This is a genomic window from Nocardioides oceani, from assembly GCF_030412965.1.
In the GTDB taxonomy this organism is placed as follows: Bacteria; Actinomycetota; Actinomycetes; order Propionibacteriales; family Nocardioidaceae; genus Nocardioides; species Nocardioides oceani.
The window spans coordinates 717,741-831,759 of sequence record NZ_JAUHJQ010000002.1 but is presented as its reverse complement, the minus strand read 5'-3'; the positions used below and the strand labels follow the sequence as shown (position 1 = coordinate 831,759).

Below are 114,019 nucleotides of genomic sequence, written 5' to 3'. Positions count from 1 at the left end.
CTTGAAGTCGTCGAAGGCGCCCTGGCCCCAGCGCAGGAACTGGTAGCGCTCGCGGTTGCGCTCGTACTCGATCTCCACGTTGCGCTCGAACGCCTCGGGCGAGCCGAAGACGTCGGCGATCACGGAGTGGTCGATGACCATCTCGGCCGGGGCGAGCGGGTTGATCCGCGACGGGTCGCCGCCGAGCTCGGCCATCGCCTCGCGCATGGTGGCGAGGTCGACGACGCAGGGCACGCCGGTGAAGTCCTGCATGATCACGCGCGCCGGCGTGAACTGGATCTCCTTGTCCGGGTGCGCGTCGGCGTCCCAGCCCGCGAGGGCCTTGATGTCGTCGGCGGTGATGTCCGCGCCGTCCTCGGTGCGCAGGAGGTTCTCGAGCAGGACCTTGAGGCTGAAGGGCAGCGTCTCGACGTCCAGGCCCTCCCCCGTCACCGCGTCGAGGCGGTAGATCTCGTAGGACTGTCCGTCCACGTCCAGGGTGCTCTTGGCACCGAAGCTGTCCTGACTGGCCACTGCTGGTTCTCCTCGTGACGTCTGGTGGGGCTCTGTCCATCTTGCCGCTGCGCGTCGCGCCGGCGGTAGGAAGGTTCCCCTAACCGCCCGATGCGTTCCGTGCCGCGATATGTCTTGATGTCAAGATACACGATGTCGAGTGAGTGTGGCTCTCTCGGTCGCGATCCGGTGCCACGGGTCGGCACCGGATCACGACCTCCGACCGGCGCACCGTGGGCACGCCACCGGTACCCCGCGCCAGCCGCGCCGCTGCAGCAGGAGGGCCACGGCGTCGGCCGTCCCGCACGCGTCACCCAGGACCTGGCGGTACCCCAGACGGACGGTCGTGCGCTGGTCGGCGACCGCCGCGGCCAGGTCCCGGGCCAGGTCGCGGTCGCGAGCGGCCGGGGTGTCGTGGAACGCCCGGCCGTCGAGCTCCACGAAGGTGCCGAAGCCGTCGTAGGCGACGTCCCGCAGCACGGTCCGACCGTCCACGCTCCCCCGTGCCTGCCGGCGGCCCACCGGCAGGCCGTGGGCGCGCTCGACGTCGCGCAGGTAGGCGCGCTCGAGCACGGAGGCAGCGCCGGCCGCCAGGTCCGCGACCAGCTCGACCAGCAGCCCCCTGCGGCGCAGCCGGCTCCGCGCCGCCAGGGCACTCGACAGGTCCGCGACGGTCACCACGCGGGTGTGCAGCACGTCGGCGAGCACCCGGTACGCCGCGTGGTCGTCGGCGGCGGAGTCGGCCAGGTCCAGGGCGGCGTGCGCGGGCACGACCCGCGGGGGCGACGAGCCCGCAGCGACGCGGTCGGCCAGGTGGGCGGTGCGGTGCACGGTGACGCCGTCGAGCCGGGCCACCGTGCGGCGTACGTCGATCGCGACCTGGACCGGAGCCCCCTCGGGCGGCCTCGGCAGCGCGGACTCGCGGGTGAGCACGCCACCGGTGGCGAGGACCGCGGCCCAGGCGCGTTGCGGCGAGGTCGGTGGCCCGGTGTGCTGCACGTACACGCCGGGGTGGACCACGCCGAGGTCGCGCCGGCGCAGCATCCGGCGCACGTCGTGGGGACGGAAGCCGAGCGCGCGGAGCTGCGCTCGGGACACCACCCCGTCCTGGACGTAGGTCGTCAGGTGGCGCAGGCCCTCGGTGTCCGGGGGCGGCGGGTCGGCGTCGGGCACGGCCGGAGCCTGCCCGCCGCCGCTGCTGGCCCACCGCGCCCGTCGCGGCCTGTGGAGAGCCGGCACGGTCGTGGATCGGTGCCACGTGATGGCACCGATCCGCGCGCGTCAGCTGCTCGGGACCCGCTCCAGCAGCGCGACGCACTCCACGTGGTGGGTCATCGGGAACAGGTCGAAGGCCCGCAGCGTGGTGAGCCGGTAGCCGTGCTCGGCGAAGACCGCCACGTCGCGGGCCAGCGCCGCCGGGTCGCACGCGACGTACGCCACCGCGCGCGGCGTGCGGGCGACGACCTGCTCGACCACCGGGCGGCGCGCGCCCTCCCGCGGCGGGTCGAGGACGACGAGGTCCCAGTGCCCGTCGTACGCCGCCGCGAGCACCTCGTCGACGCCTCCGGCGGTGACCTCGGCCCCGGGGCAGTTGGTCGCGGCGTGCCCGGCCGCGGTCGGGTCGCCCTCGACGGCGGCCACCCGGCCGGTCTCCCCCACGGCCTCGCCGAGGAACCGCGCGAACAGCCCCACGCCGGCGTACAGGTCGAGCACGGACTCCCCCGCCCGCGGCTCGAGGAGCCCGAGCACGGTCTCGACGAGGACCCTCGGCGCACCGGGGTGGACCTGCCAGAACCCGTCGGCGGCGACCTCGAACGCCTGCGTGGAGGTCGGGCCGGCGACCTGCTCGGTCGCCGTCCCCGGCCGCGGCTCGCGGGCCTCGGGGTGGGCGATGCGGCAGTCGTCGATCACGACGACCTCGCGGGAGCGGTGCTTGCGCAGGCCGCGGCTGCCGTCGGGCAGGCGGACGTACTGCTGCCGCGTGCGCCAGCGCAGGCCGGCCAGCTGCTCGGGCAGGTCGCCCTCGACCGCCTCGACCGTGACCGGGACGTCGAGGCCGGCGAGGCGGCGCAGCTGCTCGGCGACCACCTCGGCCTTGAGCGCGCGCTGGCGGCCGAGGTCGACGTGCTGGAAGTCGCAGCCGCCGCAGCGGCCGGGCCGGGCGTAGGGGCAGGGCGGCTCGACGCGGTCCGGGGAGGCCTCGAGGACCTCGACGACGTCCCCACGCCAGAACCGGTCGCCCTCGGTGCCCTCGGTCAGCTCCAGGACGACCCGCTCGCCGGGGATGGCGTGCCGGGTGAACACCACGCGGGTCTCGACGGGCTCGGCCGACGGGTCCACCGTCACCCGGACGATGCAGTGGCCGCCGTGCGCGACCGGGCCGACGACGGCCTCGAAGCGACGGCCGACGACCGAGGCGCCGCGCGCCTGGCGCTGGCGCGGCGCCGGGCGGCCCCGCCGCTGGGGCGGGCGCGGGCTCATCGCTGGACCTGCCGGTCGTCGGAGCGGCGCTCGACCCGGCCGCGCCGGAGGTCGCCGGGCCGGACCCGGGTGGCCTCGCGGCGGACCCGCTCGCGGGCGATCTCGGAGGAGCGCAGCTGGAAGGGCACGGAGATGACCATGACACCCGGGCTGAACAGCAGCCGCCCCTTGAGCCGCAGCGCGGTCTGGTTGTGGAGCAGCTGCTCCCACCAGCGCCCGACGACGTACTCCGGGATGTAGACAGCGACGACGCCGCGCGGGTTGGCCTTGCGGATCTCGCCGGCGTACTCCACGACCGGCCGGACCAGCTCGCGGTACGGCGAGTGGAGCACCTTGAGCGGCACGTCGATCCGGCGCTCGTCCCAGTCCGCGAGCAGGCGGGCGGTCGCCTCGGTGCCGTCGTCGACATACACGCCCTCGAGCACGTTCGGCCGGGTCGCCTTGGCGAAGGCCAGCGCTCGCAGCGTCGGCTTGTGCAGCTTGGAGACCAGCACGATCGCGTGCACGCGGGTCGGCAGCGCCTTGTCACCCTCGTCGGCGGCGAGCTCCTCGGCCACCTGGTCGTAGTGGCTGCGGATCCCCTTCATGAGCAGGAAGAAGCCGCCCATGGCGAGGATCGTGATCCAGGCGCCGGCGAGGAACTTGGTGAACAGGATGATCACCAGCACCACCGCGGTGAAGGACAGCCCGACGGTGTTGATCGCGCGCGAGCGCACCATCCGCCGGCGGGCCGCGGGGTCGCGCTCGGTCTGCAGCGCCCGCGTCCAGTGCCGGATCATGCCGAGCTGGCTGAGGTTGAAGGAGACGAAGACGCCGACGATGTAGAGCTGGATGAGCCGGGTGGTCTCGGCGTCGAAGAGGTAGATGAGCGCGATGGCCATGACGGCGAGGAAGACGATGCCGTTGCTGTAGGCCAGCCGGTCGCCCCGGGAGCCGAACGCGCGGGGCGCGAAGCCGTCCTTGGCGAGGATCGACCCGAGCACCGGGAAGCCGTTGAACGCGGTGTTCGCGGCAAGCACCAGGATGATGCCGGTGACGGTGACGACGACGTAGAACGCCGGCGAGAACTCCTGGAAGACCGCGCGGGCGATCTGCGCGATCACCGCGTGCTGCTCGTAGTCGGCCCCGACGGGCTGGCCGTCCTGCACCAGCCGGTCCAGGTCGTGCGGGTCGACGTAGCGGATGCCCATCTGCCGGGCCAGCACGATGACGCTGACCATCATCGAGATCGCGATCAGGCCGAGCAGCAGCAGCGTCGTCGCCGCGTTCTGGCTCTTGGGGCGGCGGAACGCGGGCACGCCGTTGGAGATCGCCTCGACGCCGGTCAGCGCCGCGCAGCCGGAGGAGAAGGCGCGGGCGAGCAGGATCAGCAGGCCGATCGTGGTGAGCGGCTCCTCCAGGCCGGGCTCGGGCTCGATCGTCAGGCCGGCGGACTCCACGTCGGGCAGGTCGCCCATCGCCAGGCGGAACAGCCCGAAGGCGCACATGCCCAGGATGGCCACCATGAAGAGGTAGGTCGGGACCGCGAAGAACGTCCCGGACTCGCGGATGCCGCGGAGGTTCATCGCCATCAGCGCCAGCACCGCGACGGCGGCCACCGTCGGCTCGTGGCCGATGAGCGAGGGGATCGCCGCGGCGGCGTACTGCGCACCGGAGGAGATCGACACCGCCACCGTCAGCACGTAGTCGACCAGGAGCGCGCTGCCGACGGTCATGCCGGCGGTGCGGCCGAGGTTGACGGTGGCGACCTCGTAGTCGCCGCCGCCCGACGGGTAGGCGTGCACGGTCTGGCGGTACGACGCCACGACGACCGCCATGACCAGCGCGACCGCGAGCGCGATCTTCCACGACCACACGTAGGCGGACGCCCCCGCGAGGGAGAGCATGATGAAGACCTCGTCCGGGGCGTAGGCCACCGACGACAGCGCGTCGCTGGCGAAGACCGGCAGCGCGATCCGCTTGGGGAGCAGCGTCTCGCCGAGCTGCGAGCTCCTCAGCTTGCGGCCCAGCAGGATCCGCTTGGAGACGTCCCCGACACTCACGGGCGGCAACGGTACCTCTCCGCGGGCCCACCGGACGCTTCGCGGAACTTTCCCGGCGAACCGCGGGTACGGTTCCCCCGTGCACGTCGTGATCATGGGCTGCGGCCGAGTCGGCTCCACCCTCGCCCGCAGCCTCGAGGACCGGAACCACACGGTCTCCATCATCGACAGCGAGCCCGACGCGTTCCGCCGTCTCGGACCCGGTTTCAACGGCGACAAGATCGCCGGCGTGGGCTTCGACCAGGAGGTCCTCGAGAAGGCCGGCATCCGTCGCGCCGACGCCTTCGCCGCGGTCTCCTCCGGCGACAACTCCAACATCATCGCCGCGCGTGTCGCGCGGGAGACCTTCGGCATCCAGCAGGTCGTGGCCCGCATCTACGACCCCGGCCGCGCCGAGGTCTACCAGCGGCTCGGCATCACCACGGTCGCGACCGTGAAGTGGACCGCCGACCAGGTGCTGCGCCGGCTGCTGCCGGCCGGCGCCGAGCCGGACTTCCGCGACCCGTCCGGGACGATCCGCGTCGACCACGTGCCGGTGCCGCAGGTCTGGGTCGGCCACCGGACCATCCACTTCCAGGAGCAGACCGGCAGCCGGATCGCCTGGATCGACCGGCTCGGCGAGGGGATGCTCCCCAAGCGGGAGACCGTCATCCAGGAGGGCGACCTGATCCACCTGGTCGTCCGCGAGGAGAACGCCGAGCACGCCATGAAGGTCATCAAGCGCGGACCGCAGGAGGACTGAACGGCATGCGCGTCGCCATCGCCGGAGCCGGAGCCGTCGGCCGCTCCATCGCCCGAGAGCTCATCCAGAACGGCCACGAGGTCCTGCTGATCGACAAGAACCCCGACTCCATTCGGCCCGAGCGCGTCCCCGACGCCGAGTGGCTGCTCGCCGACTCCTGCGAGCTCTCCTCGCTGGAGGAGGCGCGGATGGACCGCTGCGACGTCGTCATCGCCGCCACCGGCGACGACAAGGTCAACCTCGTGACCTCGCTGCTCGCCAAGACCGAGTTCGGCGTGCCGCGCACGGTCGGCCGGGTCAACCACCCCAACAACGAGTGGCTGTTCACCGAGGCCTGGGGCGTCGACGTCAACGTCTCGACCCCGCGGATCATGTCCGCCCTCGTCGAGGAGGCGGTCACGGTCGGCGACCTGGTCCGACTGTTCACCTTCCGCCAGGGCAACGCCAACCTCGTCGAGATGACGCTGCCGTCGGACTCGCCGTACGTCGGCAAGCCGAGCGGCCTCATCCCGCTGCCCGACAACTGCGCGCTCGTGACGATCCTGCGCGACGGCCAGGTCTACGTGCCCGACGCCGAGCAGCCCGTGGAGTCCGGCGACGAGCTGCTCTTCGTGGTCCCCGCCGAGGGCGAGGACGCCCTCGAGCGGCTGCTCGCCCCCTCCACCCACGGCGGCTGAGCCGCGGCTGTTCCTCCCCGGGGTTCGCGGCGCTGGTGCCGGCGCCGGGAGCGGCTGCGGGGGCGGCCGCCGGGAGCCGGACGGGATCAGGCCGGCGTGGCGCGCCGGGTCGGTCGGGCGTGCAGCTCGCCGACCACGGCCACCACGGCGATGAGCACGCCGGCGAGCGCGAGGCCGGCGCCGAGGTGGAGCTGCAGGGCCGCGGCGCCCGCGGTCGCGCCGAGCAGGATCAGGACGACCGCGAGGACCCGGCGAGCGGTGCTCCCCGGGCGGCCGGCACCGAACCAGGAGTCCGCGGCCAGGCCGGTGATCGTGCTGGTCACGACCACGGTGGTGACGTCCTTGACCGCGATGTGGCGGGCCACGGCGGCCTGCATGCCCATCGCGGCGGCCGCGAGGGTCGTCGTGGTCACCATGACCGACTGCTCGGGGTGGTTCCCCGCCACGGCGAGCAGGCCAGCGAGGCCGAACATCACGAGCGCCACGACGGCGAGCAGCCACGTCGTGCGGGCTCCCCACGGGTCGATCGTGGTCCGCAGCACCCGCCCGGAGCCCGCGGCGCCGACCATGAACCCGACGAGCGCAAGCGCGGGCCCGAGGACCGGCAGGCCGGTGTCGCCGACGAGCGCCATGCCGAGGATGACCACGTTGCCGGTCATGTTGCCGGTGAAGACCCGGTCCAGGCCGAGGTAGCCCACCGCGTCGTTGATCCCGGTGGTGAACGTCAGCACCAGCATCAGCCACAGGTGCATGCGCGCGGCGGGCACGGCCCGCCACCGGGACCGGCGTACGTCGGTCGTCATCTCGGGGAGCCTCCTGCGGCGGGTCTGCGGGCGCGCGGCCGCCCCGTCGGCGGCCGCGCCGGGAGCATCGTCCCGGAACTACAGCGTTGTAGTTGCGCCGGACCGCTTGTGTGTGACTGATGTGACTGGTGTGATCAGTGCGCTCGGTGCGACCCGACCGCCCGAGGGACGGGCACGGGTGCCCGGCAGGAGGCGAAGTCATGGGTGTTCCGGTCACGGTGCGACGCGGTCGACGGCGACCCGCACGACGCGTCGGTCTCGCGCGCGCGCTGGCGGCAGGCACCGCCGCCACGCTGCTGGGCGCCGTCCTGGCCGTGCCCGCGGGCGCGGCGACGGGCGGCGCGGCGCGGCCCTCCCCGACGGCCGGCGTCTCGGTGACCGACGACGTGACCGACGAGGTGACCGCCGAGCCGGCCGCGCCGTTCCGGGCGTTCACGCTCAACGTCTGCTACTGCCTCTCCCCCGCCAAGGCGATGGCCGACGTGCGCCGGGTGCTGCCGCTGGCCGACGCCGGCGGCCTGCAGGAGTTCTCCGACGCGGTCGACCGCGCCAACCTGATCACGCTGCTGACCGCCGAGGACTGGGGCTGGTACATGCCCACCACCGGCGGCGCCACCATCCCGATCATCTGGGACCGCTCGCGCTTCCGGCTGCTCGAGGGCAACACCATCAAGGTGCACCCCTCGGAGAAGGGCGTGACGCCGGCCCGGTACATCAACTCGGTGCGGCTGCGCGAGATCGCGACCGGCGAGGTGTACGCACTGGTCAACGCCCACACGATCGCGCGGGCCTCCCACGACGCCCGGCTCACCGACATGCGCCGCATCCCCCGCCTGCGCAAGCACCTCCAGCTGCTGCGCGGGGAGATCGAGCGGCTCTTCGGCACCACCGAGCACGTCTTCGCCGGCGGTGACCTCAACGTCAACTACCTCGCCGACCGCAACCGCCGCCTCGCCGGCCTGCCCACCAACGCCCTGGGCGACCTGGTGCGCTTCGACATGCCGCTGGTCGGCTCGCGCGGGACGCGCTCGCTGCTCGACTACACGATGACCGTCCGCTCCGCCGGCGGCCTGGTCCCGACCGACCAGCGCGTCGTCCGCGGCTTCGCCTCCGACCACGACGCGGTCGTCGTGACCTACCAACCGCAGCAGCTCCTCGCCGACGGGCCGGTCTTCAACGACCCGACCGCCGACCCGGCCGCCCCCGCCGCCGGGACCGCCGTCCGCGACCGGCAGGTCCGCGCGGTCCGCAACGCCGAGCCCGGCGACACGGTCCGGCTCGCGACCGCACGCCTCGACGACCCCGTCCTCGAGGAGGCGCTGCTCGCCGCGGCGCTCGAGGGCGTGCAGGTGCGCGTCGTCACCGGTGCGGTCACCCCCGCGCTCACCCGCATCCAGGCCGCGCTCGGCACCGACACCGCCGCGGCGTCGTACGCCCTCGCCTGCCCGGCCGCCTGCCTCGACGGCGGCCGCCACGAGGTCGAGGCGCTGCTCGTCGACCGGCTCGCGCGCACCACCGACCTCACGGTCGTCGCCAGCGCCGCGGCCGTCCCCGCCAGCACCACCGCGTGGACGACCGGCTTCGTCTCGACCGACCCGGCGACGTACGAGACGTACGGCGCCGTCCTCGACCGCCTCGTCGCCGCGGCCGGCGGCGCCCCCGAGCCGCTGCCCGCCGCCGACGTCCCCGCGACCGAGGAGCCCGCCCCGAGCGGCGCCGTGCCGGCGCTGACCTACCCCGTGACGGCCGGCGCGACCGACCCCGTGCTCGACGCGCTCGCCCCCGTCGGCTGCGCCGGCACCACGGTGCGCGCCGTCGTCCGGTCGTGGGCCGGCGCCCGCGGCCGTGCCGTGGCCGACCGGCTCGCCGCGCTCCGCACCGCCGGCTGCGACGTGGCCGTCGTGGTCGGCTCCGGCGTGCTGAGCGGGGTCACGTCCCGGCTCACCGCCGCCGGCGTCGCCGTCACGGTCGCCAAGGTCGCCCAGACCACCCTCGTCGTCTCCGGCGGCGACGTCACCCGAGCCTGGGTCGGCGGCCCGCCGTGGACCGACCGCGGCCTCACCAGCACCGGCCTGGCCCTCGAGGTGTCCGACCCCGCCGTCGTCGACGCCTACGTCGACGCGTTCGACCGGATCGCCCCGCCCGCCTGACCGGGCCGCGGGCCGGGCACGCCGCTCGGGGCGTCTGCAGGCGAGGCTCAGGCGGTGACGGGCGTGCGGTCGCGGCCGAGCACCCAGGCCATGCCGGCGAGGGCGGCCAGCTGGAGCGGCCAGCCGAGCGCGATCTTGAGCACGCCGAGCGCGGCGACGACGGTGTCGACGTCCATCGTCCCGCTGTTGCCGGCCAGCCAGAGGGGCGCCTGGACGAGCACCCGCAGGAAGCACGGCAGCACCAGCAGCCAGGTCAGCGTGGTGCACAGGCGCACGACCTGCCGGTCCTCGTGCCACGCGGTGGCGTCGCCGGTGACGCTGCCGACCATGAACCCGACGAGCGGCCAGCCGACCAGGCAGGTGAGCGCGAGGACGACGGTGTAGCCGCCGTTGTAGAGGATGCCGGGCAGGAAGTACGCCAGCGCCTGGTCGTCCTCGCTGCCGCCGCGGCTGGCGGCGATGCGGACGAAGAGCCAGCCGATGCCGATGCCGAAGAGGGCGTTCAGCGCGAACTGCACGGTCGAGCGCTGCACCAGCCGGACGACCAGCGCGAGCACGGCCGCCGCCACGCTGACCACGAGGGCCACGACGAGCTCGCGGGTGGTCAGCCACAGCGCGGTGAACAGGATCGTCGGCACGGCCGCCTCGACCATGCCGCGCCGGCCGCCCAGCGCCTTGGCCAGCTGGGCCCGGACGACCGACTCGACGGTCTCGACGGTCGCGGGGCGCTCCTGCTCGGTCGTCACGGGAGCAGCTCGTAGCGGGGGTTGTAGATGGTGCGGACGCCGTCGTGGGTGCCGATCCGGCCCTGCACGTCGACCGAGCGGCCCGGGACGATCCCGGCGATCTGGCGCCGACCGAGCCAGACGACGGTCAGCACGCCGGAGCCGTCGAACAGCTCGGCCTCGAGGGCGGGCACGCCGCCGCGGGGCCGGAGCGTCACGGTGCGCAGCGTGCCGCGCAGGTGCACCCGCTCGCGGTCCGGGGCGGCGGCGATGGTGGCGCAGTCGGGGGCGGCGTACGTCTTGCGGAGGTCCCGCGCGTGCTGGTCGTTGGTGTCGGCCCAGCGATTCAGGGTGCGGCGGAGCCGGCTCATCCCAGCCGCCTCGCGCCCTCGGGCATGGTCACCGGCAGCGGCTCGCCGGGCGGGACGGCGCCGGCGCCGCGGCGTACGGCGACGTTGGTGACGACGTCCTCCCACTCCCGGCCGGCCTCGGGGTCCACGGCGGGCCGGCCGAGCAGGGTGGCGCGCAGCAGCCAGCGGGGGCCGTTGATGCCGATGATCCGCGACGGCTGGGTCGCGGACTGGCCGTCGGCGCGGGTGACCGGCAGGTCGCAGAGGAGCTCGGTGCCGAAGCGGCCCTCGCGCTCGGTGGCCGTGCCGCCGCGCTGGGCCATCTCGGCCACGATCCGCGGGCGCAGCTCGCTCCACAGGTCGCCGTTGCGGGGGGCGGCGAAGGCCCGCAGCTCGAGGGCGCCGTCGGTGCCGGTGAGCAGGACCGCCTGGACCTCGCCGGTGCGCTCGTCGACCTGCAGGCGCAGCTCGCGGTCGGGCGCGGCGGCGATGAGCAGGGACCCGAGGTCGACCCGCTCGCCGTCACCCGGCGGCAGCTCCGCGGAGTCGTAGGGCCCGACCGGAGCGGTCGCGCCCGCGGCGTCGTCGGCGTGCGCGCCATCGCCGGTCGATCCGCCCGCGGGCGTGGGGTCGACGGACTTGCGGCGGAACTTCACGGACATCTCCCTCGACTGGCTGGTCGGGGACGGTCAGGGACGACCGAACCCCCCGGTAGAACCGTAACCTCCGGTGCCGCGCGCGGAGGAAGGCAGGACGTCGACCTCGACGAACCGCGCGGTCTCGACGCGCTGGACGACCAGCTGCGCGATCCGGTCGCCCCGCCGCAGCTCGACCGGCTCGGCCGGGTCGAGGTTGACGAGCAGCACCTTGACCTCGCCGCGGTAGCCGGCGTCGACGGTGCCGGGTGCGTTGACGATGGACACGCCGTGCTTGGCGGCCAGCCCGGAGCGGGGGTGGACGAGCGCGACGTACCCCTCGGGCAGGGCGATGGCGATGCCGGTCGGCACGAGCGCCCGCTCCCCCGGCGCCAGCACGACGTCGACGGTGGTGACCAGGTCGGCGCCGGCGTCACCGGGGTGGGCGTAGGCGGGCAGCGGGAGGTCCGGGTCGAGCCGGACCACGTGGATGTCGAGGTCGGTTCGGGAGTCGGGCACATCGGGACCCTAGAGCAGCCGCGGGACGAGCGGGATGGGAGGCTGTGACGCGTGTCAGCGCCCGTCCCGACCCAGCCCGCCGACCACCGCGAGCGCCTCGGCGTGCCGCTGCGGTGGTGGGTGCAGGCCACGATGTTCGTGGCGTCGCTCTGGCTGGCGCTGGTCGTCGCGGTCCCCGGCGTCCTGGCGTGGAGCGCCTCCGCGGTGCTGCTGCTGATCGCCGTCGCGCTCCTGGTGGGGTACGGCGCCGCGCCGGTGGTCGTGGCCGACGGGGAGCTGCGCGCGGGCCGCGCCCGGATCGGCGTCGAGCACCTCGGCGAAGCGCGTGCCCTCGACGCCGAGGAGACCAAGCGGGTCGCCGGCCCCGAGGCGGACGCGCGGGCCTACCTGCTGCTGCGGCCATACCTGAAGCGGGCCGTGCGGGTGACGGTCACCGACCCGGCCGACCCGGCGCCGTACTGGCTGGTCAGCACCCGCCACCCCGACCGGCTCGCCGCCGCGGTCACCGCCGCCCGCGCCGGTGCCGGCGACATGCCGGCCTGAGCGCTGGGTACTGTCCCGCCATGGCATCTGACTCCTCCAAGGTGTGGTCCGTCTTCTCCCTCGCCTCCGCCCTCGGCGCCGCGGCGCTCGCCAAGAAGGGACTGGACAAGACCTGGCAGGTCGCGACCGGCCGGAAGCCCCCCGAGAACCCGGCCGACCCGGACGTCGAGCTGCGCGAGGCGGTCGCGTGGGCCGTGGCCAGCGGTGTCGCCGTCGGGCTCGCCCGCATGCTGGCCCAGCGCCGGGCTGCGTCGTACTACACGCGCTCGACCGGCCACCTGCCGCCGGACCTGCGCAAGGACAACCAGAAGGCCTGACCAGAAGGCCTGACCGGGACGGCTCCCGGGGCCGGACAGGCGAAAGGCCCGCGACCAGGTGGTCGCGGGCCTCTTGCGTTCAGTCAGTCGTCACACGCAGTCGCGGCAGATCATCTTCTTCTCGTCGGCCAGCTGGCTGCGGTGGTGGACCAGGAAGCAGCTCATGCAGGTGAACTCGTCGTCCTGCTTGGGCTTCACCTCGACGGCGAGCTCCTCGTGCGAGAGGTCCGCGCCGGGCAGCTCGAAGGACTCGGCCGCCTCCGCCTCGTCCTCGTCGACCTTCCCGGAGTTCTTGTCGTGGCGACGCGCCTTGAGCTCCTCGATGGACTCCTCGGACTGCTCTTCCTCGTTCTTGCGCGGTGCGTCGTAGTCCGTCGCCATGCGTCGCTCACTCCCCTCGGGCTCGATGTGCCACCAACGGCGCGCCAGATTGTGCACCATCGGTCGGCGGTTGCCCACACCGGGCGGCGGGGCAGGTCGGGAACGTCTGGGGCAAGTGCCCTATTCCCCGGCCGCGTAACCGGAGTCGACGACGGCGGCGAGCAGCTCGTCGAACCCGTGGGCGGGCGCCGCGACCAGCAGGTCCCGGCCGCCGACGCCCGGCAGCAGCGCGGTCCGCGCGCCCGCGGCGCGGGCCACCAGTGCCCCGGCGGCGTGGTCCCACAGGTGCACGCCCTCCTCGACGTAGCCGTCGACGAGGCCCTCCGCGACGTGGCACAGGTCCAGCGCACAGGCGCCCAGGCGGCGTACGTCGCGGACGCGCGGCAGCAGCCGCACCAGCGCGCGGGCCTGGAGCTCGCGCAGGTCGCTGTCGTAGGAGAAGCCGGTCGCCACCAGCCTGCGACCCAGCGGGGTCGGCGGCGCCACCCGGATCCGCTCGCCGTCGCGGGTCGCCACGCCCGTGCCGCCGGCGGCGAGGTGCGCGACGTACTCGGTGCCGGTCGCGGCGTTGACGACGACGCCCGCCACGACCTCGGCGGTGCCGTCGGGACCGGTGGCCTCGGCGGCCACGGAGACGGCGTACTGCGGGATTCCGTAGAGGAAGTTGACGGTGCCGTCGATGGGGTCGACGACCCACCGCACGCCGCTGGTGCCGGCGACGTCGTCGCCCTCCTCCCCCAGGACGGCGTCGTCGGGGCGCCGCTCGCGCAGCATCGACCGGATGAGCGCCTCGCTCGCCCGGTCGGCCTCGGTGACGACGTCGACCTCGCTGGTCTTCGTCGCCGCCACGCCGACCCCGCGGGCGGCGTGCTCGCGCACGACCCCCACGGCCGCGCGGGCGACCTCGAGCGCGACGTCGCGGAGGGCCTCGGGCGACGCCGGTCGGTCGGTCACTGGTCGATCGGCTCGCGCTCGCCGGTCAGGGTGGGCACGGCGCCGCGCGGGTTGGCGCAGCAGCCGACCGGGCAGCGGTCCCACATCGGGCCGGTGGCGCCGACCGCGGCACGGGCCACCTCCTCGCCGCGCTCGACCGCGGCCCGCTCGAGCAGCAGGTCGCGGACCGCGCGGACGAACCGCGGGTCGGTGCCGGCGGTCGCGGCACGGCGAGCGGGGAGCCCGAGCTCCTCGGCGGTCGCCATCGCCTCGGTGTCGAGGTCGTAGATGACCTCCATGTGGTCGGAGACGAAGCCGACGGGCACCATGACCACCGCCGGCACGCCCTGCTCCTTGAGCGCCGCGAGGTGGTCGTTGACGTCGGGCTCGAGCCACGGGACGTGCGGGGCACCGGAGCGGGAGCAGTAGACGAGCTCGTGCGCGTGCTCCCGGCCGGTCTCCTCGCGGACCCGGTCGGCGACGACGCCGGCGACGTCGAGGTGCTGGCGGACGTAGGCGCCGCCGCCCTGCTCGGGCGGGCCGCTCGCGTCGTTCATCTGGGTGGGGATCGAGTGGGTCACGAACGCCAGGTGCGCGCCGTCGCGCACGTCGTCGGGCAGGTCGGCCAGCGCGGCGAGGGTCGCGTCGACGACGGGCTCCACGAAGCCGGGGTGGTTGAAGTAGTGACGCAGCTTGTCCAGCTTCGGGGCCGGCGCACCCTCGGGGAGGCCGTCGACGGCGGCGTGGAGGTTCTCGCGGTACTGCCGGCAGCTCGACCAGGAGGAGTAGGCGCTCGTCATGAAGCACGCCGCCCGCTGCACCCCGTCGGCGGCCATCTGGGCGAGCGTGTCGGTGAGGTAGGGGTCCCAGTTGCGGTTGCCCCAGTAGACGGGGAGGTCGACGCCCGCGTCGGCCAGGTCGGCCCGCAGCTCCCCGAGGAACGCGCGGTTCTGGTCGTTGATCGGCGACCTGCCGCCGAAGAGGTGGTAGTGCTCGCCGACCTGCTCCAGGCGCTCGCGCGGGATGCCCCGGCCGCGGGTGACGTTCTCGAGGAACGGGACGACGTCGTCGGGCCCCTCCGGCCCACCGAAGGACACGAGCAGGAGGGCGTCGTACGGCGCCGGGTCGGGCGCGGCGGCGGGGCTGGACATGGCCTCATCGTAGGGAGCGCGGACAACGCTCCGACGATTGGTGGGGGCCTCCGGGCCGGCCTTAGGTTGACCTCCGCCATGACCGCCCTCGCCACCTACCGCCGGATCCTGGCCCACCCCGGCGCCGCCCTCTTCAGCGCCACCGGACTGGTCGCCAGGTTGCCGATCTCGATGGTCGGGCTCGGCATCGTGCTGCTCGTCGAGTCCTCCACCGGGTCCTACGGCGTCGCCGGCGCCGTGTCGGCGGCGTACATGGTCGCCAACGCCGTCCTCGCGATCGTCCAGGGCCGACTGCTGGACGCGCTGGGCCAGGGCCGCGTGCTGGCGACGGCGAGCGTCGTCTTCGGCGTCGCGATGGTCGCGCTGGTGACCTCGGTGGAGGCCGGCTGGTCGCTCGGCGCGACGTACGCCGCGGCGGCGTTCGCGGGCGGCTCGCTCCCCCAGATCGGCTCGTGCGTGCGGACCCGCTGGTCACACGTCCTGCAGGCGCCGGAGGACAAGCAGACGGCGTACGCGCTCGAGGCGGTCGCCGACGAGGCGGTCTTCATCCTGGGCCCGATCCTCGTGACGCTCCTGGCCACGACGGTGGACCCCGTCGCCGGGCTCGCGGTCGCCATCGTCGCCGGGGTCGGCGGCAGCCTCGCCTTCGCCGCGCAGCGCTCGACCGAGCCGCCGCCGCACCGCCACGACCGGACCGCGGGCGCGCGGCCGCCGCTGCCCTGGCGCACCGTGACGCCGCTGGCCATCGGCAGCGCCGCCCTCGGTGTGCTGTTCGGCGCGGCCGAGGTCACGACCGTCGCCTTCGCCGAGGAGCAGGGCAACGAGGCGTACGCCGGCGGGCTGCTCGCCCTGTGGGCGCTCGGCAGCCTGGTCGCCGGCTTCGCGACCGGCGCCGTCTCGTGGCGCCGCGGGCCCGCGGTGCGGGTGCGCTGGGGCGCCTTCGCGATGGCCTGCGCGATGGCGCCGCTGTTCTTCATCGACCAGGTGTGGCTGATGGGCCTGGTGCTCCTGGCCGGCGGCCTGGCGATCGCGCCGACCCTCGTGGCCACCATGTCGCTGACCGAGCAGGTCGTGCCCGCGAGCCGGCTCACCGAGGGGATGGCGATCATGCAGACCGGCCTGGTCGCCGGCGTCGCCCCCGGCGCCACGATCAGCGGCTTCGTCGTCGACCACTCCGGCGCGTCGGCCGCCTACCTGGTCAGCCTCACCGCCGGCGTGGTCGCCGCGCTCGCCGCCCAGCTGCTGCCCCGGGGCGACTGACCCGTTTCCGGGCCCCTGGCCGATAGGTTGCGCCTCGTGGAGTGGAGCAACTGGTCGGGGCTGGAGCACGCACGTCCGAGCCGGGTGGTGCGGCCCGCCGACGCGGCGGGGATCGCGGCCGAGGTCATCCGGGCCCGCGAGCGCCGCAGCACGGTGAAGATGGTCGGCACCGGCCACTCGTTCACCGCGATCGCGGCCCCCGAGGAGACCATGCTGCTCCCGACCGCGATGGCCGGGATCGTCGCGGTCGACCGCGAGGCGATGACCGTCACCGCGCTGGCCGGCACCAAGCTGCAGGACCTCAACGAGGGGCTCGAGCGGCTGGGGCTGAGCCTGCACAACATGGGCGACATCGCCGAGCAGACGCTCGCCGGCGCGGTCTCGACCGGCACCCACGGCACCGGCGGGCTCGCGGGCGGGCTGGCCGCCCAGCTGGCCGGCCTGGAGCTGGTCACCGGCACCGGCGAGGTGGTCCGGGCGACGTCCGAGGAGCACCCGGAGGTGCTCGAGCACGCGCGGGTCGGGCTCGGCGCGCTCGGGGTGCTGACCACGCTGACCTTCCGGGTCGAGCCGCTGTTCCTGCTGGAGGCCCGCGAGGAGCCGATGGCGTGGGACGCCGCGCTGGCGACGTACGACGAGATGACGGCGGGCAGCCACCACGTCGACCTCTACTGGTTCCCCCACACCGACCGCACCCTGGTCAAGCGCAACGACCGCCTCGCCGCCGACGTCTCCGAGGCCGAGCCGCTGGCGCGGTGGCGCTCGTGGCTCGACGACGACTTCCTGTCCAACACGGTCTTCGGCGCGCTCAACGCGGCGGCCAACCGCGTCCCCCGGGTGATCCCGCGGATGAACCAGGTCAGCGCGCGCGTGCTGGGCGCCCGGACCTACAGCGACGTCGCGCACCGGGTCTTCACCTCGCCGCGGCACGTCGTCTTCCGGGAGATGGAGTACGCCGTGCCGCGCGAGGTCGGCCTCGAGGTGCTGCGCGAGTGCCGACGCGTCATCGACGCCTCCGACGTCACGGTCGCCTTCCCCGTCGAGGTGCGCTCGACCCCGGCCGACGACGTGCCGCTGTCGACCGCGTCGGGGCGGGACTCGTTCTACCTGGCCTTCCACACCCACCGCGACGCCGACCACCGGCGCTACTTCGGCCTGGTCGAGCCGGTGCTCCGCGCCGCCGGTGGCCGCCCGCACTGGGGCAAGGTGCACACGATGTCGGCGGCGGACCTCGCTCCGGTCTACCCGCGGTTCGCCGACTTCCTCGCCGTGCGCGACCGGCTGGACCCCGACCGGGTCCTCGCCAACGCCTACCTGCGGCGCGTGCTCGGCGACTGACGGGACCCGGACCTGGGCGGCCGTGCGGCAGGATCCCCCCATGCCCCGCCGCGCGCTCGTCCGCCGCCCCAGCCCCCGCCTGGCCGAGGGGCTGCTCACCCACGTCGAGCGGGTCCCGGTCGACGTCGACCTCGCACTGCAGCAGTGGGACGGTTACGTGGCGGCCCTCCAGGCGGAGGGCTGGGAGACCGTCGAGGTGCCGCCGGCCCCCGAGTGCCCGGACTCGGTCTTCGTCGAGGACACCGTCGTCGTCCTCGCCGACCTCGCCGTGGTCACCCGGCCCGGTGCCGACGAGCGGAAGCCCGAGACCGCCGGCACCGAGCAGGTGCTGCGAGAGCTCGGCTACCGGATGGAGCGGATCGAGGCGCCCGGGACGCTCGACGGCGGGGACGTGCTCAAGCACGACGGCACCGTGTGGGTGGGCCTGGGTGGGCGGACCGACCGGTCCGGCGCCGAGCAGCTCGCCCGGCACCTCGAGCCGCTCGGCGCCCGCGTGGTCGGCGTACCCCTGACGAAGGTGCTCCACCTCAAGTCCGCGGTGACCGCCCTCCCGGACGGGACCGTCGTCGGCTTCGAGGAGCTGGTCGACGACCCCTCGGTGTGGACCTCGTTCCTCCCCGTCCCGGAGGAGCCCGGCGCGCACGTCGTCCTCCTCGACGAGGAGACCGTGCTGATGTCGGCCGCCGCGCCCGCGACCCGGCGGTTGTACGAGGACCGGGGCCTGCGCGTCGTCGCCGTGGACATCACCGAGTTCGAGAAGCTCGAGGGCTGCGTCACCTGCCTGTCGGTGCGGCTGCGTGGCTGACCTCGGCCCCGGCCGCCGGGCCGTCGCGCGGTGGGGAGCGCTCGCACTGCTCGTGCGGCCCGCGTACGTCGCGGCGGAGCTGTTCGTGGCGGCCGGCACCACGGGCGACTACAGCCTCCTCGGCGACTCGATCAGCCGGCTGGGCGAGTCGGGCTGCTCGGCGGCGTACTGCTCGCCGCGGCACGACCTCATGAACGGTGCGTTCGTGGTGTCCGGTGCCCTGCTGGCCGGTGGCGCGGCGCTGCTCGGCCGGGCTCTCGGGCCATGGGTCAGCGGGCTGCTCGTCGTCTCCGGGCTGAGCTCGGTCGCGACGGGCCTCGCGCCACTCGACGAGGACGTCACGCTGCACGTCGTCGCCGCGGCGCCGCTGTTCGTCGCGCAGCCGGTCGCGCTGGTCGCCCTCGGCGTCCGCCTGCACGCCGACTCGCCGCGGCTCGCTCGTGCCCTGGTGGCCACCGGCGTCGTCACCGGAGCGGCGGGCGCGGCGTTCGTGCTCGTCGGCGAGGGCCCCGCGTCGGGCGCCCTCGAGCGGCTCGCGCTCTGGCCCGTGCTGGTCGCGGTGGCGGCCGCCGCGGGGACCGTGGTCCGCCCCGGGCGACCGCTCAGGCGAGCCGGAACCGCAGGCAGACGACGCTCGTCTCGTCGGTGACCGGAGTGCCCAGGCGCGCCCAGTAGCGACGGTGACCCTCGCGCCAGTCCGCGAGGTCCGCGTCGCCCTCGCCCTCAGCCTGCGCGAAGGACCACGGCACGTCACCGAACGCGACCACGTCCACCGCGGTCACCTCCACCGTCGCGACGTGCCGGCCGTCGTCGTCGACCAGCGCCAGCCGCTCGCCGACGTGCTCCAGCTCCTCGTCCTCGTCGTCGTACTCCGCCAGCAGGCCGGCCGTCGCCTGCTTCTCCCCTGCCAGGACGAGCCCGTTGAGCTCCTCGCGCAGCCCGCCGGGCGTGCCGAGCTCGAGGGCGCGGAGCCGGCCCACGCGCGGCCACGTCACGAGCCGCTCGCCGGCGGGAGCGAGGTGCACACGCACGCCTTGTTGCCGTCCGCGTCCGCGAGCACGGTGTACGACGGGGCCTGGCTGTCGTCCACGACGATCCCGCCGGCGGCGACCGCCGCGGCGATCCGCTGCTCGGCGACCTCCGGCGCGACCCACACGTCGAGGTGGAACCGCTGCCGCGGCTCGTCGTGCGGGTCGGTCCGCTGGAACCACAGCCCCGGCACCTGGCCGGTGGCGTCGCGGACGTCGTCGGAGGTCGAGCCGAGCCCGACGGCGTCGGTGGAGCCGGTCAGCAGGGCGGCCCACACCGGTGCGAGCAGCCCGGAGCGGGCCGTGTCGAGCGCCAGCTCGATCGCGGTGATCCCGGCCGGCTCGGCGACCGCGCCCTGCTCCTCGGCGAGCCCGGTGATCCGGCGGGCGAGGTCGACGTCGCGCCGGGTCACCCACTCGACGACGTGCTCGACGCCCTCCTCGTCGCGGTAGGTCGCGTCGTGGCTGACCAGCCGCAGGTCGACGTGCCCACGGGTCACCGACACGCGGGGCTCGGCGCCGGCCGCGGCCGCCGCGTCGGCCACCGCGGCGACCAGCCGGGCGCCGGCCGCGAGGTCCGCGACGGCGTACCGCGCGTGCAGCGCCTGGCCGAGCTTGCGCCAGTCGGCCAGCCCGGCCGCGGCGATCTCCGCGTTCGACAGCATGTCCACCGTGGGCCCCTCAGGTCTTGCGGTTGTAGAGCCGCAGGGCGATCGGCGCGAACACGGCGGTGATGACGACCGAGAGGAGCACGACCAGCGAGATGTCGCCGCCGTCCGCGGCGTCGTCCATCAGGCCGCGGGCGGCCTCGACGAGCAGGGTGACCGGGTTGACGTCGACGAAGGCCTGGAGCCAGCCCGGCATCGTCTCCGGCGGTGCGAAGACCGAGGAGACGAAGGTCAGCGGGAAGAGCACCATCATCGAGATGCCCATGACCGCGTTCGGGGTGCGGACCTTGAGTCCGACGATCAGCCACAGCCAGGTGAGCGAGACGCAGAACAGCACCAGCAGCGCGACGGCCGCGACCACCCCGAGGAGCCCGCCCGGCGCGCGGTAGCCGATCGCGACGCCGACGGTCAGCACGACCGTCGAGGCGATCACGTAGCGCAGCGCGTCGCCGAGCAGGGCGCCGACCAGCAGCGCCGGCCGCCACACCGGGAGCGACCGGAAGCGGTCGAAGACGCCCTTCTCGATGTCGGTGTTGATGGTCATGGCGGTGTACATCGTGATGAAGACGACCGTCTGGGTGAGGATGCCGGGCAGGGCGTACTGGAGGTACTCCCCCGGCGAGCCGGCCATCGCGCCGCCGAAGACGTAGGTGAACATCAGCGTGAACATGATCGGGAACATCGTCACGTCGAAGAGCTGCTCGGGGACGTGCTTGATCTTCAGCAGCGCCCGCCAGCCGTAGGTGAGCGAGGCCGAGACCGGCCCCGCGTGCCGGGGCCGGCCCGCACCGCCGACGGCGGCGATGACCGACGCGTCGAGGGCGGGGTCGTCCTGGTGGGCGCTCTCGGCCCGGGTCGTGGTCGTCATGCCGGGACCTCCTCTGCGGTGGGCTCACGGGTGGTGCCGTCGTCGGCGGGACGGCCGGTCAGGGCGAGGAAGACCTCGTCGAGGCTGGGCTGGCCCAGGGAGTACTCACTGACCCGCAGGCCGTGCTCGCCGGCGCGGTGGAGCGCGCCGGCCACGCGGGTCGCGTCGGCGACCCGGAAGGACAGCGAGGCCGGGTCGGAGTCGAGCACCGCCTCGGCGTCGAGCGCCTCGGCGAGCATGGCGGCCAGGGCCGGCCGGTCGGCCGGGTCGGCGACGCGGACCTTGACCGCGCCGGATCCGACCGAGGCCTTGAGCTCCCCGCTCGTGCCCTCCGCGATCACCCGGCCGTGGTCGATGACCGCGATCCGGTCGGCGAGCTGGTCGGCCTCCTCGAGGTACTGCGTGGTCAGCAGCACCGTCGTCCCCGCGCGCACCAGCGCGCGGACGATCTCCCACACCTGGTTGCGGCTGCGCGGGTCCAGGCCGGTGGTCGGCTCGTCGAGGAACATCAGGTCGGGGCGGACCACGATCGACCCGGCGATGTCGAGCCGGCGCCGCATGCCGCCGGAGTACGCCTTGACCTGCTTGCGAGCCGCCGCGGTCAGGCCGAACGCCTCCAGCAGCTCCGCCGCGCGCTCCTTGGCCGCCGCGCGGGAGTAGCCCTGGAGGCGGGCGATGAGCACGAGGTTCTCGCTGCCGGAGAGGTCCTCGTCGAGCGAGGCGAACTGCCCGGTCAGCGCCACCCGTGACCGCACCTCCGCGGCCTCGTGGGCCACGTCGTGGCCCAGGACGTACGCCGTGCCGCCGTCGGGCGGGAGCAGGGTCGCGAGCATCCGGATGGTCGTGGTCTTGCCGGCGCCGTTGGGCCCGAGCACGCCGTACACGCCGCCGGCCGGGACGGCCAGGTCGACGCCGTCGACGGCACGCGTCTCGCCGAAGGTCTTGACGAGACCGTGGGTCTCGATGGCCAGGTCGGGTGTCATGCGCGTCACGCTGCCACCTCGCACCGACAGTGGCCATCCGGGTTTCGTCTGGGTCGCATGGATCCTCCGACCGGGGCCGAGCGCCGGACTCATCGGCGCGGGCCGCCCGAACGGGCGAGGACCGCGGTTCAGACGCTGGCAGCCCCCGAGGGCCGCGGCGCCTGCCAGCCGCGCCAGAGCGCCAGCAACCGCCACACCAGGCACACGAGCGCGCCGAGGACGGTGACCACGGTCCGCGGGGCGTCCAGCTCGGTGCCGGCCACCGCGACGAACGCGCCCGCCAGCGCCGGCGTGGCGTACAGCTCGCCCCGGAAGACCACCGGGACCCGCCCGGCGAGCAGGTCGCGCAGGATGCCGCCGCCGATGCCGGTCGTCATCCCCAGCAGCGCGGCCGGGACCGGGCCGAGCCCGTGGTCGAGCGCCTTGAGCGCGCCGGCGACGCAGAACAGCGCCAGGCCGAAGGCGTCGAAGACGTTGACGGTCCGCTCCATCCGGCCCAGCGTCGGGTGGTAGCCGAAGGTCAGCAGCCCGGCCACCACGGGCACCGCCAGGTAGCGCCAGTCGGTCAGCGCGGCCGGCGGGGCGGCGTCGATGAGCAGGTCGCGGAGGAACCCGCCGCCCAGGCCGGTCGTGCCCGCGAGGAGCAGCACGCCGAAGACGTCGAGGTCCTTGCGGACCGCGACCAGCCCACCGGAGATCGCGAAGACGAAGATCCCGACCAGGTCGAGGACGACGAGCGTCGGCACGCTCGGAGGTTACCCGTCCCGGGCGTCGCCCTGGCGTAGGCTCTGGGCCCACGACCAGCAGGAACGACCGGGCAAGGACCAGACACCCATGGCGCACCTCGAGCTCACCGGAGTGAGCGAGGACGGGAAGCGCCTGCTGCTGACCGACGACAGCGGTGCCGAGCACGAGCTCGACATCGACCAGCGCCTCCGGAGCGCCCTGCGCGAGCACCAGCCGAGACGTCAGGAGAAGCAGATGGAGAGCACCCTCCGGCCCCGCGACATCCAGGCCCGGATCCGCTCCGGGGAGTCTGCCGAGGACGTCGCCGCCGCCGCGGGCACCACGGTGGACCGGATCATGGCCTTCGCGGGCCCCGTGCTCGCCGAGCGCCAGCACGTCGCCGATCGCGCCCAGCGTTCCTCGGTACGTCGCCGGGCCGGCGAGGCCGCGGGGACGGCGCGCACCCTCGGCGAGGCCGTCGAGGCGCACCTGCGCTCGCTGCACGTCGACCCCGAGCGGGTCGAGTGGGACTCCTGGCGGCGCGACGACGGCCGCTGGAACCTCGTCGCGGCGTACGAGACCTCGAAGCGGAGCGGCATCGCCGAGCTGACCTTCGACCTGCCGGGGAACTTCGTGCTCCTCGACAACGACGACGCCCGCTGGCTGGTCGGCGAGGCGCTGCCCGAGCCCGCCCCGACCCGCGACGACCTGCAGCACGCCCGGCAGCGCCGGCTCACGACCGTCGACCCCGTCGACCAGGAGCTGCCGCTCGGCGACGACGCGATCCAGCTCGTCCACGACGAGCCGGTCGACGCCTTCCTCGACACCGAGCCCCCGGCCGAGCCGACCGTCGCCGCCCGCGAGCACGAGCTGGTCGAGCAGGCCGCCGACGCCGCCGCACTCGACGACGCCCCCACCACCGAGCAGCCGGCCGTCCGCGACGAGCCCCCGGCCGCGGCCGCGGCCGCGGAGCCCGCCGAGCCCGCCGCCGACGAGCCCGCGTCGCAGGAGCAGCCGCCCCCGCGCCGCCCCGTCCGCAAGAGCCGCGGCCGCGCCTCGGTCCCCAGCTGGGACGAGATCATGTTCGGCGGCGGCAAGCAGGACTGAGCCGCCGGCGGGGGTGCGGGTTTCCCCTGAGTAGTCCGGCCGGCCCGCCGGTCGCCCGACGTACGCCGCGGGCGGGCGCAGCGCGGGCGGCGGGATGTCGGGGTCCCCGGTTGACCGGGGACCCCTGCACATACCACGGGAGATCTGCCCCGATATGTGCAGGACTCCCGTGGTATGTCGGCTCACAGGCCCCGCCCATGGCAGGGCAGGACCTCCGAGCGACACGGGAGCCGACGCCCCGGCCCGCCCGCACGCGGGAACGGCGTCCCCGAGGCCGCAGCTCGGCTCACCGGGCTTCGACACGCTCAGGCCTGGCGGCCTTCGCTGCTCGACCAGCGGGGCGGCCTTCGCTGCTCGACCGGCGGGGCGGCCTTCGCTGCTCGACCAGCGCGGCGGCCTTCGCTGCTCGACCAGCAACGACCGACCAACGACCAGCGACCGCAGGGCCGCCGCGGGAGTAGGGTCCGCGCATGTCGTACTTCGTGACCGGCGCCACAGGGTTCATCGGCCGCCACCTGGTCCGGGAGCTGCTGGACCACCGCGAGGGTGAGGTGTTCGTGCTGTGCCGGGCGTCCTCGCTGCCGCGGCTGGAGGCGCTGAGGCGCAGGTGGCGAACCGACCGCGTGGTGCCGGTGGTCGGCGACCTGACCGAGCCGACGCTCGGGGTCGACGAGGCGTGGGTCGCCGAGCACGCGGGCGAGGTGGAGCACCTGTTCCACCTGGCCGCGATCTACGACATGACCGCCGACGACGCCGCGAACGAGGCGATGAACGTCGACGGCACCCGCCACACCCTCGAGCTGGCCCACGCGCTGGGGGTGCGACACCTGCACCACGTGAGCTCGGTGGCCGTCGCGGGCGACTTCCGCGGCCGGTTCGACGAGACGATGTTCGACGAGGGCCAGCACCTCCCGTCGCCGTACCACCGCACCAAGCACGAGGCGGAGCGGATCGTCCGCGAGGAGGCGGAGGTCCCGTGGCGGGTCTACCGCCCGGCGATCGTCGTCGGCCACTCCGAGACCGGCGAGATGGACAAGGTCGACGGGCCCTACTACTTCTTCCCGCTGCTCAAGACGCTGCGCGACACCCTGCCCGGCTGGCTGCCGATGGTCGGCGTGGACATCGGCGACACCAACCTCGTGCCGGTCGACTACGTCGCCTCCGCGATCGACCACCTGGCGCACCTGCCGGGCCACGACGGCGAGGCGTTCCACCTCGTCGACCCGCAGCCGACGCCGGTGATCGAGGCGGTCGACGCGTTCTGCGCCGCGGCCGGCGCGCCCCGGTTCGTGACCTCCCTCGACGGGCCGGGCCTGCTCCCCCGGGTGCTGCGGCCGGCCTCGCTGCTCGCGGGCGTCGTGGGCAACCCGGTCGTGCAGAAGGCGCTCGACCCGCTGACCAGCCGCATCGGGATCCCGGCCGAGGTGCTCGCGCACACGTCGTTTCCGACGGTCTTCGCCTCCCGCCGCACCGAGCGCGCGCTGGCGGGGTCCGGCATCGGCGTGCCCGACCTGGAGGGCTACGCGCGGACGCTGTGGTCGTGGTGGGAGGAGCACCTGGACACCTCCACCGGCGACGACCCGCGGATCCGGTCGGCGCTGCGCGGCAAGCACGTGGTGATCACCGGCGCCTCGTCCGGAATCGGCGAGGTCACCGCGCTGAAGGTCGCCCAGGCCGGCGGCGTACCCGTCCTGGTCGCGCGCGGCAAGGACAAGCTCGAGGACCTCCAGGCGCTGATCGAGCTGCGCGGCGGGACCGCCCACGTGCACCCCTGCGACCTCTCCGACCTCGAGGCGATCGACGAGCTCTGCGCGACGCTGGTGACCGAGCTGCCGTCGGTCGACGTCGTGGTCAACAACGCCGGCCGCTCGATCCGCCGGTCGCTGAAGCTGTCCGAGGACCGCTTCCACGACTTCGAGCGCACGATGCAGCTCAACTACTTCGGCGCCGTGCGGCTGGTGATGGGCCTGCTGCCGGCGATGCGCCGGCAGAAGCGCGGCCACGTGGTCAACGTCAGCTCGATCGGCGTGCAGACCAACCCGCCGCGCTTCTCGGCGTACGTCGCCTCCAAGTCGGCCCTGGACTCCTGGAGCAACGTCGTCTCCAGCGAGCTGGTCGGCGACGGCGTCACGTTCACCAACATCCACATGCCGCTGGTGCGGACGCCGATGATCGCGCCGACCAAGCTCTACGACAAGTTCCCCACCATCTCACCGGCGCAGGCCGCCGACCTCGTCGTCGAGGCGATCGTCGAGCGCCCGCACGAGATCAACACCCTCCTCGGCAACGCCGGCGCGGTGGCGCACACGCTGGCGCCGCGGACGACGTTCCGGGTGCTCAACCTGGCCTACCAGGTCTTCCCGGACTCCACGGCCGCCAAGGGCCGCGACCGCTCGGAGGGCCAGGCGGCGTCGCGGGAGTCCGAGCAGCTGATGCTGGCGCGGGTCTTCAAGGGCGTCCACTGGTAGGTCCGGTCGCGACCGGCCGCGCCGGGTCGGCCACCCACTCGCTCCAGCTGCCCGGCCACAGCGCCGCCGGCACGCCCGCGACCTCCATCGCGAGCACGTCGTGCGCGGCGGTCACCCCCGACCCGCAGTACGCGGCCACGTCGGCGTCCGGCGTGGCCCCGACGGCCGCGTAGAGCTCGCGCAGCTCGGCCGGCCCGCGGAACCGCCCGTCGGCCCCCAGGTTGGCGCTCGTCGGCACGTTCACCGCGCCGGGGACGTGCCCGGCCACGGGGTCGACCGGCTCCACCTCCCCGCGGTACCGCTCGGCCGCCCGCGCGTCGACGAGCACCCCCACGTCCAGCGCCCCGTCCACGTCCACCACCGGCATGCCGCCGGGCCGCGCGACGAAGTCCCCCGGCTCCAGCGTCGTCGGCCCGGTCTCCACCGGCCCGCCCGCCTCGAGCCAGGCCGGCCAAGCCCCGTCGAGCACCCGCACGTCGGGGTGCCCGTGGAAGCGCAGCAGCCACCACGCCCGTGCCGCGGCGTGCCCGGCCCAGTCGTCGAGGACCACCACGGCGCGGTCGCCGCGGACCCCGGCGCGACGCATCGCGGCCTGGAGCACCTCGACCCCCGGCAGCGGGTGGCGCCCCCGCGGACCGGCCGGCGCCGCGAGGTCGGCGTCGAGGTCGACGTACGCCGCCCCGGGCACGTGGCCGCGCTCGAACTCCTCGCGGCCCGGCGGGCCACCGAGCCGGTAGCGCACATCGAGCACCGTGACGGCGGAGGCGTCGCGGGCGAGCAGGGCGACCAGCTCGGGGGCCGGGATCAACGGTGTGGTCACGACCACCATCCTGCCGCGTGCGCGGGACGCGTCCGTGACAGGATTCCCCGGTGGCGGAACTGCACTTCTTCACCGGGACGATGGACTCCGGCAAGTCGACCCTCGCGCTCCAGACCAACCACAACCACGCCGCCCGCGGCCGGTCGGGCCGGATCTTCACCGCGCACGACCGGGCCGGCGAGGCGCTCATCTCCAGCCGGCTCGGGCTGACCCACGAGGCGCTCGAGGTCGGGCCGGACTTCGACTTCTGGCGCTACGTCGTCGACTCCCTGACCCACGGCGGGCGGATCGACTACCTCATCTGCGACGAGGCGCAGTTCTACACCCGCGACCAGGTCGACCAGCTCGCGAAGGTCGTCGACGAGCTGCAGATCGACGTCTTCGCCTTCGGCATCCTCACCGACTTCCGCACCGCGCTCTTCGAGGGCTCCCAGCGCCTGGTCGAGCTCGCCGACCGGATGAACGTCCTCCAGGTCGAGGCGCTGTGCTGGTGCGGCAAGCGGGCGACCCACAACGCGCGCACCGAGAACGGCGCGATGGTCGTCGAGGGCGAGGTGATCGTCGTCGGCGACGTCGACGAGGCCGGCACCGCGCCCGCGGACGTCGCCTACGAGGTGCTCTGCCGACAGCACCACCGGCGCCGGCTCACCGCCGCCCGCGCCCAGGCCGTCTCGCTCGCGCCCGAGCCACTTCCCTTCGGCTGAGCCGACCGCTGCCCCACCCGCGTCGCTCGAGCCGTCCGCCGCCCCTACGGCTACTTACCACGGGAGTCCTGCACATACCGGGGCAGATCTTCCGTGGTACGTGCAGGGGTCCCCGGTCAACCGGGGACCCCGACACCCCGGCAGCCCCACGAAACACCGCCCCGACATCCGTAACACCAAGTTAATTCCACTTGGTAGCAATCAGAAACGACGCGTTCCTAGCGTCCTCGGCAAGTGAGCACACCGGAGTGCTCGTCGTGCGGTCCTTCCCGAGGAGCTTCCACCTGTGTCCACTTCACGCACTCGCCTGGCGGCGAGCACCGCGGCGGCGCTCGCCGCCGCCCTGGTCCTGAGCAGCTGCGGCGGCAGCAAGTCCGACGACGGCAGCGCAGCGGCAGCCGACAGCTGTGTCGACACCTCGGGCGACACGATCAAGCTCGGCTTCCTCAACTCCACCTCCGGCGCGATGGCGATCAGCGAGCAGACGGTCCGGGACTCCCTGCTGCTCGCCGCCAAGGAGATCAACGCCGACGGCGGCATCCTCGGCAAGCAGATCGAGCCGGTCGAGGAGGACGGCGCGAGCGACCCGGCGGTCTTCGCCGAGAAGATCGGGAAGCTGCTCACCAGCGACTGCGTCGCGGCGGTCTTCGGCGGCTGGACCTCCGCGTCGCGCAAGGCGATGCTCCCGGTGGTCGAGGGCTCCAACGGCCTGCTGTTCTACCCCGTGCAGTACGAGGGCCTCGAGGCCTCGGAGAACATCTACTACACCGGCGCGACGACCAACCAGCAAATCATCCCCGCGATGGACTTCCTGGCCAGCAAGGGCGTCAAGACGCTGTTCCTCGCCGGGTCGGACTACGTCTTCCCGCGCACGGCCAACAAGATCATCAAGCAGTACGCCGCGGAGCTCGGCATCGAGATCGTCGGCGAGGAGTACGTCCCGCTCGACAGCGACGACTGGTCGACCCAGGTCGCGAAGATCGTCAAGGCCAAGCCGGACTTCGTCTTCAACACCATCAACGGCTCGTCCAACGTCGGCTTCATCAAGGCCTACTACGAGCAGGGTCTGGGCCCGGACACCTCGCCGATCATCTCGGTCTCCATCGCCGAGGAGGAGGCGCCGGCCATGGGCAAGGACGTCACCGGCCAGTTCGCCGCGTGGAACTACTTCCAGTCCGTCGAGACCCCGGCCAACGAGGCGTTCATCGAGGCCTTCCAGGCCGAGTACGGCGCGGATCGGCCGACCTCGGACCCGATGGAGGCGGCGTACACCTCGCTGTACCTGTACAAGAACATCGTCGAGAAGGCCGAGTCCTTCGACGTCGACGACGTCAACGCCGCCTCCGACGGCGTCTCCTTCGACGCCCCCGAGGGCACGGTCACCATCGACGGCGAGAACCACCACATCGCCAAGACCGGCCTGATCGGGCGGATCAACGCCGAGAACCAGTTCGACGTGGTGTGGAGCTCGGAGGGCCCGATCGAGCCCGACCCGTTCCTCGAGGGCTACGACTGGTGGGACCCCAGCGCCGAGTGACCGGCCGCTGACCCGCAGTCCCGTCGTACGCCGGGTGGTGGCCGCAGCCGCGGCCACCACCCGGCATCCCCCGCGCTCGGAAAGGTCGGCATGGAGTCCTTCACCACGCCCCTGCTCACCGGCACCTCGACCGGAGCCATCCTCCTCATCGCCGCCCTCGGGCTCGCCCTGACGTTCGGCCAGATGGGCGTCATCAACATGGCCCACGGCGAGTTCCTCATGGCCGGCGCCTACACGACGTACCTCACCCAGCAGGTCGTCAGCAGCGCCGACGTCTCGGTGCTGCTCGCGATCCCGGTCGCCTTCCTCGTCGCCGGCCTGCTCGGCCTGGCGCTGGAGGCCGGGATCATCCGCTGGATGTACCACCGCCCGCTCGACACGCTGCTCGTCACGGTCGGCGTCGGGATGGTCCTGCAGCAGCTGGCCAAGGACCTCTTCGGGGCGCAGGGCGACCCGGTCCGAGAACCCGGCTGGCTCCAGGGCAACCTGACCGTCCTGGGCTACCACTGGCCCTACACCCGCATGTTCACCATCGTGCTGGCCGTCGTGGCGCTCGGTGGCCTGGCGGCGCTGCTCAAGCGCACCCGCTTCGGCCGGCAGATCCGGGCGACGGTGCAGAACCGGGACCTCGCCGAGACCATGGGCATCTCGACGCGCCGGGTCGACCGGATCACCTTCTTCGTCGGCTCCGGCCTCGCGGGCGTCGGCGGCGTCGCGGTGGCGCTCGCCTCCGGCACCAACCCGACGCTCGGCACCAGCTACATCATCCCCGCGTTCCTCGTCGTGGTCGCCGGCGGCCTCGGCCAGCTCCGCGGCACCGTGCTCGCGGCCTGGCTGGTGGGCGTGGTGACGGCGTTCCTCACCGACTGGTTCAGCGGCAGCACCGCCCAGGTGATCACCTTCGCGCTGGTCGTGGTCTTCCTCCAGGTCCGCCCGCAGGGCCTGTTCACCGTGCGCACGCGGGGCCTGGCATGAGCGCGGCGCGGCGTACGCCGCTCGCGACCGCCCTGCGCGGCTGGGGCGGGCTGCTGGGCATCGCCCTCCTCGCCCTGGCGCTGCTCGTCGTGGCGCCCGCGGTGCTCAGCGACTTCCGCCTGGGCAACCTCGGCAAGTACTGCTGCTGGGCGATCGCCGCCGTCGGCATCGGCCTGGCCTGGGGCCGCGGCGGCATGCTCGTCATGGGCCAGGGCGTCTTCTTCGGCATCGGCGGCTACGCGATGGCGATGCACCTCAAGCTCGAGGCCGCCGGGCCCGGCAACGTGCCGGACTTCATGCAGCTCTACGGCGACGGCACGATGCCGGGCTGGTGGGAGCCGTTCCGCAGCGGGGCGTTCACCCTCGTGGCGATCGTGGTGCTGCCCGCGCTGGTGGCTCTGGTCCTGGGCTACGCGATCCTCAAGCGGCGGGTGCGCGGCGCGTACTTCGCGATCCTCAACCAGGCCCTGGCCGTCACGTTCGCGACGCTCCTCGTCGCCACGATCAAGCAGACCGGCGGGTTCAACGGGCTCAACAGCTTCCCGACGTTCTTCGGCTACAACCTCTACGACCCGGTCAACAAGCAGATGATCTACAGCATCGCCGCGGGCCTGCTGATCGCGTGCCTGCTGGTCGTGTGGCACCTGGGCCGCAGCCGCTTCGGCGAGCTGCTGGTCGCCACCCGCGACGCCGAGGAACGGGTGCGCTTCCTCGGACACGACCCGGCGAACATCAAGCTGGTCGCCTTCGTGGCGGCCGCGGTGATGGCCAGCATCGGCGGGGCCATGTTCGCGCCGATCGCCGGGATCATCTCGCCCTCCGACGTCAACGCCGCCGCCTCGATCCTGCTCATCGCCGGCGTGGCGCTCGGCGGCCGCGCCTCGCTGCTCGGGCCGGCGCTCGGGGCGATCGCGGTCGGCTACGGCCAGTCGGCGCTCTCGGAGTCCTTCCCCAACCACTGGAGCTACTTCCAAGGAGCCCTCTTCATCGTGGTCATCCTCCTCATCCCCGCGGGCCTCGCCTCGCTGCCGCCGCGGCTGTGGGCCGCGCTGCCCCGGCGCGGCCGGACGCGGAAGGCGGCGACCGCATGAGCCGCGGGAGGGACTACCTCGAGGTCCGCGGCCTGACGGTGGACTTCGACGGGTTCAAGGCCGTCGACGGGGTCGACCTGACCCTGCTCCAGGGCCGGCTGCACTTCCTCATCGGCCCCAACGGCGCCGGCAAGACCACGCTGGTCGACGCCCTCACCGGCCTGGTGCCCGGCACCGGCCTGGCGCGGTACGGCGCGCACGACCTGCTCGGCCTCAAGCCGCACCGGATCGTCCGCGCCGGCGTCGGCCGCACCTTCCAGACCGCGACGGTCTTCGAGGAGCTCAGCGTCCTGCAGAACCTCGACATCGCGGGCGGCGTCCACCGCCGCGCCTGGCAGCTGGCCCTGCCGCGCCGCGGCGTGCCGGCGTACGTCGACGACGCGCTCGACGCGATCGGGCTCGGCGACCTGCGGGACCGGCCGGCGGGGGTGCTCGCCCACGGCCAGAAGCAGTGGCTGGAGATCGGGATGCTGCTGGTCCAGGACGCGCGGGTCATGCTGCTCGACGAGCCGGTCGCCGGCATGAGCGCCGAGGAGCGCGAGGCCACCGGAGAGCTGCTCCAGCGGATCGGCCGCGAGCGGACCATCGTCGTCATCGAGCACGACATGGAGTTCGTGCGCCGCTTCGCCGACACCGTGACCGTCATGCACGCCGGACGGGTGCTGACCGAGGGCACGGTTGCCGAGGTGCAGGCCGACGAGCGGGTGCAGGAGGTCTACCTCGGGCGCACCACCGACGCCGTCGGCGTCGACCCCGAGGCCGTGGCGGCCGAGGCCGCCGGAGAGGGGGCGTGATGCTCGAGCTGCGAGGTGTCAGCGTCGGGTACGGCCGCACGGCCGTCGTCCACGACGTCGACCTGGAGGTCCCCACCGGCGGCGCCGTGGCGGTCATGGGCCACAACGGCGCGGGCAAGACGACGCTGCTGCGGGCCGCGGTCGGGCTGCTGCCGGTGCGGAGCGGCACGATCCTGCTCGACGGCGTCGACGTGACGCGGATGCGCCCGCACCAGCGGGTGCGGCGCGGGCTCGGGTACGTCCCGCAGGGCCAGCTGTGCTTCCCGCAGCTGACCACCCTGGAGAACCTCCGGCTCGTGGCCGACGGCCGCCCCGACGGCGCCCGTCTCGTCGACGAGGTGCTCGACACCTTCCCGGCGCTGCGCGGCCTGCTCCCTCGCAAGGCCGGGCTGCTCTCGGGCGGCCAGCGCCAGCAGCTGGCGATCGCCCGGACGCTGCTGACCCAGCCCCGGCTGCTCGTGCTCGACGAGCCGACGGAGGGGATCCAGCCGAACGTCGTGGCCGAGATCGAGGAGGTGATCGCGGCGCTCACCGCCCGCGACGACCTCTCGGTGCTGCTGGTCGAGCAGCACGTCGGCTTCGCGCTGCGGGCCACGGGGCGCTACTACGTCCTGGAGTCCGGTCGGGTCACCTCCAGCGGCAGCGGCGGGCCCGGCGCGGTCGCCGACGTCCGCGCGGCGATGGCCGTCTGAGGCGCCGGCGATGCACCTGACTCCCAGCGACACCGAGAAGCTGCTGCTCGCCGTGGCCGGCATGGTCGCCCGCGACCGGCTCGCCCGCGGCGTACGCCTGAACCACCCCGAGGCCGTCGCCCTGCTCTGCACCTGGGTCATCGAGCGGGCCCGCGACGGCGTCGGTGTGGCCGAGCTGATGACCACCGGGCGCGAGGTCCTCACCCGCGACCAGGTGATGCCCGACGTCGCCGAGATGCTCGTCGACGTCCAGGTCGAGGCGACCTTCCCCGACGGCCGCAAGCTCGTCACCCTCCACCGTCCCATCGCCTGACCCCACGTCCGCGATCCCAGGAGAACCATGGCCATCCAGAGCTCGGGCCCCGGCGCGGTGCGCGTCGCCGACGGCACCGTCGAGATCAACGCCGACCGCGGGCCCGACGAGCGGCGCACGCTGGTCGTCGTCAACACCGGCGACCGGCCGGTGCAGGTCGGCTCCCACCTGCACCTCGCCGACGTCAACGCCGCGCTCTCCTTCGACCGGGCGCTGGCCGAGGGCTTCCGGCTCGACATCCCGTCGGGGACGTCGCGGCGCTTCGAGCCCGGCGCGTCCCGCGAGGTCCACCTGGTCGCCCTGCGCGGCCGCCGGGTCGTGCCGGGGATCCAGGTGCGCGACGGGGACCGCGCCGATGGCTGAGCTGACCCGGGCGGAGTACGCCGCGCTGTACGGGCCGACGGTCGGCGACCAGGTCCGCCTCGGCGACACCGACCTGTGGATCGAGGTCGAGCAGGACCTCACCTTCGGCGGCGAGGAGGCGGTCTTCGGCGGCGGGAAGTCGATCCGCGAGTCGATGGCGCAGGGCACCGCGACCCGGGCGGAGGGCGCCCTCGACACCGTCATCACCAACGCGGTCGTGCTCGACCACTGGGGCGTCGTGCGCGCCGACGTCGGCATCCGCGACGGCCGGATCGTCGCGCTCGGCCGGGCCGGCAACCCCGACGTCGCCGACGGCGTCCACCCGGCGCTGCTCATCGGCCCGTCGACCGACGTGATTTCCGGCGAGGGCCGGATCCTGACCGCCGGCGGGATCGACGTGCACGTGCACTTCCTGTCCCGCTCCCAGCTGCTCGAGGCGCTCGCCACCGGCATCACCACCGTCGGCGGCGGCGGGACCGGTCCCTCGGAGGGGTCGAAGGCCACGACGGTCACCCCCGGGGCGTGGCACCTGCAGACGGTCCACCGGGCCCTCGACACGCTGCCGCTCAACGTGCTGCTGCTCGGCAAGGGCAACACCGTCAGCGCCGCGGCGCTCGCCGAGCAGGCGCTCGCGGGGGCGGCCGGCTACAAGGTCCACGAGGACTGGGGGTCGACGCCCGCAGCCATCGACGCCGCGCTCCGGGCCGCCGACGAGCACGGCCTCCAGGTCGCGCTGCACTCCGACAGCCTCAACGAGGCCGGCTACCTCGAGTCGACGGTCGCCGCGATCGCCGGCCGCTCGATCCACGCCTTCCACGCCGAGGGCGCGGGCGGCGGGCACGCGCCCGACATCCTCGAGGTCGCCGCGCTCCCCCACGTCATCCCCGGCTCGACCAACCCGACACTGCCGCACACGGTCAACACCGTCGCCGAGCACCTCGACATGCTCATGGTCTGCCACCACCTCAACCCGCAGGTCCCCGAGGACCTCGCCTTCGCCGAGTCCCGCATCCGGGCGACCACGATCGCCGCGGAGGACCTGCTCCACGACCTCGGCGCCCTGTCGATCACGTCCTCCGACGCGCAGGCCATGGGCCGGATCGGGGAGGTCGTGTGCCGGACCTGGCAGGTCGCCCACGTGATGAAGCACCGCCTCGGCGAGCACAGCAACCTGCCGGCCGGCCCCGCGGACAACGGGCGCGCCCGGCGGTACGTCGCGAAGTACACGATCAACCCCGCGGTCGCCCACGGCATCGCCCACGAGGTGGGGTCGGTCGAGCCCGGCAAGCTCGCCGACCTCGTGCTGTGGGACCCGCGCTTCTTCGGCATCCGCCCCCAGGTCGTCCTCAAGGCCGGCGCCCTGGTCTGGGGCGCACTCGGGGACCCGAACGCGTCGATCCCGACGCCGCAGCCGGTGCTCATGCGCCCGACGCTCATCGACCCGGCCGAGGGCAGCGGCGCCGACCACGCGGTCACCTTCGTCGCCCCCGCCGCGCTCGAGGACGGCCTCGCCGACCGGCTCGGCCTGCGCCGCCGGCTCGCCGCGGTCACCCCGACCCGCGACGTCGGCAAGGCGGACATGGTCAACAACGACGCGACGCCACGCATCGACGTCGACCCCGAGACCTTCGCGATCGCCATCGACGGCGAGGTCGTCGAGCCCGCCCCGGCCACCACGCTGCCGCTCGCGCAGCTCTACTCGCTGTTCTGAGCACGGACGAGATGACTCCCTCCCCCGACCTGCTGCTCATGCTGCTGGCCGACGCGCGCCTGCCGGTGGCCGGCCACACGCAGTCGGCCGGGCTGGAGCCGGCCGTCCGCGACGGGCTCGCCGCGGCCCACGTGCCGGCGTACCTCCGCGCCCGCCTGCGGACCGTCACCGCCGTCGAGGCCGGGGTCGCCGTCGTCGCACGCGCCCACCTGCTGGACGGCCGCCCGCTGGCGCCGGTCGAGGCGGCGTGGGCGGCGCGCACGCCGAGCGCTGCGATGCGGCGTACGTCGCGGGGCCAGGCCAAGGCGCTGCTGCGGCTCGCCGGACGGCTCTGGCCGGACGCGCCCGCGGTGCGGGCGGTGCTCGACACGGACGCCCCCTCCCGGCCGGTGGCGCTCGGCGCCGTCGCCGCCGCGTGCGGCCTGGGGGCGGCCGAGCTCGCGCGGCTCGTGGGGTACGACGACGTGCAGACCGTGGCCGCCGCCGCGCTCAAGCTGCTGCCGCTCGACCCCGCGACCTCGACCGGCTGGGTCCACGACGTCCTGCCCGACGTCGAGGCGCTCGCCCGGACCGTTCGCGACCTCGACTCACCGGCCGCCGTCCCGGCGTCCGGCCTGCCCCAGATCGAGGCGTGGGCCGAGACCCACGCCGTCAGCGCCCGGAGGTTGTTCAGTGCCTGACCACACCACCCCCACCCCCCGCGCCCTGCGGCTGGGCGTCTGCGGACCCGTCGGGACCGGCAAGAGCTCCCTCATCGCGCTGCTGTGCCGCGAGCTGGCCGCGACCCTCGAGCTCGGGGTCGTCACCAACGACATCTACACCGACGAGGACGCCCGGTTCCTCCGCTCGGCCGGCGTGCTCGACGCCGACCGGATCCGGGCCGTCGAGACCGGCGCCTGCCCGCACACCGCGATCCGCGACGACATCACCGCCAACCTGATGGCGGTCGAGGAGCTCGAGGCGGACTACGCGCCGCTCGACGTGGTGCTGATCGAGTCCGGCGGGGACAACCTCACCGCGACGTTCTCCCCGGCGCTGGTCGACGTGCAGGTCTTCGTCCTCGACATCGCCGGCGGCGGCGACGTCGCACGCAAGGGCGGGCCGGGCATCGAGCGCGCGGACCTGCTGGTGGTCAACAAGACCGACCTGGCGCCGTACGTCGGGGTCGACCGCGACCGGATGGTCGCCGACGCGAGCGCCGCCCGCTCCGGGCGACCCGTCGTCGCGCTGTCCCGCACCGACCGCGGCTCCGTCGTCGAGCTGACCACCTGGATGCTGGCCCAGCTCGAGCGGCACCGCGCCGGGGCGCTGGTGCCGGCCGACCCGGGCCCGATGGCGCCCCACGCCCACGCTCACCCCCATGACCACCTGCATGACCACGTCCACGCCTGACCGGGCCGCCGCCTCCCGCGACGGCGCCAGCCGCACGCGGGTCCTGGTCGAGCGCCCCCCGGGCGGGGGCCGGCTGCGGGTACGGACGGCCGCGACGGGCGGGACCTCCCGGCCCCTGCTGCGGGCCGTGCTGCTCTCGGCGGACGAGCGGACCGCGCGGGTGGCGCTGGTGCCCGAGGGCGCGCTGCTCCTCGCCGGCGACGAGGTCGCGGTCGAGGTGGAGGTCGGGGCCGGCGCGACGCTCGAGCTGCTCGAGCCGGCCGGGACGGTGGCCTACGACATGCGGGGCGCCTCGGCGCGCTGGGACGTCGACCTCCGCATCGGGGCCGGGGGCAGCGTCGTCTGGCACGGCGAGCCGTTCGTGGCCGCGGCCGGCTCGCGGGTGCACCGCGCCACCCGGGTCGTCCTCGGCGACGGCGCCCGCCTCGCGCTGCGCGAGCAGCTGGTGCTGGGGAGGTACGCCGAGTGGCCCGGCACCATCGAGCAGGAGCTGGTCGCGACGACCGCGGCGGGCGACCCGCTCCTGGTGGAGCACCTGGCGCTCGGGCCCGACACCGTCGGCATGGCCCTGGGCGGTCGGCGGGTGCTGGCCTCGGTGCTCTGCCTCGGCGCCGACGACGGCGGACCGGCCGCGCCGGAGCGGCTCGAGCTCGAGGGCGGCGGCACGCTCGTGCGGGCGACCGCCGACGAGGCCCACCTCGCGACGACCGCGGACGCCTGGGCGCGGGCGGCCCGGGCGGTCCGGGCGGTCCGGACGTGACCGTCGCCGCGGCCTCAGGTGGTGCGGGCGATCTGCTCCTGCACCTCGAACTCGAGCCCGTTGGCTGCGGCGACGTACACGTCCTGGTCGAGCAGGTTGCCGTCGAGCCGCATCAGCCCGCGGGGGCTGTCGTAGAAGTGGCCGGTGCTCATCGTCGCCGCGGCGGCCAGGTCGACCCGGCCGCTCACCTGGCCCATCCGGGCGAGGAACCGGATCGCCTCGTAGCAGGACTCCCCGACCGCGTTGAGCGCCGGCGCCCACGGACCGAAGCGCTGGTGGTAGGCGCGGTCGAGCTCGGTGCTCTCCGCGGTGCCGAGCCGGTCGAAGTACGCCGCCGCGGCGTACAACCCCTCGTGGGCGCCCGCCCCGCCGCCGAGCAGGGTGTTCTCCTCCACGGTCGGGCTGAGCCGGTGGATGGTCTCGCCGAGGCCGCGCCGGGCGAACTGCCGGTTGAAGTGCACCGCGTCCTGGCCCATCAGCAGCATCATCACGCCGTCGACGCCACCCCCGACCCCGCCCCCGGCCCCGCCGGTCTCGAGTGCGTCGAGCACGCCGCGGAAGTCCGTCGTCCCGAGCGGCACGTAGGTCTCGCTGACGATCTCCGACGGCGTGCCCTGCAGGGCCGCCCGCGCGGTCGCGGCGGTGACCCGCGGGAAGACGTAGTCGTTGCCGACGACCGCCCAGCGCCCGACGCCGAGCTGCTCGCGCATCCAGCGCGCGGCCGGGAGCAGCTGGTTGACCGGCCGCTCCCCCAGCATGAAGACGCCCGGGGTGTCGTCACGGCCCTCGTGCATCGCGGCGTACGCGTAGACCACCCGGCCGCCGATGCGCCGCGTCACCGCGACGCGGACCGCGGAGATGTGCCAGCCGGCGACCGCCTCGACCCGGCCGCTGTCGACCAGTGCCCCGACCTCCTCGGCGACCACCTCCGGCGACCGGCCGGCGTCGACCACGACGAGCTCGACCGCGCGGCCCGCGATGCCGTCGGCGGCGTTGAGCTGCTCGACCGCGAGCTGTCCGCACGCCAGGCACGAGGGACCGTAGATGCCGGTCGGGCCCTGCAACGGCACGACGAACGCGATCGGCAGCGTGTCGCCGGAGGGGCGAGGAGGGGGTGCGGCGCCGTGGTTCACGGGAGCCTCCGGTGGGCGCAGGTCGCGGGATCAGCTCGGCCTCGCGAGTGGGCTCCGGTGACCACCCGGTACTCGCCTACCCTAGGGGTGCGCGACCGCGGTGCCACCCCGATCGCCACCGATGAGACGGACTCCACTGCGACGGGGAGGCGGGCATGACCGAGGTGGACTGCCAGGCGCCTGCCCCCGACCGCGCCGAGCCCCCGGCCCCGACAGCGGCCGGGAGAGCCTGTCCCTGCTGCTCGCCCGCGCCGAGCACGCCGTACGTCGCCGGCTGGCTCCGTCCCTCGCGCAGGCCGGTCTCGCCTTCGAGCACTGGCGGATCCTCTCGGTGCTGCTGGAGCGGCCGGGGCTGCCGATGGCGGCGCTCGCGGAGGCCGCCGTCGTCCCCGCGGCCACCCTGACCCGCCACGTCGACCGGCTGGTCGAGCATGCGCTCGTCGTCCGCCGGATCGACCCCGCCGACAAGCGCCGCGCGGTCACCGCCCTCTCCCCGACCGGCCGCGACCTGGCCGAGGTGCTGCGCGCCGAGGAGCGCGCTGTCGAGTCGGGGCTCGCCGACGCGCTGGGCCACGAGCGGTACGCCGCGCTCACCCGCGACCTCGGCACGCTGCCCGGCACCGTCGGCTGAGGGCACGCCCGGTCCCCGCTCGCCGGTCCCTGCTCGCCAGTCCCGCTCTGCGGGACGGCCCTCGCGCGGACCGCCCGCGAGCGGCTGGGATGGCGCGTGTGACCGCTGCCACAATGCCTGTCCTCGCCCATGCCACCATGGCCGAGCTGTTCCTCGCCCGGGCCGACGACGACGGGACCGCGCTGCTCTTCGAGGGACGCCGGTGGTCGTGGCGCGAGCTGCTCGCCGAGGCCGCGGTCCGCTCGGCGGTGCTGCAGGAGCTGCGTCCGGCCGAGGGTCCCTGGCACGTCGGCGTGCTGCTGGAGAACACCCCGGAGTACCTCTTCCTCGTCGCCGGCGCCGCCCTCGCCGGCGCCACCGTCGTCGGCGTGAACCCGACCCGGCGCGGGGCCGAGCTGGCCGCCGACGTACGCCGCACCGACTGCGCCGTCCTCCTCACCGCCGCGCCGCACGGCGCCCTGCTCGACGGGATCGACCACGGCGCCGGCACCGTCCTCGACGTCGAGGGCGAGGAGTACGCCGCCGCGCTGGCGCGCCACGCAGGCGCCCCGGTCGCCGCGACGCCCGAGGGGCTCGACCCGCGCAGCGTGCTGCTGCTCCTCTTCACCTCCGGCTCGACCGGCGCGCCGAAGGCGGTCATCTGCTCCACCGGCCGCTGGGCGACGGTCTGCCAGCTCACGCCGATCCCCGTCGGCCGCGACGACGTGGCCTACAACGCCATGCCGCTCTTCCACGGCAACGCGCTCATGGCCGCGTGGGGCCCGTGCATCAACCACGGCGCGGCCTTCGCGCTGCGCCGGAAGTTCTCCGCCTCGGGCTTCCTGCCCGACGTGCTTGACACCGGCGCCACGTTCTTCAACTACGTGGGCCGCTCGCTGGCCTACGTCCTCGCCCAGCCCGAGCACCCCGCCGAGGGGCGGACGAAGCTGCGGTTCGGCTTCGGCACCGAGGCGTCCGGGCGCGACCGCGCGGAGTTCCTGCGCCGCTACGGCGTGGCCGTCTCGGAGTCCTACGGCTCCTCGGAGGGCACGTGCTACATCGTCCGCACCCCCGAGACCCCGGAGTCCGCGCTCGGCGTCCCGCAGGTCGGCTTCACCATCGACGTCGTCGGCGACGACGGCCAGGTCTGCCCGCCCGCCCGCTTCTCCCCCGACGGCGAGCTGCTCAACGCCGCGGAGGCGACCGGCGAGATCGTCTCCCGCGGCGCGGCGGCCCGGTTCGAGGGCTACTACAACAACCCGGAGGCCAGCGCCGAGAAGCTGCGCGACGGCGACTTCTGGACCGGTGACCTCGGCTACCGCGACGAGGACGGCTACTTCTACTTCGCCGGCCGCACCGCCGACTGGCTGCGGGTGGACTCGGAGAACTTCGCGGCCGCCCCGGTCGAGCGGATCCTCTCTCGCTTCCCCGGTGTCGCGGTCGCCGCGGTCTACCCCGTCCCCGACCCCCGCACCGGCGACCTGGTGATGGCGACGCTGCAGGTCGAGGACCCCGCCGCCGTCGACCCCCGGGACCTCTCGGGCTTCCTGGACTCCCAGGCCGACCTCGGCACGAAGTGGGCGCCCCGCCTGGTCCGCCTCACCGACGACCTCCCGGTCACCGCCACCCGCAAGGTCGACAAGCCGACCCTGCGCCGCCAGCTGTGGCGCGGCGGCGACCCGGTCCTGGAGCGGGTCGACGGCTCGTACCGCCCGCTGACCGCCGCGCGCGCCGCTGCCCTCGAGGCGGAGTACGCCGAGCACGACCGGCTCACCCTCCTCGGCTGAGCCCCCTCCGGCTGGCACACTCCCCCGCATGACGGTCGACGCGGCACCGCGGGAGCAGACGTACGCCGTGCCGGCCTCGGCGTGGGCGCTAGCGTGGGCCTCGGTGGCGATGCAGCTGGTGACCCTGGTCGACCGCGGCGTCGCCGACGAGGAGGCCGCGCTCGTCTCGGTCCCGCTCTCGGCGCTGGTCGTCGCCTTCGTCTCGGCCGGCGTCGTCCGCGCCCGGATGGTCCGCACCTGCCTGGCCGGCATCATCCTGCTGCTGGTCGCCGTCACCAGCGTCATCGAGCTCGTCGCCGGCCCGTCCCTGCTCGAGCTCGTCGGCACCGCCACCGCCGCCGTCGCCCTCGCCGCGTTCGTCTCGTACGTCCGCAGCGACTGCTTCGCCGCGCTCCGCGCCGACCGGGACGCCGCCCCCTCCGGCCTCGGCGGCCTGGTCGCCATCGCCGTCCTCGTCGGCGCGCTCGGTGGCCTCACCGCTCCCGTCGATCGTCCGGACCAGGGCCCCGGTCTCCACCTGCGCCTCGACCTGTAGGCCGTCGCGGAGCAGGCGTCGCGCTCGGCTCACGCGCGTTCGACAGTGCGGGCATTCATGTCGTGCGCATCCGCGGTGGGATGGGCTAGTCCTTGGTCGTCGTCGCACGGATCAACGATGGCGATGGGGCCCACGTCAGCGAAGACCATCTCTGCTACTTCGAAGGAGACTTCGCTAGCCAGTCAGATTTGCAGAAGCAGTTTTTCTGAGCGAGTGCTCGCCTTGATCTCCTTCAGTTCCGGTACGGCGTGGATGCGCCGATACGCGCCGATCGCCATGACTAGCGCCTCGCGGCTCAGCTCGAACAGCTCTGGGATCGAGTTGAAGCGCCCCAGGTTCTCCGCCGCTTCTATACGGGGTGCGGCTCTCGGTTGAGAGTCGCGTAGTGGGCTCGCTCGAACTCCACTGGGGTCATCATCCCAAGGGTGCCGTGCAGGCGCCGGTTGTTGTACCAGTCGACCCAGCCGGCGGTGGCGAACTCGACGTCACCGATGGTCCGCAGCGGGCCGGCGTGGAAGACCGTGGTGCGCACGCACTCGGTCTTGTAGAGGCCGATCACGCACTCCATCAGGGCGTTGTCGTAGGCGTCGGCAACAGTGCCGATCGAGGGGCGGATGCCGGCATCGACGAGATGATCTGTGAACGCGATGGAGGTGTACTGCGACCCGGCGTCCGCGTGGCCGATCAGCTCGCCGGGCACGACCGGGCGACCCTCGCGATCGCGCTGCCACAGCGCCATCCTCAGCGGCACGTCCACGAGCTCTACGGCCTTCGTCGACGCGACGTTCCACGCCACGATCCGTTGCGCGAAGACGTCGAGGATGAACGCGACATAGACAAACCCCGCCCAGGTGCGGACATAGGTGAAGTCCATGACCCAAGTGCGGTTCGGCGCCGGAGCGGTGAAGTCACGATCGAGCAGATCACCGGCACGACGGCCGTCCTTGCCCGGAATCGTGGTCCGTACCCCCTTTGAGCGTCGGATCCCTCGCAGGTCAAGCGATCGCATCGCCCGGTCGACCGCTCCGGGTGATGCTCCAGGGCTCGTACGCCGCACCAGCGCGGCCATCTTTCGCCGCCCGTAGAGACCCTCGGGCGTCAACCGCCGCACGCCCTCGTGATCGGTGCGCCACGCCAGATCCCGGACCTGGTCGATGACGACGGCGTCGCTGATCGTGCGGGAGGCGACCGGGCGGTTGGCGCGCGTCCAGTCGCGGTAGGTCCGTGCGGCGACCTGACAGCCCTGCTCACGCAGGACGCGGCAGATCGACTCGACCGCATGGCCCTCGGCCCGCAGCTCGTCGATGAACGCGACGATCAGCGGTTGCGGGGGTCGAGCTCCCCGGCGAAGAAAATCGATGCCCTGCGCAGGATCTCGTTGTCCTCCTCGAGCCGACGGACCTTCGCCTTCAACTCTCGGATCTCAGCCAGCTCATCGCTCGTTGCGCCCTGGCGCTGACCGCCATCGACCTGAGCCTGGATCACCCAGCGCCGCACGGTCTCCTTGCCCAGGCCCTCGCGACGAGCGACGACTTCGGCGGCCGCGGTCAACGACGAGTACTCCGGCAAGTGCTCCAGCACCTGCCGCACGCACCGCTCCTTGACCTGCGGATCGATCTTCTTCGGCATGCTGCTCATCCTCCTGGACTCAAACAGGAGCGGCATCAAACCTGGGGCGCTTCAAGTTCGCCGCGCCATGAACAATGTCGCTCCGAGCCGCATACAACTTCTTGGCTCGACCGAAGGTCGCCGTCCGGCGCGCCTTGTCGTCTGGCTCTAGTAGCCATGCGAGCCCGGCACATACCTTGAAGGTCGTCTCCGTTCGGGAGCCGAGCATGTTTTCCCATGCCATCACCGCATCAATGAGCGCGTCTCCGGGATCGCGTCGCTCCGAGGACACACGGACTATGCGCGTTAGGGCGATGTCGAGGCGCTTTGTGACGTCGCCTATCTCATCCATGGTGGTAGCGATCTCGTCGAGGTCTGTCTTGGTGAGCTGGGCGTCCGGGCGGCCGCCCTGTTGTGTGGTGACGTACGGAGTCTGAGCGCCGATCATCGGGAAGAGAGACCAGTGCCAGGTAGCGGTCACATCGACGGTTTGGTCGCGCTCGGCGGCCCAGGCGGCAATGCAGAACTGCAGGCGCATGACATCCCTGCGGAGTGCGGCGGTGTGTGCACTAGCGAGTTCTTGAAGTCGCTCAAACGCCGCGTTGATTTCTTGGTCAGGTGCGTCGTTCCGGATACGACCAACCAATCGCTGGGTCGACTTGATCCAAAGCACACTCTTGGGAGTGCGATGCTCTGCAGATGGCCACGATGCGATCGCGAGTCCCGAGGCCGGCACAAGACCCCAAGTGCCTCGATCGATCGGCGCATCGACTTCTACGCCCACCAAGCCCGACAAAATCAGCACGGGAACCTCTTCGCCGCGCGCTGCTCGCCTGAGCTCGTCGAGTGTCCGACGCACGTACTCGACGAGCGCATCCTCCTCCAGTCTGCCCTCGAATCGCATCCTGGCTAGCGTCTGTGCCACTACTACCCCCACCACGATGCGCAAGTCGGTCGTCCCGCCGTCAGCAGGAAGCCAGGTCAGAATTCCAAGGGCGACTTGCTGTCCGCGCGCATCAACCTCTCCGTCTTGTTGGGGGAAGAGGGTGGTCAGGTCTGGGTCGCGCAAGAAGGCCTCCGCAGCCGGACCGTGAAGCGCGGGGTCTTGGAATGACGCTGATAGCGAGAACCGGTCCTGTGCGGCACCATCGAGATGCTCGATAGCCAGGCCGTTGAACGCAAGGCGCACGAACGCGTCCACAAGGTCATCATCTGTCCGCGCTGGCAGCCGGCCGCCGACGTGACGGCGGATCGCCTCCACCGATGTTAGACCAGTTCCAGACGCTACCTGCGTCAGCAGACGTGACTTCAGGGAGAGTCGCTGCTCCGGTTGCATCGAGCTGTCGTCGACCAAGAGTTGGCCGAACTGCTCGGTCGCTTCCCATCGCCGTAGATCGTCGTCTGCTGGCTGTTCGCCCGGCTGAAGGTCGAGCACGAAGGCCAACGCCGGCTCACCAAGAAAGTTGGCCGCCCGAGTCCATCGGTCCCCGGGCGTCTCCACCTCGAACGTCATGAGGCAAGCATGTCGCAGTCGCTACCAAAGCCTCGTCGCGCACGTGCGTTGCAAGCGGGCGAGGGGTTGCGAGTCTTGAGCCCTCTACGACGACCTTGCGACGCGCGCCAACGGATATTGGCGTGCTTGGCGACGGAACGAGGGAGTCCCCCAGCCGAGGCGATGCGCGGGGACGAGTCGCAGCTCTCCGCGAGACACATGCGGTCGAGGGAAGACGACTGCGCTCCCGCCCCCATGTCCGCGGCACGCCCGCGCGACGCGGTGTCCGGTTCGTGAGGCGCCCCCGAGCCAGCGCCGGGTCCGGTAGGTGACGCCGCAGGACTCAGTCCCGATAGACGACCTCGCCCCTGCCCACCGCGTGATCGCTGATGTTGAGCGCCGCGAGGTAGCCACCGGCACTGGCGACGGCGTAGCGGGTCAGGGTGCCGTCGGGCGAGTAGTCGGCGTAGTCGTCGAGCACCCGCCTCTCGCTGGACGCCGGGCCGGTGCCGTCCCAGGTCCTGAAGCCGAGCCACTTCCCGGCCTCGGACCGGGTCTGCGAGACGAGCACGACCTGGCCTCGGCCGGCGTGCAGCATCCCCTCCAGGTCCGTGCGGTACCCCGGGACGTTCGCCCACCGCAGCTCGCCACCGGGTCTCCGAGGGAGGAGGCCGACGTACGTGCCGTCAGCGGCCTGCCAGCCCAGGTAGACCCGCCCGCCCGGTGCCACGACGAGGTCGGCTGAGGAGCCTCGCCGTCGAGGCGCGAGCAGCGCGCGCGTGGCGGAGGCGCCGTCGACGGATCCGGCGTACCGGCGCTCGGTCAGGACCGACCGGTCGGCGACCTGCTTCCACCACACGACGACGGTGGTGCCTCCGGGGAGCATGGCGACGTCGCCCTTCGCCGCTCTGTCGGCCACGAGCGCTGAGGACCGCACCGAACCGCGGCCGTCGACCTTCGAGACGGTGAGTCTCGAGTGGACGGTCTCCTCCCCGCCGCTCTGGTCAGGAGCCGGCGACCCAGTCGTGGTGAGCACGGCGTACCCGCCTGCGGAGCTCGGGCTGATGGCCCGCACATGGGTGCCGGGAAGGGTCCGCGCCGGCCCCAGGCCGCCACCGGCGGCGATGACCCGCAGCTGGGCGCCCGTGGTCGTCGAGTGCCAGCCGACCGCGACGGTCCCGTCGGCGCCGGCCACGAGGGACACGTCCGTCGGGCGTTCGGTGGTGAGCAACCGGCCGCCGCCGACGCGTCCGGTCGGACTCACTCGGCGCAGCTCGAGCCCGCGCGCGCTCGGCCAGACGACAGTGCCCACGCCGCGGCGGCTGACGACCGCCTCGAGGACCGCGTCCTCGTACCTGTCGGGCGACTGCTCGAGCGTCACGATCGGACGCAGCGTCCCGTCGCGGTCGCGCCACCGGGCGCACCTGAACCATCGGGGACGCTCGCTCGTGCCTCGGTCACAGCTGAACACCAGCAACGAGCGGCCGCGCTCACCGACCGCCACATCCCCCGGGAAGCCGACCGGCACGTCGCGCGGCGCCACCTGCTGCGGTTTCGTCCAGGTCGGCTTCGCCTCCGCCGGCGCGGCCACCGCGAGTGCCGACGACATCGTCAGCGCCGTCACCAGACCGAGGAGCCGTCCGTTCGTCCTTGCGTCCATCCGCCGACCCTAGGTGAGGGTCGCGCCCACGATGGTCCTGAGCCGCTGAGCACGCCGATCCATCGGAGGCACGGGCCCTGGCGAGCCCGTTCGCTCCTGCTGGGACGCCGAAGATCCCGGACAACCCCTGCGGTGGCGCCGTCAGGCCGAAGGCAGAGCGCAGGCGAGACGCGCGTGCAGGTCGACGACATGCGCGGCGTGCGGGCCGCTGGAGGTGAGCCGCGGGTAGAGCTTCTTCGGCCAGAGGACGTCGACCCCGCGAGTTGTGAACGCGCCGCCGATGAGAGGCCAGTCGGACTCGACGAAGCACAGGACGCCGAGCACGGGGACGTCCTCGGCGACGATCGACCGGACGAGCTCCACCTGCTTGAGCACACCGTCGACCAGCTTGGTCTGGTCGCGGGTGCCGACCACGAGCTTCTCGACCCGTGGGCGGAGGACGCCGCCCTCCACGCGGAGGGTCGGCCGCTTGCCGACGTACCGCTTGGCGTCGATGACGTAGACGCCGGTCGGGGTGACGGCGAGGTGGTCGATGTTCGCGCGGGTGCCGGGGATCCGCCGGTCGTGGAGCATGCGGAGGGTGTCGGTCGCCAGCTCGTCGAGCCGGGTGCCGAGCCGCTCCTCGCCGAGGGCGCCGGTGCTCCACGCGGTCGTCGACTGCGGGTCGTCGCTGAGGGCGAGGATCAACCCGCCGAGCTTGGGGTGCTTCGCGCGGATGCGCGCCTCACGCTTCGCCTGGCGCCGCTCGTACTCCCGCCGGGCGGAGGCGCCGGCCACACCGGAGTCGACCGGGTCGGGTTCCAGAGCTGCAGGAGGTCCTGCGCCCGCAGACGCGACGTCAACCGGCACGGGCGGCGAGCAGGTCAGGCACCGGACGGTCCTGGTCGAGCGTTCGTACACGGCCTCGGTGCGGGCGGCGAGCGCGGCGTCGCACACCCGGCAGGTCCCGGCGTAGCGCAGCCGCATCCGCTTCTCGGCGAGCTCCTGGGGCACGGGACGACGGTAGAGGCGGACCCGCGTCCCCGCGGGCGAACGAGTCAGTCGACCAGCACCGGGATGAGCATCTCCTCGGGCGTGAGCGACCCGTGCAGCCCGACGAGCGTCTTCTCGTAGGCGAAGTCGGTGGTGGAGAAGACGCCGTGGTCGCCGGTGGAGGCGACGACGACGTCGCCGAGGCGGGGCAGGACGGAGGCGTCGACGGGGCCGAACCAGCCGCGGCGGATCGACTGCTCGCGGGTCAGCACGGTCGCTCGCTCCCCCAGCACCGACGACCAGGCGGCGGCGACGTCGTCGACGGCGCCGCGCTGGCAGTAGAGGTGGCGGAAGCGGGCCTCGCCGCCGAGGAGGGCCACGCCGTCGCGGAGCTCGGGGTGGTCGTCGACGTCGAGGCGGTGCTCGGGCGGGCAGTCGACCATGCCGTGGTCGGCGACGACGACGAGCCGCACGTCGGTGGGCAGCGCCTCACGGAGCTGCTCGGCCTCGGAGTCGATGCTGGAGAGCTGCTGGAGCCACTGGCTGGAGGACACGCCGTACTTGTGGCCCGTCCAGTCCAGGTCGCTGTCGTAGAGGTAGGTCAGCGAGGGCCGCTCGATCGAGGCGGCCACGGCGGCGGCGACCCGTTCGCCGACCTTGTCGGCGCCGACGTACTCCGCTCCCCGCGAGCCCACCAGCGTCAGCCCGCTCCCGGCGAACTCGCGCTTGTTCACCACCGTCGTCGTGACACCGGCCGAGCGCAGCCGCGCGAAGGCGGTCGGGTGCGGCTGCCACTCCAGCGGGTCGACGTCCTTGGACCACATCAGCGCGTTGAGCAGCCGGTCGGTGCCGGGCACGCGCGAGGTGAAGCCGACCAGCCCGTGCACGCCGGGCACCAGCCCGGTGCCGAGCGAGGTCAGGCTCGTGGCGGTCGTCGACGGGACACCAGCGGTGGCGGGCTCCTGACCCAGCAGCGAGGAGAGGTACGGCGCGGCGTGGGCGTGCCGCTCGAGGAGCTGGTGGCCGAGGCCGTCGACGAGGAAGACGACGTACGACGACGCGGGCGGCAGGACCAGCCCGGTGGGTGCGGCGCGGTCCAGGCTGGTGGCCGGCTCGATCCCGAGCGCGACGGCGACCGCCGGCACCACGTCGGACAGCGACCGCTGCCCGTAGGCCGGCTCGTGGAAGTCCGGCCCGCCGACCCCCGCCACGACAGCCCGGCTCAGCCGTGCGTCGCGGCGGAGAGCGACTCCGCGAAGGACAGCAGCCCGTGGACGGCGTCGGCGCCGTCGGCCGCCGCCGAGACCCGCAGCGAGAAGTCGTCGGAGGACAGCACGCCGGTGTACCCGTGGTCGGCCTCGCACTCGGGGTCCGAGCAGCCGGCCGGCTCCAGGTCGATCCGGGCGACGCCGCCCCAGCCGATGGTCATGACGACCTCGGCCGGCCGCGAGGGGCCCGAGGTCGGGTTGGCGATGTTGCGGGTGACGACGACCGACTTCACCGCGGACAGGCTGACCGCCTCGGTGGAGGTCGAGGTGTACGGCTCCGGGAGCAGGTCGTCACCGGGGTGCTCGTCGGTGTGCGCGAGCACGAGCCGGCTCGGGGTCAACACGACGACGCTGAGGTGGCGACGTACCTCGTCGCGCTCGAAGGTCGGCTCGTGGTGGACGAAGAAGGAGACGACCTGCTCGCCGGCCACGGCCGCGGCGACGCCGTCCGCGACGACCTCGGGGTAGTAGCCCGTGCGGTCGATGGCGTGCCGGAGCTCGGTGGCCCGGTCCCGGTCGTCGGTGGTGCGGGTGCGCATGGGTCGCAGTGTGTCACGCGGCACCCCCGGGGACCCCAACGGCCGGGACGGCCCGAGGCGACCGGGTCGTGGCGGCTCAGCTCGGGATGGTGTCCCCCGGCAGGGCCGGCATCCGGCGCACGAACCAGTCCGAGCGCGGGTCGGTGACCGGCTCGACCCGGGCCGCCGCGGTCAGCACGCTCGCCCCGTGGGCGCCGGCCAGCACGAGCGCGAGCTCGAGGGACCGGACCTGGGGCAGGTCGTTCTGCATCTGGGAGATCCGCAGGATCAGCCGCTCCACCTCGGCCACGTCGACGACCTCGCTGCCGCGGTAGCCGAACAGCATCGGCGCCGACTTGATCTCGCGCACCATCGCGGCGGCGTCGCGCTCGCTCAGCGGCGGGATCCGGTAGGACCGGTCGGTCAGCAGGTCGGTGATCGGGCCGGAGATGCCGAAGGAGACGACGGGACCGAAGAGCGGGTCCTCGATCGAGCGGATCGAGACCGGCACACCCGGCTGGGCGACCTTCTGCACGACGAAGCCGGCGCCGGCCGGGTCGCCGATGACCGAGGACAGCGAGTCCCAGGCGTCGTCCATCTCCTCGGGCGAGTCGATGTTGCGCCACACGTGGGCCAGGTCCGGCCGCTCGCGCAGGTGGTCGGCGGTCGCCTTGAGCACCACGTCCCAGCCGAGCTCCTCGGCCGCGGCGCGTGCCTCGTCGAGGCTGGCCACCCGCCGCACCGGCCACAGCTCCACGCCGTACGCCGCCAGCAGCTCCGCCAGCGTCGGCTGGTCGAGCTCGGTGCCGTCGGGGTGCTGGGTCAGCACCCGCTCGACGACCGCCTTGGCGGCCCGGCGGTCGACGGCGTCGCCGACCCGCGGCGGGGCGTCCGGGGTCCGCAGCCACACGGCGTACTCCACGACGCGCGCGAGCGCCCGCACGGCGTACTCCACCGCGGGGTAGGACGGGACCGAGCCGCGACCCGCGGTCGAGCCGGCCACGTCGGGCACGCGCAGCAGCTCGGGCACGCCCTCGGCGCCGAGGAAGGAGGAGACCAGCGGCTTGTCGGACTGCTCGCCGACGGCGGCCAGGACGTTCGCGACGTCCTCGCCGGAGACGTTGAGCGGCGGGATGTAGACCGCGACGACCGAGTCGATCTCGGGGTCGTCGATGGCGGCGTCGAGCGCGTCCTCGAAGTCCTCGGCGGTCGCGTCGGCGCCCAGCGCGACGGACTTGTTCACGACCAGCCCGACCGCGGCGGCGGCGTCGGCGGCCAGCAGGCCGAGCGCGTCGGAGTTGCCGACGATCGCGACCCGGCGCCCGCGCGGCAGCGGCTGGTGGGCCAGCAGCTGGGCGACGTCGAACATCTCCTCGAGGGTGTCGACCTGGATCACGCCCGCCTGGCGGAACATCGCGTCGACGGCCTGCGGCGGCGCGGAGATCCGGCGCACCGCGTGGCCCATCGGCACGCCCTGGGTGGTGCGGCCCGAGCGCACCGCGATGATCGGCTTGCGCAGCGAGACCCGCCGGGCGATGCGGGAGAACTTGCGCGGGTTGCCGATGGACTCCAGGTAGAGCAGGACGACCTCGGTGGAGTCGTCCTCCTCCCAGTACTGCAGGAGGTCGTTGCCGGAGACGTCGGCGCGGTTGCCGGCGCTGACGAACGTCGAGAGGCCGAGGCCGCGGTTCTGCACCTTCTCCAGGATCGCCGAGCCCAGCGCGCCGGACTGGCAGAAGAAGCCGGCGCGGCCGCGCGGCGGCATCACCGACGACAGCGACGCGTTGATCGAGACCGCCGGGTCGGTGTTGATGATGCCCAGGCAGTTGGGGCCGATCAGGCGCAGGCCGTAGGAGCGGGACAGCCCGACGAGCCGGCGCTGCCGCTGGCGGCCCTCCTCGCCGGTCTCGGCGAACCCGGACGAGATGACGACCAGGCCGTGCACGCCCTTGGCGGCGCAGTCGAGCACGACGTCCTGCACCGACTCCGCCGGCACCGCGACGATCGCCACGTCGACCTCGTCGGGGATGTCGCCGACCGACTTGTACGCCGGCATGCCGGACACCGCGGCGGCCGTCGGGTTCACGACGTACACCCGTCCGGTGAAGTCGCCGGTGACCAGGTGGCGCACGAGCGCCTGGCCGATCGTGTCCTGGCGCCGGGACGCGCCGATGACCGCGACCGACCGCGGGTTGAAGAACCGCTCGATCGAGGCGGCCTCGGCCTTGTGCTCGCGGCCCTGCATCAGCCCGATCGCGGTGTCGGTCGCGGTGATCGGGAACTCCAGGACCAGCACGCCGTCCTCGTACTCGCTGGCCACGTGGTAGCCGGCGTCGCGGAAGGTCTGGATCATCCGGGTGTTGTCGGGCAGCACCTCGGCGACGAACCGCTCGACGCCGCGCTCCCGGCCGGCCTGGGCCAGGTGCTCGAGCAGGAGCTGCGCGATGCCGCGGCCCTGGTGCTTGTCCTCGACGAGGAACGCGACCTCGGCCTCGCCGGGCCGGATCACGTCGTAGCGCCCGACCGCGATCATCTGGCCGCTGAGCGTCAGCACGAACGCCACCCGGTCGTGGTGGTCGACCTCGGTGAAGCGCTTCACGTCGCGGTCGGAGAGCCGCGGCATCGGGGAGAAGAACCGGTAGTACTTCGAGGTGTCGGAGACCCGGGAGTAGAACTCGACCATCAGCTCGGCGTCCGCGGGGCCGATCGGCCGGATGTGCGCGGTGCGGCCGTCGCGCAGGAGGACGTCGGCCTCCCAGTGCCGCGGGGCGGTGGGGACGTCCGGCTCGGTCACGGGGAGGAATCTATCCGGTCGCCGGTGTGCCCCCGGCCGTCCCGGCCCGGTGGGCGGGGAGAATGGCGGCATGGCACGACGTACGACTCCCCCGCCGCCCGAGGACTTCGAGGAGCACATCCTCGACACCGACATCCAGCAGGAGATGGAGTCGTCGTTCCTGGAGTACGCCTACTCCGTCATCTACTCCCGCGCGCTCCCCGACGCCCGCGACGGCCTCAAGCCCGTGCAGCGGCGGATCCTCTACACGATGAACGACATGGGGCTGCGCCCCGACCGCGGGCACGTCAAGAGCGCCCGCGTCGTCGGCGAGGTCATGGGTCGGCTGCACCCGCACGGCGACGGCGCGATCTACGACGCGATGGTCCGCATGGCCCAGCCGTGGTCGATGCGGCTGCCGTTCATCGACGGGCACGGCAACTTCGGCTCGCCCGACGACTCCCCCGCCGCCATGCGCTACACCGAGGCCCGGATGGCGCCGGCCGCGGTCGCGATGACCGCCTCGATCGACGAGGACACCGTCGACTTCCGGCCCAACTACGACAGCCGCGAGCTCGAGCCGTCGGTCCTGCCCGCGGCGATCCCCAACCTCGTCGTCAACGGCACCACCGGCATCGCGGTCGGCATGGCCACCAACTGCGCCCCGCACAACCTCGTCGAGGTCGTCCAGGCGCTGCGTCACCTGGTCAAGGACCCGCGGGCCACCCTCGACGACCTGATGCGGTACGTCCCGGGCCCCGACCTGCCCACCGGCGGCAAGATCGTCGGGCTCGACGGCATCCGCGACGCCTACGAGACCGGCCGCGGCGTCTTCAAGATGCGCGCCAGCGCCCGCATCGAGAACGTCACCGCCCGCCGCAAGGGCATCGTCGTCACCGAGCTGCCCTACGGCGTCGGCACCGAGAAGGTCATCGAGCGGATCAAGACCCTGGTGCAGGCCAAGAAGCTGCAGGGCATCTCCGACATGAAGGACCTCACCGACCGCGAGCACGGCCTGCGCCTGGTCATCGAGGTCAAGAACGGCTTCGTCCCCGAGGCGCTGCTCGAGCAGCTCTACCGGCTCACGCCGATGGAGGACAGCTTCGGCATCAACAACGTGGCGCTGGTCGACGGCCAGCCACGCACGCTCGGGCTCAAGGAGATGCTCGAGGTCTTCCTCGACCACCGGTACGACGTCGTCCGGCGCCGCTCGCGCCACCGCCGCGGCAAGGCCGCCGACCGGCTGCACCTCGTCGAGGGCCTGCTCGTCGCGATCCTCGACATCGACGAGGTCATCCAGCTCATCCGCTCCAGCGACAACGCCGAGCAGGCGCGCGAGCGGCTGATGGAGGTCTTCGAGCTGACCGAGCCGCAGGCGACGTACATCCTCGAGATGCAGCTGCGCCGGCTCACCCGGTTCTCGCGCATCGAGCTCGAGAAGGAGCAGTCCGAGCTCCAGCGCACCATCGAGGAGCTCGACGCGATCCTCGGCGACGACGCGCTGCTGCGCACGGTCGTCTCCGACGAGCTGGCCGAGGTCGCCAAGACGTACGGCACGCCGCGCCGCACCGTCCTGCTCGAGTCCGCCGGCGCCCCGGTGAGCAGCGCCGTGCCGCTCGAGGTCGCCGACGACCCGTGCTTCGTCTACCTCTCCTCCTCGGGCCTGCTGGCCCGCACCGCGACCGACGAGCCCCCCGGCCAGGGCGGCGGCCGCGCCAACCACGACGTCGTCGTCTCCGCCGTCCGCGCCACCGCGCGCGGCGACGTCGGCGGCCTGACCAGCACCGGCCGGCTCGTGCGCATCGGCGTGCTCGAGCTGCCGCAGCTGCCCGGCACCGCCAACGACCCGCACCTGGCCGGCGGCCTGCCGGTCAGCGAGATCCTCGCCCTCGAGCCCGGCGAGCGGCTGCTGGCCCTGTGCACGCTGGCCGCCGACGGGCCGGGCCTCGCGCTCGGCACCCGCCAGGGCGTGGTCAAGCGGGTCAACCCCGAGGTGCTCAACCGCGACGACTGGGAGGTCGTGCGGCTCGCCGACGGCGACGAGGTCATCGGGGCCGTGGAGCTCACCACCGGCGCCGAGACGCTCTGCTTCGTCACCACCGACGCCCAGCTGCTCCACTTCGGCGCCGACGCCGTGCGCCCGCAGGGCCGCTCCGGCGGCGGCATCGCCGGCGTCCGCCTGACCGCCGGCGCCACGGTCCTGTGGTTCGGCGCGGTCGACCCCGACGCGCCCGAGGGCTCGGTCGTCGTCACCGCCTCCGGCTCCTCCACCGCCCTGCCGGGCACCGAGCCCGGCGCGGTCAAGGTCACGCCGTTCTCGGAGTACCCGCCCAAGGGCCGCGCCACCGGCGGCGTGCGCTGCCACCGGTTCCTCAAGGGCGAGGACGCCCTGGTGTTCGCCTGGGTCGGCACCGCCCCCGCGCGCGGCGCGGCCGACAGCGGCGCGCCGGTCGAGCTGCCCCCGGCCACCGGCCGGCGCGACGGCTCCGGCGTGCCCGGCAGCCAGCCGCTCGCCGCGTGCGCGGGCCCCGTGGCGGCCCGGTTCGGCGGCCGGCCGGACGGCTCTTCCGACGGGCCGTCCGACGGGCCGTCCGACGGGCCGGAGGGCGCCGGGTCGGCGCCCGCCGGTGTGGAAGGCTGACCGCATGCTCCGCTCCGTCGTCCGGCCCGCCCCTGCCCTGCTGTCCGCCGTCGCCCTCTCCGCCGCGCTGCTCACCGGCTGCTCCGGCGGCGACGACGCCGCCCCGGTCGGCGAGGAGCGGACGCCCGAGGAGGTGATGGAGCTGGCCAAGTCCGAGATCGACGAGACCAGCGGGCTCTCCCTCACCCTGAGCACCGACGACCTCCCCGACGGCGTGACCGGCATCGTCGACGCCACCGGGATCGGCACCCACGACCCGGCCTTCGAGGGCTCGCTGACCGTGCGGATCCTCGGCCAGGACGCCCAGGTGCCGGTGGTCGCGGTCGGCGGCAAGGTCTACGCGCAGGTGCCGTTCACCGACGGCTGGCAGGACATCGACCCCGCTGAGTACGGCGCCCCCGACCCGGCCGACCTGATGAGCACCGACGCCGGGTTCTCCGCTCTCCTGCCCGCGACGACCGACCTCGAGGAGGGCGAGTCGGTGCGCGGCGGTGCGAACAACGACGAGGTGCTGACCGAGTACACCGGGACGGTCCCCGACACGGCCGTCCAGAACGTCATCCCGAGCGCGTCGGGCGACTTCGACGCGACGTACACCGTCACCGCCGAGGGCCAGCTCCGCACCGCCGTGCTGACCGGGGTGTTCTACGCCGACTCGCCGTCGATGACCTACACCATCGGCTTCGACGACTACGGCACCACCAAGGACATCACCGCCCCGTGAGCGAGGCCGCTCCCGCGCCGGCCCGGGCGGCCACGGGTCGCTCCCCGCGCCTGCTGCTCGTGCTCGCGTCGGTCGCTGTCGCGTTCGCCGCCGCCGACACCTACGTCGTCGTGCTGGCGCTGCCGGACATGATGACCGGCGCCGGGATCTCGGTGGAGCAGCTGCAGAAGGCGGCGCCGATCATCTCCGGCTTCCTGCTGGGGTACGTCGCGATGCTGCCGCTCATCGGGCGGATCGCCGACCTCCGCGGCCGCACCCCGGTGCTCGTGGCCGCGCTCGTGCTCTTCGCGCTGGGCTCGCTGGTGACCGCGGCGGCCTACGACCTGCCGAGCATGGTCGCCGGCCGCTTCCTCCAGGGCGTCGGCGGCGGCGGCCTGGTGCCGGCGACCCTCGCGCTGGTCGCCGACCTCTACCCCGCCGAGCGGCGCGGCGTGCCGCTCGGCATCGTCTCGGCCGTCCAGGAGCTCGGCAGCGTCCTCGGCCCGCTCCTGGGCGCGGTCGTCCTCTCGGTCGCGGACTGGCGCGCGATCTTCCTGCTCAACCTCGCCGTCGGCCTGGTGCTGGCCGCGGCCATCCGCTCCCTGCGCACCGCCCCGCCGCCCGGGCTCGCCGCACCACCACCGCGGCGCGGGCTGCCGGACGTCGTCGGCGCGCTGCTCGCCCTCGTCGCCCTGGGGGCCGGCGGGCTGGTCTTCCTGCGCCCCAGCCAGCTGCTGCGCGACCTGACCTGGGGCGAGATGTTCGTGCCGTACGTCGGCGACGGCCGCTGGCTCACCCCGGTCGGCCTGGTGGCGATCGGTGCGTCGCTGCTGTTCCTCGTCCGCTGCTGGTTCGCGCGGCGGCCGCTGGTCGACCTGCGCGCCTGGTGGCGCAGCGCCCGCGACGCCGACCTGACCGGCGCCCTGCTGCTGGCGGTCGCGCTCGGCGGGGTGATCCTCGCCTTCGCCACCGCCGACCCGAAGGTGCAGGTCTTCTCCGACCAGGGCCTCTGGTACCTCCTCGGCGGCGCGATCGGCGCCGCCGCGTTCGTGGTGCACGTCCGCCGCACCGAGGCGCCGATCGTCCCGGCCGGGGCGCTGCGCCGCACGCCGGCCTGGGGCGCGGTGCTGGTCAGCTTCTTCGTCGGGGCGGCCCTCATCGCCGCGCTCATCGACATCCCGCTCTTCGCCCGCACCACGATCCACCGCGACTCCCAGCTGATGGCCGCGCTGGTGCTGCTCCGCTTCCTCGTCGCGCTGCCCGTCGGGGCGGTCCTCGGCGGCTGGCTCACGCGCCGCGTGGGCGCCGGGGTGATCACCGCGGCCGGCATGGGGCTCGCCGCCCTCGGCTTCGCGCTGATGGCGCAGTGGGACGTCGACAGCCTCGAGCACCTCTCCTCCGACCTGACCCTGGTGGTCTGCGGGCTCGGCTTCGGGCTGGCGCTCGCCCCGGTCAACGCGGCCGTGCTCGCCAGCACCGACGACGACGTCCACGGCGTCGCGAGTGCCATGGTCGTGGTCGCGCGGATGGTCGGCATGCTCGTCGGCATCTCCGCGCTCACCGCGCTCGGCCTGCGCCGCTACTACGACCACCTCGAGGACAACCCGCTCCCCTCGGCCCGGGAGGTCTGCGGCGACCGCACCCGCTGCCCGGCGTACTCCGACCTCCTGGCCGCCGCCGGGATCCCCCAGGAGCACGCCGTCTTCGCCGGCGCGGCGGTCGCGGCGCTGGTCGCCGGCGCCCTCGCGCTGGTCGTCTTCCGCGGCGCGGCGACCAAGGCCGTCTCGACGGCCGAGGTGCTGCGCGCCCGCGCGTGAGCGTCCGCTAACTTCTGCTCCGTGGCTGACTCGGACTTCGACGACCTGCTCGCCGCGAACCAGCGTTTCGCGGAGACCTTCGACCTCGCCGGCTTCGACGGCGTCGCCCACGCGGGCGTCGCCATCGTGACCTGCATGGACTCGCGCATCGACCCGCTCGGCATGCTCGGGCTCAAGCCGGGCGACGCCAAGATCTTCCGCAACCCCGGCGGCCGGGTCACCCCGCAGGCCCTCGAGGCACTCGTCCTCGGGGTGCACCTGCTCAACGTGGAGCGGATCCTGGTGGTCCCCCACACCCGCTGCGCCGTCGCCTCCAGCACCGAGGACGAGCTGCGCGAGCGGGTCGGCGCCTCCGCCGGCCAGGACGCCACCTGGCAGCCGTTCCCGGTGGTCACCGACCAGCGCGCGACGCTCGCCGACGACGTGCACAAGGTGAGCAGCCACCCGCTCGTCCCGGACTCGGTGAAGATCGGCGGCTTCATCTACGACGTCGACAGCGGGCTGCTCGAGCGCGTCGTCTGAGCCGGGCCCTCGCGGCCGGTCAGCAGCCGGTCAGCAGCCGGGGCGCTCGACGCCGCTGACCTGCACCGGCAGCCGGCCGGGCGCTCGCGCCTCACCCGTCAGCACCGCGACGAGCGCGCCCATCGCGCTCGGACCGGAGCCGTACGTCGCCACCCGCACCGGCGCCGTAGAGGTGCCCAGCACCCACGGCCGGTCGGTGGCGACGACGATCCCGTCGTCGGGAGCGGTGCCGCCGGGGCCGATCAGGTGCACCGGCGTGCCCTCGACCACCTGCCGCGGCTCGATCCGCCGCCAGGCGGCCAGCCGGCGGCGGTCCTTGCGCCTGTTGCCGGTGCGCTCGGGCCGTGGCGGCTTGACGTAGCGGACGCTGCCCAGCGCCAGGCCGGCCGCGCCGGCGGCCGAGCGGAACGCCGCCACCGACCCGCTGCTGCCCAGCGGCACGACCGGCTCGCTGCTCAGCGGGCCCGAGCACGGCCCCGCGACGACGGTGACCGCGGCCGCGGAGAGCCGGCGGGCCGCTCCCGCGGCCGAGCCGGGCGCCGCGCCCCCGCCGCCGGTCGCGGCCTGGTGCTCCAGCAGCGCCACCATCCGGGCCGCCGCCTGCTCCAGCCGCCGGCGGGGCAGCCGGTCCTGGCGCACCGCCCGCACGATCGAGGCCCGCGCCGCGGCCGGGTCGGCCGGCATCAGCACGACGTCGCCGCCGGCGGCCAGGAACCGCACCGCCGGCTCCGGCCGGCCCCGCACCGCCGCCATCTCCAGGGCGTCGCTGACGACCAGCCCGCCGAACCCGAGCCGCTCGCGCAGCATCCCGTGCACCACCGGCCGCGACAGCGTGGCCGGCACGCCCGGGTCGACCGCCTGCACCGCGATGTGCCCGACCATGACGGCCGGCAGGCCCGCCTCGACCGCCGCCGCGAACGGCGCCAGGTCGACCCGGCGCAGCTGCGCGACGCTCCGGGTCTGCACCGGCAGCGCGACGTGGCTGTCGGTGGTCAGCGACCCGTGGCCCGGGAAGTGCTTGACGACCGGCACCAGCCCCGCCTCCCGCAGGCCGCGCGCCGCCGCGAGCGACTGGGCCGCGACCGCCGCCGGCGAGGACCCCGGTGAGCGGGAGCCGATCACCGGGTCCGCCGGCCCCGACGTCACGTCGGCGACGGGGGCCAGGTCGGTGTTGAGGCCGGTGCGCCGCAGCTCGCCGCCGAGCGCGCGGTAGGCCCGGCGGGTCAGCCCGCGGTCACCGGCCGCGCCGGCCGCCATGAAGGCGGGGTACGCCGTGACCGCGCCGCCGACCCGCTCGACCAGCCCGCCCTCCTGGTCGACCGCCGTCATCAGCGGCCAGCCCCGGCGCGCGTCGCGCTGGAGCGTGCGCATCGCCCCGCGCAGCGCCTCGGGACCGGCCACGTTCTCGTCGAAGACCACCACGCCGCCCAGGTGGAGCCGGCGCACCAGCTCGCTGGGCGCCCGCGTGCCGGCGTACCTCGCGACGATGAGCTGGCCGGCCAGGTCGGGCAGCCGGAGCCGGCCCACCCGCCGGGCGGCGCGGTCCAGCTCGGCGCGCGTGGGCCCCCAGCCCGGAGCCAGGCCGAGCCGCTCCGACGGGCTGGGCGGCGGCGCCTGCTCCGCGGCCGGCCGGTCCCCGGGTCGGTCGCCCGGCGGCGTACCTCCGTCGTCGGTGCAGCCCGCCACCAGCCCGACCGCGGCGACGGCCGCGACGAGCGCGCGAGCGGTACGGCGGGGACGGGCGGGCACCCGACCCATGCTGCCAGGGGTGGTCCGTCGGCGATGATTCCCGACGGCGTCGCCGCTCAGCCGTGGCGGACGAGCGCGCGCAGCGCGGGCCCGACCTGCTCGAGCGCGAGCTGCCCCTCGCCGACCAGCGCGGCGAGGCCGTGCACGGTGCCCCAGAGCGCCGCCGCCAGCGCCTCGAGGTCCTCCTGGCTGCGCCCCCGGTACTCCAGCCAGGCGGCGACGCACTCGGCCAGCAGCTGCTCGTTGCGCGCGATCAGCGGTGCGCGCTCCGGGCTCGGGTCGTCGGGCGGGCACAGCTCGGGGTCGAAGACGAGGGCGAACGCGTGCGGCCGCTCGTCCGCGAAGGACACGTACGCCGCGCCGAGGGCCACCAGCCGCTCGGCCGGGTCGGCCGCCGCGGCCGCGGCGGCCTCCTGCCGGTCGAGGAAGTCGCGCATGCACTCGTCGCCGACCGCCTTGAGCAGGCCGCCGCGGTCGCCGAAGTGGTGGTACGGCGCCGCGTGGCTCACCCCGGCCTTCCGGGCCACCTCGCGCAGGCTGATCCGCGCGGGCGGCTGCTCCTCGAGCAGCGCCGACCCGGCCTCGACGAGGGCACGCCGCAGGTCGCCGTGGTGGTAGCCGGACGAAGATCTTGACACGCGAAAGATCGTACCGCAGGCTGGCTGCACCCCAATCTTTACACCGTCAAGAAGGAGGCCCGTGATGGCCCGCACCCTCGTGATCGACGCCCATCCCGACGACCGCTCGCTGTGCGCCGCGCTCGCTGCCCGGTACGCCGACGGCGCCCGCGCCGGCGGAGCCGAGGTGGAGCTGCTGACGCTCCGCGACCTCGACTTCGACGTCCACCTGCGCCGCGGGCTCCACGCCGACCAGCCGGTCGAGCCGGACCTGCTCCGCGCTCGGGCGGCGCTCGTCGCGGCCGACCACGTGGTCGTCGTCGCCCCGGTCTGGTGGGGCTCGGTCCCCGCGCTGCTCAAGGGCTTCCTCGATCGCGCGCTCGAGCGCGGCTGGGCCTACCGCTACCGCGACAACGGGCTGCCCCAGGGGCTCCTCGCCGGCCGGTCCGCGCGGGTCGTCGTCACGACCGACTCCCCCGGTTGGTGGCTGCGGGCCCTCATGGGCGACAGCGCCGTGCGTCAGCTGCGTCGCAGCACGCTGCGCTTCTGCGGCCTCAAGCCGGTGCGCGCCACCCGGATCGGCCAGGTCCACGGCAGCTCACCGGAGCAGCGGGAGGCCTGGCTGCAGCAGGTCGCCGACCTCGGGCGCACCGACGCACGACGCACCCCCAGCCGCAACAAGCTGCTGCCGTCCGTGCCCGCCGTACCGGCCGTGCCGGGCGTGGCGGGCGACGGCCCGGCCGACGTCGCCGCCTGAGCCCGGGTTCCGGCTGCTCAGCCGGCGCTGGGCTCGTGCTGCGCGCGGACCTGCGACTCCACGACGAGGACGACCAGCGAGTTGCCGATCAGCAGCAGGCCCAGCGTCGCCAGCACCCACACCGCGCTCGCGTGGGTCCCCTCCGGCCCACCGGCCACGTGGCACACCAGCGCGACCACGAGCGTGAGGAAGCCGGACAGCAGCAGCGAGGCGCCCAGGGCGCGGGCGAGACGGTGGCTCATGCCGACGACCTACCCCCGCCGCTCCCCCGCGACACCTGCCCGTCCGCGCCGGTCACACCGTCGCGTGTGGAGCGACCAGGTGGTCGCTGAAGACCCGCCGCCGAGCCCCGGGTCAGCCGCGGGGTGTTCAGCGACCCTGGTGTCGCTTCACACGCGTCCTGCCGCGTGTGGAGCGACGAGATGGTCGCTGAACACAGGCCGACGCGCACCGGGATCAGCCGCCCATCCGCACCGCTCTGCGCAGCCGGAGGTCACGCGAGTGGCGACCGACGAGGAGTCGGCCCGGGGGTCGGCCCTTACGGGTGTCCGGGCCCCCGCGACCGACCGGACGGCGTGCTCAGGCGTCGAGCGCCTCGACGTCGACCTCGTAGGCGCCCTGGACGATGAACTCCTTGCGCGGCGCGACGTCGGAGCCCATGAGCAGCTCGAAGACGTTGGCCGCGGCGTCGGCGTCGTCGACGGTGATCCGCCGCAGCGTGCGGCGGCGGGGGTCCATGGTGGTCTCGGCCAGCTGGTCGGCGTCCATCTCACCGAGACCCTTGTACCGCTGGACCGGGTCCTTCCACTTCACGTTCTTCTTCTTCAGCTCGGCGAGCTTCCGCTGCAGCTGGTCGTCGGAGTAGGTATAGACGTACTTGTCCTGGCCCTTGCGCGGGTTGGAGATCTCGATGCGGTGCAGCGGCGGGACGGCGGAGTAGACCCGGCCCTCGCGGATCAGGTCGGGCATGTACTTGAAGAACAGTGTCGCCAGCAGGCAGCGGATGTGCGCGCCGTCGGAGTCCGCGTCGGCCATGAAGATGATCCGGCCGTAGCGACGGGCGTCGAGGTCGAAGGTGCGCCCCGAGCCCGCGCCGACGACCTGGATGATCGAGGCGCACTCGGCGTTCTTCAGCATGTCGCCGACCGAGGCCTTCTGGACGTTGAGGATCTTGCCGCGGATCGGGAGCAGCGCCTGGAACTCCGAGTTGCGCGCGAGCTTGGCCGTGCCGAGCGCGGAGTCACCCTCGACGATGAACAGCTCGGTGCGGTCGTTGTCGGTGGCCCGGCAGTCGGCGAGCTTCGAGGGCAGCGCCGAGGACTCCAGGGCGTTCTTGCGCCGCTGGGTCTCCTTGTGCTGGCGCGCGGCGATGCGGGTCTTGGCCGCACCGGCGACCTTCTCCATCACCAGCTTGGCCTGCGCCTTCTCCTGGCGCTTGGTCGAGGTGAGGAAGTCCTTGAGCTCGGCGGCGACCACGCGGCGTACGACGGTGCGCGCCGCCGGCGTGCCGAGGATCTCCTTGGTCTGGCCCTCGAACTGCGGCTCGGCGAGCCGCACGGTGACGACCGCGGTCATCCCCTCGAGGACGTCGTCCTTGGTGACGTCGTCGTCGTTGACCTTGAGGACCTTGGCGGCCTTCATCGCGTCGTTGAAGGTGCGCGTGACGGCCTGCTCGAAGCCGCCGACGTGGGTGCCGCCCTTCGGCGTCGCGATCACGTTAACGAACGAGCGGACCTCCGTGTCGTAGCCGGTGCCCCACCGCACGGCGACGTCGACGGCCAGCTCCCGCTCGACCTCCTGCGGGGTCATGTGGCCCTTGTCGTCGAGCAGCGGCACGGTCTCGGTGAACGTGCCCGAGCCCTGCAGGCGCAGCACGTCGGTGACCGGCTCGTCGCTGGCGAGGAAGTCGGTGAACTCGGTGATGCCGCCGTCGTGGCGGAACTTCTCCTCCACCAGCTCCGGCCCCCGCATGTCGCGGATGACCAGCTCCAGGCCCGGCACGATGAACGACGTCTGCCGCGCCCGGGTCACCAGCTCGTCGTAGACGAAGCCGGCGTCCTTGGTGAAGATCTGCCGGTCCGGCCAGAACCGGATCCGCGTGCCCGTGCGGCCCTTGGCGACCCGGCCGCCCTTGCGGGTCAGCCCGGACCGCGCCTCGAAGTCGGCCGCCGGGCCCTCGCCGGTGAAGACGCCGGGGACGCCGCGGCGGAACGAGATGCCCTGGACCGCCGGGGTCCGCTCGACGTCGATGTCCATCCGCGTCGACAGCGCGTTGACCACCGACAGGCCGACGCCGTGGAGGCCGCCGGTGGCGACGTACGACCCGCCGCCGAACTTGCCGCCGGCGTGGAGCTTGGTCGCCACGACCTCCACGCCCGGAAGGCCGGTCTTCGGCTCCTTGTCGGTCGGGATGCCGCGCCCGTCGTCGTGGACCTCGGCCGACCCGTCGGGGTGCAGGGTGATCTCGACGCGGGCCGCGTGGCCGCCGAGGGCCTCGTCGACGCCGTTGTCGATGATCTCCCATAGGCAGTGCATGAGTCCGCGGGTGTCGGTCGAGCCGATGTACATCCCCGGGCGCTTGCGGACCGCCTCGAGGCCCTCGAGGACCAGGAGGTGCGCGGCGTTGTAGGTGTTCTCGGCGATCGTGGGGCTCCTGCGGTGGGGCGGTGAGAGGCGCCCGGTACGTCCCGGGCGATCCGTCGGCGGTGCGGCTCCGAATCTACCTACGACACGCCGCGGGCCCACGCAGCCACGCCCGGTCCGGCCACCACTACGGTGAGCCGCAGCACGACCAGCACACGCACCACGCACACGCACCACGCACGCGCAGCACAGCAGCACCCGCCCAGCACGCGGGACGTCACGATGCGGACACGATCCACCTCGGGTGGGTGGTTCCGGCACCGGGACGACCCGCACCGCGTCACACTTCGTAGGACCAGTCGTTACCCCCTCAACGGGTGAACGTGGTCCGGACAGCACCGTCCGGGGCATGGAAACCCCGCGATCGGGCAACACTGTCCGTGATGAGATCGACGTGTCGGGCACCACGTGGCCGCGGGAATCCTTGGCCCCGCCTCTACGTTGAGCAAGACACCGAGACACAAGAAATGAGGCCGATGTGACCACCACCGTTGCACCCAGCGCCCCGCTGACGGCTGCGGACCGCTGCGACCGTTGCGGAGCCCAGGCCTACCTCCGTGTGGAGCTCCAGACCGGCGGAGAGCTGCTGTTCTGCGCCCACCACGCACGCGAGCACGGCGACAAGCTCAAGGAGATCGCGGCGAACGTCGTCGACGAGACCCACAAGCTCTCCGGCACCTCCGCGGTCGCTCCCGACGACGAGAGCTGACCAGACCAGCCCACCCAGACCTCGACGGCCCCGGACCACGTCCGGGGCCGTCCGTCATTTCCGTGGCCGGCCCACGACCGCTGATCCTCGGCGCCCCTGACCTGTGTCAAGCGACCACCGGGACGCTGCACATGCGGCAGAACGCGTGTGAAGCGACCGCAGGGTCGCTGAACACCCCCGAGCGCGCGAGAGACCGGGCGGGCCAAGCCCACGTCGCGCCGTGGACGCGGACCAGTGGCGACGCGGGTGGCCACGTTGGCCGGCGTGGGAGGGTTGCCCGGTGAGCCTGCTCGAGGTCCTGGTCGCCGTCGCGATCGCGGTCGGCGTCGTCGGAGTGCTGGTCCCCGTCCTCCCCGGCACCCTCCTGGTGCTCGGCGCGGTGCTGGTCTGGGCCGTGCAGGTGGGCGGCGGGACCGCCTGGACCGTCCTCGCGGTCGTGGCCGCGCTGCTCGCGCTCGGCGCGGTCGTCAAGTACGCCGTCCCGGGCCGTCGCCTCAAGGACGCCGGCATCCCCGGCTCGACGCTGGCGGTCGGCGGGCTCCTCGGGGTGGTCGGGTTCTTCGTCGTCCCGGTCGTCGGGCTGCTGCTCGGCTTCGTGCTGGGCGTCTACCTCGCCGAGCACCGCCGGGTCGGCGCCGCAGCCGCCTGGCCCTCCACCAGGCACGCGCTGCGCGCCGCCGGCCTCAGCATCCTCATCGAGCTCCTCGCGGCGCTCGCGGCCGCCGTCGTCTGGGGCGTGGGGGTCGTCCTCACCTGATGGGGGTCCTGCTCGCGCTCGGCGCCGCGCTCGCCTACGGCGTCGGTGACTTCGTCGGCGGCTTCGCCTCTCAGCGGGTCTCGGCGTGGGCGGTCGCGCTGACCGCACAGGTGGGCGGCGCCACCGCCGTCCTCGTGCTGGCCATGGTCGTCGACGGCTCCCCCACCTCGACCGACCTCGCCTGGGCGGTCCTCGGCGGCCTCGGCAACGGTCTCGGGACCGCCTTCCTCTACCGCGGCCTCTCCTCGGGGCGGATGGGCGTGGTCGCCCCGGTCTCGGGTGTCGCCGCGACGCTGCTGCCGGTCGCCGTGGGAGTCCTGTCCGGGGAGCGGCCGAGCACCCTGGTCTGGCTCGGTGTCGTCTCGGCCGTGCCGGCCATCTGGCTGGTCGCCCGCGACCCCGCCGCCGGGGCCCGGCAGCCGGACGACGGCCTCGCGCCGCGGCGTACGGCAGGGGTGGTCGACGGCCTGCTCGCCGGCCTCGGCTTCGGCACCCTCTTCGCCGCCCTCGCCGAGATCCCCGAGGAGGCCGGCCTGCTGCCCCTCGCGGTGAACCAGCTCGTCGCCGGCGCGGCCGTCGTCGCGGTCGCCGTCGCGGCCCACGCCCCCTGGGTGCCCCGCCAGCGGGGCGCCGCCCTCGGCCTGGTCAGTGGCCTGCTCGGCGCGACCGCCACCGGCTGCTTCATGCTCGCCACCCGCGAGGGCTACCTGACCGTCGCGGCCGTCCTGACGTCGCTCTACCCCGCCGTCACCGTCGTGCTGGCGGCCGTGCTGCTGCGCGAGCCGGTCCACCGCAGCCAGGCGGTCGGGCTCGCGCTCTGCGCCGGCGCGGTGGTCCTGGTCGCCGCGGGCTGACCCGACCACCGGCACGAACGACGAGAGCCCCGCACCTCCGGCGGGAGGTGCGGGGCTCTCGTGCGCGGCCGGGGCCGCTCAGTCCAGGTAGTCGCGCAGGACCTGCGAGCGCGACGGGTGCCGCAGCTTGGACATGGTCTTCGACTCGATCTGGCGGATCCGCTCGCGGGTCACGCCGTAGACCTTGCCGATCTCGTCGAGCGTCTTGGGCTGGCCGTCGGTAAGGCCGAAGCGCATGCTCACGACGCCGGCCTCGCGCTCGGAGAGCGTGTCGAGGACCGCGTGCAGCTGCTCCTGCAGCAGCGTGAACGACACGGCGTCCGCGGGGACGATGGCTTCGGAGTCCTCGATGAGGTCACCGAACTCGCTGTCGCCGTCCTCGCCGAGCGGGGTGTGCAGCGAGATCGGCTCGCGGCCGTACTTCTGGACCTCGATGACCTTCTCGGGGGTCATGTCGAGCTCCTTGGCCAGCTCCTCCGGCGTGGGCTCACGGCCCAGGTCCTGGAGCATCTGGCGCTGGACGCGGGCGAGCTTGTTGATGACCTCGACCATGTGCACCGGGATGCGGATGGTGCGGGCCTGGTCGGCCATCGCGCGGGTGATCGCCTGACGGATCCACCACGTGGCGTACGTCGAGAACTTGTAGCCCTTGGTGTAGTCGAACTTCTCGACCGCACGGATCAGACCGAGGTTGCCCTCCTGGATCAGGTCGAGGAAGAGCATGCCGCGGCCGGTGTAGCGCTTGGCCAGCGAGACGACGAGGCGCAGGTTGGCCTCGAGCAGGTGGTTCTTGGCGCGTCGGCCGTCCTCGGCGATCCACTCGAGCTCCTCGAGGAGCTTCGGGGTGATCTTCCCGCCCTTCGCGAGCTTCTCCTCCGAGAACAGGCCGGCCTCGATCCGCTTGGCGAGCTCGACCTCCATCTCGGCGTTGAGCAGCGGGACCTTGCCGATCTGCTTGAGGTAGTCCTTGACCGGGTCCGCGGTCGCGCCGGCGACCATGACCTGCTGCGCGGGCTCGTCGGTCTCGTCGGCGGACGACACCACGAAGCTGGAGGTCGCCGTCGCCTCCTCCTCGTCCGCCTTGATCGTCGGGTCCTGGGCGACGTCCTTCTCGAACTGCTCGTCCGGGACGTCGGGCAGGATCTTCTTGCCGTCGGGGCCGATCACCGGGGCCGCGGCCACCGGAGCGGCCACCTGCTCCTCCGCCGGGGCGGCCGGGGCCGCGGTGGCAGCGGACGCGGCCTTCTTGGCCGGCGCCTTCTTGGCGGTCTTCGCCGTGGTGGTCTTGCGGGCGGTCGTCGCCGCGACGGCGCGATGGGCGCTGGCGCTCACGTCGACGGAGATGCCCAGGGAGCTCAGGTGCGCCAGCAGCGACTTGAGGTGCCGCGGCTCGACGGCCGCGTCCTCACTGGCCTGGCGGACATCCTCCGGGCTCAGGCTGCCCGACGGCTTACCCCGCTCGATGAGGGCCACGACGGCTGGGTGCGAGAGCACCTCGGCAGGGATCTTGCGCGCGGTCGAGGACACGAACACCTCTCGTCAACTGACTGTGGAGCAACGGCGGGGCGACTCTCGGGCGCAGCAGAGCCCGCACACGTCAAGAGCCGCGATCTCATTCTGCCACGGGCCCGGTGAGGGCACGGCATCAGGAGGCGATTCGGCAGCGCACGGAGGCGTACTGGTCCAGAACGGCGGGTGTCCGGCGGGTGACGAGGACGCGACACCGCGGACGTCCGGGCCGTCGACCGCACCGGAGCGACCCGTGCCGAGTGACGCACATCAAGCCCTGATGGCGCTTCGGCGACCGCGGTCGAGGGCAGGGGCTGGCCGGGGTCGCAACGTCGCGACCGCCACCGACCCGACCGATCACGGCCCGCCTCGGCGTGCCGCTCCCGCCGACAGCGCCGCCCTCCAGCGGCCGTCCCCGGAGGACCCCATGGCCGACCTGGTCACCCCGCAGCTCTCCCGGCGTCAGCGCGTCGTCCTCGTCGTCGCCCTCGTCCTGTCCCTGCTCGCCACGGCGGCGCTGGTCTTCGGGCCCGCCCGCGGTGCCCGCGAGGACATCGGCGAGGTCAGCCGCGACCTCGCCTCGACCGATGTCGGGGTGCACCGCACCCTGGGCGTCTCGCGGCACACGCTGGCCGAGCTGACCCGCCAGCTGCGGACCACCCGCCAGTCGCTGCAGGTGCAGCGTGAGGGGCTCGACGTCGCACGGACCTCCCAGGAGATCGCCGGGAGCACGGCGCAGTCGACCGACTCCATCGAGCGGCGTACCGACGAGGTGCTCCGCACCGTCCAGCAGGTGATCACCGCGCTCGGGCCGCTGCAGGACCTCCGCGGTGACCTCGACTCGGTCGTGGCCGGAGTCCAGGCCGGCGTGAAGCTGGCCCGCACCACCCTGGGCCTCGCTCGTCAGACCCTGGCCGACGGCGCGGAGGCGCTCCAGGTCGCCCGCTCGACCCTGGCCACGCTGCGCCGGTCCGAGCAGGTGCAGCGCGAGCTGCTCCGAGTCGGGCAGCGCACCTTGGCGGAGGTCGAGGAGATCAATCGCAAGATCCCCGTGCCGCCGGTCTTCCCCTCAGGACGGCTGGCCGCCGGGAGCCGTTGAGCTCAGGCGCGCGCCGCCTTGGCGGCGGCCTTCTTCTCCTTCTTGAAGTCGCGCACCTTCTGCAGCGAGTCACCGTCGACCACGTCGGCCACGGAGCGGTAGCCCTCGAGCGCGTAGTCGCCGACCGCCTGCTCCCAGCCGTCGGGGCGCACGTCCAGCTGCTTGGCCAGCAGCGCCACGAAGATCTGCGCCTTCTGCTTGCCGAAGCCCGGCAGGTCCTGGACGCGCTTGAGCAGGTCCTTGCCCGTGGTCGCCTCGGTCCACAGCCGCTCGGCGGCGCCGTCGTACCGCTCCTGGACCAGCGCCGCGAGCTCCTGCAGCCGCGCGGCCATCGAGCCCGGGAAGCGGTGGATCGCCGGCGGCGTCGCGCACCCGGAGGCGAACTCCTCGGGGTCCGCGGCCGCGATCCGGGCCGGGTCGAGGGTGCCGAAGCGCTCGAGGACCTTGGCGGGGCCGCGGAACGCGTGCTCCATGGGGTACTGCTGGTCGAGCATCATCCCGACGAGCAGCGCGAAGGGGTCCTCGGCGAGGACGCGGTCGGCGGTCTCGTCACCGGTGATGTGGATGGCAGGCGTGCTGGACATGGCGTCATCCTGCCCGAGCCGCTCACGAGGGCTCGTAGGTGACGGTGAAGCGTGCGTCGAGCTCGGCGCGCAGGCGCTCGACGAGGGCGCGCGCCTGGCGGTCGAGGCCGGCGTACGCCTCCTCGGTGCGCATCTCGGGGTGGGCGTCGAGGTGACCCATGCGCTCCCCCCACGCCGCCAGGTCGGCGACCAGCGCGTCGCCCAGCCCGAGGGCCTCGCGCAACCACGCGGGGTCGTCGTCGAGCAGGCCGTGGTCGTCCCACAACGGCACCTGCACGCCGTAGTCCCAGAAGAACCGCAGCTCGTCGCCGTGGACGGTGTGGTCCGGCTCCCCGTCGTCGGGCGACCAGGCCTCGGGCGGGTGCGCCGACCAGTGCGGTCCGGAGGGGTCGCCGAGGACCGGCGACAGCGACTCCTCGTCGCGGCCCGCCACGGAGGTGCTCAGACGGGCGGCCGGGTGCCGGTGACGACCGTGAGGAGGACGGCCGCGTCGGTGACCGCCTCCAGGTCGTGGCGCTCGAGCGGGAGGACCAGCAGGTCACCCTCGGCACCGTTCCAGGTGTCGGCGCCTGCGTGGAGCCGCACCGAGCCGCGCAGGACCTGCAGCGTCGCCTCGCCCGGGGACTCGTGCTCGCCCAGGGTCCGCCCGGCGACGAACGCGATGAGCGTCTGGCGCAGGCGGTGCTCCTGACCGCCGTACGTCGTGTGGGCGCTGCGACCGGCCTCGGCGCTCCGCGCCCGCTCGAGGTGCTCCTCGACCAGCGAGGTCAGCGACGCGGCGTGCACGTCACTCGCCGGACTTCACCGCGAGGACGGGGCACTTGGCGTCGAGCAGGATCCGCTGCGCGTTGCTGCCGAGGATGAGCTTGCCGACCGGTGAGCGGCGGCGCAGGCCGATGACGATCAGCTCGGCGTCGTTGGCGTCCGCGATGCTGATCAGGTCCTCGGCGGGCTCGAACCCGCGGATGAGGTGTCGCACCTCGTGCTCCACCCCGGCGCCCTCGAGGCGCGACTGCACGACGGCGAGCTCGGCCTCGGCGGCCTCGGCGGCCTCCCGGTCGAGGTCCGGGCCACCGCGGTGGGAGTTGACCACGACCAGCTTCGCCCCTCGCAGCCTGGCCTCGTCGATCGCCGTCGCCAGGGCCGCCTCGCCCTCCAGCTTCGGCACGTAGCCGACCACCACGGTTCCCATGCGCGGCACGGTAGCCCATGCGCGGTGAGCGCCTGTGGAGAGCGTGAGCGGAGCGAGGCGGTCGCGGGGGACGCTGGTCGGGTGCAGAGCGCTCCCCCGTCCCCCGAGGCCGGCGTGCCGGTGGCCGTCCCGGCCGAGCTGGGCCGGCTGCTGCGCCGTGCGGTGCTGGAGCACGCCCGCGGCGAGCGGCGCCGGGTGCACCTCCCGCTCGTCCACGTGGGCGTGCCCGGCGGGGCCGAGCGGGTGCTGGCGGTCCGCCCCGAGGACCGCCTGGACCACGCTCTGCGGGCGGACGCGGTCGCGGCGATGCGGGCCGCGACCCGACGTGCGCTCGGCAGCGAGCCGTTGGTGTGGCTGACCCGCACCGGTCCCCTGGAGCTCCAGGACGTCGACGCGGCCTGGCTGGCCGCGGCGCGGACGGCGTACGCCGAGGCCGACGCGGTGCTGGTCATGGTCGTCGTCAACCGCCGGGGCTGGTGGGACCCCCGCTCGGGCGCCGGACGTACCTGGCAGCGCCTGCGCGAGCGCTGACCCCGCCCCCGAGGTCAGCCCCCGAGATCAGTCCCCGAGATCAGCCCCAGGTGTGCACCGGCTCGTTGGTGTGCATCCGCTCGCGGTACTCCAGCAGCGTCGCGCGCAGCGCGTCGTACCGGTCCTCCGCCGACCGCTCGTGCATCCGGCCCGCGAACCACTCCGCGCCGTTGACCCCGGTCGAGCAGCGCCCCTCGATGATGCCGAGCAGCCGGTCCGACTCGGCGCTGTCGACGCCCCACGCGTCGAGCCCGGCACGCGCCATCGGCAGCAGCCGGCGCAGCACCAGCTCGGTCGCGCGGACCTGCCCGACGCCGGGCCAGTAGACGTGCGCGTCGATGCCCTGCTGGGCGGCGACGTGGAAGTTCTCCTCGGCCGCGCTGAACGACATCTGCGACCACAGCGGCCGCTCGCTCTCCGCGAGGTGGCGGACCAGGCCGAAGTAGAACGCGGCGTTCGCCGCCGTGTCCGCGACCGTCGGACCGGCGGCCAGCACGCGGTTCTCCACCCTCAGGTGCGGGACGCCGCCGGCGATGTCGTAGACGGGCCGGTTCCAGCGGTAGATCGTGCCGTTGTGCAGCCGGAGCTCGGCGAGGTTCGGGGTGCCGCCGCCCTCGAGCACGGCCAGCGGGTCCTCGTCGTCGGTGATCGGCAGCAGCGCCGGGAAGTAGCGGACGTTCTCCTCGAAGAGGTCGAAGACCGAGGTCACCCACCGCTCGCCGAACCAGACCCGCGGGCGCACGCCCTGCGCCTTGAGCTCCTCGCTGCGGGTGTCGGTCGCCTGCTCGAAGAGCGGGATCCGGGTCTCGCGCCACAGCTCCCGACCGAGCAGGTACGGCGAGTTCGCACCGACCGCGAGCTGCACCGCCGAGATCGCCTGCGAGGCGTTCCAGTACGACGCGAACTGCGCCGGTGAGGTCTGCACGTGGAACTGGGTGCTGGTGCACGCCGCCTCGGGGACGATCGAGTCGGTGGTGGTGAGCAGCCGCTCCGGGCCGTCGATGGAGATGGAGATGTCCTCGCCGCGGGCGGCCAGGATCTGCTCGCTCAACAGCTTGTAGCGCGGGTTCGGGCTGAGGCTGTCGGGGTTCATGTGCTCACCGGTGAGCGTCGGGAGGATCCCGATCATCACGAGGTGCGCCCCGACGGCCGCCGACTTGGACTCGGCGTCGTTGAGGCTGCGCCGCAGGTTCTGCTCGAAGGTGGTCAGCCCGCCCTCGCGCAGGCGCGCGGGCGGCACGTTGATCTCGATGTTGAACTGACCGAGCTCGGTCTGGAAGTCCGGGTCGGCGATCGCCTCGAGCGCCTCGGCGTTGCGCAGCGCCGGGTCACCGAGCTCGTCGACCAGGTTGAGCTCCACCTCGATGCCCGTCATCGGGTCGTCGGTGTCGAACCGCGAGTCGCGCAGCATCCGCGCGAACACGTCCAGGCAGCGCCGGACCTTCTCGCGGTGGCGCGTGCGGTCGGCCCGCGAGAACTCCTGGGCGTCGACCTCCTCACCCATGGTGGCCACCCCTCCGCCGGACGCGCGGGCTCGTCATCGCGTTGCTCGACACGTCCGAGAGGTACCCACCTCGACGGCCCGCCCGCTCCGGGCCCGGCTCAGCCCGCGGCCGGGTCGCGCTGGACGTCCTCCCAGACCGTCGGCGGGATCGCCCGCGTCAGCACGTGGGCGATGTAGCCGGCGAGCCGGTGGCCGCGGGCGACGTCCTCGCAGCGGTCCACCGCGCACCAGGCCAGCGCGCCGTGGCCGGAGAGCCAGGCGGCGAACGCGAGCAGCGCCGCCGGGTCGGCCAGGAAGGCGTCGGGCGTGCGTCGGACGACGTCGACCCAGAACCGGACGTGCCGGTCGGCGCCCTCCCGCGCCATCAGGCCCCAGGCCGCGTCCCGGACCGGGACGTCGAGGGTCCCCACGACGAGCCGGGCGACCTCGTCGTCGGTCGGGCTGGTCCCCTCCTCGACGTGGCGGGCGACCAGGGCGGCGACCCAGCGGCCCTCGACCTGCGGTGACGACTCCCCGCCGGGCATCGCGACCACGGCCTCGAGGACCGCGCGGACGGCGGCCGGCCGGGGCGCGAGGGAGGCGGCGAGGTCCTCGCGCGAGTCGTGGGTGACGCGCCCCTCGAGCACGGCCTGCGCGGCGAACGGGTGCGCCGAGACGTCGTAGGGCACACCGCGCAGCGGTACGTCGCCGCGCGGGCCGCTGGCGACGTACCACCGGCCCTCGTGGGCTCGGATCGCGTCGACGACGTCGATGCCCGCGCGCGTGAACGCGCGGACAACGGCGCGGCCGGCCCGGGCACCGGCCCGGTCGTTGCCGGTGAACACCAGCACCGCGACGGAGCGCACGCCGTGGCGCAGGGCCGGCTCGAGCAGCTGCTGGGCGGTGCTGTCCGCCTCGGTCTGCGTGGCCGGCAGGTCGACGCGGGCGTGGAAGGGCCGGACGGCCCCGAACGTGAGCAGCACGATGGACTCGCGCGGGCGGAAGCCGAGGACGACGGGCACGGCGGCGAGGAGGTCCTCGGGCGTGCGGGCGGTGTAGGGAGTGCGGCCGGTGGCCGGGTGGGATGTGGTCATGGGCCGACGCTCCCCGCGGGCACCGGCCGTGGCCGGACGGTCCGGCCGGGCCTGTGGAGGGAGCCGCAGCGCTCCGCGCCTGTGGACGGAGGGTGGGCCGGAGGTAGGTTCCGGGCCATGACCGGCCGGACGGGGCGCTGAGGTGCGCGCACAGGCCTCGGTCATGCACCTCGACCTCGACGCGTTCTTCGCCGCCGTCGAGCAGCGCGACAAGCCGTCGCTGCGCGGCAAGCCGGTCGTCGTCGGCGGCGTCGGCGGACGCGGGGTGGTCTCCACGGCGTCGTACGAGGCCCGCGTGTACGGCGTCCGGTCGGCCATGTCGACCCGCGAGGCGCGGTCGCGGTGCCCGCACGCGGCCTTCCTCAGCGGCCGCTTCCACGCCTACCGCGACGCCTCCCACGCGGTCATGTCGCTGCTGCGCTCGGTCTCCCCGCTGGTCGAGCCGCTCTCGCTCGACGAGGCGTTCGTCGACCTCGAGCAGGCCGGCCTGCCCGACCTCGAGGTGCCGACGGTGACCGCCTTCGCCGAGGAGCTGCGCGGTCGGGTGACCGAGGCGACCCGCGGGCTGACCGCCTCGGTGGGCCTCGGCACGAGCAAGTTCATCGCCAAGGTGGCCAGCGACCTCGACAAGCCCGACGGCCTGGTCGTCGTCGCCCCGGGCACCGAGCAGGAGCTGCTCCGGCCGATGCACGTCAGCGTCATCCCGGGCGTCGGGCCGGCGACGGCCGAGCGCCTGCGCCGGGCCGGGATCCAGACGGTGGCCGAGCTGGAGTCGGTGACCCTCGAGGAGCTGGTGCGGCTGGTGGGCAAGGCACACGGCTCGGGGCTCTACCACCTGGCGCGCGCCCTCGACGACCGGCCGGTGGTGGCCGAGCGCGAGGCCAAGTCGGTCAGCGTCGAGGGCACCTACGACACCGACCTCACCGACCGCCGGCTGATGGAGGGCCTGCTCACCCGGCAGGCCGGCGAGGTCGCGGCGCGGCTGCGCAAGCACGGGCTGTCGGGCCGCACCGTGACCATCAAGGTGCGGCTGCACGACTTCACCACGTTGAGCCGCTCCTCCACGCTCCCCTCCCCGACCGACAGCGCCGGCACCGTCGCCCGCATCGCCCGCACCCTGCTCGCCGACCTCGACACCTCCGGCGGCGTGCGGCTGCTCGGCGTGGGCGTCTCCGGGCTGGCCGACTGGGTCCAGGAGGACCTGTTCGGCGAGGCCGAGCCGGAGGAGGAGCTCCCGCAGGTCGAGGTGCCCCACCACTCCCGACGCACCTGGGCTCCTGGCATGGACGTCGTCCACGCCGAGATGGGCCGTGGCTGGGTGTGGGGCTCGGGCCGAGGCGTGGTGACCGTCCGGTTCGAGACCGCCGAGACCCCGGCCGGGCCGGTGCGCTCCTACGCCGAGGACGACCCCGCGCTCAGCGCCTGGGTGCCCCCGCCGCTGCCCGGCGAGGACCCCGACGACCCGCCCGCCTGAGCCGACCCGAGCCGACCCGAGCCGACCCGAGCCGACCCGGGCGCCGGCACCTCCTGTCCGGGAACGTCCGGACAGGCCCGAATCCCCGCGCCGCCGGACGCGGACGGCTTCGATCGCCTCCGGCGGCCGGGACCGACCCGACCGAGCGGAGGAGGACGACCGATGCAGCACACGACGTCACGGAGCAGGCTGGCCGCGGTGGCCCTGGCCCTCGCGGGAGCACTGGTCGCCCTGCTGGGACCGGCCGCGGTGCGGACCGAGGCGGCGCCCGCGCCGCTGCGGGTCGGGCAGGTGCAGCTCGGCTGCGAGTGCGGTGGCGCCGGCTACCTGTGGGGCTGGGCCGGCGTCTTCGTGCCCTTCTCCGGCGCACGCGCCGGTCACACCTACCGGGTGGGCATCCAGGGCGGTCCCACCGTGAAAATCGAGGACGTCTACGGCACCACCGGCGGCGTCTTCGTCGACCGCGACAAGGGCGGGTTCCGCGCCGGACGCACCTACCGCTTCACGGTCTCCGAGCTGCGCGGCAAGCGGGTCGTGCGCACCAGTCCCGTCAAGCGGCTGCGCATCCCCACCCCCGTCGCCCACCCCGACCGCGCCCACCTCGACACCCTCACCCTCGACGGTGAGGAGGTCATGGTCGCCGGCGAGACCTACACCATCACCTTCGACGGCACCTGGGGCGAGGACGCCCGCTTCGCCAGCGGTGTCGACCGCTACCACGGCGTCGTCGAGGGCGACGACCGCTTCGGCTGGTACCAGGACGAGGACTACCCGCTCCCCTGGCGCTCGCGCGGTGCCGAGCCGATCGTGCGGATCACCCCGCCGGCCGACCTCGTCGGCACGATGCTCCACGTCAAGGTCATCGGCTACCGGCCGGCTCCGCGGGCCGACCGCGACCGCGGGATCGCCCAGGGCGACCCCGTGAAGGGGACCGAGTGGGGCTACGAGTTCGACGTCCGGGTCGTGGCACCCGAGGACGTCCCGGCCGAGCCCGAGCCCGAGCCCGCGGGTGCGAACCGGACCTCGTCGCCGGGGCGCAGCTGAGCGCAGCGCCACAGGTCGGCGGCGTCGACGACCGCCACCACCGGGTATCCGCCCGTCACCGGGTGGTCGGCCAGGAACACCACCGGCCGGCCGCTCGGGGGCACCTGCACCGCCCCGAGGACCATCCCCTCGCTGGCGAGCTCCCCGCCGCGAGCTCGCTCCAGCGGCGGGCCGTCCAGGCGGAGGCCGACCCGGTTCGACGCCGCGTCCACGGAGTACGTCGCCGCGCACACCGCCGCGAGCGGGTCGCCCGCGAACCAGTCGGCCCGGGGACCGGGGTGGACCCGCAGCGGCCCGGCCGCGGGCGGGCGCGGGGTGTCGTGGGGCACCGGCCCACCGGCCGGCTCGCCGACGGGGAGCACCGCCCCGTCGACGACCCGCGGCGGGCCGATCCAGGCGAGCGTGTCGGTCGACCGGGACCCGAGCACCGGCTCCACCGCGATCCCCCCGCCGACCGCGACGTAGGAGCGGACCCCGCGCCGCGGCGTACCCACCTCGAGCACGGCGCCGGCGGGCAGCCGCTCCGCGCGGGCGTGGCCGCGGGCGACCCCGTCCACGCCGACCGGCCCGTCGGCGCCCGTGACGGCGACCCAGCAGTCGCGGTCGGCCCGCACCGTGAGCCCGCCGAGGGTCACCTCGAGCACGGCCGCGCCCTGGGGGTTGCCGACGAGCCGGTTGGCCAAGTCGGCGGCCGGGCGGTCGAGCGCGCCCGCCCGCGGCACGCCGAGGTGGGCGTACCCGGGACGGCCGCGGTCCTGGACGGTGGTGAGGTGCCCGGCAGCCAGCACGTGGAGGCTCATGCGCGCACGAACCGGACCCTCGTGCCCGGCGCGAGCAGCGCGGGCGGGTCGCGATCGGCGTCCCAGAGCCGGACCTGGGTCCGGCCGAGGATCCGCCACCCGCCCGGGGAGGCCGTCGGGTAGACGCCGCACCAGGTGCCGGCCAGCGCGACCGAGCCGGCCGGCACGCGCGCCCGCGGCGAGTCCAGCCGCGGCACGGCCAGCTCGTCGGGCAGCCCGGCGAGGTAGGCGAAGCCGGGCGCGAAGCCGCAGAAGGCCGAGACGAACGTGGTCGCCCCGTGCCGCTCGACGGCGTCCTCGACGCTCGTCCCCCAGTGCTCGGCGACGAAGGACAGGTCCTCGCCGTCGTAGACCACCGGCACCTCGACCAACGCCCCCGCCGGGGGCGGCGCCTCGGGCGACCAGCCCGCCAGCACGCGCACGGCGGCCGCCGGGTCGGTGCCGTCGAGCAGCACCGTCTCGGCGGCGGGCACCACGTCGGTCACCGGGACGCCCTGCTCACGCACCCAGGCCGCCAGCGCGAGCGCCTCCGCCGGCCCGCCGACCTCGACGAGCACCGCGGTCGGGCCGACGGGGCGCGCTCGCACGGCTCAGAACTCGTAGCCGATGTTGCCCTGGAGGTCCTGCACGGTGATGGTGGCCTCGCGGCTGCGACCACCCAGCGACATCGTGCAGGTGAAGGTCGTGCCCGGGTCCTCGACCCGGATGGCGTCCCCGCCGCAGTCGACCTCGGCACCGGTGACGCCCTGCTTCTCCAGCTCCGCCGTCAGCGCGCCCTTGACCGCCTCGACGGAGATGACCGCCTTGGCCGGCTCGATCCGGTAGTTCGCCCGCTCCTCCTCGAGGGAGGTGACCGTGACGTCGTACGGCGCCTCGACGCCGGCGATCGACACGGTGCAGCCGATGACCTCGTCGACCTCGAGCGGCACGTCCTCCTCGCAGGTCCCGTCGGCGACCTCGAGGTCGGGGGTGACCTTCTCCTGCTCCGCGACGACCTTCGCGGCGATCTCCTCGGCGTCGTAGGTGGGCTCGGAGCTGCACGCCGACAGCGCGGCGAGGGCGAGCAGGGAGGTCGTCGCCAGCGCGGCGCGGGTGCGGGTCATGGGCTGATCAAAGCAGGTCAGAAGGGGCGCAGCGCCCAACCCGCGCGATCCAGCGCAGACCGGACCGCGGTGGCGTGGACCACCGCGCCGGGGGTGTCGCCGTGCAGGCACAGGGAGTCGACGCCCGGGGCGAGCCGGAGCGCCGCCGCGGCGATGGCATCGGCGTCCTCGAGGACGGCTCCCGGCTCGCCGCGGGCCACGAGCCGCCCGTCCGCGGCGTACGCCCGGTCGGGGAAGCCCTCGAGCCGGACCACACGCCCGGCGGCCGCGGCCAGGTCGAGGAACCGGCCGGGCATCCCGAGCACGGGCAGGTCCCCCGAGCCGGCGAGCACCGCGGCCGCCTGCTCCTCGTCGTCGATGACGCGGTGGTAGAGCGCCCCGTGCGGCTTGACGTAGCGCACCGAGGTCCCGGCCGCGGCGGCGATCGATGCCAGCGTGCCCACCTGGTCGGCGACCTGCTCCCGCAGCACCTCGGGGGGTACGTCGCGGGCGACCCGCCCGAAGTTCTCCCGGTCGTCGTAGGAGACCTGGGCGCCCACCGAAACCCCGCGCGCGGCCGCCTCCGCGCACACCGCGCGCATGATCGCGGGGGTGCCGGCGTGGTAGCCGCAGGCGACGTTCGCGCTGGTGACCAGCGCCAGCAGGGCGGCGTCGTCGGTGACCTCCTCCCCCAGGTCGGCGTTGAGGTCGACGGCCGGTCGGGTGTCCACGGAGGCGACGCTAGCGTTGCCGGCATGCAGCCCCCCGTCGCCGCCCGCCGCCCCACCAGCCGAGAGATCCACGGGCACACCCGCGTCGACGACTACGAGTGGTTGCGCGACAAGGACTCACCCGAGGTCCTCGCGCACCTCGAGGCCGAGAACGCCTTCACCCAGGAGCGCACCGCCCACCTCGCCGACCTGCGCCAGACGATCTTCGAGGAGATCAAGGGCCGCACGCGCGAGACGGACCTGTCGGTGCCGACGCGCAACCGCGGCCACTGGTACTACGGACGCACCTTCGCCGGCAAGGAGTACGGCGCCACCTGCCGGGTCCCCGTGACCGACCCCGACGACTGGACCCCGCCGACGCCCGCGGAGGACTGCGCCCCCGACGAGCCGGCGCTGCCCGGCGAGCAGGTGCTGCTCGACCTCGACGCGCTCGCCGAGGGCCACGACTTCTTCTCCCTCGGCGGCTCCGCGGTCAGCCCCGACGGCACCCTGCTGGCCTACTCCACCGACACCGTCGGCGACGAGCGCTACACCGTCCGCGTCAAGGACCTCGACAGCGGTGAGCTGCTCGAGGACGAGATCACCGGCGTCATCGGCGGTGCCACCTGGGACCGGTCGGGCAAGAACCTCTACTACACGACCGTCGACGACTCCTGGCGCGCGGACAAGATCTGGCGCCACCGCCTCGGCACCGCCCAGGCCGACGACGAGCTGGTGCACCACGAGACCGACGGCCGGTTCTGGGTCGGCGTCGGCCGCACCCGCACCGACCGGTTCATCGTCGTCGCCGCCGGCTCCAAGGTCACCTCCGAGTACCGCTACCTCGACGCCGACCACCCCGAGCTCGGCCTGCAGGTCTTCGCCGAGCGCGTCGAGGGTGTGGAGTACACCCTCGACCACGCCGTCGTCGCGGGCGAGGACCGGTTCCTGGTGCTGCACAACGCGACCGGGCCGGACTTCGAGATCGGCACCGCGCCCGTCGCGCCGACCCCGATCGCCGACCTGGCCCCGCTGGTCCCCCACGACCCCGCGGTGCGCCTCGAGGACGTCGACGCCTTCGCCGGCCACCTCGTCGTCCACCAGCGCAGCAACGGGCTCACCCAGCTGCGGATCATCGAGCTCGGCGCGGACGGCCCCGGCGAGGACTACCTCGTGGAGTTCGACAAGCCGCTCTACACCGTCGGCTCCGGCGGCAACCCCGGCTTCCACCAGCCCACGGTCCGGATCGGCTGGACCACGATGGCGGTGCCGTCCTCGGTCTACGACTACGACGTCCGCACCCGGGAGCTGACCCTGCTCAAGCAGGCTCCGGTGCTCGGCGGCTACGACCCGGCCGACTACCAGGAGCACCGGCTCTGGGCGACCGCCGAGGACGGCGAGCGGATCCCGATCTCGATCGTGTGCCGCCGCGACGCCCGCGAGGACGAGACGATGGGGAGCGCCCCGGTCCCGACGCTGCTCTACGGCTACGGCGCGTACGAGGCCTCGATGGACCCCTACTTCTCCGTCGCGCGGCTCTCGCTGCTCGACCGGGGCGCGGCCTTCGCCATCGCGCACGTGCGCGGCGGCGGGGAGATGGGCCGGCGGTGGTACGACGACGGCAAGCTGATGCGCAAGCAGAACACCTTCTCCGACTTCGTCGCGTGCGCCCGCCACCTCGTCGACCGGGGCTGGACGACCCCGGAGACCCTCGTCGCCGAGGGCGGCAGCGCCGGCGGGCTGCTCATGGGAGCGGTGGCCAACCAGGCACCGGAGATGTTCGCCGGCATCGTGGCCGGCGTGCCGTTCGTCGACGCCCTCACCACCATGCTCGACGCGACGCTGCCGCTGACCGTGACCGAGTACGACGAGTGGGGCAACCCCGAGGCCGACCCCGAGGTCTACGAGTACATGGCGTCGTACGCGCCGTACGACAACGTCGCCGAGCGCCCCTACCCCTCGATCCTCGCGGAGACCTCGCTCAACGACACCCGCGTGCTCTACGTCGAGCCGGCCAAGTGGGTGGCGCGGATCCGGGCGACCAACCCCGGGGCAGACGTGCTGCTGCGCACCGAGATGTCGGCGGGCCACGGCGGTGTGTCCGGGCGCTACAAGGCATGGCACGACCGCGCCTTCAGCCTCGCCTGGATGCTCGACCGGATGGGCCTGGCCGGCCGCTGAGCGCTGCCGTCGCGGTCCGGGCATCCGCCCGGGCCGCGGCGCCGAACAACCGTCGAGGAGACCGCGTCCTGAGAAGTGCCTGAGAGTCCGAAAGCCTTGCAACTCCAGGCGTTTCCCAGTCGTCGATCTCGGTGAAGGCACTCAGGTTTGGTCCGGGAATCGCCGGGACACCGGGTGCGTTGTAGACGGCGTGAGGTGCCCGGCAGGCCCTCACAGTGAGGAGGGCATCGCATGGCCACACGCACCGCACAGTCCGGGGCTCGCGAGATCGAGGGGCGCGACAGCGTCGGTCTCTACCTCGACGAGATCGCCCGCAACGCCCTGCTCGACGCCGCCGCCGAGGTGGAGCTGTCCAAGACGATCGAGGCCGGCCTGTACGCCGAGCACCTGCTCGCCGAGGGTCGCATCGGGCGCCGCAAGGGCGGAGCGCCGATGGCGGCCAACCAGGAGGAGCTGGAGTGGCTGGCCGAGGAGGGCCGCAAGGCCGTCGACCAGTTCATCACCGCCAACCTGCGTCTCGTCGTCTCCATCGCCCGCAAGTACGGCCGCGCGCAGATGCCGATGCTCGACCTGATCCAGGAGGGCAACACCGGCCTGATCCGCGCCGTCGAGAAGTTCGACTACACCAAGGGCTACAAATTCTCCACGTACGCCACCTGGTGGGTGCGCCAGGCGATCACCCGCGGCATCGCGCAGCAGGCCCGGGTCGTCCGGCTCCCCGTCCACGTCGTCGAGGAGCTCAACCAGGTCGGCGGCGCCCGCCGCACCCTGGAGCGCCAGCTGGGTCGCGACCCCGAGCCGCAGGAGATCGCCGCCGAGCTCGGCATGGACCTCGACCGCGTCCTGGACCTGATGTCGTGGGGCCGCGAGCACGTCAGCCTCGACTCCCCCGTCGACGACGACGGCGACACCTCGCTCGGTGACCTGATGGCGCAGGAGACCGCGCCCGGCCCGGACCTCACCGTCCTGGACACCGAGTCGCGCGACCGGCTCAACAGCCTGGTCGGCCACCTCGACGACCGCGCCGCCGACATCATCCGCTCGCGCTACGGTCTCACCGACGGCCGGCAGCACAAGCTGGCCGACATCGGCGCCAAGCACGGCATCTCCGCCGAGCGGGTCCGCCAGCTCGAGCGGGAGGCGCTGCAGAAGCTGCGCCGGATCGCCGACCCGGACCTCGCCGCCTGACCGCGATCCGCCCCTAGTACGCCGCGTCGAGCTCGCGGGAGGCCTCTCCCGCGAGCTCGACCACGTTCGCGGGCACCTCCACCTCGCCCGCGACGCGCGCCTGCCACATCTGGAGCGCCACGACCATCGCCGCGGCGTCCTCGGCCCGCTCGCGGGTGACCTCGCCCGACTCGATCGCCGCGGTGACCACCGCGTGGGTGTTGCGGGTGTCGGGTGGCATGAGCAGCAGGTCGGCGCCGGCGTTGAGCGCGGTGACGGCCGGCTTCTCGCGGCCCATCACCGCGCCCATGCCGAGGGAGTCGGTGATCGTCACGCCCTCGAACCCGACGTCCTCGCGCAGGAAGTCGTAGACGGGGCCCGACAGGCTCGACGGCACGCCGGGGTCGATCGCCTCCACGTCGAGGTGGCCGATCATCACCGCCGGCGCCTCCGCCTCCACGGCCGCCTCGAACGGCGGCAGGTCGGTGGCGGCGAGCTCCTCGGCGGTGCGGCCGAGCACCGGCAGCGACTCGTGGCTGTCGGCGGTCACCGAGCCGTGGCCCGGGAAGTGCTTGGTGGTCGAGACGACGCCGGCGTCGTTGTAGCCGGTCACGGCGGCCCCGACCGCGGCCGCGGCCAGCGCCGGGTCCGTCGAGGGCGACCGGGTGCCGATCGTCGGGTCGGCTGCGCCGACGGTCACGTCCGCCACCGGAGCGAACACCCAGGTGAAGCCCAGGTCGCGCAGCTCCAGCCCGGTGGCCTCGGCCGCACGGCGTACCACCTCGCGGCCGGGACGGCCCCGGGCGACCGCGGGGCCGGCGTGCGCGAAGGACGGGAACTCGGTCGCGATACCGCGCAGGTGGCTGACCACCCCGCCCTCCTGGTCCACCCCCAGGATCGCCGGGAACGTGCGGCCGCCGGCGGCGACCGCCTCGGACACCGCGGCGTTCAGCTCGCGCACCTGCGCGGCGTCGACGACGTTGCCGGAGGTGACGCAGAGGCCGGAGAGGTGCAGGTCGCGCACCATCGCGGCGGCCTCCGCGGCGTCGTAGCCCTGGAAGCGGCCGACGATGACCTGACCCGCCAGCTGCGCCGCGTCCCAGTCCGCCACGAGCGCGCGCGCCTGCGCCAGCTCGCCCTCCGTGGGGCCCCAGCCGGTCGGCTGGTCGGGGTCGGCGGGGGCGCTCGTGGTGGGAGCGGCCGGACCGCTGCTCGCGGTGCCGGGGGCCGCGGCCTCCTGCGGGTCGTCGCCCGCGCCGGAGCACCCGCCGAGGGCCAGCACGGCGGCGAGGCCGAGTGCGGGCAGCGCGCGCCTCACGCGGTTCCCCCGACGAGCTCGGCGTGGACCTCCAGCACGCGGCGGCGCAGGTCCTCGAGCGTGCCGGTGTTGTCGATGACGTGCGTGGCGATCGCCAGCCGCTGCTCGCGGGTCGCCTGGGCGCGCACCCGGGCCTCCGCGTCCTCGCGGGTCATCCCGCGCAGGGCGAGCATCCGGTCGACCTGCGTCTCGACGGGCACGTCGACGACGACGACCGCGTCGAAGGTGGCCGCGCGGCCCGACTCGGCGAGCAGCGGGATGTCGTGGACGACGAGGTCCTCGGGGCCCGCGGCCCCCTCCAGCTCCACGATCCGCTCGAAGACCAGCGGGTGCACCACCGACTCGAGCTCCTTGCGGCGCGCCTCGTCGGCGAAGACGATCGCGCCGAGCGCCGGCCGGTCCAGGTCGCCCTCGGGGGTGAGGACCTCCGGCCCGAAGATCTCGACGACCCGCTGCAGCCCCGGCGTGCCGCGCTCGACCACCTCGCGGGCCAGCGCGTCGCCGTCGATGACGATCGCGCCCAGCTCGGTCAGGATCGCCGACACCGTGCTCTTGCCCGACGCGATGCCGCCGGTGAGTCCCACGCGCATGGGCGCCAAGGTACGTCACCGGCACGACCGGCCCCGCACCGCCGTCGAGCCCGCGACGAGGGGCGGCGGCGACCGCACTACGCTGCCGCCGGTGACCACCCCGGCCCAGCCCGAGCTCGTGCCCGGCGACCGGGTCGCACTCCTGGTGCCCGGCTCGACGACGTACCTCGACGCGGTGCTGTCCCTGCTCGCCCGCGGGGTCTTCCCGATCCCGTTGGACCCGCGCCTGACGAGCCACGAGCGCGAGCGCGTCCTGGCCGGGCTCGACCCGACGGTGGTGGTCGAGGACGAGCAGCACCTCGCCGCGCTCGTCGATGCGGACAGCCGCCGGTCGCTGCCGCTGGGTCGGCCGATGCACGTCACGAGCGGCACGACCGGCACCCCCAAGGGCGTCTTCAGCGGGCTGCTGGACGAGGACCGTGCCCGCGCCCTGGTCGAGGAGGAGCGCGCGCTGTGGGGCTTCGCCGCCGACGACGTCAACCTCGTGCTGAGCCCGCTGTACCACTCCGCGCCCCTGCGCTTCGCCATGGGCACCGCGCTGGCCGGGGGCCGCGTGGTCGTGCCGGGGCCGTTCGACCCGGCGCGCATCACCGCCGCCATCGCCGCCGAGCGGCCCACGACGATGTTCTGCGTGCCGACGCACCTGCAGCGGCTCTTCGCGCACTGGGACGCCGAGGGGTGGCCCGACCTGTCCTGCTTCCGGCTGGTCGCCCACGCGGGCGCGCCGTGCCCCGACGACGTCAAGCGGCGGCTGCTCGAGACGTTCCCCGCGGGGTCGACCTGGGAGTTCTACGGCTCGACCGAGGGCCAGTTCACCGCCTGCCGCAGCGAGGAGTGGCTGCAGCGTCCCGGGACCGTCGGCCGCGCTCGCCCGGGCCGGCGGCTGCGCGTCGCCGACGACGGCACGATCTGGTGCGCGGTGCCCGACTTCGCCCGGTTCACCTACTACGGCGCGCCGGAGAAGACCGCCGCCGCCTGGCGGGGCGACGAGTTCAGCGTCGGCGACCTCGGCCGGCTCGACGACGACGGCTACCTCCACCTCGACGGGCGGCGGGAGGACCTGGTCATCAGCGGCGGGGTCAACGTCTACCCGCTCGAGGTCGAGCAGGCGCTGCGCGAGCACCCGGGCGTCGAGGACGTGGCGGTGTACGGCGTGCCCGACGAGCAGTGGGGGCAGCGCGTGTGCGCCGCGGTCGTCGGAGCCGCGTCGGAGGCCGACCTGGCGGCGTACGTCCGGGAGCGGCTGGCCCCGCCGAAGCGGCCGAAGACGTGGTGGTTCCTCGAGGAGCTGCCCCGGACGCTGACCGGGAAGGTGCTGCGCGACCGGCTGCCGCGCTGAGGGGCGAGGGCCTCAGCAGGCGAACTGCCGGCGGTACTGCTGCGGGCTCACGCCGCGCACCCGCGCGAAGTGGTGGCGCAGGGTCGCCGCGTTGGCGAAGCCCACCTCACCGGCGATCCACTCCACCGGGCGGTCGGTCCGCTCGAGCAGGTGCTCGGCGCGCAGGACGCGCTGCCGGGTCACCCAGGCGTGCGGGGTCGCACCGGTCTCCGCGCGGAACCGCCGCGCGAAGGTCCGCGGCGACATCAGCGCCCGCCGGGCGAGCGTGTCGACGTCGAGGTCCTCGCCGAGGTTCTCCAGGATCCAGCTGAGCAGCGGGCCCAGCGTCTCGACGTCGCAGTCGGGCACGGCGCGGGCGATGAACTGCGCCTGCCCGCCGTCCCGGTGCGGCGGGACCACCATCCGGCGCGCCGTCGCCGCCGCGGTCGCCGCACCGAAGGTCTCGCGCAGCAGGTGGAGCGCCGCGTCCAGCCCGGCGGCCGACCCCGCGCCGGTGACGACCCGCCCGTCGTGGACGTAGAGGACGTCCGGGTCGACCTCGGCTTGCGGGAAGCGCTCGACGAGCGCGTCGACGTGGCGCCAGTGCGTCGTGCAGCGCCGGCCGTCCAGCAGGCCCGCCTCGCCGAGGACGAAGGCGGCCGTGCAGTGGGCGAAGATCGTCGCCCCGCGGTCGTACGCCGCGCGGACCGCGGCCGCCACCTCCGGGGAGGGGTCGAGGTAGTCCCGCTTGGGGCACACGCACACCAGGTCGGCCGAGGCGACGGCGTCGAGCCCGTGCTCGACGTGGAGGTCGAAGCCGGAGGCGCCCCGCACGCGGCCAGGTCGCGGGGTGGCGACCGCGAAGTCGAAGACCGGGTTGTCGTCTTCGGGGTGGTAGGGCTCGGCCCACACCTCGCACATCGAACCGAGGCCGAAGGGCTCGGCACCGTCCTGGACGAGGACCACCACGTTGCGCACGGTGCGAAGCCTTCCGCAGAAGTGGCAGGAAATCAATGTGCAGTGTCATCTCTGCCACTCGTGGCAGGATCGACATCGCAGCAGGATTCCTGCCATGACCGTACTGATCCTGTTCCTGCTGCTCGCGACCGCACTCGCGGTCGAGACCGTCCGCCGCACCCGCCACGACGGCCCCGGGCCGTCCCGCCCGCCGGCATCCCGCTTCGAGGACCCGCAGTTCCGGTCCCCCGCCCGCGGGTGAGCCGGGGCGCCGCACACCGGCGCAGCCGCCGGCCGGCAACGCCGAAGGCCCGGCCACCGTGAGGTGGCCGGGCCTTCGTGCGTGGTGCTGGTGCTACCGGGGCAGCAGGGCGGTCACCGAGGGACCGCCGCGTGGGTCACTGACCGCCGGTGAGCTTCTCGCGGAGCGCCTGCAGCGCCTCGTCCGAGGCGAGCGAGCCGCCGCCCTCGTTGCTCGAGGACTCGTCCGTGCCACCGCTGGAGTACGAGGTGGCCTCGCCGGCCTCGACCTCGGCCTTGGCGGCCTCCTGCTGCTGCTTGACGTGGGCCTCCCAGCGGGCGTGCGCCTTGGCGTACTGCTCCTCCCAGGTCGCGCGCTGCTCCTCGTAGCCCTCGAGCCACTCGCCGGTCTCCGGGTCGAAGCCCTCGGGGTAGACGTAGTTGCCCTGCTCGTCGTACGTCGCGGTCATGCCGTACAGCGTCGGGTCGAACTCCTCGACGTCCGCGGCCGTGGCGGTCTCGTTCGCCTGCTTGAGCGAGAGCGAGATCCGGCGACGCTCGAGGTCGATGTCGATGATCTTGACCATGACGTCGTCGTTGACCTGGACGACCTGCTCGGGGATCTCCACGTGGCGCTCGGCCAGCTCGGAGATGTGCACCAGGCCCTCGATGCCCTCCTCGACGCGGACGAACGAGCCGAAGGGCACCAGCTTGGTGACCTTGCCCGGCACGATCTGGCCGATCTGGTGGGTGCGGGCGAAGTGCTGCCACGGGTCCTCCTGGGTCGCCTTCAGCGACAGGGAGACACGCTCGCGGTCCATGTCCACGTCGAGGACCTCGACGGTGACCTCGTCGCCGACGGCGACGACCTCGGACGGGTGGTCGATGTGCTTCCAGGACAGCTCGGAGACGTGGACGAGACCGTCGACGCCGCCGAGGTCCACGAACGCACCGAAGTTGACGATCGAGGAGACGACACCCTTGCGGATCTGACCCTTCTGGAGCTGGGTCAGGAAGCCGTGGCGGACCTCGGACTGGGTCTGCTCGAGCCAGGCGCGACGCGACAGGACCACGTTGTTGCGGTTCTTGTCGAGCTCGATGATCTTCGCCTCGAGCGTCTGGCCGACGTAGGGCTGGAGGTCGCGCACGCGGCGCATCTCCACCAGGGAGGCCGGGAGGAAGCCGCGGAGGCCGATGTCGAGGATCAGGCCGCCCTTGACGACCTCGATGACGGTGCCCTCGACGACGCCGTCCTCCTCCTTGACCTGCTCGATCGTGCCCCAGGCGCGCTCGTACTGGGCGCGCTTCTTGGACAGGATCAGACGACCTTCCTTGTCCTCCTTCTGGAGGACGAGGGCCTCGACCTTGTCGCCGACCGCGACGACCTCGGAGGGGTCGACGTCGTGCTTGATCGACAGCTCGCGCGAGGGGATGACGCCCTCGGTCTTGTAGCCGATGTCGAGCAGGACCTCGTCGCGGTCCACCTTGACGATGGTGCCGTCGACGATGTCACCGTCGTTGAAGTACTTGATGGTCGCGTCGATCGCGGCGAGGAAGTCCTCTTCGGACCCGATGTCGTTGACCGCCACCTGGGGCGCGTCGTAGTCCGGAGAAGTGGAGATGGTGCTCGTCATGTAGAGACAGATCCTTGGGTGGGCAGAAGTCGTGCGGGCGCGCGCGGGAGGTCTTGTTTCACTACCGATGGAGTCGTGCCCGGGAGCCGCGGAGCAGCAGGTCGGACTGATAGCGAGCGAGGTCCACTCCGTCCGGGACGCAGGCAGACCTCTGGCGCACGAGCCAGCGTACGCCGCTGCGCGAGGCGGAGCCAACTCCGGCCACCGGGGCAGTCCGAGCCGTCCCGCCCGAGGATGCCGCGAAGTCGGGCGCATACCCGCCCCCGGCGCGGGTACGTCGCGTTCGAGCGACGTCCCGTCCCGCCCCACGCGCACCCCCTGACAGGTGCCCCGGCGCCGGTCGGCCCCCTCGCCGGTGCTCCCCCGCCCTCGGTCTGCCCGGTCTCGGCAGGACGGCTCTCGGCGCGGGCGCCTCCCCCCGACCCCGCCACAGGAGACAGCAGATGAAGCTCATCCGACCCCTCGGGGCCGCCGTCGGACTCTCGACGGCAGCCCTCTCCCTCACGGTCGTCGCCTCCCCCGCATCGACCGCAGCGCCGCAGAACGTCCCCACCACCACCACCTCGACGGTCACCGGCGAGATCCTCCACGCCCGCGCGGTCGACCTCGGCGGGCTCCTCACCGCCGCCGAGGTCGGCCTCGGACCGGTGCGCGGCACCGTCGGCGCCACCGACCCCCGCGTGACCGCCCGGGCCGCGAACCTCGACGCGGCGCTCCTCGGCCAGGACCTCCCCGGCCTGCTGGCCTCCGCCTCGCAGACCGCACCCCCGGACCACCCGACGCCGGCGACGGCCTCGATCGTGCCCACCAGCTCGATCCCCGGCGTCCTCACCCTCGGGTGTCGGAGGCCACCGCCCAGGCTCGCCTCGGCGCGGGCGGCCAGTGCCTCCCGAGCGTCCCCGACGTGTCCCGCTCGAGCGTGACGACCGCCGGCGCCTCCGTGCTCGACGTGCCCGGCGTGGGCGCCCTCGTCGCGCTGCCGGGCACGGCCAGCGCGAGCCAGTCGACCCGCTTCGTCCCCAACGGCGAGGCCAACGGCGGCCGGGACGTCGTCGCCGAGGCCGTGGGCTCGGCCGCCGACCTCCGGCTGCTCGGCGGCGACCTGGCCGTGCGCGTCGTGACTGCGCCGCGGCTGACCGCGACCGTCACCGGCGACGCGGGCCAGTCCTCGGTCGACTACCAGGCCCCGGTCGTGACGGTCGCCGCCGGCGGCCAGCAGGCCGAGCCGCTCGCCCCCGGCGTGCCGTTCCGCCTGCCGGTCCCGGACAACCCGCTGCTGCGTCTCGAGCTCTCCCTCGGCGCCCAGACCGAGACGGTCGCCGCCGACGGCACCTCCGCCGTCGGCGACGCCACCGTGCTGAACCTCGAGCTCGAGCTGCTCCCGGTCCTGCCGGGCGGCGACGGGATCGTCGTGGCCGAGGTCGACCTGTTCCCGATGCACGTCGAGGCCAAGGCGCCCGTCGGCGGCCTGGTCTGCGGCACCGAGGTGGGCGCCGAGGACACCGACGGCGACGGGCTCACCGACGCCCAGGAGACGAGCGGCAGCCGCAACCCGTGGACGCCGCGACCCACGGACCCGCGCGACGCGGACTCCGACGACGACGGGGTCGACGACGGCGCCGAGGTCCGGATCGGGACCAACCCGAACGACCGGGACACCGACAACGACGGCCTGACCGACGGGCAGGAGGTCACCACCCACCGCACCGACCCGCTCGTGGGCGACACCGACCACGACGGGCTCGGCGACGGCCGCGAGGTGAACCAGACCCGGACCGACCCGCTCGACGCCGACACCGACGACGGCGGCGTGGACGACGGCACGGAGGTCGGCCGCACTCCCCCGACGAACCCGAACAACCCCGCCGACGACAACCCGGCGACCGACACCGACCGCGACGGGCTGACCGACGCGCAGGAGACCTCCGGCTCGGCCAACACGCTCTACGGCGGCCGGCCCACCAACCCCGCGGTCGCCGACACCGACGGCGACGGGCTCGGTGACGGCCGCGAGGTGCAGCTCGGCACCAACCCCAACGACACCGACACCGACGACGACGGCCTGACCGACGGCCAGGAGGTCAACACCCACCGCACCGACCCCCGCGACGTCGACACCGACAACGGCGGTGTGAGCGACGGCCAGGAGGTCGCCCACGGCACCAACCCGCGCGACGTCCCGGCCGACGACCGCACCGTCGCCCCGCCCGCCGGCCAGGCCGACCGGGACGGGGACGGGCTCACCGACGCCCAGGAGACGAGCGGCTCGGCCAACACGACCTTCGGTGGCCGGCCGACCGACCCCGACGACGCCGACACCGACAACGACGGGCTCGGGGACGGGCAGGAGGCCAGCGGGTCGGCCAACGTCCGGTTCAACGGCCAGCCGACCGACCCGAACGACTCCGACACCGACGACGGCGGCGTGATCGACGGCGTCGAGGTGCGCAACGGCACCAATCCGCGCGACCGGAGCGACGACGTACCGCGGGTCGACACCGACGGCGACGGCCTCAGCGACGGCGAGGAGACCTCGGGCTCGGAGAACGACGCCTTCGGCAACAGGCCGACCGACCCGCGTGACCCCGACTCCGACGACGACGGGGTCAGCGACGGCGCGGAGACCGACGCGGGCACGAACCCGAACAGCGCCGACACCGACGACGACGGCCTGACCGACGGCCAGGAGGACGAGGCCGGGACCGACCCGACCGACGCCGACACCGACGACGGCGGCGTCGAGGACGGCGCCGAGGTCGACAACGGGACCGACCCGCTCGACCCGACCGACGACGGCCCTCTGGGCGGCGCCGACACCGACGGTGACGGCCTCGACAACGCCGCCGAGGCCGCGGCGGGCACCGACCCGCTCGACCCCGACACCGACGGCGACGGCCTGCGCGACGGTCGCGAGGTCAACGGCACCCGCACCGACCCGCTGGACAAGGACACTGACGACGACGGGCTGAACGACGGTCGGGAGGTCAAGCAGACCAAGACCAAGCCGCTGAAGAAGGACACCGACAAGGACGGCCTGACCGACGGCAAGGAGGTCAAGAAGCACAAGACCGACCCCCGCCGGAAGGACACCGACCGCGACGGCCTGACCGACGGGCAGGAGGTCAAGGGCTCGGCCAACAAGCGCTACGACCGCTGCCCGACCAACCCCAAGCGGGCCGACAGCGACCGGGACGGCCTCAAGGACGGCGCGGAGGTCCGCAAGCACCGGACCAACCCGTGCGACCGCGACACCGACAACGGTGGCCAGAACGACGGCAAGGAGGTCCGTGCGGGCAGCGATCCGCTCGACCCGGGCTCCTGGCCGAGCAACCCCCGGCAGGCGGCCCGCACGAGCGGCTGACCGGGACCCGACCGCACCTTGGCGGGGCGGGGGCGGGCGCGGACCCCAGGGTCCGCGCCCGCTTCGCCGTTCCCGGGCCGCCCGCCCCGCTCCGGCCCGGCTAGGTTTCAGGACATGCCCCTCCTGCCCGCACTCGTCGGCGCCGCGACCCTGCCCGTCCGCCTGGCCGCGGCGGCCACCCAGACGACCCTCCAGCTCGGTCACCTCGCCTCGCCCGACGGGCCGCTGCGCAGGCCCGGGGGGTACGCCGACCTGGTGCTGCGGGTCATCGGCGAGCACGGGTACGCCGAGCAGCTCACCCGCCTGCTGGCCGACGAGGACGGGCCGATGCGGCTGGCCGGCGCGATCGCCGACCTGGTCGCCCCCGACCGGCCGCTGGGCCGGCTGCTCCAGCGTGACGGCGTCCTGGACCGGCTGCTCGCCGACGACGGCCCGCTGGTCCGGCTCCTCGCCGACGGCGGGGCGCTCGAGCGGCTCCTCGCCGACGGCGGTCCGCTCGACCAGCTGGCGGCCCGGGAGGGCGTGCTCGACCGGCTGGTCGCCGCCGGCGGGGCGCTCGACCGGCTGACCGCCGAGGGCGGCGTGCTCGACCGCGTGCTGGCGCCGGGCGGGCTCGCGGACCGGGTGCTGACCGAGGACGGCTTCGTGGAGAAGCTGGTCGCCGAGGGCGGCACGCTCGACCAGCTCGTCGCGCTCGGGGAGACCCTCGAGTCGATCCAGCCGCGCCTGCAGGAGCTCGCGGCGCTGATCCCGTCGTTGGCGGACTCCGCGGACTCCCTGGGCCGCGCCGTCGGCCCGATCGGGGAGCTGGCGGGCCGCTTGCCGCTCAACCGCCGCCGGGCGCTGGGCGCGGGCCCCGCGTGAGCGTCTCGGGCGGCTCGCCCGACGCTCCGGACTCCCGCCACCACCCGCCGCTCCCCCCGGTCCGCGTCGAGCGGCGGGCGGTGGACGAGGCCGAGTCGCGCCGGGCCAACGGTCCCGACTGGGACCGCTACGCCGACGAGTACCAGGCCACCCACGGCGAGTTCCTCGGCGACGTGGGCTTCGTGTGGGGGCCCGAGGGCTTCACCGAGACCGAGGCCGGGGTCCTCGGCGCCGTCGCCGGCCGCGACGTGCTCGAGGTCGGCTCCGGTGCCGGGCAGTGCTCCCGGTGGGTCCGGGCCCAGGGCGGTCGCGCGGTCGGCCTGGACCTGTCGATGCGCCAGCTGCAGCACTCGCGGCGCATCGACGACCAGACCGGGGTCGCCGTGCCCTCGGTGTGCGCCACTGCCACGGCGCTGCCGTTCCGCGACGCGTCGTTCGACGTCGTCTTCTCCTCCTTCGGCGCGCTGCAGTTCGTGAGCGACCTGGAGGTGGCCGTCGCCGAGACGGCGCGGGTGCTGCGGCCGGGCGGGCGCTACGCCTTCTCGATCACCCACCCGACGCGGTGGATGTTCGCCGACGACCCGGGCGAGGAGGGGCTGGTGGCCAGCCAGTCCTACTGGGACCGCACGCCGTACGTCGAGGTCGACGACGCCTCCGGCGCGGTGTCGTACGTCGAGCACCACCGCACCCTGGGCGACTGGGTCGCGGTGCTGGCCGGCGCGGGGTTCGTCATCACCGACCTGCTCGAGCCGGAGTGGCCGGCCGGGCACGACCGTGTCTGGGGCGGCTGGTCGCAGGTGCGCGGGCGGCTGACGCCCGGCACCGCGATCTTCGGCGCCACGCGGGCCTGAGCCCGCGTGGCGCCGAGGACCGTCGCGTCGGGACCCGTCAGGCGGGCATCGCCGCGGCGCGGGGGCTCGTGGCGGGCCGCGGACGGCCGACGAGCAGGAGCAGCGCACCCAGGACGAGCGCGACCGCGCCACCGATGAAGCCGATCCGCGGGACCGTCTCGGTGATGAGCGTCAGGCTCGCAGCGTTGTCCTTCGCCTCGCTGACGCTGGTGGCGAGCTGGTCGTCGGTGAAGGCGACGTCCAGGTCGAGCACCTGGGTGCCGTCCTCGAGGTAGCGCTGCTGGGACTGCTCCTGGTTGACGACCGCGCCGGTGATCGGCTCGACGTAGATGTCGACGGCCTGGCTGTAGGTGCCGGGCGTGCCCTCCGCGATCTCGATCGCCTCGTCCTGGACGCTGGAGGCGAAGTGGTAGACGGCCAGGCCGTCCATCTCGGTCTCCTCGACGAACACCATGTCGACGGTGCGACCGAGGGTGCCGTCCCAGTACGGGTAGTCGGTCTTCTCGGTGTCGAAGGGGAACTTGTTGACGATCCCCTCGTAGGGCGTCGAGCCCTCGGGGAGGTTCTCGTGGTCGCGACCCAGGGCGGTCACCCGGTCGGTGGCGAAGGTGCCGACCGTCGCGGAGACCAGCCGGTCGTCCTTGCCGTCCACGCAGTCCGGGGCGTCACCGCTGGCGGCGTTGACCACGCACGAGGTGTTCACCCAGATCGTGGTGTCGTCGGTGGACGCCTCGCTGTCGGCCTTGGTGATGCTGGTGACGTTCACCGGGAACGTCTCGCCGAGCTTCGTCGCCGTGCCGTCCAGCCGCGTCGTCTGGTCGACGTCCACCGGGGTCTTCTTCACCACTCCCGGCGCCCACGTCGTCGTCAGCAGCCCGGCCACCACCAGGAAGCCCCCGATGGCGATGAGCACACGCCCAGCAATCTTCCGCATCGCATTCCCTCCCAGGAAAGTCGCACTCCGGGGAACGTAACCTGCATCACACGCGACGTGCACCATTTCGGACAAAGCCGTCCGTACTTCGTCCCGAGCCGCCGCGGACGTGCAGACTTCGCCGGGTGCGCGCACTGACGGGACCGGCAGCGGTGATCAGCGGTCGGGCCGCCGGCGGCCCGCGGTCGCTGGTCCTCGGCGGGGCGGTGGCGCTGGTGCTCGCCCAGCTCGGGTTCCGCGCCTGGGCGGTGCTCCCCTCGTTCTTCTACCTCGACGACTACCGGCTGCTGCACGAAGCGCGCGCGGCCGACCTCGACGCGGACTACGCCTTCCGGGCCTACGACAGCCAGTTCATGCCGCTCGGCCGGACGCTCGCCTGGCTGCTCTCGCGCGGGGAGCTCATCGACTGGACGTGGCTGGCGGTCAGCACGCTGGTGATGCAGCTGCTCGCCAGCACGGCCTGCGCGGTGATGCTCGTCGTGCTGCTCGGTTGGCGGCGGCGCGTCCTGCTGCTGCTCGCGCTCTACCTCTCCACGGCGCTGGCGGTGCCGGCGACGATGTGGTGGGCGGCGGCGATCAACCAGCTGCCGCTCCACGCCGCGATGTTCGGCGCCGTCGCGGCCTGGGTCCCCTACCTGCGCACGCGCCGGCTGCGGTACCTGGCGTTGACCGGGGTGCTCGTCGCGCTCGGCATGCTGGCCTACGTCAAGGCCGTGCTCGTCCTGGTCGTCCTCGCGTGGGTCGTCCTGGCCTGGTTCACCACCGGTGGGCCGGTGCGCCGCACCGCGCGGGCAGTCCGCCGCTACTGGCCCGCGGTGCTCTCGGGCATCGCGCTCGGCGGCGGCTTCACCGCCTACTACGTCACCTCCGTCCCGCAGATCGACGGCGGCGACAACGCCGCGCCCGCGGGTGCGCTGGCCGAGCGCATGCTGGGCAGCACCCTGCCCACCGGGCTGCTCGGCGGGCCGTGGCGGTGGGACACCGTCAACCCGCCCGTCGGGCTCGCCGACCCGCCGCTGTGGACGGTGCACCTGAGCTGGGTCGTGCTCACCGTCGTCGTGCTCTACCTCGCCCTGACCCGGGTCCGGACCCTGCGCGCCTGGTCGATGCTGGCGGCGTACGCCCTCATCGCCTACCTCGTGCTGCTCCTCACCCGAGCCCCCGTGGTCGGCGCCGTCTCCGGCAACGAGCTGCGCTACCTCACCGACGTCGTCTGCGTCGCGGTCCTGGCCCTCGCCCTCGCGTCCTCCGAGCTGGTGGGGGCTCCCGGGTCCAGCGAGCCCCGGACCAGCCCGCTCCTGCTCGTCCGGCTCCGCCCGTCGGTGGTCGTCGCCGTCGCCCTGGCGGTGGTGGCCTCAGGGACGTGGTCGACCGTCACGTACGCGCGGATCTGGCACGTCGACCACCCTGGCGAGGACTACTTCGGCGAGGCCGTCCGCGGGACGTCCTTCGGACCCACCCCGCTCGCGGACCAGACCGTGCCGCAGAACCTCGTGCCGGGCTTCCTCTTCCCCTACAACACCACCCGGCTCCTCCTGCCGATGCTGACCCCGCGGGCCACCTTCCCCGAGGCGAGCGAGTCCCTGCACGTCCTCGACGAGTCCGGGGCCGTCCACGTCGCCGCGGTCGAGGGAGGGATCGAGGCCCCGGCCGGCCCGGTGGCCGGCTGCGGCTACCAGGTCCGGGACGACGGCGTCACCGTCGAGCTCGACGGCAGGACGGTCGGGCTGGAGTGGTGGATCAGGATGGAGTACATCGCCTCCGCCGACTCCTCGATCCGGGTCGAGGCCGGCGAGTCGACCGTCGACACCGAGGTCCTGGCGGGGCTGGGCACCTTGTTCGTCCACGTGGAGGGCGAGGTCGACAGCGTGGCGCTCAGCGGGCTCGAGCCGGGCGTCACCGTGTGCGTGGACGAGCTGGAGATCGGCACCCCCGTGCCGGAGGATGGAGAGGAGGAGGACCAATGACGACCGTCGCAGCCGCCCCCGTGGAGCTGGACGCCGGCACCGCGCCACGCTTCCCGGCGCTGGACGCGATGCGGGCGATCGGCGCCCTCGCCGTGCTCACCACCCACGTCGCGTTCTGGTCCGGCGACTACGGGAGGCACGGGTTCTGGGGCGTCACGCTCGCCCGGCTCGACGTCGGCGTCGCGCTCTTCTTCGTGCTCTCGGGCTTCCTCCTCTCCCGCCCCTACCTGGCCCGCTCGGCCGCGGCGCTGCCCCGGCCCTCGACGCGCGCCTACCTGTGGCGGCGCTTCCTGCGGATCGTCCCGGTGTACGTCGTCACGGTGGTCGTCGCGCTGGCGTTCATCGACGAGAACAGCCACCTCGGCGCCCGGGAGTGGCTCACGACGCTCACGATGACCAACACCTTCGTCGACGCCCTCCCCCCGGGCGGGCTGAGCCACATGTGGAGCCTCGCGGTCGAGGTCTCGTTCTACCTCGTGCTCCCCCTGCTCATGCTGCTCGCGGCGGGCCGCCGCGGCCTCCGGCCGGCCCGGGTCGGGCTGGTGCTCGCCGGCATGACCGCGGTGACGGTCTGGTGGCACCTGCAGGGCTCGGACTGGGCCGAGGAGTGGACGGGCGGCGCGCCCGCCCAGTGGCTCCCCGGCTACCTGACCTGGTTCGCGGCCGGCATCGGGTTGGCGCTGACGCACGTCCTGGCCGTCCGTGGCGCCCCTCACGCCCGCCGCGTGCTGTCGGTCGGTCGCCAGCCGGGCGCCTGCTGGGCCATCGCGGCCGCGCTGCTCCTCGTGGCGTCCACCCCGCTGGCCGGGCCCGCCCTGCTCATCGCCCCGACGACGGCGGAGTCGCTGACCAAGAACCTCCTCTACACGGCCGTCGGCCTCCTGGTGGTGCTGCCCGCGGTCGTCGCGGACGACCGGGGCGCCTTCGCCCGGGTCCTCGGCCACCCGGCCGCCCGCCGCCTGGGGCTCACGTCGTACAGCCTGTTCGCGCTGCACCTCCCGGTGCTCCACCTGGTCATGTGGCTGACCGGCTGGCAGCTCTTCGGGGGCCACGGGGTCCTGCTGTGGCTGATCACGCTCGCGGGCAGCCTGGTCGTCGCCGAGCTCGGCTACCGCCTGCTGGAGGTGCCGGCGATGCGCCTCAAGCGCCTGGTGCCCGCGGGGCGCGAGGAGCCGACCGCGGCGACCACCGCCGCCAGCGGCACCACCGCGAGGTAGCCGACCCAGGCGTCGTTGCCGGCCCAGCCGGCGCTGCTCCCCCACGGGGTGAGGGAGTACGCCGCCGCAGCGGCCAGCAGCGGCACCGCGAGCGCCCACGGCGCCACGTCGGGGGCGCGCCGCCCGAGCAGCACGACCGCCGCGGTGGCGACGACGCCGACCACGAGGCCGACGGTGCCGGCCACCAGCCCGGTCCCGGCCAGGGCCAGGACGACCGAGACCGCGGGTGCCACGCGCCGCTCGGCCAGCGCGGGCGGCACGGGTCCGCGCCAGCGCCGGCGCGTCAGCAGGACGACCACGACGAGGACCAGGAGGGCGGCCCCGCCGGCGAGCATGCCGGCCCGGTAGGTCGTGTCGGGCGCGAACCGCACCTCGACCGGCCCGTCGCCCTCGAGGCGGAACCCCTGCTGCCAGCCGTCGAGCACGACCGGTTCGAGCTCCTCGCCGTCCTGGGTGGCGACCCAGCCGGGGTTGGCGTTCTCCCGGAGCACCGCGACGGTGTCACCGGCGGCCGGTCGCAGCACGCGCCGGACCGGTCCGGACAGGTCCTCCGCCGCGGCCGTGGGGCCGGTCGCGGGCCCCGGGTCGGCCGTCGAGGTGAGCACGAGGGACGCGGCGTCGGTGGCGTCGCTGCGAGCGGCGGCCACCTCGACCGCGCCGGCCGGCAGCACGAGCGGGGCGTCGCCGGTGCCGGTCGCGCACGGCTCGGCCGGGACCTCCACGCCGCGGAGGAGCTCCAGCGGCGAGGCGGTGACGGCGGTGCGCAGACGGCGCGGACCGACCTGCAGGTCCGGGCCGGAGCCGCAGGGTTGGCGCACCGCCTCGGCGGGGATCCCGAGCGGGAGGTAGGGCACGCCGGTCAGCGAGACCTCGCCGACGCCGACGGGCAGCGGGTTCGCCGAGCCGTCGAAGGCGAGGTCGGTGGCGCTCTCCGCGGACAGCACGCGGATGCGGACGCCGTCAGCGCGCACCCCCGGGAAGGCCGCCCGGCCGTCGCGGCCCAGGTCGACCTGGCGCTCGGCCACGGTCCGCCCGCGCCGCGTGAAGGTCAGCACGACCCCGTCGGGCAGCCGCGCCGCGGTGTCGGCGTCGACGTCGAGGTCGATGCCGGTGACCAGGCGGGCGTCGAGCCAGGACAGGGTGAGCGCGACCTGCTCGTCGTCCGGGTCGGCCAACCAGGCGCTGCCGGGGTCGCCGTCGATCGCGGCGACCGCGCCGGCGCGCGGGTCGGCCAGCGCCAGCGAGGACGCCGACGCCGACGCCGGCTGGTCGCGCAGGACGAGCGCGTCGAGCGCGCTCCCCGCCCGGGGGCGCGCGGTCAGGGACACGTCGTACGACGCCGCGACGGGGAGGTCGAAGGACCGCCGGACGACCGGACCGTCCTCGGAGGCCCGCTCGCGTCCCACGGCGCAGCGGTCGGAGAGCGCGACGACGACGCACCCGGTGCGGGCGTCGCGGTCCGCCTGCAGGACCACGACGTCCGGGGCTCCCCAGCCCTCTGGCAACGTCGGCAGGTCGAGGACCCGGCGCACGGCCAGGCCGGGGACGTCGACCTCGGCCAGCGCGAGCCGGTCGGCCGACGGTCCCTCGACGGCCTCCAGCCGCAGCCAGGTGACCGCGCCGGTGCCGTCCTCGCCCGTCGGGACCAGCAGGCGGCGGGTGCCGCCGGGACTGATCGTGACCGGCTCGGACGCACCGCCGTCGGTGACCAGGCGCAGCCGCTGCCGGCCCTCGCCCGCGGCGGCGGTGACCGAGACGGCCTCCACCTCGAGGGGTGCGTCCAGGTCGACGCGCCACCACGGAGCCTCGTCCCCGGAGTAGCCCGAGTCCCACGCGGTGTCCGTCGCCCCGTCGAGCGCGGCGTAGGGCAGCGCGCCCCGCTCGCTGCCGCCGATCGCGTCCGCGTCGGAGCGCGAGGAGGACGCCGAGAGCGCGGCGGCCCCCTCGAGCCGGGCGGTGGTGGTCCAGCGGTCCATGTCGTCGAGCGGGTAGTCGGTCACCGGCCGGTCCGCGCGACGTACGTCGCCGGGCGTCGTGACCGCCGAGGTGCCGTCGTGGATGCGGGCGAAGGAGCGCTCCCGCTCCCGGAGCCCGTCGGTCAGCACGACCCGCCCGGGGTCGGCGTCCGCCGCGGCGTCCGGCGCGAGCAGCGTCGGGGCGCTGCCCAGCACGTCGAGGTCGAGCAGGTCGGGCAGGTCCTCCGGGCCGGCGGCCAGCACGGTCGGCTCCCCCGCCGAGACGGCCGGGGCCGAGGGCGACCCGACCGCGTACACCTCGACCGCGGGGCGCTCGGCCTGCCACCCGCCGTTGACCAGCACGCGTCGTTCGCCGTCGCGCAGGTGCGCCTCACCGCCCACGACCGGCCCGAAGCTCGCGACCGGCTCGAGGCCGGGCGAGGCCTCCAGCGCCTGGTGGACCAGCACCGGGTCGGGCACGTCGTCGGACCGCTCGAGGTCGTTGCGCACGACGAGGTGCTCGACCCCCGCCCGGCGCAGCGCCGCGGTGAGGCCCGGGGAGCCCTCGCCCTCGGCCAGCCGGCGCTCGATGCCGTCGAGCATCCGGATCGTGGCGGGCGGCGTCAGCGGGATGACGTTGCGCACGGCCCACCGCGAGTCGGCGAGCCACTGCATCGGCTCGTCGGCGGTGTCGCCCCAGAGGTACTCGCCGAACGGCGAGCCGGGCACGAGGAGCGCGGTGCCGCCCTCGGACTCGGCGGCGACGAAGTCGGCCGCCTCCTGCCAGTAGTCCGGGACGCCGAGCGTCGCCCCGGCGGGCTGGACGCGTCCCTGGACGGCCGGGGCCGCGCAGCCGACGACCGCGAGGACGGCCGCCGCGACCAGGACCCGGCGGTTGACCCGCTCGGCGCGCGGGCCGTCGCGGTGCTCGCGCAGCGCCGACAGCGTCCGGTCGACCACGAAGGCGAGGCCCACCACCAGCGGCAGCCGGATGATCGGGTCGAACTTGTGGACGTTGCGCAGCGGGGCCAGCACGCCGTCGAGCAGGTCCGCGACGGGCGCCGCGAGCCACCCCTCGACGACGCCGCGGTGGCCGGCGGTGACCATGAGGACCCCGACCAGCAACGAGAGCCCGAGGAACGCTCGGTGCGGGGTGCGCCGGTCGAGCAGCCCGGCGCAGCCGAGCAGCAGCAGCACGCCGCTGAGCACGACCAGCCACGGCGTGCGCAGCAGGTCGTTGCCCGCGCGCGAGCCGGCGTCGACGTACGGCACCCAGTTGGACGTGCCGCGCAGGGCGTCGAAGAGCGTCGTCGGGAAGGTCGTCACCGACGTGGTCTCGATGAAGTCGAGGAACGGCGGGCTGTAGGCGCCCATGACGAACAGCGGCACCAGCCACCACGCGGTGGCCAGGGCGGTGAACAGCGGCCACCACAGCATCAGCGCCCGGCGGCGCGGGCCCGGCGTGCGGGTCAGCAGCCACACGATCCCGAGCGGCAGCACGGCGAAGGTCGCCGCCGCGTTGACGCCGCCGACCATCGCCACGCCCAGCGCCGCGAGCGCGGCGGCCCGGCGCGGGGAACCGTGGGTCGCCCCGCGGACCAGCGGCAGCAGCACCCACGGCGCGAGCGCGCTCGGCCACGCCTCGATCGAGATCGGCCCGAGGGTGGTGAGCAGCCGCGGGGACAGCGCGAACGCGGAGCCGGCCACCAGGCACGCGAGGTCCGAGCGGACCCCGAGCGCCCGGGCGACCTTCGCCGCACCGGCCATCGCGACCGACATCACCAGCCCCTGCCACAGCCGCTGGACGACCCAGCCCGGGAGGTCCACCAGCCAGCCCAGCAGGAAGAACGGGCCCATCGGCCACAGGTAGCCGTAGGCCTGGTTCTGCAGCTGGCCGAAGGCGCCCTCGGCGTCCCACAGGTGGAGCGCCCGGGCGAGCCAGTCGGCCGGGGCGAGCGCCAGGTCGAGCTTGGTGTCGGCGGCCAGCAGGCCCGGGTCCTGGACGAACGCCAGCCCGACCAGCACCGCGCAGGCCGCCAGCAGGCGGAAGCGGAAGGCTCCGGGCGTGCTGGTGGACGTCTCGCTCGTGCTCACCGCTTGCGCAGGACGATCACGAGGTTCCACGTCACCACCTCACGCAGCAGCGGGACGTGGAGCAGGAACCGCGACCAGCGCGGGTTGTAGCGGGGGGTCAGGTCGGCGACCTCGGCCACGCCGAGCTCCTGCTGCGCGCGCGCCCAGCGCAGGCCGGCGCCCGCGGTGACCGCGAAGAGGGACTCGCCGTACTTGTTCTTCGGCTCGTGGCCGTGCTTGGCGGCGTACCGGCGCCGGGCGTGCCGGCCGCCGAGGTAGTGCCACGGGGCGGTCTCGTGGCCGCCCCAGGGACCCCACCACAGGGTGTAGGAGATGAAGACGGTGCCGCCGGGGCGCGTCACGCGCACCATCTCGTCGGCCATCCGCCACGGGTCGGGCACGTGCTCGAGGACGTTGGAGGAGTAGCAGACGTCGACGGCACCCGAGCGGAACGGCAGCTCCATCCCGCTGCCGACGACCGTGCCGGCCGCGATGTCGCCGAGACCGGCGAGCTCGCCCACGTCGGCGTCGAGGGCCCAGTACGTCGCCCCGGCCTCACGGAACGCGTCGCGGAAGTAGCCGGGGCCGCCGCCGACGTCGAGCAGCACGGCACCGTCGAGGTCGACGTAGGTCGAGAGCTGGTCGGCGGAGTCCTCGGCCAGCGCGGTGTAGAACCGGGCCGGCTCGGGCTGCTCGTACCGGAACTCGCGGAAGAGGCGGACCGAGCGCCGGAGGGTCGCCTTCCACGGCCGCCGGGAGCGGGTCGCGAGCGGGTTCTGGCGCGGCACGCCGGAACCTTACCCACTGGTACCTTCCCCCGGATGGGAGACGGAGAAGAGGGCAGCCTGGAGCAGCTGCGCGGCACGCACGTGGCCTTCCTCAGCTGGCGCGACACGCGCAACCCGGAGGGCGGCGGCGCGGAGCGCTACCTGGAGAAGATGGCCGCGGGCCTGGTGGCCCGTGGGTGCCGGGTGACGATCTTCTGCGCCGCGCACGCGGCGGCCCCGCCGGAGGAGGTCGTCGACGGCATCCGGTTCGTGCGACGCGGCTCGAAGCTCTCGGTCTACCCCGCCGGCATGTGGGCGCTCGCGTCCGGTGAGCTCGCCCGTGGCGGGTCCGGTCCGGTCGACCTGGTCGTCGACGTCCAGAACGGCATGCCGTTCTTCAGCCGCCTGGTCACGCGCAAGCCCGTCGTCGTCCTCGTCCATCACGTGCACCGCGAGCAGTGGCCGGTCGTCTACAGCGGCCTGACCGCGCGCGTCGGCTGGTGGATCGAGCGGCGGTTGGCGCCCTGGCTCTACCGCCGCTGCCAGTACGTCGCCGTCTCCCGCGCCACGCGGGCCGAGCTGCGCCACCTCGGGGTCCGCGGCCCCCGCGTGGCCGTCGTGCACAACGGCACCGACCCCGTCGTCCCGGTCGACCCCGGCCCGTCCCCCACGCCGATGGTCGCCGTGGTCGGTCGCCTCGTGCCGCACAAGCAGGTCGAGCACGCGATCGACGCCGCGCTCGCGCTGCGCGAGGAGCACCCCGACCTGCGGCTGCACGTGGTCGGCGGCGGCTGGTGGGAGGCCGAGCTGCGCGAGTACGCCCGCGCTCGCGGCGCCGGCGACACGGTCGTCTTCGAGGGGCACGTCGACGAGGCGCGCAAGCACGAGATCTACGAGCGGGCCTGGGTGCTCGCGCTCCCCTCGCTCAAGGAGGGCTGGGGCCTGGTGATCGGCGAGGCCGGCATGCACGGCACGCCGACGGTCGCCTACCGCTCGGCCGGCGGCACGCAGGAGTCGGTGGCCGACCACCGCTCCGGTCTGCTCGTCGACACCCCCGAGGAGCTGACCGCGGCGCTCGGGCTGCTGCTGCGCGACCCCGAGGAGCGGGAGCGGCTGGGCCGCGGCGCACGCGAGATGAGCCACGCCTACACCTGGCAGCACGCCCAGCAGTCGTTCGCGCTGGTGGCGCTCGCCGCGCTCAGCGGGACGCTCGTCGACAGCCAGGACCCCGAGGACCCCGACGAGGTCCTCGCCCCGCGGCGGCGGCGCCGCGGGCGTCGAGCCGCGCGCGGACAGGACCGGGGCTGACCGGTCAGGCCGGGGCCGGCCCCGGTGCAGGACGGCCCACTTCGAGACGGGCCAGTTCGAGACGGGCCAGCGCGGGACGGGACAGATCGAGCCGGGCCCGGTGGTCCCGGGTCCGGCTCGGTGGTGCGGGGTGGATCAGCCCTCGGAGCCGTACTGGATGACCGGCTGGTTGACGTTCGCCGGGGACTCGCCGCTCGGGCTGGTCTGCGACGACACGACGCCGACGATGGTGGCCGAGGCGACGATGCCGCCGATGGCCAGGCTGCCGAAGGTGCTCAGGATGCTTCCCACGTGAAAACCCCTCCCTAGGTTCGGCGAGAACCGTAACAGCGCCTTCAGGCCCGCGCCGCATTTCCGAGAGATCGGTCACGTCGGCGTCGGAGGGCCACCGCCGCGCCGGCCAGCGGGAGGCCCACCCAGACCACCCAGGCGGCCGCCGCCGCGACCGTCCACGAGGTCGGCACGGTCCGCGCCTGCGCCCCGGCCACCTCCACGACGAGCAGCTCGTCGGTGTCGAGCAGCACCCGGCCGGCGACCGCGGGCGCCTCGCCGGGCGCCAGGCGGTCGACCGCGACGACGCCGATGCCCATCGCCGCGAGCCGCTCCGCCCGCTCCCCCGGCGCGCCGGCGGCCAGCGCCGCCGCGGCCTCCTCGACCCGGGGGTCCTCCCCCTCGACCGTCACGTCGGAGACGACCAGCTCGTCGCTGGCGACGACGTCGCGCGGGAGGTGACGACCCAGCGGGTCGAGCACCTTGCGGTCGTGGTTCCACGACGGCTGGCGGTAGCTCGAGAGCGGCAGCGCGAGCACGTCACCCGGCCCCGCGCCGTCCACGGCGTCGCGCGCCGCGGCGTACGACGCCGGGAAGGTGGTGGGCTCGAGGCGGCCCGACAGGCCGAGCGCGGCGTCGGGCAGCAGGGTCACCGGCAGCAGCGCCAGCACCCCGCCGAGGACGAGCCGCGGGGTGCGCTCGGGCACGCGGCGCAGCACCGCCCCGGCGCCGCAGCCCGCGAGGACCGCCACGAGCGGGGCGCACAGCACCAGCAGCCGCGAGCCGTCCCGGACGAGACCCCCGCCCGGAACGTGCTCGGCCAGCGCGGCGACCAGGCCGGGCGCGGCCCAGGTGAGCAGCGCGAGCGCGAGCCCGACGGCCCAGCAGACGACCAGCGCGACGACGTCGCGGCCGTCGGCCCGACGACGCCAGGCACGCGCCCCGAGCACGGCCAGCCCGACGAGCAGCGCCAGGCCGAGCCACGCCGCCGCACCGTCGCGCGAGGGCAGCACGACCTCGCCGTTCCAGACGCCGCCGAGGGCGAGCGCGGCCAGCGGCGGCGGCAGCACCCCGTCCGGGCCGAGCGCGAACAGCTCGGCGCCCGCGGCATCGGTGCGTGCGTCGGCGGCGTGCAGCGCGCCCGTCACCAGCCACGGCAGGTTGGCAGCGAGCGCGAGCAGCACGACCGGACCGGTACGCCGCCGGCCGGCTGCGGCCGCGAGCAGGGCGACGGCCGTGGCGACCCCGGCGCTCGCGCTGAGGCTGCCCAGCGGGACCAGCACGAGCAGCGCGGCGGGCAGCGCGCCGGTCTCCCGCCAGCGGCGACCGGCGAGCAGCACCCACGGGAGCACGGCGTACCCCACCAGCACCGGCCAGTGCCCGATCGCCAGCCGCTCGGCCACGAAGGGGTTCCACTGGTAGACGGTGACGGCGACCAGCTGCGCGGCCAGGGACCGGTCCGGCACCAGGCGACGCGCGCCCAGCCCGGCCGCGACCAGGGCCCCGAGCAGCACCATCTTCTGAAGCAGCATGCCCGGGACGACCTCGTCGAGGACGGCGACGACCGCGTCGGAGGGGACCGCCCGGGGCAACCCGGAGCCGACCCCCCAGACGTCGGGGCGGACCGCGAGGTCCGGCACCCACACCATGTCGTAGGTCAGCAGGAGGCCCGGCCCGAGGGCCGGGCCGAGCAGGAGCAGCGCGAGGGCGAGCGACCACGCGCGCGGCAGCCACCCTCGCCAGTCGGACACGCGGCGATCCAACCATCCCCCGACGATCCCGGCGGGCCGCCCCTTAGGCTTCCCCGCGTGTCAGAGACCTCCGGCGGCTTCCGGGCGCTGCTGAGGAGCGGCGCCGCGATCGCCGTCGCCATGGCCGTCATGAACGTCGCGACGTACGGCTACACCGTGCTCGTCGCGCACCTCGTCGGCCCCAGCGACTTCGGTGCCTTCTCCGCGATCATGGGCGTCCTGCTCGTGGTCAACGTGCTCTCCCTCGGACTGCAGGCGACCGGGGCGCGCCGGATCTCGGCGTCGCCGGAGTCCGCCGCGGCCGTCGAGCGCGTCGTGCTCACGGTGTCCTACCGCAGCGCCGCCGTGCTCGCGCTCGTGCTGGTCGCGCTCGCGCCGGTCCTCGACGCGGTGCTGCGCCTCGACAGCATCCCGACCGCGCTGCTCGTGGCGATCACCGCCGCCCCGCTCACCGTGATGGGCGGCCAGGCCGGTGTGCTGCAGGGCGAGCGCCGCTGGGGGCCGCTCGCGCTCATCTACCTCGCCCAGGGCGTCGGCCGCGTGGTGGCCGGCGTCGGTTTCCTGCTGGTGTGGCGCACCGAGTTCGCCGCCGTCCTCGGCGTCGCGATCGGCGCGTGGCTCCCGGTGCTCATCGGGTACGTCGCCCTCCGCCGCGAGCGTCCGCCCGCCGCCTCCGCGGACGTGTCCGCCGGTGGGCTGATGCGCGAGGTCGCGGGCAGCAGCCAGGCGCTGCTGGCCTTCTTCGCGCTCTCCAACGCCGACATCCTGCTGGCCCGCGCGGTGCTCGACGACCACACCGCCGGCCTCTACGCCGGCGGCCTGATCCTGGTCAAGGCGATCCTCTTCCTCCCCCAGTTCGTCTCGGTCATCGCCTTCCCGTCGATGGCGACCCGGGGCGCGGACAGCAGCACGCTGGTCAAGGCGCTCCTGGTCGCACTGGGCCTGGGCCTGTGCGGGATGGGCGGCACGCTGCTGCTCCCCGACCTCGCGCTCGTCTTCGTGGGCGGCTCGGACTTCGAGGAGGTCAAGGACCTGCTGTGGCTCTTCGCGCTGGTCGGCACCCTGCTCTCGATGGTGCAGCTGCTGCTCTACTCCGCGCTCGCCCGCCAGCAGTGGCGCACCATCCTGGCGATCTGGGTGACCCTGGTCGCACTCCTGTGCAGCGCGCCGTTCGTGCACTCGGTCGAGGGTCTGGTCGCCCTCGTGCTCGGCCTCGACGCGGCCCTGTTCCTCGTGCTCGTCACCGTCGCGCTGGTCGGCCGACCGGCCGCCCTCGACCGCGAACCGGCCGACGCGACCGCCTGAGCGGACCCCGCTCGTCCGGCTAGTGCGCGGCCTCGTGCCAGCTGCGGCCGGTGCCGACCGAGACGTCGAGGGGGACGGCGAGGTCCGCGGCGCCGGCCATCTCGCGGCGTACCAGCTCCTCGAGCGCCTCGCGCTCCCCCGCCGCCACCTCGAGCACGAGCTCGTCGTGGACCTGCAGCAGCATCCGCGACGCCAGGCCGGCCTCGCGGATCGCCTTGTCGACGTTGAGCATCGCGATCTTGATCAGGTCGGCCGCGGAGCCCTGGATCGGCGCGTTGAGCGCCATCCGCTCGGCCATCTCCCGCCGCTGGCGGTTGTCGCTGGTGAGGTCGGGCAGGTAGCGCCGGCGGCCGTAGATGGTCTCGGTGTAGCCGGTGCGCCGCGCCTCGTCGACCACGCCGCCGAGGTAGTCGCGGATGCCGCCGAAGGTCTCGAAGTACTCATCCATCAGCACCCGCGCCTCGGCCGGGTCGATCGTCAGCTGCTGGCCCAGGCCGTAGGCCGACAGCCCGTAGGCCAGGCCGTAGTTCATCGCCTTGATCTTGGCGCGCTGCTCCGGGCCGACCTCCTCGGCCGGCACGTCGAAGACCCGGGCGGCGGTCACGGAGTGGAAGTCGTGGCCGGAGCGGAACGCGTCGATGAGCAGGGCGTCCTCCGACAGGTGCGCCATGATCCGCATCTCGACCTGGCTGTAGTCGGCCGTCATCAGCGACTCGTGGCCGGGGCCGACGACGAACGCCTCGCGGATCCGGCGCCCCTCCTCGGTGCGGATCGGGATGTTCTGCAGGTTCGGGTCGGTGCTGGAGAGCCGGCCGGTCGCGGCGATCGTCTGGTTGAACGTCGTGTGGATCCGGCCGTCCGGCGCGACCGTCTTGAGCAGCCCCTCGATGGTCTGGCGCAGCCGGGCGACGTCGCGGTGCCGCAGCAGGTGCAGCAGGAACGGGTGCTCGGTCTTGACGTAGAGCGCCTGCAGCGCGTCGGCGTCGGTGGTGTAGCCGGTCTTCGTGCGCTTGGTCTTCGGCATGTCGAGCTCGTCGAAGAGCACCACCTGCAGCTGCTTGGGCGACCCGAGGTTGATCTCCTTGCCGATGACCGCGAACGCGTCCTCGGCCGCCAGCTTCACCTCGCCGGCGAAGTGGCGCTCGAGGTCCTCGAGGTGCTCGGTGTCGACCGCGATGCCGGTGCGCTCCATGGCGGCCAGCAGGTCGACCAGCGGCAGCTCGATGTCCTCGAGCAGGCGGGTGCCGCCGCGGTCGGCGAGCTCCTCGTCGAGCGCCGCCGCGAGATCGAGGACCGCGCGGGCGTGGAGCATCTCGACCTGGCCGGCCGCCTCGTCGGTCAGCCCGTCGAGGCTGAGCTGGCCGTCGTCGGCCGCGCCGGTGCGCAGCTCGCGCTTGAGGTAGCGGACGGTGAGGTCGGCGAGGTCGTAGGAGCGCTGGTCGGGCCGGGCCAGGTACGCCGACAACGCGGTGTCCCGGGACAGGCCGGCCAGCGGCATCCCCCACGCGTCGAGCGCCAGGATCGGGCCCTTGGCGTCGTGCAGCACCTTGAGCCGCGCCGGGTCGGCCAGCCAGGCGCGCAGCGCCTCCTCGTCGGCGGGGTCCATCGTCTCGGCGGTGAGGTACGCCGCCGCGCCCTCGACCGTGGCTAGCGCGAGCGCGTCGACGTCGCCGGTCCCGGCGCCCCAGCGGCCCGCGACGTGCACGCCGACGCGGTCACCACCGGCGGCGTGCTCGGCCAGCCAGCCCGCGAGCTCGCCGGCGCCGAGCACGCTCATCGCGACGTCGAACCCGGAGTCGTCGATCTCCTCCTCCGAGCTCAGCGTCTCGAAGAGCCGGTCGCGCAGGACGCGGAACTCCAGGCCGTCGAAGAGGGTGTGCACCTCCTGGCGGTCCCACGGCCGGATCGCCATGTCCGCCGGGGCGAGGTCGAGGTCGAGGTCGCGCACGAGCGCGTTGAGCCGGCGGTTGCGGATGACGTCGCCGAGGTGGGCGCGCAGCGCCTCGCCCTTCTTGCCGGTGATCTTGTCGGCGTGGGTGATGACGTTGTCGAGCCCGTCGTAGGTGTTGATCCACTTCGCTGCGAACCCGACGCCGACGCCCGGCACGCCGGGCAGGTTGTCGGAGGTCTCCCCGACGATCGCCGCGATCTCGGGGTAGCGGTGCGGGGGCACGCCGTACTTCGCCTCGACCGCCTCGGGCGTCATCCGCGCGAGGTCGGAGACGCCGCGCATCGGGTAGAGCACCGTGGAGCGGTCGGTCACCAGCTGCAGGGAGTCGCGGTCGCCGGTGAGGATCAGCACCTCCATCCCGTCGGCGAGCGCCTGGGTCGTCAGCGTGGCGATGATGTCGTCGGCCTCGTAGCCGTCCTTCTTCAGGAACGGGATGCGCAGCGCGTCGAGGACCTCCTCGATGAGCGGCAGCTGGCTGCCGAACTCCGACGGCGTCTTGGCCCGCTTGGCCTTGTACTCGGCGTACTCCTCCATGCGGAAGGTCTGCCGCGAGACGTCGAAGGCGACGGCGAGGTGCGTGGGCTGCTCGTCGCGCAGCACGTTGATGAGCATCGAGGTGAAGCCGTAGACGGCGTTGGTGTGCTGACCGGTCGTGGTCGAGAAGTTCTCGACCGGCAGCGCGAAGAACGCGCGGTAGGCCAGGGAGTGGCCGTCGAGCAGGAGCAGGCGCGGGATCGCGGCCGAGGTGGGAGCGTCGGGCACCCGTCGACTCTATCCGCCGTCACCGACAGCGCGGGGGTCGGCAAGAATGCCCGCATGGACGTCGAGGAGTACCTGGCGCAGATGCCGCACGGCATGGGCACGCTGAACGAGAAGATGGGCATCGAGCTGCTCGAGCTGTCCGCCGAGCGCGTGGTGGCCACGATGCCGGTCGAGGGCAACGGCCAGCCGTACGGCCTGCTCCACGGCGGCGCCTCCGTCGTGCTCGCCGAGAGCCTGGGCTCGATCGGCTCCGGCCTGCACGCCTACCCCGACCGGGTCCCCGTCGGCGTCGACATCAACGCGACGCACCACCGCTCGGCGACCTCCGGCCTCGTCACCGGCGTCGCCACCGCGATCCACCTGGGCCGCACGTCGGCGTCCTACGAGATCGTCATCACCGACGAGCGCGGCAAGCGCGTGTGCACCTCGCGGATCACCTGCGCCCTGGTGCCCAAGGAGCGCGTCGGGCTCTAGCCCGCGGTCTGGGAGCGCCGCTGCGAGCGGCGGGCGGCCAGCACCTGGGTGAGCTGGCGGCCACCGCGCTCGTGCGCGGGGCGCAGCGCGGTCAGCCGGGCGCGCAGCGCGTGCGTGCTGGCCACGCGGAGCACCGCCTGGGGTCCCAGCCCGAGCCGGGCCATGAACCGGTTGGCGTCCCGCGAGCCCGAGGTCGCGGCCGTCGCGACGTGGCCGACGCCCTGCTCCTCCGCGAACGTCACGGCCGCCTCCATGAGCGCCCGGCCCACGCCGTGGCGGCGGTACTTCGGCAGCACGTGCGGCGAGAGGGCCTGCACGGTGAGGTCGAGGTTCAACGGGCTCAGCGTCGTGACGCGCAGGAGGACGGCGCCGGCGGGGTTGCCGTCGTACTCCGCCACCACGATGCGCTGCTCGGGCGACTGCGCGGCGGCCTTGACGACCAGCTCGACGTCGGCGACCTGGTCGTGCCGGTCGGCCCGGCGCAGCGCGTCGGCCCACAGGTCCGCCAGCATCGGCGCGTCCGTGAGCTCGGCGCACCGCAACGTCACCACTGAGCGGTGCATGGTGCCCCTGCCTTCCCCCAGCCCTGAGCGGACCGACGACGGAACCAACCGGTCGGCGTCCGGTCCCCGAGGACCCGACCTGCTCGGGCGAGACTACGCTCCCAGCGCCGGTCTTGTCAGACTCGTGTCAGGAGAACCGTGGTCCCCGGAGTCGGAACGCTGGTCAACGTCCTCGCGGTGCTCGCCGGCGGCCTCGTCGGGCTGCTGCTCGGCAACCGGCTGCCGGTGCGGACCCGCGAGGTCGTCACCGACGGCCTCGGCCTGGTCACCCTGCTCATCGCGGGTACGTCGGCGATGGCCGTGCTCGACGTCGACCTGTCCGACGCGGTCGGTGGCAGCGCCCCGATGCTCATCGTGCTCGGCGCCCTCCTGCTCGGCGGCATCGCCGGCTCGCTGCTGCGGCTCGAGCAGCGGGTCGAGTCGCTCGGCGGCTGGCTGCAGCGCGCCCTGGCGGGCGACCGCGGGTCGGTGGAGCGGCAGCGGTTCGTCGAGGGCTTCGTCGTCTCCTCGCTGATCTTCTGCACCGGTCCGCTCACGATCCTCGGCTCGCTCGAGGACGGCCTCGGCAACGGCGCCGACCAGCTCTTCTTGAAGTCCGCGCTCGACGGGTTCGCCGCGATCGCGTTCGCGGCGTCCTTCGGGTGGGGCGTGCTCGCCGCCTCGATCACCGTCGTGGTCGTCCAGGGCTCGCTCACGCTCGTCGGCGTCGCGCTGGGCGGCGTGCTGCCCGACGCCCACCTCGCCGCGGTCACCGCGACCGGCGGCCTCCTGCTCGTCGGGGTCGCCCTGCGCCTCCTGCGGGTCCGCGACGTGCCCGTTGCCGACCTGCTGCCGGCCCTGGTCGTCGCACCGCTGCTCGTCCAGCTCGTCGTCGCCGTCCGCTGAGCGCCCTCCCGCCCTCGCCCTCGCCCTCGCCTCCGGACCGGTCCGGCGAGGCCGGGGCTGTGACGTGCGTCCCCCGGGGCGCGCCGCCCGGAGTCGTTGACGTAACGGTTTGGTGACGAGAGGGTGCCGTTCGACACACCGCCCGGCGGCCGGTCCTACGGTGACCGAGCCATGACCGGCCTCCCGGGGGTCGGGAACCTGCGGTTAGTGCACCAACCTGACAGAAAGGTTCACCACGTGAATCGAACCACCACCGCGTCCTGGGTGAAGCTGATGGCCGGCACCGCCGTGCTGTCCCTCGCCCTGGCTGCCTGCGGCTCCGAGGACGAGAACGAGCCCGCAGCCAACGACACCCCCAGCGCGTCGACGTCGGAGTCCTCCTCCGGCGCGCCCTCGGGCGAGTTCACGAACGACAAGTGCGGCAACGGCACGTCGAGCGCCGACACCTACAAGGTCGGCGGCATCCTGCCCCTGACCGGCAACCTGGCCTACCTCGGCCCGCCGGAGATCGCGGGCGTCGGCCTGGCCGTCTCCGAGATCAACGCCGCGGGCGGCGTCAACGGCGCCGAGGCCTGCCACCAGGTCCTCGACTCCGGTGACACCACCGACCTCGCCGTGAGCACGGCGTCGGCCGACAAGCTGGTCAACGCCAAGCCCTCGCTCGTCGTCGGCGCCGCGTCCTCCAGCGTCTCGCTGAACGTGGTCGACACCTTCACCGACGCCAAGATCGTCCAGGTCTCCCCCGCGAACACCGCGGTCGACCTGTCGGGCTACTCGGACTTCTACTTCCGCACCGCCCCGCCGGACGGCATCCAGGGCTCCGCGCTCGGCACGCTGATCTCGAGCGACGGCTACTCCCGCGTCGCGTTCCTCGTCTTCAGCGACACCTACGGCACGGGTCTGCGCAACGCGGTCCAGGAGACCCTCGAGGGCTCCGGCGGCGAGTGCACCTACGGCTGCAAGGGCGACGGCAACGAGTTCCCGGCCGGCCAGACGACGTTCTCCTCCGACGTGAGCGCGGCGCTGGCCACCAACCCCGACGCGATCGTCATCCTCGCGTTCGACGAGACCAAGGCGATCGTGCCCGAGCTCGTCTCGCAGGGCTGGGACATGTCCAAGACCTACCTGACCGACGGCAACACCGCCGACTACTCGGAGGACTTCCCCGAGGGCACGATGGAGGGCGCCCAGGGCACCATCCCGGGTGCCGACGCCTCGGACGACTTCAAGGACCTCCTCCAGGGGTGGAACCAGCAGGTCAACGGTGAGGAGCTCACCGACTACGCCTACGCGGCCGAGTCCTACGACGCCGTGATCCTCGGCGCCCTCGCGGCGATCAAGGGCGGCGCGACCGACCCGGTCACCATCCAGAAGAACTACGCGGACGTCTCGGGCGCCTCGGACGGCGAGGAGTGCTCCTCCTTCGCCGACTGCGTCGCGCTGCTCGAGGAGGGCTCGGAGATCCGCTACACCGGCCCGTCGGGCATCGGTCCGATCGACGAGGAGAACGACCCGTCCTCCGCGTTCGTCGGCATCTACACCTACGACGCCGGCAACAAGAACACCCTCTCCACCACCGTCGAGGGCACCAAGTGACCTCCTGACCCCACGGTCATCGGTGGCGGGTGATCCCGCTCCACCAGCAGGGCCCCGGACCTCTTCGGTCCGGGGCCCTGTTGCATGTCCGGAGACTCCCGCGACGGCACCCGCCCCTGGGCCGGACCCGGTCCCGTGGTCGGCCTTCCCCGGTCGGCCCTGGCCCATGTCACGACAGGTTCGCTGCTCTGTCGGCACGTTGCAGCGTGCCGACACAGCAGCGAACGTCGCGTTGCATGAGCGGCGGGCGGTCGGAGACACCCGGCGAGGGACCGTGCGGAACGGGCGGGAACGACGGAGCCGCCCACCCGGGACCGGGTGGGCGGCTCGTGACGTCGAGCAGGCGGCGTACGCCGCCGGGCGGTGGCCCTCAGGCCTCGCCGCCCTGGCGCTGCTCGTCGACGTCCTTGGCGAGCGTGCCGAGGTACAGCTCGATCACCTTGGGGTCGTTGGCCAGCTCGCGGCCGGTGCCCGTGTAGGCGTCCCGGCCCTGGTCGAGGACGTAGCCGCGGTCGCAGATCTGCAGGCAGCGGCGGGCGTTCTGCTCGACCATGACCACGCAGACACCGGTCTTGTTGATCTGGCGCGTGCGGATGAACGTCTCGTCCTGACGGACCGGCGAGAGGCCGGCGGAGGGCTCGTCGAGCAGGAGCACCTTCGGCTCCATCATCAGCGCGCGGGCCATCGCGAGCGACTGCCGCTCACCACCGGAGAGCGCACCGGCGCTGCGGTCGCGGCGCTCGTGCAGCGTCGGGAACAGGTCCCACATCGCACCGAGCCGCTCCTGCAGCTTCTTGGGGCGCAGGAACAGCCCCATCCGCAGGTTCTCCTCGATGGTCAGCGACGGGAACACGTTGTTGGTCTGCGGCACGAAGCCGACGCCCATCTGGACCAGCCGGTTGGCCCGGTTGTTGGTGATGTCCTCGCCGTGCAGCGTGACGCTGCCGGAGTGGATCTTGACCAGGCCGAACATCGCCTTGAGCAGCGTGGACTTGCCGGCGCCGTTCGGCCCGATGATGCCGATCATCTCGCCGGGGTGGGCGACCAGGCTGCAGCCGTTGAGGATGTTGACGCCCGGCAGGTAGCCGGCCACCAGGTCCTTGGCCTCGATGACGGCCTGCTGGGAGCCCGCCGACGGCGAGGCGGTCTGGGTCTGGGTCACGGCTTGTCTCCCTCGTGCTTCTCGTGCGCGGCCTCGTCGGCGCGCACCTCCGCCTCGATCTCCTCGAGGGCGCTCTCGCTGAGGACCTCGTCGTCACCGAGGTCGGTGTCGTGGTGGGCGCCGAGGTAGGCGTCGATGACGGCCTGGTTCGACATCACCGTGTCGGCCGGGCCCTCGGCGACGACCCGACCCTCGGCCATGACGACGACCCAGTCGGAGATGTGGCGGACGACGTGCATGTCGTGCTCGACGAACAGCACGGTCATCCCCTCGTCGCGCAGCGACTGGATGTGGCCCAGCAGCGACTGCGTCAGCGCCGGGTTCACCCCGGCCATCGGCTCGTCGAGCATGATCATCTTCGGGTCGCTCATCAGCGCCCGGGCCATCTCCAGCAGCTTGCGCTGCCCGCCGGAGAGGCTGCCGGCGTAGTCGTCCTTCTTCTCCAGCAGCTTGAACCGGGCGAGGAGCTCGCGGGCCTTCTCCTCGACAGCCTTCTCCTGGCCGCGCCACAGCGGCTTGAAGACCGA

The 114,019-nt window shown here is 73.9% G+C and carries 107 protein-coding genes (2 of these 107 only partly in view); 53 read left to right on the top strand and 54 right to left on the bottom strand.

Annotated elements, in window-relative coordinates:
* The 4 genes from QWY28_RS09565 to QWY28_RS09550 form a co-directional block, all read right to left on the bottom strand.
* On the bottom strand, window positions 1–513 hold the beginning of the coding sequence (locus QWY28_RS09565) for an aconitate hydratase (RefSeq protein WP_300952270.1). Its footprint begins 2,349 nt before the window's first position; 513 of the gene's 2,862 nt are visible here — the first part of the coding sequence; it begins with the start codon at window positions 511–513; its stop codon lies beyond the left edge, outside the window.
* A 189-nt stretch (window positions 514–702) separates the two neighbouring features.
* On the bottom strand, window positions 703–1,665 hold the full coding sequence (locus tag QWY28_RS09560) for a putative endonuclease domain-containing protein (RefSeq protein WP_300952269.1): 963 nt from the start codon (window positions 1,663–1,665) through the stop codon (window positions 703–705).
* 108 nt (window positions 1,666–1,773) lie between these two features.
* A complete protein-coding gene (locus QWY28_RS09555) occupies window positions 1,774–2,973 on the bottom strand; it encodes a class I SAM-dependent RNA methyltransferase (protein WP_300952268.1) in 1,200 nt (399 codons plus the stop codon).
* Window positions 2,970–5,015, bottom strand: coding sequence for an APC family permease (locus tag QWY28_RS09550; RefSeq protein WP_300952267.1), 2,046 nt, complete (start codon window positions 5,013–5,015; stop codon window positions 2,970–2,972). Before QWY28_RS09550 ends, QWY28_RS09555 begins: the two co-directional genes overlap by 4 nt.
* Window positions 5,016–5,109: 94 nt before the next feature.
* Between QWY28_RS09550 and QWY28_RS09545 the strand changes: the two genes are divergently transcribed.
* Window positions 5,110–5,757, top strand: coding sequence for a potassium channel family protein (locus QWY28_RS09545; RefSeq protein ID WP_439117246.1), 648 nt, complete (start codon window positions 5,110–5,112; stop codon window positions 5,755–5,757).
* A 5-nt stretch (window positions 5,758–5,762) separates the two neighbouring features.
* On the top strand, window positions 5,763–6,434 hold the full coding sequence (locus QWY28_RS09540) for a potassium channel family protein (protein WP_300952265.1): 672 nt from the start codon (window positions 5,763–5,765) through the stop codon (window positions 6,432–6,434).
* Window positions 6,435–6,520: 86 nt separating this feature from the next.
* On the opposite strand, the gene QWY28_RS09535 is transcribed toward QWY28_RS09540, so the two are convergent.
* Window positions 6,521–7,237: a DUF1275 family protein gene (locus tag QWY28_RS09535; RefSeq protein WP_300952264.1), complete on the bottom strand. Its 717-nt coding sequence runs from the start codon at window positions 7,235–7,237 to the stop codon at window positions 6,521–6,523.
* Window positions 7,238–7,437: 200 nt separating this feature from the next.
* On the opposite strand from QWY28_RS09535, the gene QWY28_RS09530 reads away from it, so the two are divergent.
* Window positions 7,438–9,387, top strand: a complete 1,950-nt coding sequence (locus QWY28_RS09530) for an endonuclease/exonuclease/phosphatase family protein (RefSeq protein WP_300952263.1) — start codon at window positions 7,438–7,440, stop codon at window positions 9,385–9,387.
* Window positions 9,388–9,434: 47 nt separating this feature from the next.
* Here the strand turns inward: QWY28_RS09530 and QWY28_RS09525 are convergent, their stop codons facing one another.
* From QWY28_RS09525 to dut, 4 genes are read right to left on the bottom strand one after another with little or no spacing between them, the layout of a single operon-like run.
* Entirely contained in the window at window positions 9,435–10,133 is a 699-nt protein-coding gene (locus QWY28_RS09525) for a DUF3159 domain-containing protein (RefSeq protein WP_300952262.1), read from the bottom strand.
* Window positions 10,130–10,483: an OB-fold nucleic acid binding domain-containing protein gene (locus tag QWY28_RS09520; RefSeq protein WP_300952261.1), complete on the bottom strand. Its 354-nt coding sequence runs from the start codon at window positions 10,481–10,483 to the stop codon at window positions 10,130–10,132. The genes QWY28_RS09525 and QWY28_RS09520 overlap by 4 nt, the downstream gene beginning before the upstream one ends.
* Window positions 10,480–11,124, bottom strand: coding sequence for a DUF3710 domain-containing protein (locus QWY28_RS09515; RefSeq protein ID WP_300952260.1), 645 nt, complete (start codon window positions 11,122–11,124; stop codon window positions 10,480–10,482). The genes QWY28_RS09520 and QWY28_RS09515 overlap by 4 nt, the downstream gene beginning before the upstream one ends.
* Window positions 11,125–11,151: 27 nt before the next feature.
* A complete protein-coding gene (gene dut, locus QWY28_RS09510; protein ID WP_300952259.1) occupies window positions 11,152–11,616 on the bottom strand; it encodes a dUTP diphosphatase in 465 nt (154 codons plus the stop codon).
* 51 nt (window positions 11,617–11,667) lie between these two features.
* On the opposite strand from dut, the gene QWY28_RS09505 reads away from it, so the two are divergent.
* Complete coding sequence (locus tag QWY28_RS09505) at window positions 11,668–12,159, top strand: DUF3093 domain-containing protein (protein ID WP_300952258.1); 492 nt, start codon at window positions 11,668–11,670, stop codon at window positions 12,157–12,159.
* Window positions 12,160–12,179: 20 nt separating this feature from the next.
* On the top strand, window positions 12,180–12,476 hold the full coding sequence (locus tag QWY28_RS09500; protein ID WP_300952257.1) for a DUF4235 domain-containing protein: 297 nt from the start codon (window positions 12,180–12,182) through the stop codon (window positions 12,474–12,476).
* A gap of 90 nt (window positions 12,477–12,566) precedes the next feature.
* Here the strand turns inward: QWY28_RS09500 and QWY28_RS09495 are convergent, their stop codons facing one another.
* The 3 genes from QWY28_RS09495 to QWY28_RS09485 form a co-directional block, all read right to left on the bottom strand.
* Window positions 12,567–12,857 (bottom strand): DUF4193 domain-containing protein, encoded by a 291-nt coding sequence (locus tag QWY28_RS09495; protein ID WP_154611873.1) that lies wholly within the window; start codon window positions 12,855–12,857, stop codon window positions 12,567–12,569.
* A gap of 120 nt (window positions 12,858–12,977) precedes the next feature.
* Entirely contained in the window at window positions 12,978–13,811 is an 834-nt protein-coding gene (locus tag QWY28_RS09490; protein ID WP_300952256.1) for an inositol monophosphatase family protein, read from the bottom strand.
* Window positions 13,808–14,941, bottom strand: a complete 1,134-nt coding sequence (locus tag QWY28_RS09485; protein ID WP_300952255.1) for a ferrochelatase — start codon at window positions 14,939–14,941, stop codon at window positions 13,808–13,810. Before QWY28_RS09485 ends, QWY28_RS09490 begins: the two co-directional genes overlap by 4 nt.
* 78 nt (window positions 14,942–15,019) lie before the next feature.
* On the opposite strand from QWY28_RS09485, the gene QWY28_RS09480 reads away from it, so the two are divergent.
* From QWY28_RS09480 to QWY28_RS09465, 4 genes are read left to right on the top strand one after another with little or no spacing between them, the layout of a single operon-like run.
* Window positions 15,020–16,201: an MFS transporter gene (locus QWY28_RS09480; RefSeq protein ID WP_300952254.1), complete on the top strand. Its 1,182-nt coding sequence runs from the start codon at window positions 15,020–15,022 to the stop codon at window positions 16,199–16,201.
* A gap of 36 nt (window positions 16,202–16,237) precedes the next feature.
* Complete coding sequence (locus tag QWY28_RS09475; protein WP_300952253.1) at window positions 16,238–17,539, top strand: D-arabinono-1,4-lactone oxidase; 1,302 nt, start codon at window positions 16,238–16,240, stop codon at window positions 17,537–17,539.
* 40 nt (window positions 17,540–17,579) lie between these two features.
* Window positions 17,580–18,344, top strand: coding sequence for a dimethylargininase (gene ddaH / locus QWY28_RS09470; RefSeq protein WP_300952252.1), 765 nt, complete (start codon window positions 17,580–17,582; stop codon window positions 18,342–18,344).
* Complete coding sequence (locus tag QWY28_RS09465) at window positions 18,337–18,993, top strand: DUF998 domain-containing protein (protein WP_300952251.1); 657 nt, start codon at window positions 18,337–18,339, stop codon at window positions 18,991–18,993. The genes ddaH and QWY28_RS09465 overlap by 8 nt, the downstream gene beginning before the upstream one ends.
* Here the strand turns inward: QWY28_RS09465 and QWY28_RS09460 are convergent.
* From QWY28_RS09460 to QWY28_RS09440, 5 genes are all read right to left on the bottom strand, one after another.
* A complete protein-coding gene (locus QWY28_RS09460) occupies window positions 18,947–19,369 on the bottom strand; it encodes an ASCH domain-containing protein (protein WP_300952250.1) in 423 nt (140 codons plus the stop codon). The genes QWY28_RS09465 and QWY28_RS09460 overlap by 47 nt on opposite strands.
* Window positions 19,336–20,037, bottom strand: a complete 702-nt coding sequence (locus QWY28_RS09455; RefSeq protein ID WP_300952308.1) for a VOC family protein — start codon at window positions 20,035–20,037, stop codon at window positions 19,336–19,338. The genes QWY28_RS09460 and QWY28_RS09455 overlap by 34 nt, the downstream gene beginning before the upstream one ends.
* A 16-nt stretch (window positions 20,038–20,053) precedes the next feature.
* Window positions 20,054–20,908, bottom strand: a complete 855-nt coding sequence (locus QWY28_RS09450; protein ID WP_300952249.1) for an ABC transporter permease — start codon at window positions 20,906–20,908, stop codon at window positions 20,054–20,056.
* Window positions 20,905–21,891 carry an ATP-binding cassette domain-containing protein gene (locus tag QWY28_RS09445; RefSeq protein WP_300952307.1) on the bottom strand — a complete coding sequence of 329 codons (987 nt, stop codon included), beginning with the start codon at window positions 21,889–21,891 and terminating at the stop codon, window positions 20,905–20,907. Before QWY28_RS09445 ends, QWY28_RS09450 begins: the two co-directional genes overlap by 4 nt.
* A gap of 128 nt (window positions 21,892–22,019) precedes the next feature.
* A complete protein-coding gene (locus QWY28_RS09440) occupies window positions 22,020–22,637 on the bottom strand; it encodes a trimeric intracellular cation channel family protein (RefSeq protein WP_300952248.1) in 618 nt (205 codons plus the stop codon).
* Between the two features lie 88 nt (window positions 22,638–22,725).
* Here QWY28_RS09440 and sepH point away from each other — a divergent pair, with 88 nt between their 5' ends.
* Both sepH and QWY28_RS09430 read left to right on the top strand, forming a co-directional pair.
* Window positions 22,726–23,724: a septation protein SepH gene (gene sepH / locus QWY28_RS09435; RefSeq protein ID WP_300952247.1), complete on the top strand. Its 999-nt coding sequence runs from the start codon at window positions 22,726–22,728 to the stop codon at window positions 23,722–23,724.
* 470 nt (window positions 23,725–24,194) lie between these two features.
* A complete protein-coding gene (locus tag QWY28_RS09430) occupies window positions 24,195–26,192 on the top strand; it encodes an SDR family oxidoreductase (RefSeq protein ID WP_300952246.1) in 1,998 nt (665 codons plus the stop codon).
* Here QWY28_RS09430 and QWY28_RS09425 read toward each other — a convergent pair.
* A complete protein-coding gene (locus QWY28_RS09425; protein WP_439117243.1) occupies window positions 26,173–27,012 on the bottom strand; it encodes a sulfurtransferase in 840 nt (279 codons plus the stop codon). The genes QWY28_RS09430 and QWY28_RS09425 overlap by 20 nt on opposite strands.
* Window positions 27,013–27,062: 50 nt before the next feature.
* On the opposite strand from QWY28_RS09425, the gene QWY28_RS09420 reads away from it, so the two are divergent.
* From QWY28_RS09420 to QWY28_RS09365, 12 genes are all read left to right on the top strand, one after another.
* Window positions 27,063–27,716, top strand: a complete 654-nt coding sequence (locus tag QWY28_RS09420; RefSeq protein WP_300952244.1) for a thymidine kinase — start codon at window positions 27,063–27,065, stop codon at window positions 27,714–27,716.
* A 286-nt stretch (window positions 27,717–28,002) separates the two neighbouring features.
* Window positions 28,003–29,253, top strand: a complete 1,251-nt coding sequence (urtA, locus tag QWY28_RS09415) for an urea ABC transporter substrate-binding protein (RefSeq protein WP_300952243.1) — start codon at window positions 28,003–28,005, stop codon at window positions 29,251–29,253.
* 90 nt (window positions 29,254–29,343) lie between these two features.
* Window positions 29,344–30,228, top strand: coding sequence for an urea ABC transporter permease subunit UrtB (urtB, locus tag QWY28_RS09410; RefSeq protein WP_300952242.1), 885 nt, complete (start codon window positions 29,344–29,346; stop codon window positions 30,226–30,228).
* Entirely contained in the window at window positions 30,225–31,319 is a 1,095-nt protein-coding gene (gene urtC, locus QWY28_RS09405; RefSeq protein ID WP_300952241.1) for an urea ABC transporter permease subunit UrtC, read from the top strand. Before urtB ends, urtC begins: the two co-directional genes overlap by 4 nt.
* Window positions 31,316–32,113 (top strand): urea ABC transporter ATP-binding protein UrtD, encoded by a 798-nt coding sequence (urtD, locus tag QWY28_RS09400; protein ID WP_300952240.1) that lies wholly within the window; start codon window positions 31,316–31,318, stop codon window positions 32,111–32,113. Before urtC ends, urtD begins: the two co-directional genes overlap by 4 nt.
* Window positions 32,113–32,805 carry an urea ABC transporter ATP-binding subunit UrtE gene (gene urtE, locus QWY28_RS09395; RefSeq protein WP_300952239.1) on the top strand — a complete coding sequence of 231 codons (693 nt, stop codon included), beginning with the start codon at window positions 32,113–32,115 and terminating at the stop codon, window positions 32,803–32,805. Before urtD ends, urtE begins: the two co-directional genes overlap by 1 nt.
* 10 nt (window positions 32,806–32,815) lie before the next feature.
* A complete protein-coding gene (locus QWY28_RS09390) occupies window positions 32,816–33,118 on the top strand; it encodes an urease subunit gamma (RefSeq protein WP_300952238.1) in 303 nt (100 codons plus the stop codon).
* Between the two features lie 27 nt (window positions 33,119–33,145).
* Window positions 33,146–33,481: an urease subunit beta gene (gene ureB / locus QWY28_RS09385; protein ID WP_300952237.1), complete on the top strand. Its 336-nt coding sequence runs from the start codon at window positions 33,146–33,148 to the stop codon at window positions 33,479–33,481.
* Window positions 33,474–35,192, top strand: coding sequence for an urease subunit alpha (locus QWY28_RS09380; protein ID WP_300952236.1), 1,719 nt, complete (start codon window positions 33,474–33,476; stop codon window positions 35,190–35,192). Before ureB ends, QWY28_RS09380 begins: the two co-directional genes overlap by 8 nt.
* An 11-nt stretch (window positions 35,193–35,203) precedes the next feature.
* On the top strand, window positions 35,204–35,872 hold the full coding sequence (locus QWY28_RS09375) for an urease accessory UreF family protein (protein WP_300952235.1): 669 nt from the start codon (window positions 35,204–35,206) through the stop codon (window positions 35,870–35,872).
* Entirely contained in the window at window positions 35,865–36,584 is a 720-nt protein-coding gene (ureG, locus tag QWY28_RS09370; protein ID WP_300952234.1) for an urease accessory protein UreG, read from the top strand. Before QWY28_RS09375 ends, ureG begins: the two co-directional genes overlap by 8 nt.
* The gene (locus tag QWY28_RS09365; protein ID WP_300952233.1) at window positions 36,553–37,344 is read left to right on the top strand and encodes an urease accessory protein UreD; all 792 of its coding nucleotides are present in this window, start codon (window positions 36,553–36,555) and stop codon (window positions 37,342–37,344) included. The genes ureG and QWY28_RS09365 overlap by 32 nt, the downstream gene beginning before the upstream one ends.
* Window positions 37,345–37,358: 14 nt before the next feature.
* On the opposite strand, the gene QWY28_RS09360 is transcribed toward QWY28_RS09365, so the two are convergent.
* Window positions 37,359–38,477 carry a substrate-binding domain-containing protein gene (locus tag QWY28_RS09360; RefSeq protein WP_300952232.1) on the bottom strand — a complete coding sequence of 373 codons (1,119 nt, stop codon included), beginning with the start codon at window positions 38,475–38,477 and terminating at the stop codon, window positions 37,359–37,361.
* 121 nt (window positions 38,478–38,598) lie between these two features.
* On the opposite strand from QWY28_RS09360, the gene QWY28_RS09355 reads away from it, so the two are divergent.
* The 3 genes from QWY28_RS09355 (at window position 38,599) to QWY28_RS09345 (ending at window position 41,409) form a co-directional block, all read left to right on the top strand.
* Window positions 38,599–39,108 carry a MarR family winged helix-turn-helix transcriptional regulator gene (locus QWY28_RS09355; protein ID WP_300952231.1) on the top strand — a complete coding sequence of 170 codons (510 nt, stop codon included), beginning with the start codon at window positions 38,599–38,601 and terminating at the stop codon, window positions 39,106–39,108.
* Between the two features lie 98 nt (window positions 39,109–39,206).
* Window positions 39,207–40,874: an AMP-binding protein gene (locus QWY28_RS09350; protein ID WP_300952230.1), complete on the top strand. Its 1,668-nt coding sequence runs from the start codon at window positions 39,207–39,209 to the stop codon at window positions 40,872–40,874.
* Between the two features lie 28 nt (window positions 40,875–40,902).
* Window positions 40,903–41,409, top strand: a complete 507-nt coding sequence (locus QWY28_RS09345) for a hypothetical protein (protein WP_300952229.1) — start codon at window positions 40,903–40,905, stop codon at window positions 41,407–41,409.
* Window positions 41,410–41,758: 349 nt separating this feature from the next.
* Here the strand turns inward: QWY28_RS09345 and QWY28_RS09340 are convergent.
* The 7 genes from QWY28_RS09340 to QWY28_RS09310 form a co-directional block, all read right to left on the bottom strand.
* Window positions 41,759–43,038, bottom strand: a protein-coding gene (locus QWY28_RS09340) for an IS3 family transposase (protein WP_300952228.1) whose coding sequence is annotated in 2 segments (ribosomal slippage) — window positions 41,759–42,765 and window positions 42,765–43,038 — 1,281 coding nt in all. Because the reading frame shifts where the segments join, the coding sequence is not laid out codon by codon here.
* Window positions 43,039–43,057: 19 nt separating this feature from the next.
* Window positions 43,058–44,530, bottom strand: coding sequence for a HEPN domain-containing protein (locus tag QWY28_RS09335; RefSeq protein ID WP_300952227.1), 1,473 nt, complete (start codon window positions 44,528–44,530; stop codon window positions 43,058–43,060).
* A 322-nt stretch (window positions 44,531–44,852) separates the two neighbouring features.
* On the bottom strand, window positions 44,853–46,169 hold the full coding sequence (locus tag QWY28_RS09330) for a hypothetical protein (protein WP_300952226.1): 1,317 nt from the start codon (window positions 46,167–46,169) through the stop codon (window positions 44,853–44,855).
* A 141-nt stretch (window positions 46,170–46,310) separates the two neighbouring features.
* Window positions 46,311–47,162 (bottom strand): nuclease-related domain-containing protein, encoded by an 852-nt coding sequence (locus QWY28_RS09325; RefSeq protein ID WP_300952225.1) that lies wholly within the window; start codon window positions 47,160–47,162, stop codon window positions 46,311–46,313.
* Between the two features lie 44 nt (window positions 47,163–47,206).
* Window positions 47,207–48,352, bottom strand: coding sequence for an alkaline phosphatase family protein (locus QWY28_RS09320; protein WP_300952224.1), 1,146 nt, complete (start codon window positions 48,350–48,352; stop codon window positions 47,207–47,209).
* 11 nt (window positions 48,353–48,363) lie between these two features.
* On the bottom strand, window positions 48,364–48,948 hold the full coding sequence (locus tag QWY28_RS09315) for a DUF5998 family protein (protein WP_300952223.1): 585 nt from the start codon (window positions 48,946–48,948) through the stop codon (window positions 48,364–48,366).
* A gap of 76 nt (window positions 48,949–49,024) precedes the next feature.
* Complete coding sequence (locus QWY28_RS09310; RefSeq protein ID WP_300952222.1) at window positions 49,025–51,721, bottom strand: bifunctional acetate--CoA ligase family protein/GNAT family N-acetyltransferase; 2,697 nt, start codon at window positions 51,719–51,721, stop codon at window positions 49,025–49,027.
* 70 nt (window positions 51,722–51,791) lie between these two features.
* Between QWY28_RS09310 and QWY28_RS09305 the strand changes: the two genes are divergently transcribed.
* The 4 genes from QWY28_RS09305 to QWY28_RS09290 are packed head-to-tail and all read left to right on the top strand — an operon-like array spanning window position 51,792 to window position 57,383.
* Window positions 51,792–54,341, top strand: a complete 2,550-nt coding sequence (locus QWY28_RS09305; protein ID WP_300952221.1) for a DNA gyrase/topoisomerase IV subunit A — start codon at window positions 51,792–51,794, stop codon at window positions 54,339–54,341.
* A 4-nt stretch (window positions 54,342–54,345) separates the two neighbouring features.
* Entirely contained in the window at window positions 54,346–55,065 is a 720-nt protein-coding gene (locus tag QWY28_RS09300) for an LppX_LprAFG lipoprotein (RefSeq protein ID WP_300952220.1), read from the top strand.
* A complete protein-coding gene (locus QWY28_RS09295) occupies window positions 55,062–56,861 on the top strand; it encodes an MFS transporter (protein WP_300952219.1) in 1,800 nt (599 codons plus the stop codon). The genes QWY28_RS09300 and QWY28_RS09295 overlap by 4 nt, the downstream gene beginning before the upstream one ends.
* A 21-nt stretch (window positions 56,862–56,882) precedes the next feature.
* Entirely contained in the window at window positions 56,883–57,383 is a 501-nt protein-coding gene (locus QWY28_RS09290) for a beta-class carbonic anhydrase (protein ID WP_300952218.1), read from the top strand.
* A gap of 30 nt (window positions 57,384–57,413) precedes the next feature.
* Here QWY28_RS09290 and QWY28_RS09285 read toward each other — a convergent pair whose 3' ends face one another.
* A complete protein-coding gene (locus QWY28_RS09285; protein ID WP_300952217.1) occupies window positions 57,414–59,132 on the bottom strand; it encodes a glycoside hydrolase family 3 protein in 1,719 nt (572 codons plus the stop codon).
* Window positions 59,133–59,188: 56 nt separating this feature from the next.
* Window positions 59,189–59,770 carry a TetR/AcrR family transcriptional regulator gene (locus tag QWY28_RS09280; RefSeq protein ID WP_300952216.1) on the bottom strand — a complete coding sequence of 194 codons (582 nt, stop codon included), beginning with the start codon at window positions 59,768–59,770 and terminating at the stop codon, window positions 59,189–59,191.
* A gap of 64 nt (window positions 59,771–59,834) precedes the next feature.
* On the opposite strand from QWY28_RS09280, the gene QWY28_RS09275 reads away from it, so the two are divergent.
* Complete coding sequence (locus tag QWY28_RS09275) at window positions 59,835–60,506, top strand: NAD(P)H-dependent oxidoreductase (protein ID WP_300952215.1); 672 nt, start codon at window positions 59,835–59,837, stop codon at window positions 60,504–60,506.
* Between the two features lie 17 nt (window positions 60,507–60,523).
* Here the strand turns inward: QWY28_RS09275 and QWY28_RS09270 are convergent, their stop codons facing one another.
* Both QWY28_RS09270 and QWY28_RS09265 read right to left on the bottom strand, forming a co-directional pair.
* A complete protein-coding gene (locus QWY28_RS09270) occupies window positions 60,524–60,748 on the bottom strand; it encodes a hypothetical protein (protein ID WP_300952214.1) in 225 nt (74 codons plus the stop codon).
* 337 nt (window positions 60,749–61,085) lie between these two features.
* A complete protein-coding gene (locus tag QWY28_RS09265; RefSeq protein WP_300952306.1) occupies window positions 61,086–63,149 on the bottom strand; it encodes a DNA gyrase/topoisomerase IV subunit B in 2,064 nt (687 codons plus the stop codon).
* Window positions 63,150–63,627: 478 nt separating this feature from the next.
* On the opposite strand from QWY28_RS09265, the gene QWY28_RS09260 reads away from it, so the two are divergent.
* The 3 genes from QWY28_RS09260 to QWY28_RS09250 all read left to right on the top strand — a co-directional run bounded on the left by QWY28_RS09260 (window position 63,628) and on the right by QWY28_RS09250 (window position 65,469).
* Window positions 63,628–63,858 carry a DUF7455 domain-containing protein gene (locus QWY28_RS09260; protein WP_300952213.1) on the top strand — a complete coding sequence of 77 codons (231 nt, stop codon included), beginning with the start codon at window positions 63,628–63,630 and terminating at the stop codon, window positions 63,856–63,858.
* A gap of 280 nt (window positions 63,859–64,138) precedes the next feature.
* Window positions 64,139–64,615 (top strand): DUF456 domain-containing protein, encoded by a 477-nt coding sequence (locus QWY28_RS09255; RefSeq protein ID WP_300952212.1) that lies wholly within the window; start codon window positions 64,139–64,141, stop codon window positions 64,613–64,615.
* A complete protein-coding gene (locus tag QWY28_RS09250; RefSeq protein ID WP_300952211.1) occupies window positions 64,615–65,469 on the top strand; it encodes an EamA family transporter in 855 nt (284 codons plus the stop codon). Before QWY28_RS09255 ends, QWY28_RS09250 begins: the two co-directional genes overlap by 1 nt.
* A 78-nt stretch (window positions 65,470–65,547) precedes the next feature.
* Here QWY28_RS09250 and QWY28_RS09245 read toward each other — a convergent pair whose 3' ends face one another.
* Window positions 65,548–67,002, bottom strand: coding sequence for an RNA polymerase sigma factor (locus tag QWY28_RS09245; protein WP_300952210.1), 1,455 nt, complete (start codon window positions 67,000–67,002; stop codon window positions 65,548–65,550).
* 403 nt (window positions 67,003–67,405) lie between these two features.
* Between QWY28_RS09245 and QWY28_RS09240 the strand changes: the two genes are divergently transcribed.
* Window positions 67,406–68,077: a hypothetical protein gene (locus QWY28_RS09240; RefSeq protein ID WP_300952209.1), complete on the top strand. Its 672-nt coding sequence runs from the start codon at window positions 67,406–67,408 to the stop codon at window positions 68,075–68,077.
* 2 nt (window positions 68,078–68,079) lie between these two features.
* Here QWY28_RS09240 and QWY28_RS09235 read toward each other — a convergent pair whose 3' ends face one another.
* Genes QWY28_RS09235 through QWY28_RS09220 form a run of 4 tightly spaced genes read right to left on the bottom strand, consistent with a single transcriptional unit; the run spans window position 68,080 to window position 69,853 of the window.
* On the bottom strand, window positions 68,080–68,661 hold the full coding sequence (locus QWY28_RS09235; protein WP_300952208.1) for an HhH-GPD-type base excision DNA repair protein: 582 nt from the start codon (window positions 68,659–68,661) through the stop codon (window positions 68,080–68,082).
* Between the two features lie 22 nt (window positions 68,662–68,683).
* Window positions 68,684–69,094 (bottom strand): immunity protein CdiI family protein, encoded by a 411-nt coding sequence (locus QWY28_RS09230; protein ID WP_300952207.1) that lies wholly within the window; start codon window positions 69,092–69,094, stop codon window positions 68,684–68,686.
* Between the two features lie 8 nt (window positions 69,095–69,102).
* Entirely contained in the window at window positions 69,103–69,447 is a 345-nt protein-coding gene (locus QWY28_RS09225; RefSeq protein WP_300952206.1) for a cupin domain-containing protein, read from the bottom strand.
* A gap of 1 nt (window position 69,448) precedes the next feature.
* The gene (locus QWY28_RS09220) at window positions 69,449–69,853 is read right to left on the bottom strand and encodes a universal stress protein (RefSeq protein WP_300952205.1); all 405 of its coding nucleotides are present in this window, start codon (window positions 69,851–69,853) and stop codon (window positions 69,449–69,451) included.
* Window positions 69,854–69,934: 81 nt separating this feature from the next.
* Between QWY28_RS09220 and QWY28_RS09215 the strand changes: the two genes are divergently transcribed.
* Entirely contained in the window at window positions 69,935–70,384 is a 450-nt protein-coding gene (locus QWY28_RS09215) for a hypothetical protein (protein WP_300952204.1), read from the top strand.
* 40 nt (window positions 70,385–70,424) lie between these two features.
* Here QWY28_RS09215 and QWY28_RS09210 read toward each other — a convergent pair whose 3' ends face one another.
* Both QWY28_RS09210 and QWY28_RS09205 read right to left on the bottom strand, forming a co-directional pair.
* Window positions 70,425–71,888: a glutamate-cysteine ligase family protein gene (locus QWY28_RS09210; protein ID WP_300952203.1), complete on the bottom strand. Its 1,464-nt coding sequence runs from the start codon at window positions 71,886–71,888 to the stop codon at window positions 70,425–70,427.
* 98 nt (window positions 71,889–71,986) lie between these two features.
* Window positions 71,987–72,961, bottom strand: coding sequence for a DUF4192 domain-containing protein (locus QWY28_RS09205; RefSeq protein ID WP_300952202.1), 975 nt, complete (start codon window positions 72,959–72,961; stop codon window positions 71,987–71,989).
* A 142-nt stretch (window positions 72,962–73,103) separates the two neighbouring features.
* Between QWY28_RS09205 and QWY28_RS09200 the strand changes: the two genes are divergently transcribed.
* Window positions 73,104–74,435, top strand: coding sequence for a DNA polymerase IV (locus QWY28_RS09200; RefSeq protein WP_300952201.1), 1,332 nt, complete (start codon window positions 73,104–73,106; stop codon window positions 74,433–74,435).
* Window positions 74,436–74,597: 162 nt separating this feature from the next.
* Window positions 74,598–75,479 (top strand): hypothetical protein, encoded by an 882-nt coding sequence (locus QWY28_RS09195; RefSeq protein WP_300952200.1) that lies wholly within the window; start codon window positions 74,598–74,600, stop codon window positions 75,477–75,479.
* Here the strand turns inward: QWY28_RS09195 and QWY28_RS09190 are convergent.
* Genes QWY28_RS09190 through QWY28_RS09175 form a run of 4 tightly spaced genes read right to left on the bottom strand, consistent with a single transcriptional unit; the run spans window position 75,377 to window position 78,092 of the window.
* Complete coding sequence (locus tag QWY28_RS09190) at window positions 75,377–76,279, bottom strand: 5-oxoprolinase subunit C family protein (RefSeq protein WP_300952199.1); 903 nt, start codon at window positions 76,277–76,279, stop codon at window positions 75,377–75,379. The two genes, QWY28_RS09195 and QWY28_RS09190, sit on opposite strands and share 103 nt — an antisense overlap.
* Complete coding sequence (locus QWY28_RS09185; RefSeq protein ID WP_300952198.1) at window positions 76,276–76,866, bottom strand: 5-oxoprolinase subunit B family protein; 591 nt, start codon at window positions 76,864–76,866, stop codon at window positions 76,276–76,278. Before QWY28_RS09185 ends, QWY28_RS09190 begins: the two co-directional genes overlap by 4 nt.
* 3 nt (window positions 76,867–76,869) lie before the next feature.
* The gene (locus QWY28_RS09180; RefSeq protein WP_300952197.1) at window positions 76,870–77,382 is read right to left on the bottom strand and encodes a DUF4333 domain-containing protein; all 513 of its coding nucleotides are present in this window, start codon (window positions 77,380–77,382) and stop codon (window positions 76,870–76,872) included.
* A gap of 17 nt (window positions 77,383–77,399) precedes the next feature.
* Window positions 77,400–78,092, bottom strand: a complete 693-nt coding sequence (locus QWY28_RS09175; protein ID WP_300952196.1) for a 5-oxoprolinase subunit PxpA — start codon at window positions 78,090–78,092, stop codon at window positions 77,400–77,402.
* Window positions 78,093–78,116: 24 nt separating this feature from the next.
* Between QWY28_RS09175 and QWY28_RS09170 the strand changes: the two genes are divergently transcribed.
* Together QWY28_RS09170 and QWY28_RS09165 are read left to right on the top strand one after the other, a co-directional pair.
* Window positions 78,117–80,252, top strand: a complete 2,136-nt coding sequence (locus QWY28_RS09170) for a S9 family peptidase (protein ID WP_300952195.1) — start codon at window positions 78,117–78,119, stop codon at window positions 80,250–80,252.
* Window positions 80,253–80,483: 231 nt separating this feature from the next.
* Window positions 80,484–81,440: a sigma-70 family RNA polymerase sigma factor gene (locus QWY28_RS09165; RefSeq protein ID WP_300952194.1), complete on the top strand. Its 957-nt coding sequence runs from the start codon at window positions 80,484–80,486 to the stop codon at window positions 81,438–81,440.
* A gap of 13 nt (window positions 81,441–81,453) precedes the next feature.
* On the opposite strand, the gene QWY28_RS09160 is transcribed toward QWY28_RS09165, so the two are convergent.
* Window positions 81,454–82,737: a glycoside hydrolase family 3 N-terminal domain-containing protein gene (locus QWY28_RS09160; RefSeq protein WP_300952193.1), complete on the bottom strand. Its 1,284-nt coding sequence runs from the start codon at window positions 82,735–82,737 to the stop codon at window positions 81,454–81,456.
* Complete coding sequence (gene coaE, locus QWY28_RS09155) at window positions 82,734–83,327, bottom strand: dephospho-CoA kinase (RefSeq protein WP_300952192.1); 594 nt, start codon at window positions 83,325–83,327, stop codon at window positions 82,734–82,736. Before coaE ends, QWY28_RS09160 begins: the two co-directional genes overlap by 4 nt.
* A gap of 91 nt (window positions 83,328–83,418) precedes the next feature.
* Here coaE and QWY28_RS09150 point away from each other — a divergent pair, with 91 nt between their 5' ends.
* Window positions 83,419–84,666 (top strand): class I adenylate-forming enzyme family protein, encoded by a 1,248-nt coding sequence (locus tag QWY28_RS09150; protein WP_300952191.1) that lies wholly within the window; start codon window positions 83,419–83,421, stop codon window positions 84,664–84,666.
* A 12-nt stretch (window positions 84,667–84,678) separates the two neighbouring features.
* Here the strand turns inward: QWY28_RS09150 and QWY28_RS09145 are convergent, their stop codons facing one another.
* Complete coding sequence (locus QWY28_RS09145) at window positions 84,679–85,623, bottom strand: GlxA family transcriptional regulator (protein WP_300952190.1); 945 nt, start codon at window positions 85,621–85,623, stop codon at window positions 84,679–84,681.
* A gap of 94 nt (window positions 85,624–85,717) precedes the next feature.
* On the opposite strand from QWY28_RS09145, the gene QWY28_RS09140 reads away from it, so the two are divergent.
* Window positions 85,718–85,864: a hypothetical protein gene (locus tag QWY28_RS09140; RefSeq protein ID WP_300952189.1), complete on the top strand. Its 147-nt coding sequence runs from the start codon at window positions 85,718–85,720 to the stop codon at window positions 85,862–85,864.
* A gap of 136 nt (window positions 85,865–86,000) precedes the next feature.
* Here QWY28_RS09140 and rpsA read toward each other — a convergent pair whose 3' ends face one another.
* The gene (rpsA, locus tag QWY28_RS09135; protein WP_300952188.1) at window positions 86,001–87,476 is read right to left on the bottom strand and encodes a 30S ribosomal protein S1; all 1,476 of its coding nucleotides are present in this window, start codon (window positions 87,474–87,476) and stop codon (window positions 86,001–86,003) included.
* 443 nt (window positions 87,477–87,919) lie between these two features.
* On the opposite strand from rpsA, the gene QWY28_RS09130 reads away from it, so the two are divergent.
* From QWY28_RS09130 to QWY28_RS09115, 4 genes are all read left to right on the top strand, one after another.
* Window positions 87,920–88,399 (top strand): hypothetical protein, encoded by a 480-nt coding sequence (locus QWY28_RS09130; protein ID WP_300952187.1) that lies wholly within the window; start codon window positions 87,920–87,922, stop codon window positions 88,397–88,399.
* Window positions 88,381–90,837: a hypothetical protein gene (locus QWY28_RS09125; protein ID WP_300952186.1), complete on the top strand. Its 2,457-nt coding sequence runs from the start codon at window positions 88,381–88,383 to the stop codon at window positions 90,835–90,837. Before QWY28_RS09130 ends, QWY28_RS09125 begins: the two co-directional genes overlap by 19 nt.
* 114 nt (window positions 90,838–90,951) lie before the next feature.
* Window positions 90,952–91,701, top strand: coding sequence for a hypothetical protein (locus tag QWY28_RS09120; protein ID WP_300952185.1), 750 nt, complete (start codon window positions 90,952–90,954; stop codon window positions 91,699–91,701).
* Complete coding sequence (locus tag QWY28_RS09115) at window positions 91,698–92,552, top strand: class I SAM-dependent methyltransferase (protein ID WP_439117242.1); 855 nt, start codon at window positions 91,698–91,700, stop codon at window positions 92,550–92,552. The genes QWY28_RS09120 and QWY28_RS09115 overlap by 4 nt, the downstream gene beginning before the upstream one ends.
* 37 nt (window positions 92,553–92,589) lie before the next feature.
* Here QWY28_RS09115 and pgfA read toward each other — a convergent pair whose 3' ends face one another.
* On the bottom strand, window positions 92,590–93,486 hold the full coding sequence (pgfA, locus tag QWY28_RS09110) for a cell envelope lipid trafficking protein PgfA (RefSeq protein ID WP_300952184.1): 897 nt from the start codon (window positions 93,484–93,486) through the stop codon (window positions 92,590–92,592).
* Window positions 93,487–93,611: 125 nt separating this feature from the next.
* Between pgfA and QWY28_RS09105 the strand changes: the two genes are divergently transcribed.
* A complete protein-coding gene (locus QWY28_RS09105) occupies window positions 93,612–95,453 on the top strand; it encodes a hypothetical protein (RefSeq protein ID WP_300952183.1) in 1,842 nt (613 codons plus the stop codon).
* A complete protein-coding gene (locus QWY28_RS09100; protein WP_300952182.1) occupies window positions 95,450–96,670 on the top strand; it encodes an acyltransferase family protein in 1,221 nt (406 codons plus the stop codon). Before QWY28_RS09105 ends, QWY28_RS09100 begins: the two co-directional genes overlap by 4 nt.
* Here the strand turns inward: QWY28_RS09100 and QWY28_RS09095 are convergent.
* Together QWY28_RS09095 and QWY28_RS09090 are read right to left on the bottom strand one after the other, a co-directional pair.
* Window positions 96,562–100,719, bottom strand: coding sequence for an alpha-(1->3)-arabinofuranosyltransferase domain-containing protein (locus QWY28_RS09095; RefSeq protein ID WP_300952181.1), 4,158 nt, complete (start codon window positions 100,717–100,719; stop codon window positions 96,562–96,564). The genes QWY28_RS09100 and QWY28_RS09095 overlap by 109 nt on opposite strands.
* A complete protein-coding gene (locus tag QWY28_RS09090) occupies window positions 100,716–101,486 on the bottom strand; it encodes a class I SAM-dependent methyltransferase (RefSeq protein ID WP_300952180.1) in 771 nt (256 codons plus the stop codon). Before QWY28_RS09090 ends, QWY28_RS09095 begins: the two co-directional genes overlap by 4 nt.
* A 33-nt stretch (window positions 101,487–101,519) precedes the next feature.
* Between QWY28_RS09090 and QWY28_RS09085 the strand changes: the two genes are divergently transcribed.
* On the top strand, window positions 101,520–102,773 hold the full coding sequence (locus QWY28_RS09085) for a glycosyltransferase family 4 protein (RefSeq protein WP_300952179.1): 1,254 nt from the start codon (window positions 101,520–101,522) through the stop codon (window positions 102,771–102,773).
* Between the two features lie 135 nt (window positions 102,774–102,908).
* Here QWY28_RS09085 and QWY28_RS09080 read toward each other — a convergent pair whose 3' ends face one another.
* Both QWY28_RS09080 and QWY28_RS09075 read right to left on the bottom strand, forming a co-directional pair.
* Window positions 102,909–103,064, bottom strand: coding sequence for a hypothetical protein (locus QWY28_RS09080; protein ID WP_300952178.1), 156 nt, complete (start codon window positions 103,062–103,064; stop codon window positions 102,909–102,911).
* A 44-nt stretch (window positions 103,065–103,108) separates the two neighbouring features.
* Complete coding sequence (locus QWY28_RS09075; RefSeq protein WP_300952177.1) at window positions 103,109–104,794, bottom strand: MmpA family trehalose lipid delivery protein; 1,686 nt, start codon at window positions 104,792–104,794, stop codon at window positions 103,109–103,111.
* Between the two features lie 57 nt (window positions 104,795–104,851).
* Here QWY28_RS09075 and QWY28_RS09070 point away from each other — a divergent pair, with 57 nt between their 5' ends.
* On the top strand, window positions 104,852–106,099 hold the full coding sequence (locus tag QWY28_RS09070; RefSeq protein ID WP_300952176.1) for an oligosaccharide flippase family protein: 1,248 nt from the start codon (window positions 104,852–104,854) through the stop codon (window positions 106,097–106,099).
* A gap of 19 nt (window positions 106,100–106,118) precedes the next feature.
* On the opposite strand, the gene polA is transcribed toward QWY28_RS09070, so the two are convergent.
* Complete coding sequence (gene polA, locus QWY28_RS09065) at window positions 106,119–108,812, bottom strand: DNA polymerase I (protein ID WP_300952175.1); 2,694 nt, start codon at window positions 108,810–108,812, stop codon at window positions 106,119–106,121.
* Window positions 108,813–108,866: 54 nt separating this feature from the next.
* Between polA and QWY28_RS09060 the strand changes: the two genes are divergently transcribed.
* Window positions 108,867–109,286: a PaaI family thioesterase gene (locus tag QWY28_RS09060; protein WP_300952174.1), complete on the top strand. Its 420-nt coding sequence runs from the start codon at window positions 108,867–108,869 to the stop codon at window positions 109,284–109,286.
* Here the strand turns inward: QWY28_RS09060 and QWY28_RS09055 are convergent.
* On the bottom strand, window positions 109,283–109,849 hold the full coding sequence (locus QWY28_RS09055; protein WP_300952173.1) for a GNAT family N-acetyltransferase: 567 nt from the start codon (window positions 109,847–109,849) through the stop codon (window positions 109,283–109,285). The genes QWY28_RS09060 and QWY28_RS09055 overlap by 4 nt on opposite strands.
* Window positions 109,850–109,987: 138 nt before the next feature.
* Between QWY28_RS09055 and QWY28_RS09050 the strand changes: the two genes are divergently transcribed.
* The gene (locus QWY28_RS09050; protein WP_300952172.1) at window positions 109,988–110,734 is read left to right on the top strand and encodes a DUF554 domain-containing protein; all 747 of its coding nucleotides are present in this window, start codon (window positions 109,988–109,990) and stop codon (window positions 110,732–110,734) included.
* 237 nt (window positions 110,735–110,971) lie between these two features.
* On the top strand, window positions 110,972–112,330 hold the full coding sequence (locus QWY28_RS09045; protein ID WP_300952171.1) for an ABC transporter substrate-binding protein: 1,359 nt from the start codon (window positions 110,972–110,974) through the stop codon (window positions 112,328–112,330).
* Between the two features lie 370 nt (window positions 112,331–112,700).
* Here the strand turns inward: QWY28_RS09045 and QWY28_RS09040 are convergent, their stop codons facing one another.
* Together QWY28_RS09040 and QWY28_RS09035 are read right to left on the bottom strand one after the other, a co-directional pair.
* Window positions 112,701–113,492, bottom strand: a complete 792-nt coding sequence (locus QWY28_RS09040; RefSeq protein WP_300952170.1) for an ABC transporter ATP-binding protein — start codon at window positions 113,490–113,492, stop codon at window positions 112,701–112,703.
* On the bottom strand, window positions 113,489–114,019 hold the 3' portion of the coding sequence (locus QWY28_RS09035) for an ABC transporter ATP-binding protein (protein WP_300952169.1). 450 nt of this gene lie beyond the right edge of the window; 531 of the gene's 981 nt are visible here — the last part of the coding sequence; its start codon lies off the right edge, out of view; the stop codon is at window positions 113,489–113,491. The genes QWY28_RS09040 and QWY28_RS09035 overlap by 4 nt, the downstream gene beginning before the upstream one ends.

Coding starts and splice junctions, on each gene's coding strand:
- QWY28_RS09480 (WP_300952254.1), top strand. CDS start 15,020: ATGACCGCCCTCGCCACCTACCGCCGGATCCTGGCCCACCCCGGCGCC.
- QWY28_RS09120 (WP_300952185.1), top strand. CDS start 90,952: ATGCCCCTCCTGCCCGCACTCGTCGGCGCCGCGACCCTGCCCGTCCGC.
- QWY28_RS09555 (WP_300952268.1), bottom strand. CDS start 2,973: ATGAGCCCGCGCCCGCCCCAGCGGCGGGGCCGCCCGGCGCCGCGCCAG.
- QWY28_RS09535 (WP_300952264.1), bottom strand. CDS start 7,237: ATGACGACCGACGTACGCCGGTCCCGGTGGCGGGCCGTGCCCGCCGCG.
- QWY28_RS09060 (WP_300952174.1), top strand. CDS start 108,867: ATGGACGTCGAGGAGTACCTGGCGCAGATGCCGCACGGCATGGGCACG.
- QWY28_RS09450 (WP_300952249.1), bottom strand. CDS start 20,908: ATGACGACCACGACCCGGGCCGAGAGCGCCCACCAGGACGACCCCGCC.
- QWY28_RS09140 (WP_300952189.1), top strand. CDS start 85,718: ATGACCGTACTGATCCTGTTCCTGCTGCTCGCGACCGCACTCGCGGTC.
- QWY28_RS09485 (WP_300952255.1), bottom strand. CDS start 14,941: ATGTCCAGCCCCGCCGCCGCGCCCGACCCGGCGCCGTACGACGCCCTC.
- QWY28_RS09195 (WP_300952200.1), top strand. CDS start 74,598: ATGCAGCACACGACGTCACGGAGCAGGCTGGCCGCGGTGGCCCTGGCC.
- QWY28_RS09495 (WP_154611873.1), bottom strand. CDS start 12,857: ATGGCGACGGACTACGACGCACCGCGCAAGAACGAGGAAGAGCAGTCC.
- QWY28_RS09210 (WP_300952203.1), bottom strand. CDS start 71,888: ATGGGTGAGGAGGTCGACGCCCAGGAGTTCTCGCGGGCCGACCGCACG.
- urtC (WP_300952241.1), top strand. CDS start 30,225: ATGAGCGCGGCGCGGCGTACGCCGCTCGCGACCGCCCTGCGCGGCTGG.
- QWY28_RS09165 (WP_300952194.1), top strand. CDS start 80,484: ATGGCCACACGCACCGCACAGTCCGGGGCTCGCGAGATCGAGGGGCGC.
- QWY28_RS09270 (WP_300952214.1), bottom strand. CDS start 60,748: ATGAGCCACCGTCTCGCCCGCGCCCTGGGCGCCTCGCTGCTGCTGTCC.
- QWY28_RS09355 (WP_300952231.1), top strand. CDS start 38,599: ATGAGACGGACTCCACTGCGACGGGGAGGCGGGCATGACCGAGGTGGA.
- QWY28_RS09220 (WP_300952205.1), bottom strand. CDS start 69,853: ATGGGAACCGTGGTGGTCGGCTACGTGCCGAAGCTGGAGGGCGAGGCG.
- QWY28_RS09380 (WP_300952236.1), top strand. CDS start 33,474: ATGGCTGAGCTGACCCGGGCGGAGTACGCCGCGCTGTACGGGCCGACG.
- pgfA (WP_300952184.1), bottom strand. CDS start 93,486: ATGCGGAAGATTGCTGGGCGTGTGCTCATCGCCATCGGGGGCTTCCTG.
- QWY28_RS09305 (WP_300952221.1), top strand. CDS start 51,792: ATGGCACGACGTACGACTCCCCCGCCGCCCGAGGACTTCGAGGAGCAC.
- QWY28_RS09545 (WP_439117246.1), top strand. CDS start 5,110: ATGGGCTGCGGCCGAGTCGGCTCCACCCTCGCCCGCAGCCTCGAGGAC.
- rpsA (WP_300952188.1), bottom strand. CDS start 87,476: ATGACGAGCACCATCTCCACTTCTCCGGACTACGACGCGCCCCAGGTG.
- QWY28_RS09190 (WP_300952199.1), bottom strand. CDS start 76,279: ATGAGCCTCCACGTGCTGGCTGCCGGGCACCTCACCACCGTCCAGGAC.
- coaE (WP_300952192.1), bottom strand. CDS start 83,327: ATGCGCGTGGGACTCACCGGCGGCATCGCGTCGGGCAAGAGCACGGTG.
- QWY28_RS09315 (WP_300952223.1), bottom strand. CDS start 48,948: ATGCGCACCCGCACCACCGACGACCGGGACCGGGCCACCGAGCTCCGG.
- QWY28_RS09375 (WP_300952235.1), top strand. CDS start 35,204: ATGACTCCCTCCCCCGACCTGCTGCTCATGCTGCTGGCCGACGCGCGC.
- QWY28_RS09515 (WP_300952260.1), bottom strand. CDS start 11,124: ATGTCCGTGAAGTTCCGCCGCAAGTCCGTCGACCCCACGCCCGCGGGC.
- QWY28_RS09430 (WP_300952246.1), top strand. CDS start 24,195: ATGTCGTACTTCGTGACCGGCGCCACAGGGTTCATCGGCCGCCACCTG.
- urtB (WP_300952242.1), top strand. CDS start 29,344: ATGGAGTCCTTCACCACGCCCCTGCTCACCGGCACCTCGACCGGAGCC.
- QWY28_RS09130 (WP_300952187.1), top strand. CDS start 87,920: ATGAAGCTCATCCGACCCCTCGGGGCCGCCGTCGGACTCTCGACGGCA.
- QWY28_RS09345 (WP_300952229.1), top strand. CDS start 40,903: ATGACGGTCGACGCGGCACCGCGGGAGCAGACGTACGCCGTGCCGGCC.
- QWY28_RS09085 (WP_300952179.1), top strand. CDS start 101,520: ATGGGAGACGGAGAAGAGGGCAGCCTGGAGCAGCTGCGCGGCACGCAC.
- QWY28_RS09540 (WP_300952265.1), top strand. CDS start 5,763: ATGCGCGTCGCCATCGCCGGAGCCGGAGCCGTCGGCCGCTCCATCGCC.
- sepH (WP_300952247.1), top strand. CDS start 22,726: ATGGCGCACCTCGAGCTCACCGGAGTGAGCGAGGACGGGAAGCGCCTG.
- urtE (WP_300952239.1), top strand. CDS start 32,113: ATGCTCGAGCTGCGAGGTGTCAGCGTCGGGTACGGCCGCACGGCCGTC.
- QWY28_RS09300 (WP_300952220.1), top strand. CDS start 54,346: ATGCTCCGCTCCGTCGTCCGGCCCGCCCCTGCCCTGCTGTCCGCCGTC.
- QWY28_RS09100 (WP_300952182.1), top strand. CDS start 95,450: ATGACGACCGTCGCAGCCGCCCCCGTGGAGCTGGACGCCGGCACCGCG.
- QWY28_RS09180 (WP_300952197.1), bottom strand. CDS start 77,382: ATGACCCGCACCCGCGCCGCGCTGGCGACGACCTCCCTGCTCGCCCTC.
- QWY28_RS09520 (WP_300952261.1), bottom strand. CDS start 10,483: ATGAGCCGGCTCCGCCGCACCCTGAATCGCTGGGCCGACACCAACGAC.
- QWY28_RS09330 (WP_300952226.1), bottom strand. CDS start 46,169: ATGGACGCAAGGACGAACGGACGGCTCCTCGGTCTGGTGACGGCGCTG.
- ddaH (WP_300952252.1), top strand. CDS start 17,580: ATGCCCCGCCGCGCGCTCGTCCGCCGCCCCAGCCCCCGCCTGGCCGAG.
- QWY28_RS09275 (WP_300952215.1), top strand. CDS start 59,835: ATGGCCCGCACCCTCGTGATCGACGCCCATCCCGACGACCGCTCGCTG.
- QWY28_RS09500 (WP_300952257.1), top strand. CDS start 12,180: ATGGCATCTGACTCCTCCAAGGTGTGGTCCGTCTTCTCCCTCGCCTCC.
- QWY28_RS09205 (WP_300952202.1), bottom strand. CDS start 72,961: ATGACCACATCCCACCCGGCCACCGGCCGCACTCCCTACACCGCCCGC.
- QWY28_RS09390 (WP_300952238.1), top strand. CDS start 32,816: ATGCACCTGACTCCCAGCGACACCGAGAAGCTGCTGCTCGCCGTGGCC.
- urtD (WP_300952240.1), top strand. CDS start 31,316: ATGAGCCGCGGGAGGGACTACCTCGAGGTCCGCGGCCTGACGGTGGAC.
- QWY28_RS09455 (WP_300952308.1), bottom strand. CDS start 20,037: ATGCTGTCGAACGCGGAGATCGCCGCGGCCGGGCTGGCCGACTGGCGC.
- QWY28_RS09335 (WP_300952227.1), bottom strand. CDS start 44,530: ATGACGTTCGAGGTGGAGACGCCCGGGGACCGATGGACTCGGGCGGCC.
- QWY28_RS09365 (WP_300952233.1), top strand. CDS start 36,553: ATGACCACCTGCATGACCACGTCCACGCCTGACCGGGCCGCCGCCTCC.
- QWY28_RS09250 (WP_300952211.1), top strand. CDS start 64,615: ATGGGGGTCCTGCTCGCGCTCGGCGCCGCGCTCGCCTACGGCGTCGGT.
- ureB (WP_300952237.1), top strand. CDS start 33,146: ATGGCCATCCAGAGCTCGGGCCCCGGCGCGGTGCGCGTCGCCGACGGC.
- QWY28_RS09530 (WP_300952263.1), top strand. CDS start 7,438: ATGGGTGTTCCGGTCACGGTGCGACGCGGTCGACGGCGACCCGCACGA.
- QWY28_RS09445 (WP_300952307.1), bottom strand. CDS start 21,891: ATGACACCCGACCTGGCCATCGAGACCCACGGTCTCGTCAAGACCTTC.
- QWY28_RS09240 (WP_300952209.1), top strand. CDS start 67,406: ATGGCCGACCTGGTCACCCCGCAGCTCTCCCGGCGTCAGCGCGTCGTC.
- QWY28_RS09170 (WP_300952195.1), top strand. CDS start 78,117: ATGCAGCCCCCCGTCGCCGCCCGCCGCCCCACCAGCCGAGAGATCCAC.
- QWY28_RS09235 (WP_300952208.1), bottom strand. CDS start 68,661: ATGTCCAGCACGCCTGCCATCCACATCACCGGTGACGAGACCGCCGAC.
- QWY28_RS09055 (WP_300952173.1), bottom strand. CDS start 109,849: ATGCACCGCTCAGTGGTGACGTTGCGGTGCGCCGAGCTCACGGACGCG.